The 115343-nt window shown below is 42.7% G+C and carries 109 protein-coding genes and 1 pseudogene (1 of these 110 running past the window's edge); 8 read left to right on the top strand and 102 right to left on the bottom strand.

What is annotated here, in order from left to right:
* A protein-coding gene (locus tag BMX79_RS07840; protein WP_091481185.1) for a putative glycoside hydrolase crosses the window boundary here: on the top strand, positions 1 to 1231 show its 3' portion. 11 nt of this gene lie to the left of the window's left edge; 1231 of the gene's 1242 nt are visible here — the last part of the coding sequence; its start codon lies beyond the left edge, outside the window; its stop codon occupies positions 1229 to 1231.
* 294 nt (positions 1232 to 1525) lie between these two features.
* On the opposite strand, the gene addA is transcribed toward BMX79_RS07840, so the two are convergent.
* The 24 genes from addA to BMX79_RS07720 all read right to left on the bottom strand — a co-directional run bounded on the left by addA (position 1526) and on the right by BMX79_RS07720 (position 29823).
* Positions 1526 to 5308, bottom strand: a complete 3783-nt coding sequence (gene addA, locus BMX79_RS07835) for a helicase-exonuclease AddAB subunit AddA (RefSeq protein WP_091481182.1) — start codon at positions 5306 to 5308, stop codon at positions 1526 to 1528.
* A complete protein-coding gene (locus tag BMX79_RS07830) occupies positions 5308 to 8940 on the bottom strand; it encodes a PD-(D/E)XK nuclease family protein (protein WP_091481179.1) in 3633 nt (1210 codons plus the stop codon). The genes addA and BMX79_RS07830 overlap by 1 nt, the downstream gene beginning before the upstream one ends.
* Before the next feature lie 90 nt (positions 8941 to 9030).
* Entirely contained in the window at positions 9031 to 10260 is a 1230-nt protein-coding gene (gene pepT, locus BMX79_RS07825; protein ID WP_091481177.1) for a peptidase T, read from the bottom strand.
* 15 nt (positions 10261 to 10275) lie between these two features.
* Positions 10276 to 11406 carry a Nif3-like dinuclear metal center hexameric protein gene (locus tag BMX79_RS07820; protein ID WP_091481174.1) on the bottom strand — a complete coding sequence of 377 codons (1131 nt, stop codon included), beginning with the start codon at positions 11404 to 11406 and terminating at the stop codon, positions 10276 to 10278.
* The gene (locus BMX79_RS07815; RefSeq protein ID WP_091481172.1) at positions 11403 to 12104 is read right to left on the bottom strand and encodes a tRNA (adenine(22)-N(1))-methyltransferase; all 702 of its coding nucleotides are present in this window, start codon (positions 12102 to 12104) and stop codon (positions 11403 to 11405) included. The genes BMX79_RS07820 and BMX79_RS07815 overlap by 4 nt, the downstream gene beginning before the upstream one ends.
* A gap of 168 nt (positions 12105 to 12272) precedes the next feature.
* Entirely contained in the window at positions 12273 to 12752 is a 480-nt protein-coding gene (locus BMX79_RS07810) for a general stress protein (protein ID WP_091481169.1), read from the bottom strand.
* Between the two features lie 216 nt (positions 12753 to 12968).
* The gene (locus BMX79_RS07805; RefSeq protein WP_091481166.1) at positions 12969 to 13589 is read right to left on the bottom strand and encodes a 50S ribosomal protein L25; all 621 of its coding nucleotides are present in this window, start codon (positions 13587 to 13589) and stop codon (positions 12969 to 12971) included.
* Positions 13590 to 13758: 169 nt separating this feature from the next.
* Positions 13759 to 14892 (bottom strand): RNA polymerase sigma factor RpoD, encoded by a 1134-nt coding sequence (gene rpoD, locus BMX79_RS07800; RefSeq protein WP_091481164.1) that lies wholly within the window; start codon positions 14890 to 14892, stop codon positions 13759 to 13761.
* Between the two features lie 26 nt (positions 14893 to 14918).
* Positions 14919 to 16784 (bottom strand): DNA primase, encoded by a 1866-nt coding sequence (gene dnaG / locus BMX79_RS07795; RefSeq protein ID WP_246117658.1) that lies wholly within the window; start codon positions 16782 to 16784, stop codon positions 14919 to 14921.
* Positions 16785 to 17319: 535 nt separating this feature from the next.
* Entirely contained in the window at positions 17320 to 17889 is a 570-nt protein-coding gene (locus BMX79_RS07790) for a hypothetical protein (RefSeq protein ID WP_091481159.1), read from the bottom strand.
* Positions 17890 to 17964: 75 nt separating this feature from the next.
* Positions 17965 to 18477, bottom strand: coding sequence for a transcription repressor NadR (locus tag BMX79_RS07785; RefSeq protein ID WP_091481156.1), 513 nt, complete (start codon positions 18475 to 18477; stop codon positions 17965 to 17967).
* A gap of 28 nt (positions 18478 to 18505) precedes the next feature.
* On the bottom strand, positions 18506 to 20218 hold the full coding sequence (locus tag BMX79_RS07780; RefSeq protein WP_091481154.1) for an ABC transporter ATP-binding protein: 1713 nt from the start codon (positions 20216 to 20218) through the stop codon (positions 18506 to 18508).
* Between the two features lie 80 nt (positions 20219 to 20298).
* Complete coding sequence (glyS, locus tag BMX79_RS07775; RefSeq protein WP_091481151.1) at positions 20299 to 22383, bottom strand: glycine--tRNA ligase subunit beta; 2085 nt, start codon at positions 22381 to 22383, stop codon at positions 20299 to 20301.
* Positions 22384 to 23313 (bottom strand): glycine--tRNA ligase subunit alpha, encoded by a 930-nt coding sequence (gene glyQ, locus BMX79_RS07770; protein WP_091481149.1) that lies wholly within the window; start codon positions 23311 to 23313, stop codon positions 22384 to 22386.
* A 303-nt stretch (positions 23314 to 23616) separates the two neighbouring features.
* A complete protein-coding gene (locus tag BMX79_RS07765; RefSeq protein WP_091481146.1) occupies positions 23617 to 24117 on the bottom strand; it encodes a hypothetical protein in 501 nt (166 codons plus the stop codon).
* Complete coding sequence (recO, locus tag BMX79_RS07760; protein WP_091481144.1) at positions 24118 to 24894, bottom strand: DNA repair protein RecO; 777 nt, start codon at positions 24892 to 24894, stop codon at positions 24118 to 24120.
* A 25-nt stretch (positions 24895 to 24919) separates the two neighbouring features.
* Positions 24920 to 25825 (bottom strand): GTPase Era, encoded by a 906-nt coding sequence (gene era / locus BMX79_RS07755; protein WP_091481233.1) that lies wholly within the window; start codon positions 25823 to 25825, stop codon positions 24920 to 24922.
* Positions 25826 to 25830: 5 nt separating this feature from the next.
* Positions 25831 to 26235, bottom strand: coding sequence for a cytidine deaminase (locus BMX79_RS07750; RefSeq protein WP_091481141.1), 405 nt, complete (start codon positions 26233 to 26235; stop codon positions 25831 to 25833).
* A gap of 13 nt (positions 26236 to 26248) precedes the next feature.
* Positions 26249 to 26647 carry a diacylglycerol kinase family protein gene (locus BMX79_RS07745; RefSeq protein ID WP_091481139.1) on the bottom strand — a complete coding sequence of 133 codons (399 nt, stop codon included), beginning with the start codon at positions 26645 to 26647 and terminating at the stop codon, positions 26249 to 26251.
* Positions 26631 to 27104 carry an rRNA maturation RNase YbeY gene (gene ybeY, locus BMX79_RS07740; RefSeq protein WP_091481136.1) on the bottom strand — a complete coding sequence of 158 codons (474 nt, stop codon included), beginning with the start codon at positions 27102 to 27104 and terminating at the stop codon, positions 26631 to 26633. The genes BMX79_RS07745 and ybeY overlap by 17 nt, the downstream gene beginning before the upstream one ends.
* The gene (locus tag BMX79_RS07735; protein ID WP_091481133.1) at positions 27082 to 28074 is read right to left on the bottom strand and encodes a PhoH family protein; all 993 of its coding nucleotides are present in this window, start codon (positions 28072 to 28074) and stop codon (positions 27082 to 27084) included. Before BMX79_RS07735 ends, ybeY begins: the two co-directional genes overlap by 23 nt.
* Before the next feature lie 429 nt (positions 28075 to 28503).
* Positions 28504 to 28950, bottom strand: a complete 447-nt coding sequence (locus BMX79_RS07730; protein ID WP_091481131.1) for a GatB/YqeY domain-containing protein — start codon at positions 28948 to 28950, stop codon at positions 28504 to 28506.
* 49 nt (positions 28951 to 28999) lie between these two features.
* Entirely contained in the window at positions 29000 to 29173 is a 174-nt protein-coding gene (rpsU, locus tag BMX79_RS07725; protein ID WP_091263960.1) for a 30S ribosomal protein S21, read from the bottom strand.
* Positions 29174 to 29400: 227 nt separating this feature from the next.
* Positions 29401 to 29823, bottom strand: a complete 423-nt coding sequence (locus BMX79_RS07720; RefSeq protein WP_091481128.1) for a Fur family transcriptional regulator — start codon at positions 29821 to 29823, stop codon at positions 29401 to 29403.
* A 136-nt stretch (positions 29824 to 29959) separates the two neighbouring features.
* Between BMX79_RS07720 and BMX79_RS07715 the strand changes: the two genes are divergently transcribed.
* Positions 29960 to 30769: a pyruvate, water dikinase regulatory protein gene (locus tag BMX79_RS07715; RefSeq protein ID WP_091481125.1), complete on the top strand. Its 810-nt coding sequence runs from the start codon at positions 29960 to 29962 to the stop codon at positions 30767 to 30769.
* Between the two features lie 62 nt (positions 30770 to 30831).
* On the opposite strand, the gene BMX79_RS07710 is transcribed toward BMX79_RS07715, so the two are convergent.
* The 9 genes from BMX79_RS07710 to BMX79_RS07670 all read right to left on the bottom strand — a co-directional run bounded on the left by BMX79_RS07710 (position 30832) and on the right by BMX79_RS07670 (position 39368).
* Positions 30832 to 32316 carry an MDR family MFS transporter gene (locus BMX79_RS07710; RefSeq protein WP_091481123.1) on the bottom strand — a complete coding sequence of 495 codons (1485 nt, stop codon included), beginning with the start codon at positions 32314 to 32316 and terminating at the stop codon, positions 30832 to 30834.
* Positions 32317 to 32456: 140 nt separating this feature from the next.
* Positions 32457 to 32861 (bottom strand): rhodanese-like domain-containing protein, encoded by a 405-nt coding sequence (locus BMX79_RS07705; protein ID WP_091481120.1) that lies wholly within the window; start codon positions 32859 to 32861, stop codon positions 32457 to 32459.
* Positions 32862 to 32934: 73 nt separating this feature from the next.
* Positions 32935 to 34041, bottom strand: coding sequence for a YqgU-like beta propeller domain-containing protein (locus tag BMX79_RS07700; protein WP_091481118.1), 1107 nt, complete (start codon positions 34039 to 34041; stop codon positions 32935 to 32937).
* A gap of 57 nt (positions 34042 to 34098) precedes the next feature.
* The gene (locus BMX79_RS07695) at positions 34099 to 35085 is read right to left on the bottom strand and encodes an ROK family glucokinase (protein WP_091481115.1); all 987 of its coding nucleotides are present in this window, start codon (positions 35083 to 35085) and stop codon (positions 34099 to 34101) included.
* A gap of 18 nt (positions 35086 to 35103) precedes the next feature.
* The gene (locus tag BMX79_RS07690; RefSeq protein WP_246117657.1) at positions 35104 to 35814 is read right to left on the bottom strand and encodes a rhomboid family intramembrane serine protease; all 711 of its coding nucleotides are present in this window, start codon (positions 35812 to 35814) and stop codon (positions 35104 to 35106) included.
* Between the two features lie 132 nt (positions 35815 to 35946).
* Complete coding sequence (locus tag BMX79_RS07685) at positions 35947 to 36258, bottom strand: hypothetical protein (RefSeq protein WP_091481113.1); 312 nt, start codon at positions 36256 to 36258, stop codon at positions 35947 to 35949.
* A 61-nt stretch (positions 36259 to 36319) separates the two neighbouring features.
* Positions 36320 to 36889 carry a hypothetical protein gene (locus BMX79_RS07680; protein ID WP_091481111.1) on the bottom strand — a complete coding sequence of 190 codons (570 nt, stop codon included), beginning with the start codon at positions 36887 to 36889 and terminating at the stop codon, positions 36320 to 36322.
* An 18-nt stretch (positions 36890 to 36907) separates the two neighbouring features.
* Complete coding sequence (locus tag BMX79_RS07675) at positions 36908 to 37267, bottom strand: helix-turn-helix domain containing protein (protein WP_091481108.1); 360 nt, start codon at positions 37265 to 37267, stop codon at positions 36908 to 36910.
* Between the two features lie 160 nt (positions 37268 to 37427).
* A complete protein-coding gene (locus BMX79_RS07670) occupies positions 37428 to 39368 on the bottom strand; it encodes a BCCT family transporter (protein ID WP_246117656.1) in 1941 nt (646 codons plus the stop codon).
* A gap of 404 nt (positions 39369 to 39772) precedes the next feature.
* Between BMX79_RS07670 and rpmG the strand changes: the two genes are divergently transcribed.
* Positions 39773 to 39922 (top strand): 50S ribosomal protein L33, encoded by a 150-nt coding sequence (rpmG, locus tag BMX79_RS07665; RefSeq protein ID WP_091263938.1) that lies wholly within the window; start codon positions 39773 to 39775, stop codon positions 39920 to 39922.
* A 224-nt stretch (positions 39923 to 40146) separates the two neighbouring features.
* Here the strand turns inward: rpmG and BMX79_RS07660 are convergent, their stop codons facing one another.
* Complete coding sequence (locus tag BMX79_RS07660) at positions 40147 to 42300, bottom strand: penicillin-binding transpeptidase domain-containing protein (protein WP_091481106.1); 2154 nt, start codon at positions 42298 to 42300, stop codon at positions 40147 to 40149.
* A gap of 258 nt (positions 42301 to 42558) precedes the next feature.
* Positions 42559 to 43167 (bottom strand): superoxide dismutase, encoded by a 609-nt coding sequence (locus BMX79_RS07655; protein ID WP_091481103.1) that lies wholly within the window; start codon positions 43165 to 43167, stop codon positions 42559 to 42561.
* A 233-nt stretch (positions 43168 to 43400) separates the two neighbouring features.
* Here BMX79_RS07655 and BMX79_RS07650 point away from each other — a divergent pair, with 233 nt between their 5' ends.
* The gene (locus BMX79_RS07650; RefSeq protein WP_091481100.1) at positions 43401 to 44192 is read left to right on the top strand and encodes a DUF1189 domain-containing protein; all 792 of its coding nucleotides are present in this window, start codon (positions 43401 to 43403) and stop codon (positions 44190 to 44192) included.
* A 622-nt stretch (positions 44193 to 44814) separates the two neighbouring features.
* Here BMX79_RS07650 and BMX79_RS07645 read toward each other — a convergent pair.
* Both BMX79_RS07645 and BMX79_RS07640 read right to left on the bottom strand, forming a co-directional pair.
* On the bottom strand, positions 44815 to 46140 hold the full coding sequence (locus tag BMX79_RS07645; protein ID WP_091481098.1) for a DEAD/DEAH box helicase: 1326 nt from the start codon (positions 46138 to 46140) through the stop codon (positions 44815 to 44817).
* Positions 46141 to 46400: 260 nt separating this feature from the next.
* Positions 46401 to 47858 (bottom strand): aldehyde dehydrogenase family protein, encoded by a 1458-nt coding sequence (locus BMX79_RS07640; RefSeq protein ID WP_091481095.1) that lies wholly within the window; start codon positions 47856 to 47858, stop codon positions 46401 to 46403.
* A gap of 187 nt (positions 47859 to 48045) precedes the next feature.
* Here BMX79_RS07640 and zwf point away from each other — a divergent pair, with 187 nt between their 5' ends.
* Positions 48046 to 49500: a glucose-6-phosphate dehydrogenase gene (gene zwf / locus BMX79_RS07635; RefSeq protein WP_091481093.1), complete on the top strand. Its 1455-nt coding sequence runs from the start codon at positions 48046 to 48048 to the stop codon at positions 49498 to 49500.
* Positions 49501 to 49557: 57 nt separating this feature from the next.
* On the opposite strand, the gene BMX79_RS07630 is transcribed toward zwf, so the two are convergent.
* Both BMX79_RS07630 and argR read right to left on the bottom strand, forming a co-directional pair.
* Complete coding sequence (locus tag BMX79_RS07630; RefSeq protein WP_091481090.1) at positions 49558 to 51075, bottom strand: phosphohexomutase domain-containing protein; 1518 nt, start codon at positions 51073 to 51075, stop codon at positions 49558 to 49560.
* A 184-nt stretch (positions 51076 to 51259) separates the two neighbouring features.
* Positions 51260 to 51721, bottom strand: coding sequence for an arginine repressor (gene argR / locus BMX79_RS07625; RefSeq protein ID WP_091481086.1), 462 nt, complete (start codon positions 51719 to 51721; stop codon positions 51260 to 51262).
* Between the two features lie 308 nt (positions 51722 to 52029).
* Here argR and argS point away from each other — a divergent pair, with 308 nt between their 5' ends.
* Positions 52030 to 53724: an arginine--tRNA ligase gene (gene argS / locus BMX79_RS07620; RefSeq protein ID WP_091481083.1), complete on the top strand. Its 1695-nt coding sequence runs from the start codon at positions 52030 to 52032 to the stop codon at positions 53722 to 53724.
* A 383-nt stretch (positions 53725 to 54107) separates the two neighbouring features.
* On the opposite strand, the gene trmL is transcribed toward argS, so the two are convergent.
* The 4 genes from trmL to BMX79_RS07600 form a co-directional block, all read right to left on the bottom strand.
* Positions 54108 to 54617 carry a tRNA (uridine(34)/cytosine(34)/5-carboxymethylaminomethyluridine(34)-2'-O)-methyltransferase TrmL gene (gene trmL, locus BMX79_RS07615; RefSeq protein WP_091481079.1) on the bottom strand — a complete coding sequence of 170 codons (510 nt, stop codon included), beginning with the start codon at positions 54615 to 54617 and terminating at the stop codon, positions 54108 to 54110.
* Positions 54614 to 55798, bottom strand: a complete 1185-nt coding sequence (gene queG, locus BMX79_RS07610) for a tRNA epoxyqueuosine(34) reductase QueG (RefSeq protein ID WP_091481076.1) — start codon at positions 55796 to 55798, stop codon at positions 54614 to 54616. The genes trmL and queG overlap by 4 nt, the downstream gene beginning before the upstream one ends.
* Positions 55799 to 55848: 50 nt before the next feature.
* A complete protein-coding gene (locus BMX79_RS07605; RefSeq protein ID WP_091481073.1) occupies positions 55849 to 56868 on the bottom strand; it encodes a D-alanine--D-alanine ligase family protein in 1020 nt (339 codons plus the stop codon).
* Between the two features lie 324 nt (positions 56869 to 57192).
* Entirely contained in the window at positions 57193 to 58038 is an 846-nt protein-coding gene (locus BMX79_RS07600) for a methyltransferase domain-containing protein (RefSeq protein ID WP_091481071.1), read from the bottom strand.
* A gap of 88 nt (positions 58039 to 58126) precedes the next feature.
* On the opposite strand from BMX79_RS07600, the gene BMX79_RS07595 reads away from it, so the two are divergent.
* Positions 58127 to 58555, top strand: coding sequence for a DUF2188 domain-containing protein (locus BMX79_RS07595; protein WP_091481068.1), 429 nt, complete (start codon positions 58127 to 58129; stop codon positions 58553 to 58555).
* Positions 58556 to 58649: 94 nt separating this feature from the next.
* Here BMX79_RS07595 and arcA read toward each other — a convergent pair whose 3' ends face one another.
* From arcA to BMX79_RS07460, 27 genes are all read right to left on the bottom strand, one after another.
* Entirely contained in the window at positions 58650 to 59885 is a 1236-nt protein-coding gene (gene arcA, locus BMX79_RS07590; protein WP_091481065.1) for an arginine deiminase, read from the bottom strand.
* Between the two features lie 102 nt (positions 59886 to 59987).
* A complete protein-coding gene (locus BMX79_RS07585) occupies positions 59988 to 60293 on the bottom strand; it encodes a YtxH domain-containing protein (RefSeq protein ID WP_091481062.1) in 306 nt (101 codons plus the stop codon).
* Positions 60294 to 60305: 12 nt separating this feature from the next.
* Entirely contained in the window at positions 60306 to 61562 is a 1257-nt protein-coding gene (locus tag BMX79_RS07580) for an aspartate aminotransferase type Ic (RefSeq protein ID WP_091481059.1), read from the bottom strand.
* Between the two features lie 121 nt (positions 61563 to 61683).
* Complete coding sequence (gene nth / locus BMX79_RS07575; protein WP_091481057.1) at positions 61684 to 62322, bottom strand: endonuclease III; 639 nt, start codon at positions 62320 to 62322, stop codon at positions 61684 to 61686.
* A gap of 34 nt (positions 62323 to 62356) precedes the next feature.
* Positions 62357 to 63070, bottom strand: a complete 714-nt coding sequence (locus tag BMX79_RS07570) for a DnaD domain-containing protein (RefSeq protein WP_091481054.1) — start codon at positions 63068 to 63070, stop codon at positions 62357 to 62359.
* Positions 63071 to 63172: 102 nt separating this feature from the next.
* Positions 63173 to 64468, bottom strand: coding sequence for an asparagine--tRNA ligase (asnS, locus tag BMX79_RS07565; protein ID WP_091481050.1), 1296 nt, complete (start codon positions 64466 to 64468; stop codon positions 63173 to 63175).
* Positions 64469 to 64488: 20 nt separating this feature from the next.
* On the bottom strand, positions 64489 to 64962 hold the full coding sequence (locus BMX79_RS07560) for a cell wall elongation regulator TseB-like domain-containing protein (protein WP_091481048.1): 474 nt from the start codon (positions 64960 to 64962) through the stop codon (positions 64489 to 64491).
* An 81-nt stretch (positions 64963 to 65043) separates the two neighbouring features.
* Entirely contained in the window at positions 65044 to 67848 is a 2805-nt protein-coding gene (locus tag BMX79_RS07555) for a helicase C-terminal domain-containing protein (protein ID WP_091481045.1), read from the bottom strand.
* Between the two features lie 45 nt (positions 67849 to 67893).
* A complete protein-coding gene (locus BMX79_RS07550) occupies positions 67894 to 69105 on the bottom strand; it encodes a CCA tRNA nucleotidyltransferase (RefSeq protein ID WP_091481042.1) in 1212 nt (403 codons plus the stop codon).
* A 52-nt stretch (positions 69106 to 69157) separates the two neighbouring features.
* Positions 69158 to 69499 carry a nucleotide pyrophosphohydrolase gene (locus tag BMX79_RS07545; protein ID WP_170230997.1) on the bottom strand — a complete coding sequence of 114 codons (342 nt, stop codon included), beginning with the start codon at positions 69497 to 69499 and terminating at the stop codon, positions 69158 to 69160.
* Positions 69500 to 69524: 25 nt separating this feature from the next.
* Positions 69525 to 70094 (bottom strand): ReoY family proteolytic degradation factor, encoded by a 570-nt coding sequence (locus BMX79_RS07540; RefSeq protein ID WP_091481040.1) that lies wholly within the window; start codon positions 70092 to 70094, stop codon positions 69525 to 69527.
* Positions 70095 to 70138: 44 nt separating this feature from the next.
* Positions 70139 to 71401, bottom strand: a complete 1263-nt coding sequence (locus tag BMX79_RS07535) for a tetratricopeptide repeat protein (RefSeq protein ID WP_091481037.1) — start codon at positions 71399 to 71401, stop codon at positions 70139 to 70141.
* Between the two features lie 111 nt (positions 71402 to 71512).
* Positions 71513 to 72061 carry a type II secretion system protein M gene (locus tag BMX79_RS07530; protein ID WP_091481033.1) on the bottom strand — a complete coding sequence of 183 codons (549 nt, stop codon included), beginning with the start codon at positions 72059 to 72061 and terminating at the stop codon, positions 71513 to 71515.
* A complete protein-coding gene (locus BMX79_RS07525; protein ID WP_091481030.1) occupies positions 72058 to 72600 on the bottom strand; it encodes a hypothetical protein in 543 nt (180 codons plus the stop codon). The genes BMX79_RS07530 and BMX79_RS07525 overlap by 4 nt, the downstream gene beginning before the upstream one ends.
* A complete protein-coding gene (gene pilM / locus BMX79_RS07520; RefSeq protein WP_091481027.1) occupies positions 72597 to 73670 on the bottom strand; it encodes a type IV pilus biogenesis protein PilM in 1074 nt (357 codons plus the stop codon). The genes BMX79_RS07525 and pilM overlap by 4 nt, the downstream gene beginning before the upstream one ends.
* Positions 73671 to 73724: 54 nt before the next feature.
* Positions 73725 to 74477, bottom strand: a complete 753-nt coding sequence (locus BMX79_RS07515; protein ID WP_091481024.1) for a prepilin peptidase — start codon at positions 74475 to 74477, stop codon at positions 73725 to 73727.
* Between the two features lie 63 nt (positions 74478 to 74540).
* Positions 74541 to 74894 carry a prepilin-type N-terminal cleavage/methylation domain-containing protein gene (locus BMX79_RS07510; RefSeq protein WP_091481021.1) on the bottom strand — a complete coding sequence of 118 codons (354 nt, stop codon included), beginning with the start codon at positions 74892 to 74894 and terminating at the stop codon, positions 74541 to 74543.
* 246 nt (positions 74895 to 75140) lie between these two features.
* Positions 75141 to 76343 (bottom strand): type II secretion system F family protein, encoded by a 1203-nt coding sequence (locus BMX79_RS07505; protein ID WP_091481019.1) that lies wholly within the window; start codon positions 76341 to 76343, stop codon positions 75141 to 75143.
* A gap of 17 nt (positions 76344 to 76360) precedes the next feature.
* Positions 76361 to 77392: a type IV pilus twitching motility protein PilT gene (locus tag BMX79_RS07500; protein WP_218025362.1), complete on the bottom strand. Its 1032-nt coding sequence runs from the start codon at positions 77390 to 77392 to the stop codon at positions 76361 to 76363.
* 14 nt (positions 77393 to 77406) lie between these two features.
* A complete protein-coding gene (locus tag BMX79_RS07495; RefSeq protein WP_091481016.1) occupies positions 77407 to 79032 on the bottom strand; it encodes a GspE/PulE family protein in 1626 nt (541 codons plus the stop codon).
* A 15-nt stretch (positions 79033 to 79047) separates the two neighbouring features.
* Positions 79048 to 80478: a pilus assembly PilX N-terminal domain-containing protein gene (locus BMX79_RS07490; RefSeq protein ID WP_091481014.1), complete on the bottom strand. Its 1431-nt coding sequence runs from the start codon at positions 80476 to 80478 to the stop codon at positions 79048 to 79050.
* A 5-nt stretch (positions 80479 to 80483) separates the two neighbouring features.
* The gene (locus tag BMX79_RS07485) at positions 80484 to 80909 is read right to left on the bottom strand and encodes a PilW family protein (protein ID WP_091481011.1); all 426 of its coding nucleotides are present in this window, start codon (positions 80907 to 80909) and stop codon (positions 80484 to 80486) included.
* The gene (locus BMX79_RS07480; protein ID WP_091481008.1) at positions 80906 to 81337 is read right to left on the bottom strand and encodes a type IV pilus modification PilV family protein; all 432 of its coding nucleotides are present in this window, start codon (positions 81335 to 81337) and stop codon (positions 80906 to 80908) included. The genes BMX79_RS07485 and BMX79_RS07480 overlap by 4 nt, the downstream gene beginning before the upstream one ends.
* Positions 81315 to 83048 carry a sensor domain-containing diguanylate cyclase gene (locus tag BMX79_RS07475; protein ID WP_091481006.1) on the bottom strand — a complete coding sequence of 578 codons (1734 nt, stop codon included), beginning with the start codon at positions 83046 to 83048 and terminating at the stop codon, positions 81315 to 81317. The genes BMX79_RS07480 and BMX79_RS07475 overlap by 23 nt, the downstream gene beginning before the upstream one ends.
* 307 nt (positions 83049 to 83355) lie before the next feature.
* Entirely contained in the window at positions 83356 to 84948 is a 1593-nt protein-coding gene (locus BMX79_RS07470; RefSeq protein WP_091481003.1) for a putative bifunctional diguanylate cyclase/phosphodiesterase, read from the bottom strand.
* A 173-nt stretch (positions 84949 to 85121) separates the two neighbouring features.
* Positions 85122 to 86657: a methyl-accepting chemotaxis protein gene (locus tag BMX79_RS07465; protein WP_091481000.1), complete on the bottom strand. Its 1536-nt coding sequence runs from the start codon at positions 86655 to 86657 to the stop codon at positions 85122 to 85124.
* 102 nt (positions 86658 to 86759) lie between these two features.
* Positions 86760 to 88130 carry a DUF2254 domain-containing protein gene (locus tag BMX79_RS07460; RefSeq protein ID WP_091480997.1) on the bottom strand — a complete coding sequence of 457 codons (1371 nt, stop codon included), beginning with the start codon at positions 88128 to 88130 and terminating at the stop codon, positions 86760 to 86762.
* A 168-nt stretch (positions 88131 to 88298) separates the two neighbouring features.
* Between BMX79_RS07460 and BMX79_RS07455 the strand changes: the two genes are divergently transcribed.
* Positions 88299 to 89924 carry a methyl-accepting chemotaxis protein gene (locus BMX79_RS07455; protein ID WP_091480994.1) on the top strand — a complete coding sequence of 542 codons (1626 nt, stop codon included), beginning with the start codon at positions 88299 to 88301 and terminating at the stop codon, positions 89922 to 89924.
* Positions 89925 to 90262: 338 nt separating this feature from the next.
* On the opposite strand, the gene ftsE is transcribed toward BMX79_RS07455, so the two are convergent.
* From ftsE to BMX79_RS12850, 32 genes and pseudogenes are all read right to left on the bottom strand, one after another.
* On the bottom strand, positions 90263 to 90982 hold the full coding sequence (ftsE, locus tag BMX79_RS07450) for a cell division ATP-binding protein FtsE (protein WP_091480992.1): 720 nt from the start codon (positions 90980 to 90982) through the stop codon (positions 90263 to 90265).
* Between the two features lie 44 nt (positions 90983 to 91026).
* Positions 91027 to 91803, bottom strand: a complete 777-nt coding sequence (locus BMX79_RS07445; RefSeq protein ID WP_091480989.1) for a flagellar hook-basal body protein — start codon at positions 91801 to 91803, stop codon at positions 91027 to 91029.
* A 26-nt stretch (positions 91804 to 91829) separates the two neighbouring features.
* On the bottom strand, positions 91830 to 92609 hold the full coding sequence (locus BMX79_RS07440) for a flagellar hook-basal body protein (RefSeq protein WP_170230996.1): 780 nt from the start codon (positions 92607 to 92609) through the stop codon (positions 91830 to 91832).
* The gene (locus tag BMX79_RS07435) at positions 92602 to 93318 is read right to left on the bottom strand and encodes a sigma-70 family RNA polymerase sigma factor (protein ID WP_091480983.1); all 717 of its coding nucleotides are present in this window, start codon (positions 93316 to 93318) and stop codon (positions 92602 to 92604) included. The genes BMX79_RS07440 and BMX79_RS07435 overlap by 8 nt, the downstream gene beginning before the upstream one ends.
* 14 nt (positions 93319 to 93332) lie before the next feature.
* Entirely contained in the window at positions 93333 to 95411 is a 2079-nt protein-coding gene (flhA, locus tag BMX79_RS07430; RefSeq protein ID WP_091480980.1) for a flagellar biosynthesis protein FlhA, read from the bottom strand.
* Positions 95412 to 95427: 16 nt separating this feature from the next.
* The gene (flhB, locus tag BMX79_RS07425) at positions 95428 to 96498 is read right to left on the bottom strand and encodes a flagellar biosynthesis protein FlhB (RefSeq protein WP_091480978.1); all 1071 of its coding nucleotides are present in this window, start codon (positions 96496 to 96498) and stop codon (positions 95428 to 95430) included.
* 16 nt (positions 96499 to 96514) lie between these two features.
* On the bottom strand, positions 96515 to 97276 hold the full coding sequence (fliR, locus tag BMX79_RS07420) for a flagellar biosynthetic protein FliR (RefSeq protein WP_091480976.1): 762 nt from the start codon (positions 97274 to 97276) through the stop codon (positions 96515 to 96517).
* Between the two features lie 4 nt (positions 97277 to 97280).
* Positions 97281 to 97544 (bottom strand): flagellar biosynthesis protein FliQ, encoded by a 264-nt coding sequence (gene fliQ, locus BMX79_RS07415; RefSeq protein WP_091480975.1) that lies wholly within the window; start codon positions 97542 to 97544, stop codon positions 97281 to 97283.
* Between the two features lie 76 nt (positions 97545 to 97620).
* Positions 97621 to 98286 carry a flagellar type III secretion system pore protein FliP gene (fliP, locus tag BMX79_RS07410; protein ID WP_091480970.1) on the bottom strand — a complete coding sequence of 222 codons (666 nt, stop codon included), beginning with the start codon at positions 98284 to 98286 and terminating at the stop codon, positions 97621 to 97623.
* Complete coding sequence (locus tag BMX79_RS07405; RefSeq protein WP_091480968.1) at positions 98283 to 98699, bottom strand: flagellar biosynthetic protein FliO; 417 nt, start codon at positions 98697 to 98699, stop codon at positions 98283 to 98285. The genes fliP and BMX79_RS07405 overlap by 4 nt, the downstream gene beginning before the upstream one ends.
* Positions 98700 to 98719: 20 nt before the next feature.
* Positions 98720 to 99208, bottom strand: coding sequence for a flagellar basal body-associated FliL family protein (locus BMX79_RS07400; protein ID WP_170230995.1), 489 nt, complete (start codon positions 99206 to 99208; stop codon positions 98720 to 98722).
* Positions 99195 to 100004: a flagellar motor protein MotB gene (locus tag BMX79_RS07395; RefSeq protein WP_091480965.1), complete on the bottom strand. Its 810-nt coding sequence runs from the start codon at positions 100002 to 100004 to the stop codon at positions 99195 to 99197. Before BMX79_RS07395 ends, BMX79_RS07400 begins: the two co-directional genes overlap by 14 nt.
* A gap of 9 nt (positions 100005 to 100013) precedes the next feature.
* Positions 100014 to 100820, bottom strand: a complete 807-nt coding sequence (locus BMX79_RS07390) for a motility protein A (RefSeq protein WP_091480963.1) — start codon at positions 100818 to 100820, stop codon at positions 100014 to 100016.
* Between the two features lie 3 nt (positions 100821 to 100823).
* A complete protein-coding gene (locus BMX79_RS07385) occupies positions 100824 to 101021 on the bottom strand; it encodes a flagellar FlbD family protein (RefSeq protein ID WP_091480961.1) in 198 nt (65 codons plus the stop codon).
* A gap of 75 nt (positions 101022 to 101096) precedes the next feature.
* Complete coding sequence (locus BMX79_RS07380) at positions 101097 to 101987, bottom strand: flagellar hook-basal body complex protein (protein WP_091480959.1); 891 nt, start codon at positions 101985 to 101987, stop codon at positions 101097 to 101099.
* 78 nt (positions 101988 to 102065) lie between these two features.
* On the bottom strand, positions 102066 to 102458 hold the full coding sequence (locus BMX79_RS07375; RefSeq protein ID WP_091480957.1) for a TIGR02530 family flagellar biosynthesis protein: 393 nt from the start codon (positions 102456 to 102458) through the stop codon (positions 102066 to 102068).
* 1 nt (position 102459) lies between these two features.
* Positions 102460 to 102885, bottom strand: coding sequence for a hypothetical protein (locus BMX79_RS07370; protein ID WP_091480955.1), 426 nt, complete (start codon positions 102883 to 102885; stop codon positions 102460 to 102462).
* Positions 102886 to 102900: 15 nt separating this feature from the next.
* The gene (locus tag BMX79_RS07365; RefSeq protein ID WP_091480953.1) at positions 102901 to 104322 is read right to left on the bottom strand and encodes a flagellar hook-length control protein FliK; all 1422 of its coding nucleotides are present in this window, start codon (positions 104320 to 104322) and stop codon (positions 102901 to 102903) included.
* 30 nt (positions 104323 to 104352) lie between these two features.
* Positions 104353 to 104790: a flagellar export protein FliJ gene (fliJ, locus tag BMX79_RS07360; protein WP_091480951.1), complete on the bottom strand. Its 438-nt coding sequence runs from the start codon at positions 104788 to 104790 to the stop codon at positions 104353 to 104355.
* Positions 104791 to 104802: 12 nt separating this feature from the next.
* Entirely contained in the window at positions 104803 to 106119 is a 1317-nt protein-coding gene (gene fliI, locus BMX79_RS07355) for a flagellar protein export ATPase FliI (RefSeq protein ID WP_246117660.1), read from the bottom strand.
* Positions 106120 to 106124: 5 nt separating this feature from the next.
* Positions 106125 to 106901, bottom strand: coding sequence for a FliH/SctL family protein (locus tag BMX79_RS07350; RefSeq protein WP_177165390.1), 777 nt, complete (start codon positions 106899 to 106901; stop codon positions 106125 to 106127).
* Entirely contained in the window at positions 106885 to 107880 is a 996-nt protein-coding gene (gene fliG / locus BMX79_RS07345) for a flagellar motor switch protein FliG (RefSeq protein WP_091481218.1), read from the bottom strand. Before fliG ends, BMX79_RS07350 begins: the two co-directional genes overlap by 17 nt.
* 54 nt (positions 107881 to 107934) lie before the next feature.
* Positions 107935 to 109539 carry a flagellar basal-body MS-ring/collar protein FliF gene (gene fliF, locus BMX79_RS07340; protein ID WP_091480944.1) on the bottom strand — a complete coding sequence of 535 codons (1605 nt, stop codon included), beginning with the start codon at positions 109537 to 109539 and terminating at the stop codon, positions 107935 to 107937.
* 35 nt (positions 109540 to 109574) lie between these two features.
* Positions 109575 to 109889 carry a flagellar hook-basal body complex protein FliE gene (gene fliE, locus BMX79_RS07335; protein ID WP_246117655.1) on the bottom strand — a complete coding sequence of 105 codons (315 nt, stop codon included), beginning with the start codon at positions 109887 to 109889 and terminating at the stop codon, positions 109575 to 109577.
* Positions 109890 to 109920: 31 nt separating this feature from the next.
* Entirely contained in the window at positions 109921 to 110361 is a 441-nt protein-coding gene (gene flgC / locus BMX79_RS07330) for a flagellar basal body rod protein FlgC (protein ID WP_091480942.1), read from the bottom strand.
* A gap of 18 nt (positions 110362 to 110379) precedes the next feature.
* Complete coding sequence (flgB, locus tag BMX79_RS07325) at positions 110380 to 110760, bottom strand: flagellar basal body rod protein FlgB (RefSeq protein ID WP_091480939.1); 381 nt, start codon at positions 110758 to 110760, stop codon at positions 110380 to 110382.
* A 521-nt stretch (positions 110761 to 111281) separates the two neighbouring features.
* Positions 111282 to 111647 (bottom strand): flagellar export chaperone FliS, encoded by a 366-nt coding sequence (gene fliS / locus BMX79_RS07320; RefSeq protein WP_091480937.1) that lies wholly within the window; start codon positions 111645 to 111647, stop codon positions 111282 to 111284.
* 14 nt (positions 111648 to 111661) lie between these two features.
* Positions 111662 to 112027, bottom strand: a complete 366-nt coding sequence (locus tag BMX79_RS07315) for a hypothetical protein (RefSeq protein ID WP_091480934.1) — start codon at positions 112025 to 112027, stop codon at positions 111662 to 111664.
* A 13-nt stretch (positions 112028 to 112040) separates the two neighbouring features.
* Positions 112041 to 113450, bottom strand: coding sequence for a flagellar filament capping protein FliD (gene fliD / locus BMX79_RS07310; RefSeq protein ID WP_091480932.1), 1410 nt, complete (start codon positions 113448 to 113450; stop codon positions 112041 to 112043).
* A 5-nt stretch (positions 113451 to 113455) separates the two neighbouring features.
* Positions 113456 to 113839, bottom strand: a complete 384-nt coding sequence (locus BMX79_RS07305; RefSeq protein WP_091480929.1) for a flagellar protein FlaG — start codon at positions 113837 to 113839, stop codon at positions 113456 to 113458.
* A gap of 123 nt (positions 113840 to 113962) precedes the next feature.
* Positions 113963 to 114976, bottom strand: coding sequence for a flagellin N-terminal helical domain-containing protein (locus tag BMX79_RS07300; RefSeq protein ID WP_091480927.1), 1014 nt, complete (start codon positions 114974 to 114976; stop codon positions 113963 to 113965).
* Positions 114977 to 115205: 229 nt separating this feature from the next.
* Positions 115206 to 115343: pseudogene (locus BMX79_RS12850) on the bottom strand (ISL3 family transposase); the annotation flags it as partial.

Here is a 115343-nt window from a genome sequence, read left to right as displayed (position 1 = left end):
TACAAAAAAACAGTTATTTTATTCTGCAGCTGCACTAGCAGTCGCTTCACTTTTCCCTTCAGTTGTTTCAGCGGATGAGGAAGATACAGTTGAGCAACCGGAAGACATCGAGACTGCTTACTTGAACTATACGCAGGAGCCTCTACTTTCTGTACCGGAAAGTTTCCCCCAACAGTTTAAATTTGACAGCGGAGTAAACATTGACTATCCAGAAGACGGCGTAAAAGGCATTTTTGTTACTGCACATTCTGCAGGCGGATCCAGACTGGAATCCCTGACCGAACTGCTCAACACAACAGAACTTAACAGTATGGTCATTGATGTTAAAGACGATTATGGTGACATTGTCATGCCGATCGAATCCGAACATGACTATATCAACCAGTTTACAAATAATATTGTTGAAGCCGAACCGCTGATGGAGCATTTAGAAGAAAATGATATTTATCCGATTGCACGTATTGTTGTATTTAAAGATTCCAGATTAGCCAACGAACGTCCTGATTTGTCATTTACTGAGGATGACGGGTCAGTATGGGCCAATCGACGCGGCGAAAGCTTCGTCAATCCATATGAACGAGAAGTCTGGGAATACAATGTTGAAGTAGCCCGTCAGGCAGCGAAGCTTGGATTTAAAGACATTCAGTTCGACTATGTCCGCTTCCCTGAAGGATTCGAATACCGTGATGAAGACCTGAACTATTCTCGTGGCGACTATGAAGAAAGTGATTTGGATAATGTCAAGCAGCGTGTCGATGCTGTAACTGAATTTGTAGCATACGCTCGTCGTGAGCTTCAGCCTTATGATGTCGATGTATCTGTTGATATCTTCGGCTATGCAGCAACACGAGAAGAAACACCTGGAATCGGTCAGAACTTTTCAAGAATTTCTGAAAACGTCGACGTGATTTCTTCGATGATTTACCCTAGTCACTGGGGTGCAGGATCATTAGGTATTGAGCGCCCAGATCTTGAGCCGTATAATGTCATCGCAAACTACATGGAACTCGAAAACGAAATCCTTGACAACCTGGGTGACCAGGCTCCTATCTCCCGTCCTTGGATTCAGGACTTTACAGCTTCTTATCTAGGCTCAGGATGGTATATGAATTATGGCGCTGAAGAAGTCAGCGAACAGGTCCGTGCCTTGAACGAACATGGTGTGAATGAATTCCTATTATGGAATGCCGGCAACCGATATTCTGAGGGTGCTACCTACAGTTTTGATTAAGAGATGAAAAATTGAAAAACCTCTCGTTGTTGTTCGAATATGAACGACTTCGGGAGGTTTTTTTATGAGTAAGCTTTATTGGTTGTATGAGTTCCGGCAATAAGATGAATATCTCCACCGAGTTCCGGCGCAATCGACTAGGCTGCTGCACTCAAAAGAATTTCTGCGTCTCGTAAAGAAGCAATCACATTAACCTTCTCCTATCGTCTACTCTGTATAAGCCGCGTGCCTCTAAAAAACACTATAATAAAAAGCAGCTGATTCAGCTGCTTTCCCTTTAGTCATAATCCTTCACTACTCCACTTGAATCGTCTGGCCATTATCCAGAAGAATCAAGTATGTCTCGAGTACAGGTTTCCTCAGTATCGATTCCAGCGCCTGCTTGTACGTCATAAGCTGGCCTCTATATTTCTTGAGCATTTCCTCTTCAGCTCGATCCTGGAAGCGTTCAACATTGTCTGTCTTATAGTCAAAGAGGATGAGGCCTTCTTCCCCTTCAATATAGCCGTCGATGATTCCGTGAATCAGCACGTTGTCGTCCACAGCCTGCATATCCTGGAAAATATCGCTAGCTTCCAGCAGGAGTGAAAACGGGACTTCTCTTTTCATAGTCGAGACATGACTTAATATAAAGCGACCGAAATCTGTCTGGAAAAATCGGTCGATTTTTTCTACAGGTATTAGCTCAGCAATATCTTCAGTGATGACTTTTTCAGAAGCAAGTTTATTTACCTCAGCTTTAATATCATCAGCAGTGAGCGATTCATTCAAGTCGATAGCCTGCAGCACCAGGTGAGTTGCTTTACCGATTTCTGCTCCGCTCGGTTTCAATACCTCCTGAAGAAACTTAGGGCGCTCCAGTTCATCTTCTACGTACCTGTTGGACTGTCGAGGATTGGTTACATCGATTTTAACCATCTGCCCATCATCCGGTTCTTCAAACATGCGTTTTATCTCCGACACGGACTGATAACTGGTGGTCTGAGTAGCCAGCTCATACGGATACTCATGAGCCATAAGACTAAGGGCCTGCGATACAGCTGCTTTCACTGACTCGTTATTTGACTCACTCATCTTCCCTTGCTTCAAATCCTCATACCAGTTACTGCTTTCTTCATTCTGATAGCTGATCAGATGCTCTTCGAGTTCAGTAGACTGGTAAAATGAGACAGTAAACGACGTATCATATGTGTGGACCCATCTGTTCTGGGACTTGATCTCGCTTTCTGATTCCATATTCTGGTGTCTGATCAGGCATTGACCGATCCAGTCCATGAAATGTTGGGAATCCAGCCTCAACGCTGACGGCAGAACCGTTTGAGCATGCCCACTGACTTTGTTCCATTTGCTGATAGCCGTTTCCTTATTCTTATAGGATCCAACCAGGAAAAGTTTCTGTTCAGCCCGTGTTAATGCTACATATAAGACTCGCATCTGTTCAGATAATATCCGGTTCTTTTTCTGCATTTTCAGAACGGTTTCCGGCAGAGTCGGTGTTTTGATCCGGTTCGTGACGTCGATATACTCTGAGCCGACACCATATTCTTCATCAAGCACAGTTGATCCTCTAATATCCGTCAGGTTGAAACGCTTGGACATATCCATAACGAAGACGATCGGGAATTCAAGTCCTTTACTGGCATGGATCGTCATGACTCTGACCGCATCCTCTCCGTCAGTTACAGCTGATGGCTCCGCTAAATCTTTATCCTTTTTCTGCATCTTTTCGATAAATCGGATAAACTGGAACAAGCCCTTAAATGATGTCTTTTCATATGAAGCTGCTCGTTCGTACAGTGCATGGAGATTAGCTTTTCTCTGTCTGCCCGAACTCATACCTCCAACATAATGCAGAAAGCCGGTGTCTTCATAAATCATCCAGATCAGTTCGACCAGTGATTTACGTTTTGACTGAGTCCGCCAGTGTTCGAGTTGCTGATAAAACTGAGACAATTTCTCCTGCAGTTTAATATTTCGTTCGTCTTGCCAGTTTGTCCGACTGACAAATGCCAGCAGCGCTTCAAAATAGGTACCCTGCTTATCTTCAATCCGGATACGTGCCATGTCGACCTCATTCAGTCCAACTATAGGTGAACGCAGAACTGCAGCAAGCGGAATATCCTGTCTCGGATTATCAATGATCTTAAGCAGTGACATCATGATTGCTATCTCAGTGGTCTGGAAATAGTTCTGCGTATCATTGACAGCTGTCGGAATCTGAAGCTGTTTAAAGATATCCTGAATATCAATATTATTTTTCTTGGTTGGTGTAAGAAGCACAATATCCTTGAACTGCACAGGCCGGTTGTCCTTCAGCTCTTTATCATAAACCTCATATCCGGCGGCGACCATTTCAAGAATTTTATCTGCAACCATGTATATTTCGCCTTTGGTCTTCGTGTTCATCTGAAACGTAACACTATCGCTTTCCAGTGAATCATTGTCTTCTTCAACGTCCTCTTCTTCCGTTTCATATATCAGAACATCGGTAGAGAAGCGATCCGAGTCCGGAAAGGCAGTGTACCCGTTGATCAGTTTAGCCGACTCATCATAGGCCAGTTCGCCCACTTTTTTGTCCATCAGCTGTTCAAAAATGAAATTGGTAAACTGAAGCACATCCGGACGTGAGCGGAAATTTTCAGCTAATATGATCCGGTCCCCATCCTGACTTTTTTCATATCGTTCGTATTTCTCAATGAAAAGACTAGGATCAGCCAGTCTGAAAGAGTAGATGGACTGCTTGACATCTCCCACCATGAACTGATTTCCGATAGCATCAGATGAACGCGTCAGCCATTTCAGAATCGTTTCCTGAATCAGGTTGATATCCTGGTACTCATCGACCATCACTTCGGCAAACTGTCTGCGGTAATGCCTGGAGGCTTCTGAAGGTACAGCCTGTCCCTCAGCAGTGTCTATCAGAATGGCCAGGGTCAGATGCTCCAGATCATTGAAGTCCAGCACTTTTCTGTCTGCTTTGTGCTGCTGGTAGCGTTCGTAAAACAGGACAGCCACACGAGACAGTTCTTCAACCAGCCCTTTTACTGCACTCATCGTTTCTGCCTGTTCATCGGGTGATAAAAGGAAATAACTGTCTTTCAAGGAAACGACGAAGGCTTTGGCTTTATCTCGGAAGCTTTTCATTTCCTTAGCCGCTTCCTTAACTTCATCAGGTGAATTTTTGCCTGGATTTTTCCATCTAGGGAATATGGGGCCATTCAGTAAACTGTATACATCGTTGAGACGGTCTTCATGGACCGCCTGCTCAGCCAGCTCGACCAGCTTCAGATCATTTACGAGCAGTTCAACCGTCTTATCTAGGGACGGATCGCCATTGCTCATCTGATGAGCATCGCTTAGAAGCTCCTTAGCTGTGTCCAATGTATCCAGAATGGCCGGCTTGGCTAATTCCTGAAAAATGGTACTGCTGGCCAGGTCTCCCCCTTCAGTATCGTATCGACTGGACAAGTCTGACAGCCAAGCTTTGGAATCGGTCTTGGACCGCGAAAAATCGTAAAGTTTGAAGATAAGATCAGTCAGCCCGTCATCACTGCGGTCGTTTGAGTAAGCCTGAGCTAGCCCTTCAAATAACGTATCTTCTTCTCCGTATAGTTCCTCTCTAAGCTCCTCCCAGACATCTTCTTTCATGAGAGCAATCTCTGTATCGTCCGTCAGTAGTCGAAAGACTGGATCGAAATCGATCAGATAATAGTAGCGTTTTATCACTTTCAGACAGAATGAATGCAAGGTTGAAATGTCGGCATGACCTAAAAGGGGGATCTGACGAACTAGATGCTGCTTTTTCTTAGGATCGGTTTCAGAGTTAATTTCTTTTTGAATGGCTTTCTGGATCCGTTCTTTCATTTCTCTTGCTGCGGCATTAGTATACGTCACGACAAGCAGTTCATTGATGTCCGTAAAGTTCTTGATCTTTTCAATGACTCGCTGCACAAGGACGGTCGTTTTTCCGGACCCTGCAGAAGCAGAGACCAGGATATTCTTACCTTCGTCATAAATTGCCTGCCACTGATGGTCTGTAAATTGTGCATCAACGGGCTTTGATGGAATAGTTGCCATTAGTTGTCATCTGCTCCTCTCTCGCTTAAGTCCAGGTATTTAGATTTTAATTTATCGATCAGATCGGACTGATCACTGATGGATTCAAGTTCTCTGTACTGATTCTGTCCGTTAGGAAGAAGGACATCAAATTGGGAAACAGGCTGATAGATCCCTCTAACAGAAGGTGTAAATTCTTTCTTATCGTAAATGGGCGACAAGGCGTTTTCACCTGATAAAATCCGGTTTCCTGCTTCTCTGATTTTCTCTCTATTGTGTCTGAACAGCAGATCTAAATCATCCATCGTGATCAGTTTCCCTTTAATCTGGTCTCTTGTTTTGACATACTCAAGAGGATAGACCAGAGAATATTTGTTTTCAGGTAAAGTCAGATCCAGTTTTTCAACCAGCTCGTCCTCATTCAGAATGATTCCGTCCATTTTAAATGACTTCAGCCAGACATCCAGCCAGTCTTTTTTCAGCAGATCACTGGCTTTAAGCATTGGATTATTGACATGCGCATAAAACGCACCCGCTGGCTTGGCTTTTTTACCGAAAATATCTTCTGAATAATGAACAGCTGTGTCCAGGTAAGTCAGCATCTGCATCATCAGCCCGTGATAGATTTCATCGAACTTCAGTGCTTTTCTGCTGGATTTGTAATCCACGATACTTAAATACAACTCATTGTCCAGTTCCAGTGCATCAAGCCGGTCGATTTTTCCACGGACATAAAGATTCCCTCCAGTATTGAGTGGAAAATTAAGGCCCGGTACCCCTTCTCGACTCCCCAGTCGTCCAAATAGGACCTCTGACTTTCTTGGTCTCATCTGTGTCCGTCTGGTCTGGTTAGACAAGGCCTTGACCATCTGCTGAATCGTCCGGCTCAATTGTTTCCGTATGAACTTCATGCGATTAGACATGGATAGCAGTTTGAACTTGTTATTCTGATACAGTTCCTGAAGGACCTCTTCCGTCACAGACTCCAGTTCATCTTCGTTCAGCTGATCAAAGGACAAATTACTGGAAATAATTGCCCTGAAAATACTGTCCAGAGCGTCATGGAAAAATGTTCCCGTTTCTGCCGGAGTCAGCTCCTGGACAGCCCGTTCCCGCAGTTTCAATCCGTACTGAAGAAAGTGACTGTACGGATCCAGATAAAAACTTTCCAGCTGTGACACAGAAAGATACAGATCTTTCCCGTAAAGTTCTTCAGCCAGTTCAGGTGACAGGCGTCGAGGAATATTTCTGTATTCCAGACTCTTTAAAATATTCTTCTCAACTTCGTTAGACTGTTTCTGAAGTTTCTGAAATAAAATAGTCCAGAAAATAGGCGGATTATTCTTATGATCCAGACGGTCTCTTAAAATAGTCACGAGCTGACCGATCGTCTGTCGCCTCGATCCGACAAAGGAAAGAGATAAATCAGTTGAATCATCAGTGACTGCCCCCGCATCGGTGTATTTTCGGTTAATCGGTATATCAAGCTGCCGGTTGAGCCGTTCGACATAAGGGCTCAATCGATTGTCACCAGATCCGTCATTCTTCACCGGATAACTTAGAATCAGTTTGTCCGAAGCATTAAGAAAGGCAAGATAGGCAGTAAAAGGTTCGTTAGCCAGTCTTCCCGCAGTAGACGGCATGAGAAACTTGTCGTCCGGTAGAAAGACACCCAGTTGTTCTCTATCTTCATCTGTAAGTATAGAGTCATTTTCAGTATTCATGGGCAGTTGTGTATCGGTCATTCCCATTATAACTACTAGTTTTTTACAGTTCAGTCGAGATTTGTCAAATTGAGTGAACATAACCTGGTCGATGCTTGGAGGGACTATGCTGTATGTGGCCTGTTCGAATCCAGTTTCCAGAATTGAAAGAAAGGTATCGACTTCCCAGGTCTCATCACCAAGCACATCGACGAACTCATCGAGTAGCTGAATGAAGGTCTGCCAGACTTGTTCGTGTTTTCTGGCATCTTCAAGATCCCCGTCTTCAAGTGCCTGATCCCGCCAGTATAACAATTGAGCATCGATTCTGTGACGTTCCAGAAACTGATAGATAAGACGCACAGCCTCTCGGTTCGTACCAACTCTGTCTAATTGTTTGAAAAATGGAAGAAATGCTGAACGAACGATTGAACGCGCCTGATTTGCCTGTTCCTGCATCCGTTTGTCTGCATCCAGCTGATCATCCATTTCCTCCAGGTGAAAACGTGCATAGATCCAGTCATCATCTCTTACCCAGTCATTACCTTCGTACCCATAAGCGAGCATGACATTTTCAAGAGTATCGACAGATTTGCGCCAGCTTTCTGCTCTGGAAGACCAGAAAGATAAACGCTCATTTTTTTCTTTAGGAATAATCCGTTCATCCTCAAGAGGAATGAACAGTTCAGTTTTAAGAAATCGCATGACATCTTCATAGCGGTAATGCCGTTTATAGATATTGACCAAACTTTGTATACATTCCACCAGTGCATGATTGGACATCTTATCTGCTTCGTCTATAAACAAAGGAATATCATTTTCTGCAAAGGTAGAATCCATTAACATTTTGTAGTCGTCGAGAGTTCTAGCAATGACGAGTATGTCCTTATAACGGTGATTGCCTTCAGCAACTATTTTTTTAATTGTAGTTGCTGTATGCAACACCTCGGCTTGCCTTGATTCTGCTTCTCTTATTTCTATACAACTGCTATAGTCAGTCGGCCGGCCGGGTTGAGCCTTAGGTGACAGGTCGAAACTGCTTACCCAATAGTCTTCAAAGTTCTGAAGTGCATCACAACGTTCTTTGTTGTTGTCATTTACAACTGTGTCATTCAACACTGGAAGGCGACGATTTCTAGCTTCCTGGTACAACCTGAAATAAGTCATTCCAGTCTGATAAAAAAAGTCAGTCATCTCAGGGGGCTCTACTGCGTGCTTTTTATCTAGAACTAAAGAGACTTTCACATCTTTTGCGTTTTCGACCATTTGCAGAACGAGCTCCTGTTCCTGAGCTGAAAAGCGATGAAAATTGTCAATGATGATATGGGTGTGACTAAGATCTCTTGTTTTAACTTCCTCTATCAGTGCTTCAAGTACATCTTCCTTTTCAATATACTTTCCTTCCAGGTGGGAGAGAAAGGAATCGTACAGAATAGTAATGTCTTTGAGCTTAAGTAAGAAGTCTCTTGTTCCTGGCTCATCTTCAAAAAGCTGACTGCTGATGTCAGTCAGATCTTTTGGCATGACTCGGGCATTCCTCAGTTCCATAAACAGTTCAGTCGTTTTCTCTACAAAGCCCTGCTGCTGACTTTCTCCTCTGAATATGGTCAGCGCTTCCTCATTTTCTCTTAAAAGTCGGCGCATCAGCATGGTCAGTCCTGTTTCAGTAAGCTGAGAATGACTGTATAAGGCCGTATCCTGGAGAAAGTACCAGGCTAGACGACTGAAACTGAACACTTGCAGATTGATCATTCCTGCCAGATGACGATCGTTATCTGGCTGACTGTCTTTAACTCGATCCAGTATAGCCATTTCCGATTCAAATTTCATATGATCCGGGACGAGGTAGAAAACTTGTGCGTCTTTGTCCTCCATCCAGTTCATCATCTGGTCGAACAATATTTTTTTCTTATCCCTCTGCAGTCTGCTCAAAATAAATTGAAGACCCATTCGTGTGCTCCTCTCTTTTAATATATTTAATTGAATTAAAGTTAAGAAGAAAGGAAAGAAAGACCGGTTAAGTCTTCTTCCCTTTTCTTTTTATTCTGCTGCAGCCAGCTTTGCGATTTCAATCAATACATCAGTAGCTTTAATCATGCTCTCTACAGCTACGAATTCATAACGCCCGTGGAAATTCTCTCCACCAGCAAAAATATTAGGAGTTGGTAAACCCATGAATGAAATCTTTGATCCGTCTGTTCCGCCTCGGATAGGTTTGACGATAGGACTGATTCCTAAATTATTCATTGCTTTATCAGCTAGTTCAACGGGTCTCATGTCTTTTTCAATGACTTCGCGCATGTTGTAGTATTGATCTTTCATTTCAACAGAGACACGCTCTTCATCAAATGCTTCATTCAGCTTAGAAGCAACAGCTAACATCTGTTCTTTTTTAGATTCAAAAGCTTCCCGGTCATGATCTCGTATAATATACTGCATCATAGCCTCGTCTACTGTCCCAGTGATTTCAAGAAGATGGAAGAACCCTTCTCTGCCATCAGTTCTTTCAGGCACTTCGTTTTCAGGTAATGCCTGATCAAAAGATACGGCTAGTTTAAGTGCATTGATCATCTTGTCTTTAGCAGTTCCCGGGTGGACATTTTTTCCTTTGATTTTAATTTTCGCACCAGCAGCGTTGAAACTCTCATACTCAAGCTCTCCAACAGGCCCGCCGTCTATCGTGTAAGCAAAATCTGCTCCAAAGTGGTCGACATCGAACCGGTCAGCTCCCACACCGATTTCTTCATCAGGTCCGAAAGCCACACGAATTTTCCCATGTTTGATCGTGGGATTGGCAATAAAGTACTCAACCATACTCATGATTTCAACAATACCAGACTTGTCGTCCGATCCAAGTAATGTCGTTCCGTCCGTAGTGATCAGAGTCTGTCCGATATAGTTTTTTAAATTTGGAAAATCATCCGGAGACAGGCGGATTCCCTGCTCTTCGTTGAGTAGGATCGTTTCTCCATCGTAGTTTTCTACGATCTGCGGATCAATATTTTCTGAATTGAAGTCAGCCGTGTCCATATGAGCAATAAAGCCGATGACTGGTCCTGTATCTTCAGCATTCGCAGGCAATGTAGCCGTAACGAATCCATTTGCATCATTGTATTCCACGTCGCTCATCCCGATTTCTTTAAGGTCAGTCATCAGTACACGAGCAAAATCCACTTGTTTCTTAGTAGAAGGTACTGAAATGGAATCAGCATCTGAACGTGTATCGATTTTTACATAAGTTAGAAAACGGTCCATTAAATTGTTGTACATAGTCATCCCATCCTTTTAATTTGAGTAAGTAAAGACATCCGTTTGTGTCGCGGTCTGTAGTATAGTCAGATCCCAGTTGTTCGACTCTTTCAGCTGTTCAAAGAATCCGGCCAGTTTCGGTACACAGATTGCTTCCATATAATGACCCGCATCAATGAAATCCAGTCCGTCTCTCAGCATATCCTGTGCTCCGTGGTAGGAAATGTCTCCAGTGATGAAGAGAGTCGCTCCACTGGACAGTGCTTCTTTATAGTACTTTTCTCCGGATCCGCCAAATATAGCTACCTTCTCATGTGTGCGTTCAGGATCGTTTGAGCCGAAACGCACGCCATCTACTGAGAAAAGTGTCTTGATCCGAGCTGCCAGCTCGTCGGTTGTTTCAGGTTTTTCCAGCTTGCCGGCCCGACCGAATCCGAATGTATCCGTCTGATTATCGAGTGTAAACAGATCGAAGACTGGTTCTTCATAAGGATGGTTCGCTTTCAGTGCTTCAATGACCGGATAAACAGAAGAGTTCTTCAAAAGCATTTCGATACGCTGTTCATGTATCACTTCTTCTTTTCCGATTTCACCTTCAGCTGGATCCGCGCCTTCCTGAGGCGTAAAACGGCCATGGCCTTCTAAAGTATAAGATACATCTTTGTAATCCCCTACTTCTCCAGCTCCTGCTGAATGGAGAGCCTCTCTGACCTTGTCAGCTGCATAATCGGGGACATAGACCGCCAGTTTCTTATAGCCTTCTTCAGTACTTACTGAGACAATCTGACGGTCATCCTGTCTGATGCCTATGCTGTCAGCCAGCCAGTCGTTCATTCCGCCTTCTGCCGCATCAAGGTTTGTATGGGCAGAGTATACTGCAATATCTGATTTGATCAGGTCAAGAAACTCCCGAGTTCTGGAGTCTTCATCAGTCAGTTTTTTTAAAGGCTTGAAGATCGCGGGGTGATGCGTGATGATAAGATCCGCCTGCTTATCTTTTGCTTCCTGAATCGTATCCTTGTCCACATCCAGAGCTATCAGAACAGTCTTGACCAGTTTGTTTTTAGAACCAAAGGATAAGCCGATTGGGTCCCATCCTTCAGCAAGTGAAGGTGGTGCGAGCTGGTCAAGTGCAGTTGTCAGATCGCTCACTGTTACATCTGTCATTCGATCATCTCCTTAATCAGTTTAATTTCTTCTTTCAGTGAAGCCAGTTTTTCTTCATTAGGATGACTGGACTGTTCCATCTGACCGACGATGAACTCATTCGTATTCATCTGCTGGGTCCACTTTTTCTTGAACGTCTCAGATCGTTCCTTACCGATATATGGACCGAACAGTAAATCTTTTTTGGAATAAGTTACTGGAGTGTCAGACGGTACGGCTTTGATGATTTCATAAATCTTGTCATTTTCCTCAAGGATCGCTTCGTCTGTAATGCGGTACTGCTGTTCCATCAGATAACCTCTAACTGTTTCTTCAAACACATTCGGCTGCAGAATAAGGGTTTCCTCTCCAGTCAGCCTGTCATTATCCCGTCCTTTTTCAAGGATCGATCGGATCAGTGCACCACCCATTCCAGCTATAGTAACCGTATCGATTCGATCTTCGGGTTTTAACACCATTAGCCCATCATTCAGTCTGACTTCAACAATGTCTTCCAGACCGGTACGTCTGACTTCCTTGACGGCGTTGTTAAATGGCCCTTGAACAACCTCCCCTGCCACAGCAAAGTTGATTTTCCCCTGGTCTGCAAGATAACAGGGCAGATAAGCATGGTCAGACCCGATATCAGCCACTCTTGCCCCTTCTTCTACGTAATCGGCTACTTGCTTGAGCCGTTTTGATAATTGAACTGAATTCATATGTCACCTCTTTAAAGTCTTCCTGTCTATTTTACCAGTTTTTAGTAAAGATTGAAAAGTTTTGAAGAAATTAAACAGGAAGTTGCATAGAAAACCCCCGGATCACTTCATGTGCGTGTCCGGGGGTCATCTCATCATAGCTGTAGATCATCCATTGGGGTGATCTTTTTATTCAGTTTCTCGGTCAAATTCTCTTCCCTCAGTCAGTGGATCTTTCGCGGGCTGAGTGTCGCGATCGATATGAGTCTCTTCATTTGAAGACTGATAGTGGTCGACACTTTCGCCTTTAAAATTATTTACGGCCAGAACGATCTTCCCATCATTTAATGCATCCCGATAAGGATAGAGGACGTCACTGTCCTTATCATACCCTTCACGGGTCGATTCTTTTTCATGATTATAAGAATCAGACGTAAATGCATCCTTCATTTTGTCCCAAAGGTTTCGGTCATCAGCAAAATCCCCACGGTCAGCCCCGTCATTAGTAGATACATCCATTGCATCGTGGTCTCCTACTCCGGTCGCATCATTGGAGTAAAGAACGATATCCTGTTTCTGATACCCTTCATTCTTGAGCTGACTGACGACTTTCAATGCGTCATCCCGGTTGTCATAGGTGCCGATTACTGTTTGATTATTAATTTCCATTATATCCCCTCCTGAAAAATATTGGGCATAGATAAGCCCTCTATAGTCATTATATTAATAATCGAAAAAATAGACCAATAATAGCCCTTTTATGCTTCTTGTCATAATTGTCTGAACATTTGAAAGGTACAAAAAAGCAGCCTCTTCTACTCCGTTGAGTGTAGATAGAGGCTGCTTTTAATATAATATCTAATATATATCAGACTCGGATAATGCTTATTCTGAGTCTTCGTCTTCAGATTCACCGATAACTTCTGGTTCAGGCATATCTTCAGTTGTTTCAGTTGTTTCTTCTTCAACAGCTTCTGGAGCTGATACAGATACGACTGTCAGGCTGTCGTCAGTAAGCAATTCAGCTTCGTCTCCAACTTTGATGTCAGATACGTGAACAGTATCGCCGATTTCCAGTTCAGATACGTCTACAACATATTCTGAAGGCGCTTCTGCTGGAGCAATGTTGACTTCCAGTTCAGAAATTGACTGAGATACGATACCTTCTTTGATTTGTTCCTCACCGGAAATGTGAACCGGAATAGACATTGTAACTTTCTGTCCTTTAGTGAATGCGAGAAGATCAACGTGGTATACTTCTGGTTTAAGAGCAGCATTGTCCTGATCTTTTACGAATACCTGGTATGTGTCACCTTCAACATCGATATCGAATACACCGTTGTATCCTACTTCGCGGATTGTGTTTTCGAATTCTTTACGGTTGATCAGTACTGAGATTGTCTCAACTTCTTTTCCGTAGATTGCTGCAGGGATCTTGCCTTCGTTTCTCGCTTTTCTTGAAGCGGATGTTCCTGTTTCGGTACGTTTAACTGCTGATAATTTCATCTGATTTTCACCTTCCAAGATTATATTTTTAAGTAACTAGCATACGTCATTAACTGAACAAGCCAGAAATTAGTATAACAAAAATGTGACAGGAATGCAAAGAAAAGCGACAAGAACTTTCCCTTTACAGTCATAATTCGCTTCTCTCTGTCTTCTCATCACGTAATTATTACTCTAAAAAGTCTTTCAGTTGTTTTGAACGACTCGGGTGGCGAAGTTTTCTCAAAGCTTTGGCCTCGATCTGACGGATACGTTCTCTCGTTACGCCAAAGACTTTTCCGACATCTTCCAGTGTACGCTGACGTCCGTCGTCCAGACCGAAACGCAGACGCAGTACGTTTTCTTCACGGTCAGTCAGTGTGTCGAGTACATCTTCCAGCTCACTCTTCAATAGTTCGTAAGCTGCATTGTCAGACGGGCTGGTTGCATCATTATCTTCAATGAAATCGCCCAGATGTGAATCATCTTCCTCACCGATCGGCGTTTCCAGAGAGACTGGCTCCTGTGAGATTTTAAGAATGTCGCGTACTTTTTCAGTAGGCAAGTCCATTTCAGCACCGATCTCCTCGGGTGTCGGTTCTCTTCCCAGGTCCTGAAGCAGCTGACGCTGAATACGAACAAGCTTGTTGATGGTTTCGACCATGTGGACCGGAATACGGATCGTGCGAGCCTGGTCGGCAATTGCACGAGTAATAGCTTGACGTATCCACCATGTCGCATACGTAGAGAATTTGAACCCTTTTTCATAGTCAAACTTCTCTACAGCTTTCATAAGTCCCATGTTCCCTTCCTGAATCAGGTCTAGGAAACTCATGCCTCGTCCAACATAACGTTTGGCAATGGATACAACCAGTCTCAAGTTGGCCTCAGCCAGCTCCTGCTTGGCGATCGTGTCGCCTTCTTCGATACGTTTGGCTAGCGCAATCTCTTCTTTAGCACTAAGCAAGTCTACACGCCCGATTTCTTTCAAGTACATACGGACAGGGTCATTAATTTTTACTCCAGGAGGGGCAATCATTTCTTCTTTCTTAGCTTCTTCAGCCGCATCTTCTTCTTTGTTCAGCTGTTTAGCCAGTGGGTTTCCATCTTCATCGACCACGCCGATTCCTTCATCTTCAAACTTCTGGATCAGATCTTCCATCTGTTCTTTCTCAAGTTCAAAAGGTTCTGCAAGCTTGTCCGTCAGTTCAACATAGGACACTGTCTGCTCTTTTTTCTTCTTGATTTCCTTGATAAACTGGACAACCGCAAGTTCATATTTTTCTTCAGGCTGTTTTGTAGATTTTTTATTAGATTTTGCCATATACTGACATGCCTCCTGATTAATCGTTAATTACTTTTCATTTGTTTAATTATATTTATAATTTCAAAACTGAGTGCCTGCTGCTTCTGCTTATCCCCATTCCTTTCAGCCAGTTTTAACTCTTCTTTTTTTGACTGAAGTCTGGTTTCAAGCGGCTGCCTGTCACAGATAACAGACAAGTAGTCCTCGATCTCTCCACGAGCTATTTCATCACTCAGGGATATCCAGGCAATTTCTGATGCTTTACTTTTCAGACGTTCATCTGGAAGAAAGTCAAGAAACGACTGCAGTGACGTGTCTTCGTGCGAATGATGAAACTCATCATACATCAGATAGAGCACTTGATGATCCTGATCTGAAAATGACAGCTCTTTTTCCTGACTATTCAAGATTGTCCAGGTTTCGTCCAGAGTGAAAAGACGATGGAGAAGATTTTTTTCAGCCCGGGTCAGTGCTGTTTCTTTGGGCTGGTTCCGGTGAAGCACGATTGACTGGACCGGCTCCGGTGAAGGATCCCGTCTCGCCTCTTTGCGCTTTTCAGCCCGACGTTCATTCTGCTGTTCGATAACAAAGGTGTGCATCTGTTCCTTAAGTGTCTCCAGGGACAAATCGAATTCGTCCTGAAGTTGTTTAAGGTAAAGTTCCCGTTCAATTGCAGAAGTCACTCGAGCCAGTTCTTTCAACACGATCTCGATGTACTTCAGACGTTCACTTTCGTTTTTCAAATTAAGACCCTTGCGGTGGTAGGCCATAAGGAAACTCATCAAAGTATCTCGCCCATGTTTCAGAAAGTCCTGAAATGCTTCTATTCCTTTGGTCTGAATATAATCATCCGGATCCAATTTCTCAGGAAAAGTCGCTATCTCCATGGTGAAATGTGTGTCCCTGCTGATGAAATCTGTTGCCCGCTTTGTTGCTTCAAGTCCGGCGTCATCTCCATCATAAGCAATGACCACATGATCAGTCACTTTATCAAGTACTGAAATCTGTTCTTCTGTCAGACTAGTTCCCATCGACGCAATCCCGTTTTTAACTCCCGCCTGCCAGGCTGAAATGACATCCATAAATCCTTCAAAAAGGATGACCTCATTTTCTCGTCGGATCGATGCACGTGCTTTGTCGTAATTGAACAGTACGCGTCGTTTATTGAATAATTCTGTTTCCGGACTGTTCATATACTTGGCGGTCCGGTAATTGTCGGACTGCTCCATGAAGGCACGGCCTGAAAATGCGACTGTCTGGCCTTTTGCATTATTTATCGGGAAAAGAATCCGGTTTGAAAAGCGGTCAAGAAAAACCTCGTCATCCCGATCGGAAAAAAGGCCGGATTTTTTCAACAGCTCCGGATCATTCAATCCTTCATTATCGAGATATAGTTTCAGCGCTTCTCTTTTAGGAGGAGAGAACCCGATTTTGAAGGTCTCTATACTCTCTTTGGTCATTCCTCTATCAAGAAGGTAACGGTAGGCTTCTTCCCCCGTCTGAGTATTAACGAGCAGGTGATGATAAAAATACTCCGCTTTTTCATAGACAGCCAGTAATTTGGCCTGCATCGAATCCGGATTTGGAGCTGACTGTCTTGCCCGATCGATCAAAGTAAAATCAATCGGCACATCGGCCAGCTCTGCAGTTTTTCCTACTGCTTCGACAAAAGACAAGCCTTCCATTTCCTGGAGAAAGCTGAAGACATTCCCGCCTCTTCCACAGCTGAAGCAATGATAGATCTGCTTCTTCTCACTGACAGAAAACGAAGGTGTCTTGTCATCGTGGAACGGACAGGATGCAAAATAGTTCTGCCCTGACTTCCTTAACTGCAGATACTGGGAAATAATCTGGACGATATCAGTCTTTTCCCGTATGGATTGAATGGTTTCTTCTGGTATCCTGCTCACTAGCCATCCCCCTTCGACAAAAAGTCCTTTAAAGGATAGACACACTACCCCTATAATAATCAAACTTAAGTATACCAAAACAAAGTGAAATTGTAAATGTAAGCACGTTGTAAAAGGATAAATCAATCGTTTCCATTTCTGTTTTGTCAAGCAGAGATAAATAATAAAATTCTGCTTGTCTCATTTAAGAGGGTAAACTTATACAATGAATGTGATGTCATTATATGTATGCAAACTACATTCATATGGCTTGATAATGCAGTTTACATACGAATACATTGTCCGAAATGAACCCATTTCCAGACGAGTAAAGTCTATATCAGTCTTTCTTCACTAAACTACAGTCTCCTTTGATTAGAATAAAGTTTAGAGTTTGAAAATAACCTGAACTTTATTCTCTAGCCTATCACTTTGTTATCATCCGTTGCCTTTTATCAATGAAGGAAGCAGCAATTTCACTGATAAATAATGATCGCCGGTCAGATCTGTTGGCAGATCTGGCCGGCGATCATTATTTGTTAAATGGATTTATATATCAGCTGACTTTTACAGCAATCTGATTCATTCGTTTCCCTAAACTCTTCCACACGACTTGGGCGATCAAGAAATCGACCATACTGTGTATTACTGTACCTACTCCGACGAGCAAAAATACTGCATAGAAAAAGCCGTCCTGATAGGTTCCACCAGGCGCTAGTCCAAAGAAGAACACGGAAACAACGAGGACTTCAGCTAGAGCGTGTATCAGAGCGATCCAGAAAGAGAAGAACACACTTTTAACAGGCGAGCTTAATACCTCTTCTCTTCTCCCACTAAGATACAGCGCACCAATCAGTGCAAACACAACGTGACTCATGGCACGCATCGTTATGACGATTGGGAAACCAGCAAGCAGAAAGCCGATAGCTGAGCCTAATGAGACGGCTACGGCAATCGCTGGAGATAAGAACATGGCAAAGAAAATCGGTACGTGACTGGCTAAGGTAAAGGAAGCCGGTTCGATCAGAACTCTAATAGGCATGACCATGGGAATGGCGATGGCTATGGCAGTAAGCAAAGCAGTTACAGTCAGTTTTAGTGTATTTGTCTGTTTGATAATAAACATCTCCTAATCTTAGTATGTATACAGGTGTCATGACACCTGTTAAGTATACCAATTTGTAAGAGATTGTCAATACACTTACTGGTAAAGAAAGCCTTTACTTTTTAATACTTCCTTTATTTTTTGTAATCTGTCTTTGTTTTTAGCTTTAATCGTGTGTATGTGAAGGCCCTCAGTCAGATTGCTCAGCAGCGCTGATGGATTTTCCTGGACTTTAGATATGAACTCATCTGCCTCAAGCCTGCTTGAAATATTCAGATCACCCTTGAGCAGACCGTAAATCGGATGTTCCACAGTTACATCGATAACTTCTCCCCCAAGATCCACTATTGCATAGAGTTCCTCTTTCGTATCATCAGGTGAATGCTGACAGACCACTGCTTCACTGACTCCCTCGTCGATCTGACTGCGCATGATGTAACCTTTAGGGGTAGAGACGATACTGGCACCGGCAGCTCTAAGAAGAGCAATATCGCCGACAATGACTTGACGGCTGACATTAAATTTTGAGGCCAGTGTACGGGCAACGACTGCTTCCTCGGCCTGTTCAAGATAGTCTCTGATTATTCGTCTTCTTTCATCAGCTTCCATAACATTCACTCCTAATCATGGCTTCTTCTTAAGAAAATTGTGCATCATATAAAGCTTTGTAGGCTCCTTCATGAGCAATTAGTTCATCGTGGCTCCCTTGTTCTTCAATACCTTCAGATGTTACTACTACTATTCTATCAGCATTCTTGATGGTAGCCAACCGGTGAGCAATGATCAAAGTCGTTCGACCTTTTGATAAGGAATCCAAAGCTTCCTGAATGGCCTGTTCCGTTTCAGTATCCAGTGCAGACGTTGCTTCGTCCAGGATCAGAATTGGCGGATTCTTAAGAAACATACGGGCAATAGAAAGCCGCTGCTTCTGTCCACCAGATAGTTTAACTCCCCGTTCACCGATGACTGTCTCCAGTCCTCTAGGAAGTTGTTCCACTACATCAACCAGATTTGCCATTCTGACGGCATTATAGACCTCTTCATCAGTAGCATCCAATTTGCCGTATAGAATATTTTCCTTGATCGTTCCTGGGAACAGGAAGACATCCTGCTGAACGACTCCGATCTGTTCTCTCAATGAGTTTAATGTAATATCTTTGATTGAATAGCCGTCGATAGTTATCGTTCCGCTGTCGATGTCGTAAAAACGTGGAAGCAGATTACAGATCGTCGTTTTACCTGCACCACTCGGTCCGACAAATGCAATGGTTTCCCCGGCTTTAATCGTCAGATTGATATCATCCAGAATAGACTGATTCTCTTCATAACTGAACGAAACGTCTGAATAGACAATGTCTCCTTTCAGAGACTCCACTTCCACTGCATCTGGAGAATCCTGAACTTCCGGTCTGATCCCCATTTCTTCAAGCAGGCGTTTGAAACCGGCAAAGCCTTTCGGATAGCTTTCGATCATCGTATTGACCTTTTCAATTGGTCTGACAAACACATTAGCGAATAAAATAAATGCCACTAGATCCCCGTAACTTATTTCACCTTGAATCGTAAAGTAAGCGCCGAAGAAAAGTGCAAACAGACTGATCAGACGCATGAGGAAATAATTGTAGGAATGGCTGACTGCCATCATTTTATAGAATAAATATTTTGATTTTCGGTAAGCCTGGTTCAACTGCTGGAATCGTCCCAGTTCATAATCTTCATTCGAAAAGGCCTGCACGACCCGAATTCCCCCGACTGACGCTTCGATTCCCGCACTGAAACCAGCGAGATCATCATAGATACGAGTGTTGACTTGAGTCATCCTCTTGTTGAAATAAGCAACGGCTAACGCGATAAATGGCACTAAAATAAACGTCATTACTGCAAGAGGCACATGGACAGTCATCATAAGTATAAAGGCACCCGTCAATGTGAAGAGGGTAATGAAAATGTCCTCCGGTCCATGATGGGCGACTTCCGCTATTTCAAATAAGTCTGAAGTCAGTCGAGTGATCAGCTTTCCAGTTTCGCGATTATCGAAATATGAAAAGGACTGCTTTTGTAGGTGGTTATAAAGATCTCTACGCATATCCGTTTCAATATTTGTACCCAGTTTATGTCCATAGTAAGTCACTACATAATGCAGAATCGTGTTGATGGCATAGACACCAAGCAGGCCGATGGAAACGATGATGATCAGAGACCAGTTTCCTGTCGGCAGAATGGAATCTACGACTTGCTGGACCATAATGGGAAAAGCCAGCTCAAGCATCGCAACGATGATGGCTGCAGAAAAGTCCAGTGTGAACAGCGCTTTATATGGCGCATAGTAAGAAAAAAATCGTTTAAGCATGGGTTCGTCTCCTTCTAAGTTAAAACTGATAAACAGAAAGAAGGCAGTCTCATCACTTACTGCCTTCTGTGTAACCTGTATTATTTAATGACCAGTCTGTCAAAGCGGGCAAACCCACTTGAGAGATCATCGATCCTCTTAAGCAGAGCCAGACGATTGTTTCGAACAGCCGGGTCTTCTGCCATCACCATCGTGTGATCAAAGAAAGCATCGATGACTGGATGTATTTCAGCAAAAACCTGCCACTGCTGATCTGCACTCAAATCATCAGCTAGAAGCTCTTCAGCTTTCAGTAGTGCTTCATAGAGCGTCTTCTCACTCTGAGTATCGAAGAGATCAGTTGATAACGAAGCTTCATCACCAGCTTTTCCAGCCAGATTGGATACACGAGTCAGTGATTCGACCGTTGCTTTAAAGCCTGCCTTCGCTTTCTGATCGGCCAATGCACCAGCATGATCAATGAGAGCAAGGATATCCGTCTGATCAGATTCCAGTACCGCTTTACGGACATCATAATCGTCGCTCAGACCTTCTTCACTGGACAGCAACTGGTCCACTCGGTCTTTAATGAAGTCAATCACAACAGGTGTATTCTGCATATAGGCAGCTTTAGTCTCTACAGAGATAACTGTTTCAGCAATTGCATTAATCAGCTCGTCCAGCTGAACAGACACGTTGAACGCCTTGAAGATTCTCACAATTCCCATGGCCTGTCTTCTTAAAGCAAATGGGTCATTAGAACCGGACGGAATCATATCGACAGAGAAAAATGACAGCAGAGAGTCCAGCTTATCACTTGCAGAAAGGAGCGCACCAAGTTTCGTTTCAGGCAGTCTGCCATCTGTACTTTTAGGTAGATACTGCTCAGAAAGCGCATCGGCAACTTGTCTGTCTTCGCCTCTTTCGGCAGCAAATATGCCTGCAATTTCACCTTGAAGAGAAGTGAATTCGTTGACTGTCTGCGTGACCAGGTCGAACTTGGCTATCATACCTGCACGTTCGATCAGACCGACCTGTTCATCAGTCATGTCGAAATAAGGAGCCAGCAGATGAGCAATAGCGGTCAGACGCTCTTGCTTGTCGTAAAGTGTACCTAATTTTTCATGGAAAGACACAGTCGACAGTTTACTGACAAAGTCATCAATTGACAGCTTCTTGTCTTCATCATAAAAGAAAGAAGCATCTGCCAGACGTGCACTCAGCACTTTTTCATTTCCTTTTCTGACCTGCTCGATATGCTCTTCATTTCCGTTTCTCACCGCAATGAAATAAGGGAGAAACTCAGACTTATCATCATCCTGTCTGACTGGGAAATAACGCTGATGATCAGCCATTGCCGTTTCCAGAACATTTTCAGGTACAGAGAGATAATCCTCGCTGAACGACCCGTAAAAAGCAGTTGGATACTCGACAAGGTCTGTTACCTCTTCAAGTAGTTCCTTATTATCCAGTGGATCTTTCCAGTTATTTTGGATACATAAAGCCCGAATCTGACTGATTATCAGCGCCTGACGCTCATTACGGTCAACGAGCACGTGCTCTTCCTTCAAGCTGGCCTGGTAATCATTCGCATGATTCAATGTAACAGCCTGTCCCAGGAAGCGGTGGCCTCTAGTCTCTCTACCTGAGGATACATCAAACAAGGTCATATCGACAACTTTCTCATCTAATAGAACTGTCAGCCAATGGACTGGACGGATGTAACGGTAACTGTGCGTGCCCCACTTCATCGATACCGGGAACGACAGTGACGGTAATAAGCTATCCAGCTTCTGTATGACTTCTTCTGCAGACAAGCCTTTTATGTGTTTTTCTACAAAGACATACTCTTCGTCTTTGATCGTCTGAAAAGTAATGTCGTCAACGGAGGCCTGCTGACCACGTGTAAAACCAATTGCGGCTTTAGTCCAGTTGCCTTCCTCATCTTGAGCGATGCGTTTAGCCGGACCTTTAACAGATTCTGTTTTATCCTTCTGTCCTTCAGCCAGACCCTCAACTTTAACTGCCAGACGTCTCGGTGTACTGAATACTTGGATGGTATCAAACGGCATATCATGGTCTCTAAAATGAGTACTTACTTTGTCTTTAAGCTGTTCAGTAGCCGGAACGATGACTTTCGCCGGCATATCTTCCAGTCCGATTTCAAGTAATAAGGTATGAGTCATTTACTTGTCCTCCTTTTCGCCATATTTTTCTATCCATTTTCCTGCCTCTGATTCTCCGATAAGAGGGAATGACAGTTTTGCCCGTTCCTGCAGGAAAGACTTTGCGATGAGTCTAGCCATATGGCGGATACGTTTCAAATAATCCGGGCGGTCAGTTGCGGACACAGCCCCTCTGGCATCCAGTAAGTTAAATGCGTGACTGCATTTCAATACATAATCATATGCCGGATGAGCCAGGTTGTTTTCAATTTGCTTGAGTGCTTCCTTCTCGAAAGCTGAGAACTGTGAAAAGAGAAAGGCAGCGTCACTGTGATCGAAGGAATAAGCAGAATGTTCGTATTCCGGCTGCTTGAATATTTCTCCGTATTTTACTCCAGGTGCCCATTCGATATCGTAGACATTCTCAACATCCTGAATGTATGAGGCCAGACGTTCAAGCCCGTATGTCAGTTCACTTGTGACCGCATCAACTTCAAGACCGCCGACCTGCTGGAAGTACGTAAACTGCGTCACTTCCATGCCATCCAGCCAGACTTCCCAGCCAAGACCGGCACAGCCTAGAGACGGGTTTTCCCAGTTATCTTCAACGAAGCGAATATCATGTTTCAGTGGATCGATCCCAAGGGCTCTCAGACTGTCCAGATACAGCTCCTGAATGTTTTCGGGCGAAGGCTTCATGACTACTTGAAACTGATGATGCTGGTACAGTCGGTTCGGGTTTTCGCCGTAACGGCCATCTGCCGGGCGACGTGAGGGTTCCACATAAGCCGCATTCCACGGCTCCGGCCCAATTGCTCTGAGAAAGGTATATGGACTCATCGTTCCTGCTCCTTTTTCAGTATCGTATGCCTGCATGAGCATACAGCCCTGGTCTGACCAGAACTGCTGCAGAGTCAGGATGATATCCTGAAATGTTTTAGTTTTTTCCATAATATGACTCTCCTTTTTAGTGATGCATATAAAAAAACTCGGCTCTATACTGACAGACAGCCATCAGTATAGGGACGAGTCTTCTCGCGGTTCCACCCTATTTCTGACCCGTAAAACGAGTCAGCACTTTATATCATTGCACTCCAGATGCCTTTCACCAGACCGTCTTCCATGGCTCACACCGCCCCATGGTCGCTATTAAAGACTAGTCTCGTTACTCCTTCTATCAACGTGCTTCACTTATTATTCTATCTTACAATAACTTTTAAAATTGTCAAACCAATTCTTATTCCAAAGTGTATTTTAATTCTCTTTTGCTATCTTGACATTAAGTTTATGTTCAGCAAGTAAATGGAGTATCTCATCTTTCTTTTCAGGATCAAACGAGAGATAATGCACGACTTCACGACCTTCAGTCGAAGTAAAACGGACTTTCAGCAGTCGATTCTGTTCGACGACCAACCAGTCATCAGTAGCGGCAAAATGGAATTCTCTACTGAACACACTCCGCACAGCCGTCCCAACTGCCGGCGGAATGACACCAGACTTTGTAAAGCCCTTATTGAACTGCGACAAGTAGACAAACAGACTTGCAGACAAAACGACTCCTGCATCGATCATGGACAGATTCAGGATATAAACAATTCCACCGATCACGCCTACAGCGACGATCTGCAGAGCCCTTTTTCCAAGCAGCCCTGCCAGTCGATGGGGTAAAGTGATACGTCTAATCTGAATCAGCTGATAAAGGATTCCGGCCCAGGCCAGAATAATAATAGCTGTTCGCCCGATCCATTCGTTCATTTAATCTTCCTCACGTTTAAGCAGATTTTCCCACTGATGCATCTTTTTGATAAACCGTTTGCTCTTAAGATTCAAACCGACCAGTTCGTCATAGAGAATATCGATTACTCTCTGAATCTCAGTTTTTGTGTCCTGCTTTAATGATATAGTATTGATTTTGTCAAAAGACACAACAGAAAACAGACGGATAAAATGGATTGCCTTTGGAGACGCATGCAGGCGCCGTTCATCTTCATGAAAATGTTTTGGACACAGCAGCCCGTGGTGTCTGCTTGAGTAGTCAAACGGTCCTTCAGTCAGACCGCAGAAGACACATCCTCTAAATTCAGGCATGACCCCGAAATACCTCAGAAAACGGACTTCAAAAATATTCATAATGATCTCAGGATCAAAATCCTCTTCAAGCCTATCCATACCTGTCAGAAGCTGGTCAAACAATTGAGGGTCTGACTTCCGGTCTTCCAGTGCAGCATCGGTTAGCTGAGCAATATAGGTCGCATAGGCAGTCTTGAAAATATCCGTCTGAACAGAGGTGTAGGACTGCACATTTTTTGCATCTCGAATAAAACTCAGCCCTTCGCTTCTGATATCTGCAATAAAACTTGCTCTCGCAAAAGGCTGAATAGCCGAGCGCAGTTTAAAGTTAGGATTCTTTGTCCCTCGCACAAAAAACATCAGTTTTCCGTATCGGTCAGTAAACAGTTTAACCAGATAATCCCGTTCTCTGTGCTTCCTGACAGACAGGACCAGCCCTTCAACTTCTTCTAACTGAGACACTCGGTCACCTTCTTAATCACTTTAATTAGTACTGATCTCTGTTATAGCCGTAGTCATTCAGGTGCTGCTGCTTGTCACGCCAGTCATTCTGAACCTTGACCCACAGATCAAGATAGATTTTGTCACCCAGCAGACGTTCGATGTCTTTTCGGGCATTCATACCGATATCTTTAAGCATTTTACCCTGTTTGCCGATGATGATCCCTTTCTGGGATTTTCTCTCTACGATGATCGTTGCGTTCACCACAACTTTTTCGTCATCTTCCCTCTGCATGCTCTCAACTACGACGGCAATAGAATGTGGGACTTCTTCTCTCGTTCTTTCAAGCACTTTTTCTCGAATCAGTTCAGAAACAATAAAGTATTCCGGGTGATCACTGACCTGATCTTCGGGATAAAACTGCGGGCCTTCAGGAATATAGGCTCTGATTGTTTCCATCAGACGGTCAACATTGTTCCCTTCAATAGCTGATATAGGCACGATTTCTGCAAAAGTCATCTGACTGTTGTAATCTTCAATGATTGGAAGCAGCTCATCCGGATGAATCTGATCGATTTTATTCAGTACAAGAAAGACCGGACTTTCGACAGTTTTGAGCTTATCGATGATAAAGTTGTCCCCTGGCCCTCTTTTTTCAGTTACATTCACTAAAAATAAGACTACATCCACTTCATTGAACGTACTCATAGCAGTTTTCACCATGAAATCACCCAGACGGTGTTTAGGCTTGTGTATACCCGGTGTGTCGATAAAGACGATCTGATCTGATTTAGTTGTCAGGATTCCCTGTACCTTGTTTCGAGTCGTCTGTGCTTTGTCACTCATAATGGCAATTTTCTGTCCGACTATCCGGTTCAAGAGTGTCGATTTCCCTACATTAGGTCGTCCCACTATTGAGACGAAACCAGATTTAAACTGTTCTTCGTTTATATTAGTCACACCATATCCCCCGATTGAAAAGCTCCGGGAAGCAGTTCTTCAACTGTTGTCTCCTTCACTTTTCCTTTTTTATTAGTCAGTAGAACCGGCATATCCGGCTCACAGAATTCAACGAGCACCTGTCTGCACGCGCCACACGGCGAGATAGGTCCTTCAGTGTTTCCTGTAACGACTAAGTAGTCAAATGATGTCTGTCCCTCAGACACTGCTTTAAACATGGCCGTGCGCTCTGCACAGTTCGTTAAAGGATAAGACGCATTTTCAATATTACAGCCGGTAAAAATCTGTCCGTCTTTAGTAGACAGTGCTGCCCCTACCGGAAATTTTGAATATGGGACATATGCTTTATCAAGCATATCTGTTGCTTCTTTAATTAGCGTTTGTTTTCTTTGTTCATCCATTGTGTTCGCCTCTTTACATCAGTATTTGTAAAATTTTTGGCAGCAGTATAATTGCACCGACCAATGCTGCAAAAGTGGCAGTCACCAGTACGACTGCAGCAGCCATGTCCTTAACTTTTTTGGCTATGGGGTGGAACTCTTCAGTTACCAGATCTACCACATTTTCAACCACTGTATTAATAAGTTCCATTACAAAAACAAGATAAGACACTAGAATTAGCCACAGCCATTCAGCTCTGGTCATAGGCAGAACCAGTCCGATAAGCAGCACGGCGACACCGGACAGAACATGCACACGCATATTTCTTTCTTCGTGAAAGGCTGTCCGGATACCCATAAAAGCAAACTTGAACGATTCACGATAGGTCCTGTTTTTCTGGGGGATTTGTTCTTCCTTATCTTTTAAGACCATATTCCTTCAAAATCTCCTCTTGTAGTGCAAACATTCTCTTTTCATCTTCGTCTGTCATGTGGTCGTACCCATTAAGGTGAAGAAAACCATGGACCATGAGGAAACCAAGTTCTCTTTCTACAGAATGACCGTATTCTTCAGCCTGCTCGACCGCTTTGTCGTAAGATATGAATATATCACCCAAATCTCTTGGGATTGTGATGCCTTCCATATCGAACTCTTTAAGCACATCGTCTTCATCATCTTCGATCGCAAAACTGATGACATCAGTCACTTTATCTTTATCGCGGTATTCTCTATTGATCTCTCTGATCTTTTCATTTGATACTACTGTGATCGATACTTCTGCATTCTTCTCTACAGACAATTTCTTTGCAGCTACATTCAGCAGATCCTCGATCCATCCAGTCATATCTTCTGTAATTTTATCTGTTTCATCGTAAATTATCGTTTCCATAATCTTCCCTATCCGTTTCATTGTCGTAAGCCCTGATTACTTTTGCGACCAGTGGATGTCTGATGACATCTTCAGCTTCAAATTTGATATGTCCAATTCCTTTAACTCCAGTCAGTACGCGTTCAGCATGGATAAGACCACTTGTCGTCCGTCTCGGCAGATCGACTTGTGTGATATCTCCGTTAATGACCATCTTTGAATTGAACCCTAACCGCGTCAGGAACATTTTCATCTGCTGCACGGTCGTGTTCTGTGCCTCGTCTAAAATAATGAAGGCATCGTCCAGCGTACGGCCTCTCATGTACGCCAGAGGTGCAACCTCGATAGTTTCTCTTTCGATCAGACGATTTGTATGTTCCGTACCGAAAATGGTATACAAAGCATCATATAAAGGCCTCAGGTACGGATCGACTTTCTCCTTGAGGTCACCAGGCAGAAACCCAAGGTTCTCTCCAGCTTCAACGGCTGGACGAGTAATGATGATGCGTTTCACATCCCCTTTTCTCATAGCTTCCACCGCCTTAGCAACGGCTATGAAGGTTTTCCCTGTCCCTGCTGGACCGATTCCAAAGACGATATCGTTCTTCTTGATCGACTCAACATAATCGCGCTGCCCGACATTTTTCACTCGGATCGCTTTCCCGTCTTTATCTCTAGTGATCTCTTCTTCGTACATTCTGACGAACTGAGACAGTTTACCTTGTTTAGCCATTCGTATGGCTGATACAATATCCGATTTTTTTACTTTGATCCCTTTATCATCGAGAGTCAGAAGCTGTTCAAACAGCTCTTCTACCTGACTGATTGCTTCAGGGGTACCTTGAACGTCCATTTGAGTTCCTCGGCTATTGATTGAAACGTCCAGTTCTTCTTCAATTAAATTTAAATGACTATTCTGAGGACCGAAAAGTGTAAATAATCTTTCAGAATCCTCAATTTCTATACGTCTTTTTTCGATTGATTCAGTCAACCAGTTGACATCTCCTTCTTATTAACGGTATTCCATTAAATCATAGCATAAAAAGATTAAAATCTCTATAAAGTTGGTGAAAAGTGTTGCAATATAAGGGGCCTCTTGATGGATCTGGTTAATGGTTTTTTTCAGAGGTTTTGTATTGACGGGATTTGAGAGCTGATGAGATTCTAAATGAATTGCACCGGAACTTAGTCGAGATTTCTACTTGAGTTAAGGCGCTATCGCTATTGCAGCGGAACTCAGACAGGATTCCAGTCCGAGTTGAGGTGCTGCTCTTAAGCTAAAACTCCGACGATAAATCCATATAAGTTCATTTCCATCATCATATTGAGGTGTGACCACGAACCTGTGCATACAATTCTCTGCAATAAAAAGACCGCAACTGACTGGAGACGAGATGTCTCTGCAGCTGCGGTTCTTCTATTATTTATTCAGTTCTTCTTTGACGATTGAGCTGACAAGGTTGCCGTCAGCTTTTCCTTTTACTTTAGGCATCAAAGCACCCATGACTTTACCCATGTCTTTCATTGAGGATGCGCCAGTCTGTTCAACCGTATCCTGTACGATTTCACGGACCTCTTCTTCACTCAACTGAGCTGGTAAGTAGTCATCGACGATTTCAATTTCTCTTTCGAGTTTTAGAACAAGGTCATCACGACCGGCTGCTTTAAACTCATTCAAAGATTCGACACGCTGTTTTTTCTCACGAGAAAGAACGGTCAATTCGTCTTCTTCGGTCAATTCTTCTCCCTTGTTGATCTGTTCGGTCTGTAAGGCAGATTTTAACATACGAATTGTAGATAACTTTTCTTTATCTTTTGCTTTCATCGCGATTTTCATCTCTTGATTCAATTCATCAAGACGAGCCATCTAATCACCTTCTATATGAGATATAAACTTTAATAGTAAAGGTGCCCTATTAGAATTTACGCTTGCGTGCTTCCTCAGATTTCTTTTTACGTTTAACACTAGGCTTTTCATAGTACTCACGTTTACGGGCTTCTTTCAATGTACCCGTTTTAGATACGGAACGTTTGAAACGACGAAGAGCATCATCAAGACTTTCACCTTTTTTGATATCTGTTTTAGTCAACGTTGTTCCCCTCCCCTCGTACGTTCAGGGCGTTCCCATTGCTTTGCAAAATAATATTAGTCACAATTGGTCTTCCCTATCAATAAATGATGTAACTGTTGAATATGCACGTTGGCATAATAACAATTCATTAATCATTATATACAAATAAAGAGAGAGCGTCAACACTATGCCCAAAATTAAATATGGACAAAATGTAAACACTCTCACTTATTATGCTCTAATAATCAGACGGCTAGACAGCAGTCTGCACATTTTCCAAATAGTTCGAACCGATGTGAGGTAACTTCACAGCCTGGCAGCTGACCCTGAAACATATCCATTGGACATAATTCAAGTTCACGTGTCTGCCCGCATTCGGTACAGATAAAATGGTGATGATGTCCATGTACATCACAGCTGGAGCGGAAAAGTTTTTCTCCGTTCAATTCAGTCTCTTCAACAACGGATAGCTCTACAAATGTATGCAGGTTGCGGTAAATAGTGTCAGGACTTATGCCCGGGAACATTTCTTTCAAGTGATCCTGGACTTCTTTTGCAGACATATACTTTTTCTTATTGTATAAAATTTCCAGTATGCGCTGTCTTTTTCCTGTCGTCTTGTAACCATTCCGTTTAAGTGTTCTAACGGCTTGTTCAAAGGCTGTCAACAGAATCGCTTCCTTTTCTAATTTCTATATTTCAGTATATCGAAAAAACCGAATTATTCAAGGAACAATTTTGGTACAATTTTATGAACGAATGCTTTATACTGAATATATAAACTGCTCGGAAGGACTGATTATAATGAATGAAAAATCCGCTGCAACTGTGTTTGTTCTATCTGATTCTGTTGGAGGCACAGCCAGTAACATCTACTATGCGGCACGGGCCCAGTTTCCGGAAGTAGCGTTCGATCTTAAGAACTTCCCTTTTATCAGACAGGAAGATCAGCTGAATACCATTCTCGAAAGTGCGAAAGAACTTGATGCTATCGTCCTGCATACATTTGTAAACCCTGAACTGGTCGATATTATAGAAGACTTTTGTCTTGAAAATGACCTGACCTGTTTCGACGTGATCAATCCTCTGATCAATGAATTGACTTTGCGATCTAACGCCTTGCCGACACATAAACCTGGTGCCAAGCATAAACTTGATGAAAAATATTTTGACCGGATTGGTGCACTGGAATTTGCAGTCAAGTATGATGACGGGAAAGATCCCAAAGGTTTTCTTGAGGCTGATATTGTCATTTTGGGAATTTCTAGAACATCCAAAACACCGCTCAGCATTTTTCTGGCAAATCAGAATTATAAAGTGGCCAACTTACCACTCCTTCCTGAGTCAACTTTGCCGAAAGAAATATGGCAGGTCGATTCAAATAAAATCGTCGGCCTGACTAATGATGAAGAGATGCTGTCCAATATCCGAAGAGAACGCATGATTTCATATGGCATGCAGCCGGATACACCGTATTCAGATAAAAATCGTATTCGAAAAGAAATTAAATATGCTGAAGAATTATATAAGAAGCTTAACTGCCAGATTATTAATGTTGCCAGCAAGTCGATTGAAGAAACAGCTGCAATTATTGTCAATTCACTTCAGAAATAAGTAAAGAACGTCAACACGTATCGATTATCTCATTTGGATAATCTGATGTGTCGACGTTCTTTTTATTTTTGTCTGACTGTTTTTTCTCTCAGGAAGAATGTAAGAATAAACGCTGCCAGAGCAAGGACTGCAACCATTCCGAACCCGCCTCTGATTCCTTCGATCGTCAAGTCAGGCTTAGCTCCTCCAGCTTCGGCTGCTTCCAGCGTTGGTGAATTAGCAAAGGCTGAAACAATGGACATTGATGCAAAGACAAGTGTAATGGCAAAACTCGAGCCAATCTGCCTCACAGTCTGCCTGGCAGAAGTTCCGTGCCCCATCTGGTCATCTGGGAGTGCGTTCATTCCAGCCGTTGTAACCGGAATATTGAATACTCCAAACCCAATCGATAATAGTAAATATACAGCTACGATATACCAGATCGAGGTATCCTGGCCGACGAATACTAAAAGAGCTGTCCCGGCAAACAAAGCCAGACCACCAAGGGGGGCGATTTTAGCGACCCCGTACTTGTCATATATTCTTCCCGTTACTGGCGAAATGAAGGCTTTGAACATTCCTCCAGGCAGAAGAATCAGGCCAGACAGAGTAGCCGATCGTCCTAAAACAGTCTGGATGTACATTGGCATGACATTGGAAATACCCGTAATGACCATCAGTCCCAGCATTGTGATGATCACTGCCAGGCTGAAGGTTCTGTTTTTAAACAAGGAAACATTCAGCATCGGTTCGGGACTGTGAAGGTTTCGTCTGATAAACAAATAAATGAAAAGACTTCCGATGACTACCGATACCCAGGCTACGATTGAATCAAATCCTTGAGAGCCCAAGATCGACAGTCCAAAGAGCAGGACGCCGAATCCGATCAGGGAATGCCTGATCGATACCCAGTCTATTCTTGGGTCACTCATAGGCAGAACATCTGTCAGAGTGAGAATCGCAATAGGAATGACTGCTGCCGACCCAATAAATAGGCCATAAAAAATATAGTGCCATGATAAGGTATCAACGATCCATCCACCTAAAGCAGGACCTAGTGTGGGACCTAGTCCTAAAACTACTCCCATCAGTCCCAGGGCACTCCCCCGTTTTTCAGGCGGTGATACAGTAAGAATGATCGTCTGCATAAGAGGAATGACCATTCCAGCACCGACTCCCTGCAGGATAGTACCAAAGAGCACAACTGCAAAGTTAATGCCAAGTCCGGCTATAAATGACCCAGCGCCGAAGATGATCATCATTAACACGAAAAGGTTCCTTGATCTGAACTTGTTCATGGCGAAAGCAGTGATCGGCACCATGATCCCTTTGACCAATGTGTATCCAGAAACGGTCCATTGACCGATCGACGGAGACACATTCAGATCATTTATCATAGTCGGAAGAGCAGTCTTTATCGCCGTCTGATTCATTATGACCATCAGAGATCCGGCAAACAGTGCTGTATACACCATCCAGTAAGGTACTTCGTTATTGTCGCGCCTGTCCAGCTGTTTTGTAATGAGAAAGACAGCTTTTCTTCCCCATTTGGTTCGTCTAATATCCACGGTCTGCTCCTTTGTTTTGTGACACAGTGTCACCTGTAATTCTGCTTATAAAAAAAGGAAATCCTGAGTGATTTCCTTGATTTGTCATATTAAAATGTATCACTTTGACCAAGTGAGTGCAAGTCCAATCTCCTGGTTTATCAGTTGATCGGTTTTTTGCGTTTGATTTTACCGTCCCATTTCTCATAGCCATCTTTCAAAACATAAAGATCATTGTATCCTTGTTTTTTAAGAAGCAGAGCAGCTCGGTAGCTCATTGTTTTTTTGTCATCATACAGATAGATGGGCTGATCTTTGCGCAGCTCACCAGCACGCTGCTTCATCTGCATGTAAGGTATGTTTCGTGCACCGAGAATATGACCGGCATCAAAATCGTCTTTTCCTCGTACATCGACGATCTGTGCTTTCCGCATGTTCTGCTTGAATTCGTCATTCTCCAGCGCTGTCGCAGCATTTTTTCTTCTGAAATATTGAATCAGTTCCCAGATTCCCCAGGCAATGATTCCGATCCATAATATGATTGTTACAATTGTCCAATTATCCAAAAATAACTCCCTTTCTCTACACTAATCACATACTAGTTTACCGCAATTTCAGGGAAAATTCTAGTGTGTATTTTCAGGAAGAAATGTCAATCAGCGAATGCATATCCCCTGTGTCCAGTTCGATAAGGTATTCGTACCGCCAGCCGTACAAAACGTGGTTCTCATCTGGTGAAAGACAAATCGGTGCATCATATGGCAATGCAATAATTTCCTCAACTGTTTCACTTTCAAAATCCAGCTGAGAGAGCGTGTACGTGCCTAATTCTTCTTCTAGAATCACTGGTTCATCAGGTAGAACAGCCAGAATCTTTCCATTTCGATTAGACTGCGTTAAGTGTGGTTTGACAGGCTGATCATTCATAGATACTTTGGGCACTGCAATCACATTGTCCCCGACGAGGAAGGGGTATTCATGAAAGAGATAAACTTGATGTTCGTTAATGTCGGAAGGAACGATACCTATGAATGTGTCCTGGTGAAGAAAGAAGTCACGGACATCCCGACTGATCACCATGTCGCCGTTTTCCTCCCTCAGATCACCGATATAGAGATCCCGACCTTCGAGTTCGTCAACATACACATACACATTGGATGAGTACCATGTCGGATAAAGCGAGGCTATTGGCTTCTGGGTTAAAGTCTCTTCTTCAGTATTCCAGACTTGGACAAGTATAGTTTCCACTTCTTCTGCACTGTCATAATCATAATGGGAGATGAAAATAAGATCCGGATCAACCGCATTCCAGTCTAGGGTGACGTAGCCGCTGTAGTGAAGAGCCGTCGAGTGAAGAATATCACCGGAAAGGTCCATCACATTTAATGATATGCCTTCATCAGATACTTCCTGAAAGAGAATCTGATCTCTTGAGTGACTTATTTCCGCACTTAGGATATACGCATTTTCTTCGTAAATATCTTCAAAATCTCCAGTGAAGATGTTATAAGAGGTAAATTGATGGCTGTCATTGGAGCCTTTGTGGATAAGAAGTGTTTCATTATCCAGCCAGCCTATGTTCTTCTGAAACTGTTCGGGGTCAAGTTCCATGGGGTGAGCAATTTCTTCTGTATCGCTGCTGCCGTTGACACTCCCGTCTGAAGAAGACCCACATCCAAATAAAAAAAGTGAACAGCATGTTAAAAAGACCCATAAGGCTGAAGAATATACCTTTTTGTCTGACATGCTGCTCACCTCATTGTGTGGTTTATGTTACAACCATTTTACCACATTACGTGAACATTATTCACTTATATGCTTATAAACAGATTCATTTAAGACCAGCGAACTGGCTCCTATGACACCTGCGTCATTGCCTAATTCTGCAATTCTTATATGTGTGTCTTCACGAATAGTTGGGAACGCGTAAAGCTTGAAGCGTTCTCTAATTTTATCTGCGAGAAATTCTCCTGCCTTAGACACACCTCCACCGATAACGATGGTCGAAGGATTCAGAAGATTTGCTATGTTCCCGCACGCCAATCCTAAGTAATCACTAATTTCATCTACAACGGAGATGGCATATGCGTCGCCCTCCTTGGCTGCATCCATGATGCGCTTAGTATCAACTGAATTGCCAGCTTTAATCTGATCCTTCAGCAGAGACTCTTCAGGATAGGTTTCTATTCTATCATTAGCCACTCTGACTACACCTGTCGCACTGGCTACTGTTTCAAGACAGCCGAGTTTTCCACACGTACAGGCATATCCTTTGCGGTCAACAGTCATGTGTCCTATTTCCCCGGCAGCACCTTTTGCTCCATGAAGAAGCTGGTTATTCATGATTACACCGCCGCCTACTCCTGTACCTAGAGTTACAAAGACAACGTTAGGTTCGTTGTGTCCGGCTCCGATCCACTGCTCGCCAAGAGCTGCGACATTTGCGTCGTTGTCAATGAAAAATGGGATACCTGTGGCCGTCTCGATCTGTTCTCTGATTGGTTGTACCTGATCCCAATTCAAGTTGTATGCCCCTACAACTGTTCCTGCCTGACGATCAACTGTTCCAGGAGAACCCATGCCAATACCGATGAAATCTTTAGATGTGTACCCATGATCGTTCATGAATGAAAGCAATGATTCAATGATCGACGGTGTTATATGACTGCCGTGATCTGATATGTCTGTAGGAATGGACCACTGATTGAGAAGTGACCCTTCAGTAGAAACAACTGCAAATTTAACTGATGTTCCTCCCAGATCGATTCCTATGATTTTCTTATCTTCCAAACTGCTTCCTCCTTAAAATTAATTGAATAGTTGAGTTATGGGAATTAAACGGGAATAGCCGATAAAGATGAGCAAAGCAACTACGCCAACATATATCAGAGTGTAAACAAGCTGCCTCTGTTTATTTTTCTCCCATGCTCTTGGAGCGGACAATGCATAAGCCAGCAGATAGCCTCCCAGGAGTCCACCCACATGACCGGCCATATCAATATTGGGACTGAACATGCCGAAGAGCAGATTCAAAACAATCAGAAGAGAAAAATTCTTTGCCATAGCTCCGATCTGTGGATTTGATGGAAAAAGCTTTCCTAATACCAGCGTTGAGCCGAAGAGACCGAACAGTGCTGTACTGGCACCTGCGGAAATATTCTGATTAAAGGCGAAACTTGCCGCATTTCCTGCGATTGCACTGAATAAATACAAGAGAAAGAACCGCCAGTGTCCAAATATATTTTCAAGCTGGATACCCAAAAAATAAATAATTAGTGCATTGAACAGGAGATGAGTGATACCAATATGAAGAAACATTGGTGTGATGAGCCTGTACCAGTCTCCCAGTACGATCAGTTCATTTACTTTTGCCCCAAGTAAGACAAGAACTCTGGGATTAGTACTCCCTCCCAGGACTTCCTGAACAATATACATGAAGCCAGTTATGCCTAATAGAGCGTATGCAATGAATGGTTTTCTATTCCATCGTCTTAGTTTCATTTTTGTCTGGTAATTCACATTTTTAGCTCCCTTAAATCTTTATGTTTAGTATAGCACATTCCTTTGTATGTACCAATTTGAATCAGACAAAAAAAGTTAAGAGTCACACCCGCCATTATCTGCACCGGCTGTTCCTCTTAACTTGTGAATTTATTCCATATTTCCGTCGATATCATCCTTGAACTCTTTAACTGCTTTCAAGTTCGCGTCTTTACGGTCCTGATCCTGTTCATCAGTTAATTCATCCTGACTGGAGGTATCCATATTACTCAGTTCGCTTGTTTCCACAGCGACCACGTGGTCAGGATTAATAAAGACTTTTTTACCGTTAACCAGTTTAAAGGCTTTGAGCAGATCAGAATCGGCAGAGCTGTTGTCCAGTTGACTAGCTATAGTCCCTGGAGAATTGTTTATTGTATACGTTTTTCCGTTCGACATATAAATAACTGCTGTTTCAGACATGTAATTCTCTCCTTTATCTTTGATAGGTTAATTTTACCTCAAAGATAATAAGATACAAAATCTAACGAATGACGGCTTCAACCAGCTGGTCTCTATTCATATCAGATCGGACGGTGTACTGACCTGGACGAATACGCCTGAACAGATTGTTGTCCTCCAGATGTTTGTTAAATGCATGAACGTCTTCAATTAATCCGTGGGCTTGAAGCTGTGAAGCAATCACGCTGCTTGGCTCACCTTCACGGATGACGACTGTATATTCTGTAACAGCTGGCTCTTCTTCAGCCTCTTCTTCTAAATCGGCATCTTCATCTATCTGATCTGATTCAGCGTCTTCCTCGACTGCTTCTGATTCCTCAGTATCTGCTTCTTCATTCTCAAGATCCTCTGCGCCTTCGGTTTGATCATCCGATGAGCTGCTGAGCTCTTCCAGCTCAGCTACAAGCCGTTCGTTTTCAAGTTCAAGTGATGTCGCTACCTCTTCCAAGTAGCGCACTTCATTCTTAAGCTCTTCGACATCTTCGCTGCTGCTGCTGACCGATTGTCCTTGTCCGGCAAACTGAAGCACGAGCAGCAGTACAGCAGAAAAGAGAAAACCTGTCGCGAGCATTCTAATATTCTTCTTTGACATGGTGTCCCTCCTGTTACATCAGGCATTTATGCCTTCCGTAATGTAATCGTTGATGACTTCCTGAACTGAATTTTGAGACAGATCAAGCTGTCTGGCTATTTCTCGAGTCGCTACCCCTTTAGTAAACAATGTAATGGTATTGTCTTTCATCAGACGAGTCATTTGTGCAGACTTTTCCTCATCTTCTATATCCACATTCAACTGGGCTTCTAAAGTATGTATCCTCTGATTCAAGTCGTAAACTGTTTTAGTGACTGCCAGTGAGAAACTCTCAAGCTCTCTATACGCTGCATCTTTCTCTTCTTTTTTTATTAGTGAATAGATGAATAATGCGATAGAAAGAATCAGGAGTAAGCCGGCTATCATCCACATTTCCATGGTTTTCCCTCCCTTACATTAGTAGTTGACCTATAAAATAGTATCATATTTATTCATTTTAAGAAAGACAGTAAAATTTTCAATCTCTTAACAAAGAAATGAGAGCAGCGAAAAAGACAGATATCAGTTAAACTGACACCTGTCTTTTTTTATTCATGACTTATTGATCTATTTCATTATCAGCTTCTTCTTCAGATAGTTCCTCTATAATTTTTGGCTGGTCATCTCTTCTGTTTCTTTCTTCAACCAGTTTTTCAGTGACCGCATCAACAAGAGCCGCATCTTGAACCCTTGACTGAATGACCTCAGTAATAATATGGTCATCGGTTACCTTCTGCAGCTTCTGCTTGACCGCACGTTCGATCAGGAACTCCTGTCTCAGACCGAGATAAAGTGAATAAATCATCACCAGGAGAATGATTGTAAATGGAAGACCGGTAATGACTGATGCCGTCTGAAGCGCATCGAGTCCTCCACCTACGAGCAGAGTTGCTGCTACGACACCTTCCATTACTGCCCAGAATATTCGTTGAGGGACAGGTGAGTCCAGCTTCCCTCCAGAAGTCAGGTGATCAACGACCAGAGATCCAGAATCCGAAGATGTAACGAAAAATACAACTACGAGCACTATTCCAACAAAGGATAGAATTGCTGAGAACGGTAGGTTTTCCACCAGAGCGAACAGTGCCAGTGATTCATCTATGTTGACTACGCTCGTCAGATCACTGATGCCATTCAGCTGCTGGAATATGGCTGTGCCTCCAAATACACTCATCCACAGGAAACTGATAGCTGTCGGAATAATGATAACCCCGACGATGAATTCTTTGACGGTTCTCCCTTTAGAAACCCGTGCAATAAACATCCCGACAAATGGTGACCAGGAAATCCACCAGGCCCAGTAAAAGACAGTCCAGGCGCCCTGCCAGTTCGTATCCCGGAAGGTTTCAGTCCATAAACTCATTTCTACAAAATTGGACATGTAGAAGCCTAAATTCTGAGTGAACCCACTCATGATATAGACAGTCGGCCCGGCTAACAGGACGAACAGCAGGAAAACACCGGCCAGAACCATGTTAATCTCACTTAGACGTTTAACTCCGCCGTCCAGCCCCATCACAACGGATATGGTTGCAAATCCGGTAATGACAGCTATCAGGATGACCTGCATAGTGGTGCTGATGCTGATGCCGAAGAGATGATTTAATCCGGCGTTGACTTGAGCAACTCCTAGGCCTAACGAAGTTGCCAGACCCATGAGCGTTGCAAGAACTGACAAAATGTCAATGATATTCCCCCAAAGACCGTATATCTTGTTCCCGATCAATGGATAAAAAAGCGATCGGATCGTCAGGGGCAGTCCTTTATTGTATGAAAAGAAGGCTAGACCTAGTCCAACAATGGCATATATAGCCCAGGGATGAATCCCCCAATGGAAGAAGGTCGATGCCATAGCTGATTGAGCAGCTGCCGGTGAGTTCGGATCGATCCCTCCAAACATCGGCGATGGTGAGCCTAAGTGTGTGATCGGTTCGGCTACACTCCAGAATAGAAGACCAATTCCCATCCCCGCACTTAATAGCATGGCATACCAGGCAAAACGTGAAAATTCAGGCTTTGCTTTTTTTCCACCAATAACTATAGAACCATAACGGCCAAAAGCAAAGTAAAGAGCAGCTATAATAAAAATATTTGCTGCAAAAATCACAAACCATCCAGTTGTATTGGAAATGACATCGAGTGTATTTTCAAAAAACAGCTGAGCCTGCTCTGGTAACAGCAAGGTGACTGCAATAAATATCACAAGAATTATAGAGGAAGTAATCGTCACTTCCGGATGAATATCAAAGCCGTACCCTTCCCAGTTTCTTTCGCCTACTTCTTCTCTTCCTTCTTCATCAAAGAGAGAAACTGTCGGTTTGATTTGAAGCCCTTTAAATGGTTCTCTATTTTTTATAGCCTCTTTGCGTGCACTGACTTCTTCTTTTCTCAGTTTTTTAGCAAGCTGTCGTTCTGATTCCAGCCGCCGGTCAAACTCACTCTCCTGTCTTTCCTGTTTTTTCTTCTTTTCCTTTTTACCTTGTCGATTCTTCTTATCCACTGTACTCCCCACTCCTTATATTATCTCATTCTTAAAGTTATACTCTCAAACGAATGGCAGCACTTACTTCATGACACTACCACACTTTCATTTCCGCTTTAAAAAGTATGCAGATGTTCTTATATTTCTTCTATCCTACCATGTCAGCTGATATCTTTCATCTTATCAAGAGCAATTCTTATTTATTTAATTATAACAAGAGATATTCTGTTAAAACAGAAAGTGAAATAAAAGTCGAATTGCTTATTGTTTTCCAAAATTTGACTGATTTTAAGCTCTGAATAGGGAAGTTAACAAAAAAGAGTGGCATTTTTTTCTTAATCGTGGTATTCTAGTCAAGGCGAATGGCTAGACACCTATCATGTTTGATAGCCTTCAAAACAGTATTATTGGGAGGGACAATCATGCGAGTAAACGTTACATTAGAATGTACAGACTGCAAAGAACGCAACTACCTAACATCTAAAAATAAACGTAATAACACAGAACGTTTGGAAGTTAAAAAATATTGCCCACGCGAACGCAAAGTTACATTGCACCGCGAAACTAAATAAGTTTTAACTTTATTAAAGGGAAGTCTGATCATACAGGCTTTCTTTTTTTTGCTCCATCATGCTTCACATACCAATAGTCTGCCTTCAAGAGGTACATGCGTCCCCCCCTTGAAAAGATATAATAAAAAATACGCCAGCTGCTTTCCCTTGTGAATTCATAGGAAAAGAAGCTGGCGTATTCTGTTTATTTATATAATATCGGTGGAAGAACAGACGCACAGAATTTAATCATCTTCACCTTGTATCTCTTCTGCAGTGTCTTCCAGATCTCTGATATCTTCTACCTCATCATCTGAACCTGATCCTTCAAATTCACCTGCACCGAAGTAAGCATCAAATACTCTTCTCGCTGCACGCTGGTTTTCCTGGTTCGTACGATTCTGGTTCGGTAAATTCGGTACAACGACTGCTACAGCAATTTCTGGATTATCGTATGGCGCATAGCCGACAAAAGTCAGATTAGTCACTGATTCAGTATTTCTTCCTAAATCATCATCCCAGTAAAAAGTCTCGGCTGTACCGGTTTTACCAGCAACTTCATAAGGTGTGCCCGCGAAAATCGTTCGGGCTGTTCCCTGACTGCCGTGTACGGCCTGATAGAATCCCTGCTGGACCCTGCTCATTGCTTCTTCACTTGCATCAACATGGTTCAATATTTTCGGTTCTATTTCAGTCTTCAAAGCTCCGACTCGTCCATTTGAAGAATCAGTGTCTCTTATTTCTGAAACTAGTCGAGGCGCAAGACGTGTCCCACCGTTGGCAATGGTTGAAACATACTGAGCAAGCTGCATAGGTGTATAGGTATCATACTGACCAAACGAGAAGAACAACGCTTCCCCCGCAGACGTACCTGGTCCTTGGTAACCTGTAGATTCAGAAGGCAGGTCAATACCTGTTGGTACGCCTAGTCCAAATTGATTAAAGTACTTGCGCTGAGTTTCTAGGACTTCTCCTCCATTCATAGGCAGCCCTTCACCAGGTGTATAGTCATAAACACCGCCCATACGCATTGCTAGTCTCGCCATGTAAACGTTGGATGAGCGTTCCAGAGCAGTAATGTCATTCATAGGTATCCTGCCCGAGTCACGGTTGAATACTGAACGTATAGGATTACTTCCTCTAATGCGAATAGGTGTATCAACGATCGTGTTATTACTGCTGTCAAGGACGCCTTCCATGGAACTCGCCAGAATAGTCGCACCTTTGACAGATGATCCCATACTGAAGTTACTGTTTATAGTACCTAGTGCGTTATCTCTAACTTCACCGTCTCGTATTTCTTTCCCGGTAAGAGCCAGAACATCTCCATTTCTCGGATCCATTGCTACGATGTATATACTGTTGTTAAGTCCTTGTCGTTGAGCCAGAGAGTCGGTCGCAATCTGTTCAACCTGTTCCTGAAAACCGATATCGATGGTTAGAATCAGATTGTCTCCCTTTTCACCTGAATACTGTTCAATCTGATTGATAATATCGCCGCGACTGTTCGTTTCTGTATCCAAACGGGATTTAGACCCTCTAAGAACGGATTCGTATTGGCGTTCGATCTGACTTAAACCGACACGATCATTTCTAGAGTAGCCTTGAGCCAGATATGTTCTCAAACGATCCTCAGGTACTCCTCTATCTTCACTCGATACGGTCCCTAAAATACTGCTCAGCATGTCTTCTTCAGGATATAGTCTGACCCAGTCAGTTCCAGTTCCCACACCCGGCAGATTATCCAAGTTTTCGCTGATACGAGCAATTTCTTCCTGTGTGACATCTTCGTTCTTTACGTTGACTGTACTTAATGCATAGGCCGCATTCATTTTCTTGAATATAGCCGCCGCTTCAAGCTCACGCTCCGTCAGTTCTTCCAGTTCTGCGTCATCTACATGATCGAGCATAACCTGATAGGCATCCGTCCCATCCATTGTCATTTCTTCATCTGACATTCTTTCACGAATGACGTCCTGGTTAACAGCGATAAAGTAATCCTGGAGATCACGTCTGCTTAGATCGGACCCTGAATCGACGGCATAGAAAGGAACGGATGGGATGGAGATATAGTCAGCCAAATCATAAGCTACTTCAGCCATCTGGCTAGCCGGAACATTACGCCCTCTTGTATAGGTAATGGTATGTCTTGCCTCATTACCGACCAGTCGTCTTAAGTTTGCATCAAATATTTCACCACGCGGGACGCTGCCTGTAATCGTGGTTCGTTCGGTCCGTTCAACTTCTGCCTGATATTCATCTGCTCTAATAATCTGTAAGTAACCTAATCTAAGTATCAAACTAGAGAAAAGCAAAAATACAATAAAAAAGAGTAAATTCAATCGGAAAGGGATATGGGACTTTTTCTTATCTCTTCTTTTTTGAGCTGGTGTTTTCACTCAATTCCCTCCTGTAATGTATTGTAATTTTATATAATTTAGGAATAGTTTAATAGACCTGTTTCTATAAACGTTTAAAATTACGTAAAGCAATCTATTAACCTCGTACTAGTTTACCAAAACAGCCATTTAAAAGCCACACACCACGAAAGAATTTAAGGCAGAAAATGTAAATTTTCATTTTACATTCAAAATTTGTTCTTTATTAAAAAAAACTGGCCACCCTCATAGAAGGCGACCAGTTCGTTCGAATGAAATTTATTTAGCTTCGTTAAAGCGTTTAGCTACTTCATCCCAGTTGACGACGTTCCAGAATGCCTGGATGTAGTCAGGACGCTTGTTTTGATAGTTCAGGTAATACGCGTGTTCCCAGACGTCAAGTCCTAAGATAGGCGTTTTTCCTTCAGAGTAAGGTGAGTCCTGGTTCAATGTGTCCATAACTTCCAGTTTTCCGTCAGAAACAACTAACCAAGCCCAGCCTGAACCGAAACGGCCAGCAGCTGTCTGATTGAATTTTTCTTTGAATTCACCGAAACCGCCAAATGCATCTTTGATTGCGTCAGCTAGTTCACCTTCTGGTTCTCCTCCACCATTTGGAGATAAAATTTCCCAGAAAAGCGAGTGGTTGGCATGTCCGCCACCATTATTTCTTACTGCAGTTCTGATATCTTCTGGAACAGAATCCAGTTTTTTCATTAAGTCTACAATACTTAATTCAGCAAGCTCAGGGTGATTTTCCAGTGCTGCATTCGTTTTAGTTACATATGCCGCGTGGTGTTTGTCATGATGAAAGTGCATCGTGTCTTTATCGATGTGTGGCTCCAAAGCATCATAATCATAAGGTAAATCTGGTAAAGTGTACGTCATAGTTAACATTCCTCCCAATACAAATTATCGTACATCTCCATTTTATCACTTATGATTATTTTAGCAAATAAAAATACTTTATTTTAGTAAGTCTCCCCTTTAGTCCCTATCAAACCAATAAATCATGAGAGAAATTAGTTGAACAATGAGAGTCAGCCAAAAGTCTGATTGCTTTTTTCCAGCCGGCAACGTACACTGATTCTATGAGAAATACAAGATAAGGAAGGTAAAATGTGAAAGAATATATACGTATTGGATTTTTGAATCCTAAAAAACTTGTACAGGCAAAAAACATGACCAGAAAACAGGTGCTGGGCTACTTCGCCTTTCTGGCGCTCATTCTAACCCTGTCTTTGTCATCACTTCTTACTAATGTGATGGGCAATCTTCAAGATGACGGAACGGAAATAGCAGAGACCCTACCAGTCTTCACAATTGAAGATGGCCAGCTTCAGGCAGAAGCTGATCAGGAAACATATGTGCATCAGACTAATTCGTTCCTGTTCTTTTTCGATCCAAATGGGGCCATCGAAACGAGCGAAATCGACGCTAACCTGGAACGACTCAATGTTCCGATTGGTATCGGTATGATGCAGGACGAATTTTATATGAATGTGACCGGTCGCTCTCTACCAGTCAGTTATGAACAGCTGGATGGATTAGATGATACTTATCTACGGACGACCTTTCAGCAGATCGGCAGACTGTCTCCTCTTGTCTTAGTGCTGATATTCTTAATTGCCTATTTTGCAAGTGCCTTTGTTTTACTTTATGAATGGCTGATCGTATCGCTATTTGCCAATATCCTAGTTACCCTATTCCGTCTGCGGTTTAAGTTCAGAAAGAACGCACGTATGGCGCTGGTCAGTCTGAGTGTCCCGACACTCCTGCTTTCTATCTTGGAAGGAATCGGTCTGGCCGTTCCCTTTGCCTTCGAACTGAAGCTCGGATTTGCCTTGTACTTCCTGTTCACCTCTTTAAAAGCGGCGGCTCCGAAACGAAAAGACCCTGACAATAAAGGATAAAATAAGAATGAAGATAAAGAGGAAGTGTCCATTATGGGTACTTCCTCTCTTTTTTTCGTTAGCCTTAGAGGGTCATTTGGACTGCAATTGATGTTATAGGTCGAGTTTCACCTTTAGACCAACCGATGAAATACTGTTAAGTCGATTCTAATTATATTTGCACTAACCCTCTAGTCTATGAACTACAGGTAGAGTAAGTATAATTGCATCTTATATCCTATAGTGAGAAATAAGATATAGCTAGAGCAGCTCTAATTATAGTTTAAAGATATCGTGATGTCATATCTACTGTTAGGAGGCTTCTACCAGCAGTTATCATCCTGAAAAAACTATAAACTATCGTTAGAATACTTCTGATGGCACTTCTTTAATGACAGAAGTAGCGGAACTGCAGTTAGAGGCAGCTCTAATTATATCTTAGAATGATCAAGTAAGATTAAACTGTAACTAGGCAGCTTGATCAGGAATATTATGTATCGATTGCCCATATAAAGAACTGATCACGACTAATCCACTCAACAAATTACTGAAAAAACCGTATACATTCAGTAAAGTCCATTTCCCATATATAAAAAAAAGCAGCGACCCCCATGATTAAGTGAGTTCGCTGCTTCTAAGTTATTTAGTCGCTATCGTTTCGACGATTAAGTCGTCTAGCGCGCTGTCTTTTCGCCTGTTTCTTACGTTCAATCTTCCGCTTGTATCCTGGTTTAATATTCTTCTTAGCTTTCTTTCTCATGCCGTGAATTTCAGGGTCGAAGGAGACTTCTTTACTTACAGGCTTACGCTTGTCACGACGGTTACGGTCGTATGAATCGACGATTTCACCGTTCTTGATTTCCTTAGGCTTGAATTCGATGCCTTTTTTCTCAATAATCTGAATATCCTGCTCGTCATCAGGGCCGTAAAGAGTAATCGCAGTACCTGGAAGCTGATTACGACCTGTTCTACCGACTCGGTGAACGAAGAAATCCAGATCTTGAGGGACTTCAGCATTGATGACGTGTGAGATTCCTTCAATATCGATACCTCGTGCAGCCAGATCGGTCGCTACGACGTACTGATAATCCAGATTCTGAACTTGTCTCATGACGCGGCGACGTTCTCTTGAAGAGATGCCTCCGTGAATGACAGCTACATCCAGGCCTTTTTTCTTAAGCGAATGAGCTATGTCATCAACATGTTCTTTCGTATTGGCAAACACCAGCGCCAGATACGGTTGGCCGATTGTCAGCAAGTTGTAAATCATATCGATTTTGTTCTTGCCTTTAGTGGAAATCAGCCAGTTATCAACGGTATCCGCAATGACCTGCTCGTTTTCTACTTCAATAATCAATGGACTCTTCATGTATTTTTTCAAGAAGGGCTGCAATTTCTGTGGAATAGTTGCAGAGAAGACTAGCATCTGTCCTTTTTCAGGCAGACGAGAGGCAATCTGGTCAACATCTTCCAGGAATCCCATGTCTAAAGTCATGTCCGCTTCATCAACGACCATGAATTGGGCTGTGTGTGTCAGAAGAGCATTAGCATTAATCATATCCAGCAGGCGACCAGGTGTACCGATCGCTACATGCGGCTGTTTATTGCTGAGTTTTTGAATCTGACGGTTTTTATCTGTTCCGCCGATAAATGACTGTACAATGATTTCCTGCTCAGAATGTTCTGCTAATTGAGAAGCTGCATTGTATAACTGTTCAGCTAGTTCACGACTTGGTGCAGTAATTACAATTTGAACAGTGTTTCTCTCTGGGTTCAGTTTATTAAATAAAGGCAGTAAAAACGCGTGCGTTTTACCGGAACCAGTCTGAGACTGTCCGATAATATCTCTTCCTTTTTTAATCTCTGGAATCACTTTATTTTGAATGTCTGTGGGTTCGTTAAAGCCGATTTCTGAGATGGCTTCAATCAGGTAAGGCGATAAATTAAATTTATCAAATGGGTGTGTCATATTATATTCCTCTTTTCTGTTCTCTATGTATTGTACCAAAGCTTGAGGCTTCAAGCCACAGTAAAATCGCACAATCACTGTCAAAAGACATATAGAATCAAGGGTTTCCTGAAAATAGTTCTTGAAAGTCAGTTGCCAGACCACCTTTTTCTTTATAACAGTACAGCAAAAATAAAAATCCGGACTGAATCAAGCAGCTAGTTAGGCTCGATTCAGTCCAGATCATCGATTCAATAAATTAGTTTATACACTACTGTCTGTTAATCAAAGGGATACTGTCTCGGTTCTTCCTGTACAGAAATCCATTTCCACGTAGTGAATTCGTCCAGTGAATGTTCACGACCGAAACGTCCCAGACCTGAAGCTTTGACTCCACCGAATGCGATGTATGGCTCGTCATTAACACTCTGGTCGTTGATGTGTACCATACCGGTTTCCATTTTCTCAGCAAAGGCAAAGGCACGTTTCTCATCGCTTGATGATACTGCTCCACTCAGTCCCTGATCTGTATCATTTGCCAGTTCCAGCGCATGTGCTTCATCTTTAGCTGGAATGAGTGTTACGACAGGACCGAACATTTCGTTCTGTGCGGTCGTCATATCATTGGTTCCTTTAAGGATGAACGGCGTCAGGACATTGCCTTCACGTTTTCCTTCAAGAAGGACTTCTGCACCTTCTGACTTGGCTTTTTCAACCTCGTCCAGCAGTCGGTCGACTTCGCCGCCATCAATAAGCGGGCCAATCAGTGTCCCTTCCTGAGTCGGATCACCATGCTTCAGATCTTTTGTCTTCTCAACGAATTTTTCAGCAAACTCATCATAGACCGATTCGTCAACGATGATACGGTTCGTTGCCATACAAATCTGACCACTATGCATGAAGCGGCCGTAAATGGCACCTTTAACTGCTGTTTCAATGTCCGCATCATCAAGCACAACCATGGCGTTGTTTCCACCCAGTTCCAGTATTGTTTCTTTGACTTCACGTCCGCAGACTTCACCGATTTGTTTTCCGACCCCCGTGGATCCTGTAAATGAGATCAGATCAGGTACTGGGTGCTCATAGAATCCGTCACCAATTTCAGAAATTTTAGGGTGCACGACCTGGAGTACTCCTTTAGGCAGTCCTGCTTCTTCAAATACCTTGGCGATAATATTACCGCCACTGACAGGTGTCTGATGACCTGGTTTAAGGACGACTGCGTTCCCTGTGGCGAGTGCCGGTGCGACTGAGCGCATGGACAGGTTCATTGGGAAGTTGAATGGTCCAATGACGCCTACGACGCCCACTGGTTTTCTCTGGAGATAATTCTTCTTACCTGGGATCATGGATCGATTCACGATCGTCTCCATCTGGAACGGAAATTCTGCTGACAGATGCATGACCGCAATCACTATATCGATTTCAAGTTGTGCTTTGGCAATCGTTGATCCGGCATCCTTAACTAATATGTCTGTAATTTCTTCTTTTCTGTCTTCAATGATTTTAATCGCCTTGCGGATGATGCCTGCTTTTTCAAATGGACTGACTTCTTCCCACTCTTTCTGATGTCGTTTTGCACTTTCATAAGCCTTGTCTAAGTCTTCCGCTGAAGCAGCGCGAACAGTCGCATAGAGTTCTTCAGTATAAGGATCGATTGATTCAATGACTTCTTCACTGCTGCCTTCTACCCATTCCCCATCAATGTAGTTCAGGTTAAGGTTGTCATACTTATCCAATTATCTCATCCTTTCGAATTCGTTGTAATACAAGCTTATCTTATCTGTCCAGACTACATCAACTGATACGATTTGATGTAAGACGATTCGTTATCTTTCATAATAAAGTTGAATGATAGTAAAATTAAAAGTAGAATAGAAAACAGAATGAAACAGACATGATCATCATGTAGAAAAGAGGAACGATATGTCTCAAGAAACGAAAGCACTATTCATCATCTTCGGAGCGACAGGCGATTTGGCTCATCGCAAGTTGTATCCTGCTATATATAAACTATATAAAAAAGGATTTCTAGGTGAATCATTCGCTGTCATAGGTACTGCCAGACGTGAATGGTCTGATGACTATTATCAGGACGTCGTTATGGATTCCATTTCTGATCTGACTGAATCAGAAGAACATGCCAGAACATTTGCCGGTCATTTCAGATATCAATCGCACAATGTTAAAGATACTGAACACTATCATATGCTGAAAGACCTGGCCGATAAGCTGGACGACGAGTACGGCATTGAAGGGAATCGTATTTTCTATCTGTCCATGTCTCCAAGCTTCTTCGGTACAATTACGAGTCATCTTAGAGAGCAGAATCTTGTAACGGATAATGGCTTCAATCGAGTCATTATTGAGAAGCCGTTTGGTTCAGACTTTGACAGTTCAAAAGAACTGAATGATGAAATCAATGCATCCTTCGATGAAGACCAGCTATACCGTATCGATCACTATCTCGGTAAGGAAATGGTTCAGAATATACTGGCCCTTCGTTTTTCGAATCGACTGATTGAAAACAGCTGGAATAAAGAATCGATTTCTAATTTCCAAATCACTCTAAGTGAGGATCTTGGTGTAGAAGAACGCGGAGAATACTACGATAAAAGTGGTGCGTTAAGAGACATGGTCCAGAATCACGTGCTTCAGATGGTGAGCCTGCTGACTATGAACAGCCCTAAATCTTTCACAACTGTAGAAGTTCGAAAAGAAAAAATGGCGATTCTGAATGCATTGAAAGATCCTGTTGTCACTCAAGACGAAGACACTGAATTTGTGAGAGGACAATATGACACGTCTGATAACGGAGAAACAAAAGGCTACCGTAGTGAAGACAAAGTTGATCCTGAGTCCCTGACGGAAACCTTCGTAGCTGGTAAAATATTTATTGACACGGATGAATGGCGCGACACCCCTGTTTATATTCGAACAGGAAAACGCCTGGCTCAGAAAACATCACGAGTTGATGTCGTATTCAATCCATCAGAAACGGCTCTTTATGATGATAAGCCGACAGTCCTCTCTATTCTCGTCAGCCCGGATGAAGGCTTTGAGCTGCTTCTGAACAACAAGCAGATTGGTCCCGGCATGCATCTGGAACCTGTCAGACTATCAGCTGTCCGATCAGAAGAAACAGTTGAGGAAAGTCCTGAAGCTTACGAAAAGCTCATTCTTGATGTCCTGAACGGCGATGAAACGCATTTTGCTCATTGGCAGGAAGTGGCGACTTCATGGAAATATGTCGATCAGATCAGAAAAAGATGGGACAGTTATACTGATTCTATTCCATTTTATCCTGCTCTCACAATGGGTCCTGATGAAGCCGATACATTAATTGAAAACGATGGAAACAACTGGATTTATAAAGCATAGATATATAAGAAAAAAACCGAGTCTCCTGTCAGTTTGACGGGAGACTCGGTTTTTTATTCAGACCAATCGACTGGTATCGAGGTCTTCTATACTGTAAAAGAATGTCTTCAGTTTTTCCTTGATATCGGGTATCCGGTTATTCTCATCATTTTCGATCTGAAGGACCAGTTTCGGTTCGTGCAGACTCATTCTAAGAAGGAGCCAGCCTTTACCATAAGGAGCACTGATCTGACTTCTCTTTCCTTCCAGATTATCTTCAACCAGGCTGAATCCATCTGTTTCTTTAATCCATAAAGCAAATCGCTCGAGGATATCCGGTCCGACTTCCTTGTAGGCCGGTGTTTCTATGACAAAGCGTATTTCTTCAGTTTCTGCCGGCTGATCAAGGTCTTGAATCAGCTCGGTTACGCTACTTCCAGAATGAGACAATTCAGCTTCTTTAGCAATAATCTTAGCTGCGAGATAAGCCCCATCATCAAGGAAATAATTTTCTCTGATTGCCGCGTGTCCACTGGTTTCAATTGCCAGGGCACAGTCGACACCCTGATCGTTCAATTCAATTCCCCGATTGATGACATTCCGGTATCCGGAGATGTAACGATCGATCTTTCCACCCTTTGATTCAATGAACTGGATGAGGTGATCGGAAACTGGAGAGTTCGTTACGATAGTAGTACCCGGATTCTCTTCAAGTATGATTGCTCCGATCAGACCAATAAGATTATTTCTGTTAATACTATGACCTTTTTTGTCTACAATAGCAGAACGGTCGACGTCTGTATCGAAAATGATCCCCAGGTCTGCTTCATTAGCCAGCACGGCTTCAGAAATACTTTTCATTGCTGCCTTATTATCAGGGTTAGATTCATGGTTAGGGAATGTACCGTCCGGTTCAAGGAACTGGCTTCCTGTTGTATCTGCTCCTAAGGGCTTGAGCACTTTATCGGCGAAGAATCCGCCCGCACCATTTCCTGCATCGACGATGATACGACGGCCATCCAAAGGCCGAGCTGTTTCTTCAACACCCAATGCCTTACGAATTTTACCTACAAGGTCATCAGCATAGACAGATAAAAGATCTTTAGCCAATACTTCCCCTTTATCGATTAGACCAAGCTGATTTTCTGGTGTATCAGCAAGGTTAAGAATAGATGTGATATCATCATGTTCAAGTCCACCGTCTTTAGTAAAGAATTTCAGTCCGTTATATTCCATCGGTAAATGACTAGCGGTGATCATGATACCCAAGTCTGACTTGAAGTCATCATACTGAGTAGACATAAATAAAGCAGGGGTCGTAGCCATTCCCGCATCGATCACAGTCATACCCAAATCAGTAAATACATGGGTCAGCCACTCTTTGATCGACGGTCCGGACAGTCGGCTGTCGTGTCCGATGGTGACTACCGTTTTTTCTAACCGTTTATTCGTTTTTTCGGTCCACCACTTAGCTGTTCCTCGGGCAATGAGCCTGACTGTCTCCTCTGTCAGATTCTTTTTATGTAAATCAGTATCCAGTGCAAACCCACGAATATCCGATCCGTTCTGTAAAGACATTAATTCAACTCTATCCATCATCAGTCTCCTCAATCAGTTGTACTATTTTTAACTATATGTTTTCTCTATTACTATAATTTGTTTTATTATCCTTTGCAAGCGCATCCTACTTTCTCATAAAAAAAGAGACATGACAAAAACATCACCAACACGCTGTTAATTTCAGCGGGTATCTGGTTTATTCTCTGCTGCCTCTTTCCTTTCAGGAATGGTCTGCTAATAGATTGTCATAATAATTATAAATCTTTTCAGCATCTTCATTTGTTCTGGAAATAAGTATGATGGTATCATTTCCGGCTACAGTTCCTACAATTTCAGGGAATTCTATATCATCTATCAATGCTCCGATGACATGAGCATTCCCAGGTATTGTCACTATAATGTTCATGAACTGGACCCGTTCGTAACTGGTGACCACACTTTTTATAGTAGAATTCAGCTTGTCTTCCATGGTCAGCTGATTATTCTGATAAATCGTGTATTTTGTTCCATTTGCTGCGCTATTGGTCTTGACCAAGTTAAGTTCCTTAATGTCTCTGGAGATCGTCGCCTGTGTCGCCTTGACGCCTTTTTCCTGGAGCTGATGAAGGAGCTCTTCCTGCGTGGCAATATCATTATTTAAAATGATCTGCTTGATCAACATCTGTCTTTCAGATTTTTTCACTTGACATCCCTCATTTCCGAATATTAGTAAATATTAGCTCGTATTATAAATATTAGTATAACCTATTTTCAGAACATTTTCATTAGTGACATCTTAACTATACCAATTTTTTAATTAGAAGTTTCACAATCTATTCATATTTAGTTAGTATTGCTACAATTGATGAGCTTTGCTATAATACAAGTGCTAATCATTTAGACTTAAGAATCGGCTATGATGTTTGATTATTCAAATTTCAGCCCTTTTTTTATGCTTTGAATACTGGAGCTTTATTCACTTGTGCTCACTATTAATAGGAGGTCTATACCTTGGACTACAGACAACTGGTTGCGGAAGCAATCCACAACGAATTAAAAGATCATATGGAATTGAATGAAATCAACAGGTTACTTGAAAGACCTAAACATGCGGAACATGGTGACATCGCTTTCCCTGCCTTTCAGCTGGCTAGGTTGTTCAGAAAAAATCCGGCTCAGATCGCACAGGAACTTGGAGACAGCATCACCTCTCCTGTTATTTCCAGTACACAAGTCATTGGACCTTATATCAACTTCTATTTGAATAAGAAGACAGTATCCCAATCTGTCATCAATGATGTAATAAAAGAGAAAGGACACTATGGTGAATTGTCAATTGGTAATGGCGGAAATGTGCCTATCGACATGTCCTCTCCAAATATTGCTAAACCGATGTCTATGGGGCATCTGCGTTCAACGGTTATCGGAAATGCCTTGTCCAACATTCTGGCTAAAGTTGGCTTCTCCCCTATCCGCATCAATCACCTTGGTGACTGGGGCACTCAATTCGGTAAACTGATTACGGCTTATAAAAAATGGGGAAATGAAGAAGATGTTCGTTCTGAACCCATTAAAGAACTTTTAAGACTATATGTCAAATTTCACGATGAAGCTGAAGACGATCCGACTCTTGAAGATGAAGGGCGTGCCTGGTTCAGAGAACTTGAATCCGGAAATGAAGAAGCAGTTGCCCTATGGAAATGGTTTAGAGAAGAGTCCCTTAAAGAATTCGAGAAAGTGTATGAGCGTTTGAATATCTCATTTGATTCATATAATGGTGAGGCATTCTATAATGATAAGATGAGTGACGTTGTTTCCCTTCTTGATGAGCATAAGCTGCTTACAGTAGATCAAGGTGCGCATATTGTCGATCTGGACAAATACGACCTGAATCCGGCGCTCATCAAAAAATCTGATGGCGCTACGCTTTATATGACTCGTGACCTGGCTGCTGCTCTTTACCGTAAAGATAATTATGACTTTTCACAGTCTCTGTACGTCGTCGGACAGGAACAGTCCAACCACTTTAAACAGCTTAAGGCAGTCCTTAAGGAACTGGATTTTGACTGGGCGGATTCGATCCATCATATCCCATTTGGCCTGATCACAAAAGACGGCAAGAAATTGTCTACCCGTAAAGGAAAAGTGGTCCTGCTTGAAGAAGTGCTTAATGAAGCAACGGCACAAGCTCTTCAACAGATCGAAGACAAGAACCCTAACCTGCCTGACAAAGAAACAGTCGCTGAACAAGTGGGTGTCGGAGCAGTTGTGTTCCACGACTTAAAAAATGATCGCCTGAACAATTTTGACTTTACGATCGAAGAAGTTGTCCAGTTTGAAGGAGAAACCGGCCCTTACGTTCAGTATACTAGAGCTCGAGCAATGAGTATATTGAGAAAGGCCGGCGTGGAGTCCCTGTCCCCTTCTGAACCCTTTGCACTGAGCGATGACTACAGCTGGGAAGTCGTCAAGCTGCTTCATGACTACCCTGATACTGTCAGACGCGCATATGAAAATTATGAGCCATCCATTATTGCCAAGCATGCGATTCAATTGGCTCAGGCATTTAATAAATTCTATGCTAATGTCCGTGTCCTGGACGAAGATCCTGAAAAAGACGCGCGACTGGCTCTAGTTTTCGCTATCACTGAAATTCTGAAAGAAGACTTAAGAATTTTAGGTGTCGAAACACCAGATGAAATGTAAGAATTAAATTTTAATCTAAAGATAAAGTCGGCATTGGGGGTCTAAGGATCTTCGATGCCGGCTTTATTTCGTCTGAGTGTCTAAGCGGAGTCATGAATGGTTCATATCAGCTTGTTATGAGCCATTCGAGCTTTAAAAAGAGTGACCAATCTGCCATATCTCGGGTTTATGAACCATTCGCCCCTATTTTGAATAAGTGAACAGCTCATATCAACAATTTATAGTTCATTCGTGAGTTATTTTTGCTAAAGGTAAAGCATCAGCTACCCACCCCCCTCTTCAAAAACAGTAAAAAGGCTGACCTGCAGAACTACGCAGATCAGCCTTTCCTCTATATTCAGACCATAAGTCGGATGTAAACAGACAGCAGCCTGCACCCCATATTACTTCAGTTTATCGTTCTTGTAGGTGTGCACTTTTTCCAGTTGAGGAAAGTCCTGCTGTCTCAAGGCTTCATAAATGAGTATATTGGCCGTATTCGACAGATTCAGCGAACGGACATGTGTGTCATTCATCGGGATGCGGAGACACTTCTCCGCATGCTTCCTCATGAAGGGCTCCGGAAGGCCCGTTGTTTCCTTTCCAAACAGAAAATAGTGATCTTTATCAGTATCAGTTAAATCGATGTCAGAATACACTTTTTCAGCGAATTTTGATATCAGATAAAGAGGCTGGTTGCCAACTTCAGCCATAAAGGCATCCAAGTCTTTATGATAATGAATATCTACAGCATGCCAGTAGTCCAGACCTGCTCTTTTCAGATACTTGTCATCTGTTTTAAATCCGAGCGGTTCGATCAGGTGCAGAACAGTATTGGTCCCGGCACACGTACGGGCAATGTTTCCAGTATTTGCCGGAATCTGCGGTTCAAATAGAGCGATATGGTTTGTCAATGCTTGTCTCTCCTCTTGCTTTCGATTGCGTCCAGTCTTTCTTTCAGCCCGGCGATTGCTTCGTTAAACTCGGTAATGGTTTCCTCATCCGTTTCCTTGAGTACTGCTTCTTCAAGAAAAGCCAGGACATCTTCATTCGGCCGCTTGCTGATAATCGTGGCAACGGCCCATGCCGCTGTTCCACGGATCATCGGTCTCGGGTCATTATCGATCACATTCAAAAGATCCGGAACAGCCGTGAAGTCTCTGTAGTTGGCTAGAGCGATGATCGCGTTTCTCTGGAGCGGTTTCTTTCCACGCCAGGATCCAGCCATTTCTCCGAACGTCTGCTTGAATTCCTTATTTGAAATAGTCAGAAGAGGTTTGAGTTCCGGTGTCGTATTGAACGGTTCAGGCTCCATATCTTCATGGAAATGAGAATCCATCCCCTTATTATAAGGGCAGACAATCTGACAGATGTCGCAGCCATAAATGACATGGCCCATTTTTCGCCGATATTCCTTAGGCATATACCCTTTGGTCTGTGTCTGATAGGACAGACAGCGCTGAGCATTCATTCGACCGTCTCCAAGTAAAGCATCAGTCGGACACGCATCCACACAGCGAGTACAGTCACCGCATCCGAAATCAACTTCATTATCCGGTTCAAAAGCGATATTCGTAATGATTTCACCGAGATAGACATATGAGCCGTATTCCTTTGTGATAAGCAGGCCGTTTCGACCAATGAACCCAAGACCGGCACGCTGAGCCACTGCTACATCAACCAGTTCACCTGTATCCACCATCGGCTTGAACGTGACGTCTCCTTCTGCTTCAGAACGGATGTACTCGATCAGCTGATCCATTTTATCCTTCAAAATCGAATGATAGTCTTTTCCCCAGGATGCACGGGCAAATTCACCGCGACGTTCTCCTTTGACGCGTGGCGCCTTTTCTCTCATTTTGGAAGGATACGCCAGAGCGATCGCAATGATCGACTTGGGCTGGTCAAAAATCTTCTCCGGATAGATCCGTTCTTCGATCACACGGTGTTCAAATCCGGAATGATGGCCTTTTTCCTGCTGGGCATGAAGCTTTTCTTCCAGATCATAGAAAGGGTCGGCGTGCGTGAATCCGATCTTGTTGATGCCCAGCTCTTCGGCCTTATCAATGATCTTTTCTTTAAGCAGCTGATTCATACGTGATCCCTCCTCTCGTCTTCTTTGCAGTTATAGATTGTCAGCACTCTTTATTTAGATGCAGCAATTTCCGCCAGTTTATTGCACAGCTCATTGTAGCTCATTCCGGAAGCAGCAGCCTCCTGAGGGAACAAGCTGGTAGGCGTCATGCCGGGCAGTGTGTTCGCCTCGATACAGTAGACTCCGCCATCATCAGACACCATGAAATCGATGCGTGAATAGTATTCCAGACGAAGAGCCTTGAAGACTTCAAGAGCTGTCTCCTGCATTTTCTCAGCAATAACAGGATCCACTTCAGCTGGACAGATCTCGATGGTAGCCCCTTCCTGATACTTATTTTCATAATCATAAAACCCTGTTTTTGGAATGATTTCGATGACAGGCAAAGCCTTGCCTTCAAGAACCCCGACAGAAAATTCCCGACCGCTGATTTTCTCTTCGATCAGAACTGATGGAGAGTATTTCTTGGCTTCTTTTACAGCCTGTTTCAAGTCTTCCTGATTGTCAACGATATACACGCCGATACTCGATCCGCTGGCATTTGGTTTGACCACACAAGGGACAGCACTGGTCGGTTCATCTGACTGTTCAAGCACTTCCCATTCAGGCGTCAGAATGCCTTGTGCCGACATGATTTCTTTAGAAAGGATCTTGTTCATGGCAATGGCACTGCCTAAGTATCCGGTTCCTGTGTAAGTAATGTCATACAAGTCAAATACTGCCTGAAGCTGACCGTTTTCGCCCAGCTCCCCGTGTAGAGATAGGAAAACGAGATCTGCGGACTGACAGATCGGAATGATATTTTCTCCAATCATTTCATTCGGCTTTTCTTTCTGAGCTTTCAACGCATCAAGGTCAGGAATCTGCTTTCTGACTTTATATTCATATTTATCTTTGTTTAATTTTTCGTATGCTTCTTCGAATGTTGCTGCTTCACTGGTTCCAAAATACAGATCCAGCATAATCACCTGGTGCCCGTTTTCCATTAGAGCATTGGCAATCAGACTTCCAGAACTTAATGATACTTCTCTTTCATGGCTGTAACCGCCGGCTAGCACTACAATATTCATAATTAACTCCTCCTATAACGTCTCTATGTATTATACACCATGACCTTCAGACATAGTAATGTTTTAAGTGAGATTTATCGAGTTGAGCATTTTTCTGCGCAAAAAAAACGTATCGCCTCGGTGTCAAGCACTGCGAAACGATACGTTGATGAAGCCATTGAAAATTCACGTTTTTTTATCAGCTTCTGATGGGTTGACTGATAAAAACCAATGAACCAAATTAGCTTATGAAGTACATATTAGCATCTCTTGTATAAAAACACAAGGCTATGTGCCAAATAAATCCTTCTAAATCGTGACAATTCTAATGTATAATTGTCAATTTTATGCTGAATCCTCCGATTCACCTATCAGGATCAGTAAATCCACTGTAATTTCTTTCAACTTTGTTCGTATATTATCAAAGTCCTCCTTGATATGCCAGCCAAGAGGGGTCATGTGTACAAAGTCCTCTACCAGTTCGTCAGGCAGATGAAAGGTGTACTTAACTGACACTTTTCGGACAGTTGAGTAATGTTCTTCAAATTTTTCTACAACCTGAGCATTTGAATAGGACTGTTTCGATTCTTTTTGTAATGATCGCAATTCTTTGAGGTATCCTGGATTTGGGACGACTTTGATGACCTGCCCATCTTTTTTCAGCAGTCTGTCAAATTCGCTGTAATTGGATGGAGACAAAATATTTAAAAGCGTATCATACTGGAGTGAAGCAAAGGGAGAACGAGCCAGATCGGCAGTCAGAAAGAATATGTCTTCATGACTGGCGGCCGCTAAGTTGATTCCTTCCTTTGAAATATCAAAGCCGATAATCGGTCCATTGTGCCCCTTTTTCTTCAGATAGGCACTATGTGAGCCTTCACCGCAGCCGATATCTAAAAGAACGCCTTCAGGGTGCTTGATCAGTGACTGGATCTTATCAAGCAACGTCGTCCACAGGCCGCTCTCAGCCAGTCTCTGTCTAGCCAGAAGCATATCTCTTGAATACTCGGAAGGAACACTTTTCTGCAGTAAAAATAACGTGCCTTTTTTTGAGAGATCAAACTGATGCCCACCCCGACAGAATACCTGATGATTTTCAACCGATTCAAATGCCTGGCTGCATACCGGACATTGAAACAAATGAAGATGATCTTCAAGAAACAACTGTGCTTTATCTATTTTCTTTAACATGTCATGCCTCTTTTCAAATGCTTTCGATAGACCTTTTCTCTTTATCATGATATAACGAAAGTAACAAAGATGAAAGGATGATTCATAAATGCCATGGGATTTAAATGATTACCCTGATTCACTCAAGAACCTTGACCACGTGGTCAAGAAGAAAGCCATCGATATAGCCAATGCCCTGCTTGATAACGGGTACGAAGAAGGTCGGGCAATTCCTATCGCCACAGAACAGGCCAAAGAATGGGCTGATAATGCTTCAGAAGATGAGATCCGCTCCTTCAAGTACAGTGATGCTCCGGACAAGCAGGATCAGCATGACGATACAACGAATGAAGATCTGCTGGACAACGATGTTCTGGTCTACTTTGAAGAAGAGGAATGGAAGGTGCGCACGAAAGACGCCAAACGCTCGGACTCAACATTCGATAGTAAAGATGAAGCAGTTAAAAGGGCCAAAGAAATCGCAGATAATAAAGATTCTAACGTCATTACCTTTACAAAAGACGGGAAACGTCAGTAATGGTTTTGAATCATACAAAGAAGCACCTGAACCACGCAGGATATTGCCTGCAGTGATCAGGTGCTTTTTTCATAATTTAATTTACGAGCTTATCTTAGTCTGCTTCACGAAGAAGCGGCATACTCATGCATCGTGGCCCCCCTCGACCGCGGGACAGCTCACTTGAAGGGATTTCGATCACTTTAATTCCATTTTTACGCAGCAGTTCGTTAGAGACGTAGTTACGGTTATAAGTGATAACCACACCTGGTTTGATGGCTAAAGTATTTGAGCCATCGTTCCACTGTTCTCTCGGAGCAGCAATCGGGTCTCCTCCCCCACATGGGATCAAGTTGATTTCTGGCATATTCAGGACATCTTTCAGGACGTCAGTTAAATCTGTGTGATGTGTGACTTTGATCTGACCTTCCACCTTAGACGGTTCCAGCATATAGATTGACATTTTTTCATCAAGATCCTGTATGCCTGGATGTATAGTGAACGCATCTTTATCCACCATAGTAAATACTGTGTCCAGGTGCATCATTGCTCTGACGTGCGGAATTTCGATTGCAAGGATTTTTCTGAACTTATCCTGCTTGTCAAAAAGTGAATGAGCCAGTTCTTCGATGGCACGACCTGATGTGCGCTGAGAGACACCTATGGCAAGGACATCCTCACTTAAAACTAGGATATCTCCACCTTCGATGGTCGTTTCGGAATTTCGGTCACGCCAAAGCGGCAGCTGATCCCCTTTAAAATCTGGATGATATCTAGCGATCGTTTCCATAAACAGTGATTCTCTTTTTCGGGCTTCGTAGGTCATTTTGTTGATGGACATGCCTTTGCCTAAGGTTGAGGCAATATCTCTCGTATAGTAAAGGTTAGGCATGGGCTGCATGAGAAACAGATCCTGATCCTGCCGATCGGTCAGCCAGGCAAGTGAACGCGATTGAATGTCAAGCTTGTCCGTTCTGATTCCGGCCATCAGTGTGTCGACCATGTCTTTCGTATCCATAGACAGCAGGTAGTCTGACAATGCATCTTTCACATCCTTGATGTATATGCCCGACTCACTGATCATCTGATCAACTAAAGTCTGATGCCCCTGATGCGCATCAAGGGCTTCCGCCACTAGTTCTTCCAAGTAAACAACTTCAGATCCATTGTCCTTCAAGGCTTCTGCAAATGCATCATGTTCCTCCTGTATGATCGGTAGATAAGGGATGTCATCAAAGAGCAAGTCTTCCATAGTAGAAGGAATAAGATTTTCCACTTCCCGTCCTGGACGTTTTAAAAGAACGGATTTCAGCGGATCGATCTCTGAGTTGATATTAAATAATCTTGACATAATGTCCTCCTGATAAAATTAGTATAGATATTTAAAATAACGTATAAATATTCATTTTAATGCAAATGGAAAGAGAAAAGATTGCTCTTCTCCCCTTCATTCTTATTCTTCTATAAATACATCTGGTGATTCTGTATAGTCTGGTGCGGGAGCTACGTTTTCAGGTTTGCGTTCGTAGCGGATCGGTTCATTATAACTATCATCTTCAGCCATTTTCTGTTCAAGCCACATCTCTGTCTCCATCAATGCGTCATCAAGATGAACGACTGCTTTGCTTTTAGTTTCCTGAGCCTTTGATTTCAGTTGTCTCTGAAAGTCTTCTCCTGACTGTGGGGCAAAAAGATAAGCTGCTGCTGCTCCAGCTAAGGCACCCAAAGCCATTCCTATTCCGAAACTGCCTTTTGACATGCTGTTTTCCTCCTAGTTAGTAAGTGATTTTTCCAGTGACACAAGTTCTATGCAGGTACACAATGCTTCCATTGCAATTTCCAGATCATCCAGTTTGGCAAAGCTCGGAGCCAGTCTGATGCTGTTATCCTTTGGATTGACACCATACGGATATGCAGCATTGGCAGGAGTCAGTTCGATCCCAATTGCCTTCATTTTTTCAACGATATCCGTTGCGCACCCGTCCTGTGTAGTCAGATGAATGAAATAGCCGCCTTCAGGTTTGGTCCACTGAACAAACGCGGACCGGTCTCCGGAAAAGTATGCGGAAAGAATTGCATCGACCCAGTCAAATTTAGGTGAAAGAATCTCAGCATGCTTTTCCATGTGGTGCTCGATGGTTTCACGGTCTTTAAGAAACAGGACATGACGCATCTGATTGATTTTATCAAAACTGATGATCTGCTTGCTGAACTCCAGAGCCAGCTCATTGATGCGTGCTTCTGATGCACCCATAGCCGCTACACCAGAACCAGGAAGCGTCATTTTAGATGTTGACACATACTGAATCACCCGATTCTCATTTCCGGCTTCTTTACATGCTTTAAGGAGATCTGCAGCTTCTTTTTTATCATCAGTCAAATGGTGAACGACATACGCATTGTCCCAGAGAATAATGAAATCCTCGTAAGCTGTAAACATATTCGCCAGACGGGTGACAGACTCATCTGAAATCGTTTCTCCAGTCGGGTTATTGTATGTAGGCACTACAAACATCCCTTTTATAGCTGGATCCTGTGCGACCAGTTTCTCAACGGCTTCCATATCTGGACCCTGACCTGTCAGTTCAACCGGGATCATTTCGATACCTAGATGATCCAGCATGAACCAGTGGCGGTCGTATCCTGGACTCGGACAGATAAATTTGACCTTGTCTCCTCTTGACCATGGGTTCTTGGCAGTGAACATAAAGTGCACAAGGGTTGCATACATCATCTGAAGACTGGAATTGCCTCCGACAAACGTTTCCTCTACCTGTGTGTTCAACAGTTCACCGAAAAGTTCTCTGGCTTCTTTTAAACCAAAGAGTCCACCATAGTTTCTTATGTCTAGTTCATCTTCACTATACCAGTTTTCGATGCGTGTTTCATTTAATAAAGCTTCAGACAGTTTCAACTGTTCTGTTGATGGAATTCCTCTGGCAATGGTTATGTCAAAAGGTCGATTTTTATACAGAGCATACTGTGATCTCAACTGCTCCAGACGTTCACTTATTTCTTCAATAGACATGACATTTCTCCTCTCGTTGCCCTGCACTCGGTACAAAGCAGATTAGCTAGTCATTATTATACCTTATCATAAGTGAATTTGAAAACGATTCATCAATTCAGAAGCTGTTCTGACCCGTTCTCTACATAACTTCCGAGACTTTTCGCAAACATTCATCATGATCATGCGCACGTGCCGGACACTGATATCTGCCGAAAAAAATCATCCGGTGATGAGCAATACTCCATAGCTCTCTCGGGAGTTTTTCCATCAAGGTTTCTTCGACCTGTTTGACTGTCGCTTTTGGAGAGCAGATATTGAATCGTTTACTGATACGTTCGACATGCGTATCGACAGCAATAGCCGGTTCATCAAAGGCCACACTCATAACGACATTGGCCGTTTTTCTGCCGACGCCAGCCAGACTTTCAAGCTCCTTATGTGTCCTCGGCACTTCACCGTTAAAGCGGACGACCAAGTCTTCAGCACATTTCTTTAGAAACTTAGCTTTATTGCGGTATAGTCCAATCGTCTTAATTTTGTCCATGATTTCTTCCACTTCAGCTTCCATCATCGCTTCGGGATTCGGATAGGCTTCAAACAGCTGGGGAGTCACTTTGTTTACTCCTACATCAGTTGTCTGTGCACTCAATATGACAGCTATCAATAATTCGAAAGCATTCTTATGGCTCAGTTCAGCTTTCGCATCTGGATACAGTTCACCCATAGCCTCGATCAATTTAGTCGTTTCAGTCGCATTCAGTAATTCAGGTTCTTTCATTCCGGCATTCTCTCCTTATTCTGTCGTCAGGTCCTTAAGCATCGTCATTATTTTTAAGCCAGTTATACATCGGCACGGGTTTATCTTCTTCATCCTTCTCACTATCTGAGGATTTGTCAGACTGATTCTGTCTGTGCCGTTTCGACTCTTTTTCAACCTGGGCTTTCGTGCGAATGTTTTTCTTCTCCCATGTCAGCAGGATCCTGTCGATATACTTCAGACTGTAAACTTGACTCAGGACAGCTTCACGTAATGCAGCTTCAATCAGTTCGATTGGATAATCATCTTCGTTCAGCCACATATCAAGGGTCTGAATTTCTATTGCGGACAATCCTCTGCCGAATTCTTCTTCAAACAAACGGTAAAGATCTTTGGAAGACAGCTCTTCTTTTTCTTTCTTCACAGTTTTCAACTGTTCTTCCTGCAAGTAAACAAGTTTTTCGTATAACAGATCAAATGAGAATTCGTCCTGGGTCTTTCCTTCTTCATTTATGCTGGTCTCTATTGTAATAATTTTCTTAGTCATCAGCTGGTGAATTGCTTTGTATGCTTCTTCCCTTGATACATCCAGTCGCTCTGCAAGCAGTTGACTGTCAGGAAAGCGCTGGCCGTTTTCAACTAGAGAAAGAAGCTGAATGAGAACAACCAGATCAGTATTTGTCAGTCCCAGATCTTTATAATGCATCAGCAATGGATTAGGGATAAGTGTCTGACCGGCTTTTATCCACTTTATAAGGTCTTCAGCCATATTTCGGCTCCTTTCTAACTTTTCCTCACAATCAATGAGGTTCATTATTTAAAAAAAGGACTGGGTAAAATGCCCAATCCTTTTTATTGCGGTCACTGCTGCTTATGGATAAATACGGTTCAAGAGACGTGGGAACGGAATAGCTTCACGGATATGTTCCGTTCCACTGATCCAGGTTACCGTACGTTCAAGTCCCAGTCCGAAACCGGAATGCGGGACACTACCGTATTTACGAAGATCCAGATACCATTCATACTCGCTGACGTCCAGGTCGAACGCTTCAAGCTGCTTACGAAGGGCATCATAGTCATCTTCACGCTGAGATCCACCAATGATTTCACCATAGCCTTCAGGAGCAATAAGATCTGCACATAAGACGATGTCTTCACGAGTCGGATGAGGTTTCATGTAAAATGGCTTGATCGCTTTCGGATAGTTCAGGATAAAGACAGGCTTATCGAATTGTTCAGCGATAAAGGTCTCTTCTGGTGATCCGAAGTCTTCACCCCAAGTCACATCGAAGTCATTCTTATTCAGCAGCTCAATTGCTTCATCATAAGAAATTCTTGGATAAGGTAGAGATGTATATTTTCTAAGCAGGTCTTTATCACGTTCAAGAACATCCAGAGCGTGATCACAGTTATCCAGGACACTCTGTACAAGATACGCGACATATTTTTCCTGAATTTCAAGAGAATCGTCCTGATCCATAAAGGCCATTTCAGGTTCGATCATCCAGAATTCAATCAGGTGACGACGAGTCTTGGATTTTTCAGCCCGGAAAGTCGGACCGAATGAAAAGACTTTACCAAGAGCCATAGCTCCTGCTTCCATATACAGCTGTCCACTTTGAGACAGGAAGGCATCTCTATCGAAGTATTCTGTATGGAACAGTTCAGTCGTGTTTTCTGCCGCACTACCTGTCAGGATAGGCGGATCGATTTTAGTAAAGCCTTCTTTATTGTAAAACTCATAAGTTGCACGTATGATTTCATTTCTGACCTGCATCACGGCATGCTGCTTTGAAGATCGCAGCCATAAATGACGGTTGTCCATAAGAAACTCGGTACCGTGTTCTTTTGGCGTGATCGGATAATCGACTGACTCGCCGATTACTTCCAGGCTGTCGACGTGTATTTCATAGCCGAATTTAGAACGGGTGTCTTCCTGAATCGTTCCTTCAACCCAGACAGAGCTTTCCTGCGTAATGTTTTTAGCAGTCTGAAAAACCTCTTCGGAAACTTCACTTTTAACGACGACCCCTTGGAAAAAGGCTGATCCGTCACGTAAATTCAGAAAGGCGATTTTCCCGCTTGAACGTTTATTGGCGATCCATGCCCCGATTCTTACTTTTTCTCCGACATGTTTACTAGCTTCTATTATCTGTATCTTCTTCACGTAAATAATTCCCTTCTGATTTAAATATTATCTATGGTGCGCAGCCATTCACCTGTCTGCAGATTGACGATATAATAACCTAATCGGTCATTCTCATTGCGGTAGCTGATTTCCCAGACCGGTGTATCATCGATCATACCGATCCGTGCATTGAGAATCTTGACCGAATCTCTAGCTTCCCGGGTCATTCTTACAGCTTCCTGCTCGGAAATGGTATTCTCTGCAGAAAAAGATGTAATCTGACCTCCAGCCTGCTGAACGATATAAATACGCTCTTGGCCTTCTTCATTCGTTCCAGTTACTGTCAGGTATGTTTCTGTCCCGTTGTACCAGTGAAAATCTTCCACCTGGTTTAGATTCGTCCGTTCCCTGACAAAAGCTATCGTATCTGCTTCTGCACGAGAATAAGTATTAGTCGATCGCTGATATAAGATAATCGCTCCGATAATCACAAGACTCAAAGTAATGGCGAGACCAATTATAAATTTTTTCACTTGTCTCTCCTCAATCTGTTTCCTTTTATTTCAACTTCTCTAGTATAGCAAATGCCACTCGAGAAATAAATATCTGGGTTGTTAAACTTTGTTTTCAGTTTGTCTGAAAAATGACTGGGCTTCACTTACGATCGTCTCAAGCGGATATTCTTCCAGTACCAGTCCTTCAGGTAGTGAGTCGGTAAATGCAGACCCGTAACTTGAATCGATGATCCGTCTATCAAGAACGATCCAGATGCCTTTATCATGAACTGAACGGATCAGTCTGCCGATTCCCTGCTTGAGACGCATCACTGCTCTCGGCAGAAGGTCATGCACAAAGGGATTCAGTCCCTGGTCACTCAGCAGCTGATGACGATGCTTGACCATGGGCATATCAGGCGAATCAAATGGCAGACGTGTAAGAATAACCAGTTTTAGTTCATCTTCGGGAAAATCGACCCCTTCCCAGAAACTGTCGGCGCCAAGCACAACCACTTCTCGAGCCTTTTTCACCTGCTTGGCAATCTTTAAAGGAGTGCCTGAAATGTTCTGCGCAAGGATAGTCTTTCGGTTCAGTGCGGGACGATTTTTCAGCAGCTGATAGACGGCCTGGATCGTTTCCTGTGACCGGAAAAGAATCAGCGTATTCTCGCTCGTCTGTTTAAGTATGTCTTCAAGTTGTCCGGCCAGCTCGGAAGCATACGCGCCGCGTTTTAAATGACCGACGGCTGTCTGCTGGTCAGGAACGAAAAGTCTGCCCTGCTTCTGATAATCATACACAGAATCAAAGCTGCTGAATTCTGCATGCTCAAGACCCAGTGCCTGCTGGATATAGCTGGTTGATCCTTTGACTGACAAGGTACTGCTCGTCAGCACAAGATGATCGACCGCATGAAGTCTATTTTGAAGCAGCTCTCTGCTGTCCAGATTATACTGATAAAAAGTCAAGGTGGTCCATGGTGAACGGGAATAGAATTTGATCCCGGTCAGGCTGCCTTTTTCCTGTCTGAAAAGCAGTTCGGTCAGTGACTCTGACAAGTGCTGCGTTCGGTCAATGACAAGCTGAAGACGAGACATCACTCGCTTTATTTCTTTAGACAAGGCATCTGATTCAGATTCCAGCAGTTCTATGATCTGATTGCCTACGTAGATCATTTCATCGATCGTCGCTTTTAGCCGTTTATTATCTTTCTTCAGTCCAACAGACAGTGCACTCAAATCAATCGCCTGCTCTTTCCACTCGACAACTGATTCCGAGTAGTCCTCAGTCTGTCGAATACGGGCAACCCAGGAGTCGGACCATTCCTGCCATTCTTCATTAAGAATTTGCGCCGCAGACTCCAGAGACCTGATCTGATAGTCTTTAACCGGACTATCTTCAGCTTGATCTAGTTCATAGAGAATGGACTCTTCCTTGTCGAGCGACCCAATCTGTTTCAGGTCTTTGACGAGTGAGCTGACTCTGAATGAAAGTGTGGCACTCTGATCAATGACATCCGGCAAGTGATGGGCTTCATCTATAATGACTGTTTCACTCTGAAGAATCGGCTCTAGTTTTTTCCAGTCAGCTAAGAGATAGGCATGGTTGGCAATAATGATCGCTGCCTCTTCGAGACGTCTATTTCTTCGATAGAGGAACTCATAAGATTCAAAAACTGGAAGAGGTGTCTGGCGTCCCGACGGTCTGATATCCTTCCAGAAGGCATGAGCCATATGTGCTCCGGACCCGATTTCCTCCAGGTCCCCCTCATTTGTTTCAGTCAGCCAGACCAGTATTTTCATACAGAAGATAGCCTCAATGTCTGAATCTGCTGTGTTTTTCCACTTTCTATAAAAAGCCGAGAGCGAAAGATAATGTGATTCGCTCTTGGCTACAGCTACGGACTGGGAGAACGGCATCTTCTGATTGAGCATAGGAATGATATCGGCTGAAAGCTGCTTTTGAAGAACTTTAGTATAAGTAGAAATAATCATTTTGTTCTCTTTTGACGCTAAGTAGTAAGCGGGAAAAAGATACCCATAAGTTTTCCCAGATCCAGGAGCGGCTTCTATGAGCTGCGTATACTTTGGCGCATCTTTTTTCAGAAAATTAAATAAGGTATTCATCAGCTCAGACTGACCACTTCGCCAGTCCAGACCGATCCGAGACAAAGCAGCCCGTTTCTCCTCTTCCTTATAGGGATAAACTGGCTGCTTTCTGTATTCTTCCTGGACAGTTGGACTGAGTGGCTTTTTAATTGCCATATCCCCCACTATCATAAGGGAGTGGTCAAGGTCGCTCGGATCATTCAGCATATCCTCTAGAGCGTGCCTGAAAAACAGGGTCGTGTCAGCAGTGGTACTGGGTGACAGGTCTGTCAAGGACTCAAGGGTGATCAGAGGCAGGCGTCTAATTTTTTCATCCAGTTTGTTTAACAGGAATACCGTTGCTTCTGCATCCGACAACGCGTTGTGGGCATGCTTTAAAGTATAGCCAAGTGACGCCGTCAATTCCTTCAACTGATAGCTGTCTTCAGAAGGGTAAAGAATCTGAGCCAGTTCTACTGTGTCGATAGCTGGAATACAAAGTGGCTCTGATCCTGCCCTTACCAGGCATTCATTTAAAAACTGATAATCAAAACCGACGTTATGTGCGACGAAAATCGTGTCTTCAAGCAGGTGTCGAATGACATGAGCAATGTCTTCAAAATAAGGGGCTGTAGCCAGATCCTGAGTGGTTATGCCAGTCAGGTCTCTAATGGTTCTGCTGACCTTACGTGAAGGGTTGACGAACGTATCGAATGACTGAATAATTTCACCGTTTCTGACTAGAACACAGGCAAATTGTATCATCCGTTCATCACGACCGATACTAGCTCCCGTCGCTTCAATATCGACGACAGCGTATAACTGATCTTTTTTCATCTAACCCCTCCTTTCTTCCTGACTATTCATAATGAAACAGAATTGTCAGATGTATTTACTTTCTTTAAGCCAGTTTAGAATCGGCTCGGTTTTATTTTCAATAGCGCCTAAGACCACAGCTTTTTCGGCAACCTGAATGGCTTCTCCGAGCCAAGGTCCGCCTCTGCTATCTGTCTCTTCCATTATGATCCGTCCGTTTATGGCCAGCTCTTCACGTGATTGGATAGGCAGAGTAAGAATCAGACGCGCTGCGGTGCGCTTATCGAATGGAAGCTTCAGCATCTGCAAAAGATCCTCCGCCTCCCAGATTAATGGTGGAGAAAAAGTGTAGACGATATAATGATTCAATGGATAATGATGGCGGTATAAAATCAGTTCCAGCAACTTGACGCTGTCCGTAATCAGCTGGTTGGAGAGACGCCAATATTTCAGGAAGGCCGCTGCTTCTTTGGGATCATTTACTCCCATGAAATAAAGCAGCAATGCCCAGACATGCCGCTCTTTCTTAAGTGGTCTTGAAATAAGCGAGAAGCGTCTCAGCGCCACTTTTCCGTACTTCAACCCAGGGCAATGGGCATAAAGACTTGTTGTAAAGAAGGCTTCCATACCCTGGAGGACATACTCGCCCATAGCCATTTTTACAAATTCCACCTGAATACGCTCGACGGCAATGTTTTCAAGCAAATGCGCATTAACCACAATCGCATAAAACGTATCAGCCTCAAGCTGAAAGCCGAGCTGAGAGGCAAATCGAACCGCCCGCATCATCCGCAGGGCATCTTCGTGGAACCGTTCTTCGGGCTTGCCTACTGCACGGATGATCTGTTCCTTCAGATCACGCTCCCCGTCAAAGAAATCCTGGATGTTTCCTTTGTTATCCATTGCGAAAGCATTGATTGTCAGGTCACGTCGCTTCAAGTCTTCTTCTAAAGAGCGCACAAAAGTGACCGAATCAGGACGTCTGTAATCTTGATACGTCGATTCGGTCCGAAATGTAGTAACTTCATAACTTTCATCGTCCAGCAGCACCATGACTGTTCCGTGTTCAATTCCTACATCGACGGTCCGTCTGAACAGCCGTTTAATTTCTTCAGGAAAGGCACTCGTTGCAATATCAACGTCATTGACTGTTTTTCCAAGGAGGGCGTCTCTGACACTGCCTCCTACGAAGTAAGCTTCAAATCCCGCAGCCTGTAGTGTCTCCAGAACGGGCAAAGCCTTCTCGAATTCTCCTTTAACTGGTACTTTTAAGGTCATATATACGGGGTACAAATCAGTGACGCATTCTACCCCTTCTCTCCTTTATCACTTAACTGTCTGCTTCGTTCCTGCCATCATGACGTTCGAAACGGTACGCATCTCTACTTTGAAACTTGTCCATGATGGCGTCGAACGAATCAGATAGGTCGATATCTAAAGAGTTGGCAAGACTGATCAGAACGAACAGGACATCGCCAAGCTCTTCTTCCACCCTTTTTTCCTCTTCGGACTCTTTTTTCTGTTTTTCACCATACCGATGATTAACTTCTCTTGCCAGTTCGCCCACTTCTTCAGTCAAACGAGCAAGCTGCCCTAAAGGAGTAAAATATCCAGTCTTGAACTGACTGATATAGTCATCAACCTGTTTCTGCATGTCTGTCATATCAGTCATCTGTCTACTCCTCTATTTTATGAATTCAGGAGGACGAAACACCGTTCTCCATTTTGTCTTCAATGTGTTTAAGTTCTTCTGCGAGGGAGTAAAAGTCATCCCGGTTATCTGTTTCAAGTGCACGATCGATATCTTCCAGCACCTGCTCGCGCTGTTTCTGAAGATAAAAGGTGTCAACCGCTTCGTCTACCTGCTCATCGATTTCGGAAGTCATGCGGTCGTTCCATTTTGCATAAGGGTTGTCTTCGAGAATTGCTGCATATTCTGGTGACAGCAGTGAATCCTGAAAGAGCAGTTCGATATACAAATCAGTATGCCAGTTCAGCCTGACTTCGTGGAAAGCCTGCTCTGGGTGGTCATATTCCTGACCATCCTTATAGAACCGGAACGCTTCATCTTCTGTGCCAACAGTCGCCATTCTAATTCCACGAGGAGTTTTATTCGCTTCTTCTACAAACTTTGTCTTGTTGAGTACAATGTCATGATTGAGTAGATAGTTTAAAATCCACATCGATTCTCTGCGTTTCATCTGATAGCGCTGCAAAAACCATTTGAGAAATTTCTTCTTGTCTTTTAACTGTACGCGACTATACATGTAAACTCCCCTCCTTTTCTATGCTCACTTATATTATACCAAAATTATAGAGTGTCTTCATACTTAATCCACTCACGCACTTCCATGTCATCCGGTTTCAGTTCGAGGTAACGTCTGGCTGTATTAATAAACCCTGCTCTGTCTCCATCTTCCCGAAGGAATACGGCATAGTCTTTTAGAAAGTCAGCATTGTCACTCAGATACACCGCTGCTTTATCATAGTAGTCTCTAGCTTCTTCAAATGCTTCTTCTTCATTATAAGCAATGGCCGCATACCAGAACAGCTGCGGGTCTTCTTCTCCGCTCTCAAGTACCGGTTCAAACACAGCTAGCGCTTCTTCAAAGGCCTGCTGTACGAATAGAACTTGAACATATTCCAGAATCATCGTGACATTGTCAGGGTCAAGGGCGATCGCTTCCTGATAAAAGTGACGTGCCTTGTCTGCATCTCCAAGAATTTTGGCTGCTTCTGCGCCCATCGCATACAAGGAAGCATTCTGCCTGTCGTAAAAGAGCCCTTCTTCCACTTGTTCCAGTGCACGTTTTTCATCAGCAAGTTCAAGAAAACCTTTGGCCAGATAACTGTAGACGGACGTGTAGCTCGGGTCCAGTTCCTTAACTTTGAAGAAATGGCTGTTTGCCGCATCGTAGTCCTTTTTCTGGAAATACACGAGACCAAGCTGGAAAAGATGATCGCTCGTCTCCTGCAGATCAACAGCTTCTTTCAAGTAATCTATAGCAGAATCCAGGTCTCCTATCGCCGCATAAGCATTTCCCAGTCGTCCATTGAGACTGGTCCCGGCGAATTCAATATGATTTGTGACAATCAGTTTTTCGTAATGCGTAATGGCCTCTTTATACTTCCCACTGGCAAAAAGCAGTTCTCCCAGTGCGAATTCGATTACTGGTTCTTCAGGCAGCAAAGCTCTTGCTTCTTCAAGCTTCTGCCTCGCTACTTCCGGAAGATCCAGCACCTGATAGTAGTCAGCTGAAACCAACAGCGCCTGTACATAATATGGACTGTCCTTATCCACTTTTTCGATCCATTCAAAAGCTTCCAGCTCATTGCCTTCTTCGATCGCTATCTCAGCCAAGGTCAGTTTCAGTCCCTCTTCATCGGGATGTGCGGTCAGCAGATGCTGAACGACCTGCTTCGTTTGATTTAAGAATCCCAGATCGAAAAGCGTTTCAACTAGTGCAAACAAGTCTTCATCCGAATCGCCTGCAATCGCCTGATCCAGCAGATGTTCTGCCTTTTCGAGTTCTTCGTTCTGAATTGCATCGATCATTTCTTTTGAATACGACATCCTGACATCCCTTCTTTCCTGTCTCTTTTTATTATCTTATCATATCTGCAGTCTGATTTACTATATCAAAAAACAGTTCAAACCAGGTAGCGGTTCAAACTGTTTCTAGACTTACTGTCCTGCATCTGTATGATAATACACGTCAATCAGAACGCTCCCGCTCAACAAATCTTCACTTTCTCTCTGATAGGAGAGCTGATAGCTGTTCAAGAATCGGTCCTGCTGATTCATGTTCGCCAGCATGCCTCTGATATTTGAGGCTTCTGAGCTTTCGAATTCAATCTGATAAACGGTATGAACATACCGGTCATTGAGTCCTTCAACAGGCTGTTCTTCGCTAAGACGTGAGATCTGACGCAATGTAACGTCATTTGACTCTGCCGCAGACTGGATCAGCACAATGGCTTCATTGATCCTTTCACCTTCAGGAATAAAGCGTGATGACTCAGCATAAGCCTCTTCCAGCTCATTAAGATTCTGTTCAGACGGTGGGTAAGCAGTCAGGAGCGATTCCTGCTCACTGACTATAGCTGCGGAGTTTTCCGCAGTAGCCCTTACCGGTTCGATAAAATATCTGTTTCCATAATAGAACAGAGCAATCAGGATCATGATAAGGGTCAGCATCACCAGAAGGGATTCTCTAGTCCATTTGATGATCATTGCTCTCCCCCCTCTTCTTTCAGAATCTGCTCATCGATGTCCAGTGTCAGTTCGATCAGATGACCGGCATCCTCACCCTGATTTTCCAGACGAGTCATGTGCACGCGCGTCACGTACGGAAGCATTTCAAGATCAGTTATTAATTCTGCACTTTCTTCTACTAATGACTGGTCCAGCTGAACCATCAGTTCATTCGTTTCATTTAAAGTGAATGTCACCACAGTTTCTTCGCTGTCAGGAATCACACCAGTGATGTCCTCAGTCAGATAGACAAGGGGATACTGATTGGCCTCCAGTACAGTCATAGCCTGCTCATTCATTGTGATTGCCCGGTCAACTCTTGACATGTTCCGAGCCACTGAGACTTCCTCGGACCGCTGCTGCAGAAGCTGCATACTGTTCTGGTCTTGTCTGACGTAAAGCCCGTGCATCAGGAAGAAATAAATCCCTACTATCATAACACCGGCAAAAAAGAAAACAATCATCAGATGAGGAAGCACATTTCTAGCTTTCTTCTCAAAAAAATTGATCTCGATCATTTGACCACTTCCCCTTCGCCTTCAACAGTCAGATTCTTCACTTTCTTGAATCCTCGTCCTGTCTTTTTATGTCTAGTTCCCAGACTTTCCTTCGAAGCCCCGAACAATGATTGCCCCGCTTTAGGTTCTTTTAAAGACAAACCGTAAAGGACAGAGTCAGCCTGTACAAATTGGGAAGGAAGATCGACCAAGCTTATTTTAACTGTAAAGCGTTCATCAAGAAGACGTTTCAAACGGTCAAGATCCGGGAAATAACCGCTCAGGACGATAGCTGAGACGCTGTCTTTCCCATCCATAACGGAATAGCGATAAAAATCCATAAACCGCTCCAGGCCATTCAGCTGGTCCTCCAGATTATCTGTCAGTTCCTCATCCGTGCGTTTCCATTCCCACCTGCCTTCTTTCGTCAGGTTCCATGATTCCATTAGTCTCTGAGAACGGGTATGCCTGTTGAACTGTGGGATGCCTTTATTGAAGACAGTGATTGATGTATCAACAGGATTCCACTGCAGAACCATAACGTGATCCTCTTCTTTGGCTTTAATCTGAAACTGCTGGTTTAGAATTCGGTAGACACAAAGAGACGAAATATCCGCCACTTCCGGTTTCAAAGATACTCCTTCAAGAAGATCGAGATAATGACGCACCTGATCTCCAGGATAAGCAGCAAGAAAAAGCGTCTGAGTCGTTTCATTTCTGCTAATGACTTCATAATCCACTTTCGGGTGATCAAAAGGCAGGCGAATCGACTGGTTGATATGTAGATTCAAATAATCCTTGATTTCATTTGGGGCAAGCTGAGCTGGAATCTCTTCCTCGCGAATCGTGACAAAATCGTCTGGGAGAACGATGGACACCTTCGTTTTTTTCCATTTCTTCTCTTTAATGAGTGCATCAAGTCGGGCCTGAAGAAGCGGCACATTAGTCAGCCTGCCTTCCTGGACAATTGCTGTATCAAAAACAAGTTCGTCTTTTTCAATGAGTGTTTTTCTCTGACTATCCATCACCAGATACTTGATACTGCGTTCAAGAAACTGCATGAACAGATGTGGTTTGGCTTTAAATAACATAATGATTCCTCCAGAAGTTCTTCATGTCAATCTATCAATTTCAGTAGATACTGTTCAAAACAAGGAAATATACCAGTCGATCAACGGTTCTCCAACGAAGAAGACAGTCAGTGCCGCCAGCCCGATATATGGCCCGAAAGCGATACGAGACTTCCTGCCGAGACGATTGATCTTCATTGTAATCAGCCCACCTATACTGCCGAACAAAGTAGATAGGAAAAACAAAAGCAGAAAGTGATATAATCCGAAAATAAAGCCGAATAAGGTAAAGTACTTCAGATCACCAACACCCATGCCGCCTTTAGAGATTAGGATAATTATTAGGACAAGGATGAATGCGACTACTGCTCCGATACCTGACATGTAAAAGGGATTAAGCGGGAAGAACAGGCGGTAAATCAGAAAAAGCGGACTGAAAAAAATCAGAATTCGATTCGGTATCCGTTTGTATTCAATATCCGATACACTTACCGGAATGATCAGACTGATGAGAAGCACGCCTAGAATCATTTGGTTAGTGATCCCGAAGAAATAATAAGTTGATGCAAATAATATACCAGTCGCAAATTCCATCAATGGGTAAATCAGTGAGATACGCTGATGGCATCCCCGGCATTTTCCTTTTTGTATAAGATAGGAAAATACAGGGATTAGTTCTCTCCAGCTCAACGTCCGCTGGCACGTGTCACAGTATGACCGCTTTTCACTGAAAAGGGACTTTGTTGGTACACGTAATCCGACTACATTGAAAAAAGAGCCAAAGATTAGTCCGTATAAAAAGAAAACCACTATGAAAAATATGTCCATTTTTTACTCCTATGTAGTAAGAAAGACCCCGGGAAGGGGCCTTTATTTAAGTAGCGTGATGTATTAATTTCCACCACTTTGAAATTCTAAATCACCATCACTGTTTCTTATTACTTTATCATTAACGTTTAAAGTTTCGTCTCCTCGATCTTCTAAATATCCTCTATCTACTAATGTTTCAACCGTCACACCGTCAGTTCCTAAAGTTACGTTTTCACCAGTTTCATATAATCTTGCAGCATCAACAATCAGTTCGGTTTCTCTTGCAGTAGCTCTTTCATCTGCGTTAGAAATGACCCCACTTACTGCAGGAATAGCAATAGCCAATATAATCCCCAAAATAACAATAACTGCCAAAAGTTCAACTAGTGTAAATCCGTCTTCTTTTTTCATCATCTGTCTGATTTTGTTCCTCATTTTATCATCCTCCTAATTTTTTATTTATACTTTCATTCAGACTTAACAGAACATAAACACGAATGGGAACAACATGTTTAAAAATTCCGATAAGCACAAGAAATAAAGTATAAAAATACAATATAACTGTATACAAATCAGTTAGATAATAGTTCGAATCTATGTAATTGATTTGTATTGTCCATATTATAAATCATTAAATCTCTAAATACAATAGTTGTTGAAAAAAAATTACTCGTATATTAATTAAAATGTTTCGAATAAACTGAACATTGGGATAACGATGGACAGGACGATCAAACCGACAATTAAAGCCAGGAAAATGATGAGGACTGGCTCGATCAGTGACTGCAGTTTATCTGATGCTTCCTGGACTTCCTGATCGTATACGTCAGCTACTTTCTTCAGCATCTCATCCAGGGATCCACTCGATTCGCCCACTCTAATCATCTGCAGAATCAATGATGGGAAGACCCAGTGACCTTCCATCGGTTTAGCCAGCGACTCTCCCTTTTCTAAGGAAGCTTTTGATTCGATCAGCACGTCTCTAACTACTCTGTTGCCGACTACTCCACTGGTGATTTCAACTGCCTGGAGAATCGGTACAGAACTGTTCAGTAAGGAGCTTAGAGTCTGAGTCATTCTAGCCAAAACTGTCTTTTGAACGAATGATCCAACAACAGGTAGCTTTAATACAAGTTTATCCAGATAATATGCTCCTGATTCCCTTTTCTTGACTTGTATAAACAGCCCAGCCAACAATACCAAGAGTCCTATAAACAGCCACCAGAAGCGCTGGATAAATCCACTGAATTGCAGAACCAGTTTAGTAATGAGTGGTAAGTCTTCTCCAAATGAAGCAAAGAGATCCCCAAATATAGGCACGATGAAAACTAGTAGAAATATGGTAATGATGATTGCAAATGACGCTACCACAACTGGATAGGTCAGAGCAGTTGACACCTTCTGCTTGATCCGGTACTGCTTTTCATAGTAAGTGGCCATACGGTCCATAACATCTTCAAGCTGCCCACTGACTTCTCCTGAATGAATCATCTGTACCAGTAATTCGGGAAACAGTTTCGGGTAGTCCTTCATAGCTTCCGATAAGGCGATTCCCTCTTTAACCTCAACTGAAATAGTCTCTAGTGCTTCTGTCAAAGCTTTACTTTCAGTCTGTTCGGCAAGTAAATCAATCGAATCGATTAAAAGGATTCCAGCTTCCAGCAGTGTGGCGAACTGTCTCAAGAACAGGACAAATTCCTTCTGCTTAACAGGTCTGCCAATATAGATATCTTTGTAAAGAATAGAGTTTAATGGTTCAACTTCGAAAACGATCAGATTCATCTGAGTCAGTTCCTTGACTGCATCTTTTTTATTCGTTGTATCCAGTCTACCTTTAATAACTTTTCCTTCTATTGTTTTTGCCTTGTAGGCATATGTGGCCATAGTCTTCCTCCAATCTGTTACTGGCCGCTGACATAAGGGAGCAGTTCCAGTTCACTGATGCGTTTCTCCGCAATCAATTGTCGCATATCCATTTCCATCGTATGCATGCCCTGATCCTTAGACGTCTGAAGGACATTTGGGATCTGGTGCATCTTTTCATTTCTGATCAGATTTTTGATTGCCGCATTATTGATCAGCAGTTCCGTCGCCGCTACCCGACCTTTTATGTTCAAAGTCGGAAACAGTCTTTGCGACATTACACCAATTAAAACATTAGCCAGCATCGTTCTGACCTGGTTCTTCTGGTGAACCGGAAACACATCGATGATTCTATCAATGGTTCCCGTTGTGTCTTGAGTATGTAAGGTACCCAAAACAAGATGCCCGGTTTCTGCGGCAGTAATCGCCGTCTGAATCGTATCCAGATCACGCAGTTCTCCAACTAGAATGACATCCGGATCCTGCCTCAAACTGGCTCTAAGGCCGTCTTTAAAGGATAGCGTGTCGAATCCTACTTCTCTTTGTTCGATAATGCATTTATTGTGTGAATGAAGGTATTCGATCGGATCTTCTAATGTAATGATATGCCGATTCATTTCGTGATTCATATAGTCGATCATGGATGCCAGCGATGTGCTTTTTCCGCTTCCAGTCGGTCCGGTTACCAAGATCAGCCCGTGAGGCTTTTTCACTAATTCTTTCAGCCTTTGAGGTATACCAAGACTGTCAATCGTCGGAATGTCTCTGGGGATCACTCTGAAAGCAAGGGAAATGGCACTACGCTGGTAGAATATATTGACCCTGAACCGTGAAACCCCTGGAATACCATATGACAAATCCACTTCTCTCACTTCCTGAAGCTGGTCCCATAGTTTATCGGTCAGTATTGCTCTAGCCATTTCCATCGTATCATCGGGCATAAGCCTATCTTCTTTTTCGGGCATTAATTTGCCGTCTACTCTAAAAACCGGTGAAGACCCGGCCACAAGGTGCACATCCGAGGCTTCTTTATAATGTGCTTTCGTTAATAACGCAATAAGTTTATCCAATATAGTCATTCCTTCTACTCATCAGCCGAAGCCACTCTCAGGACTTCATCTAATGTTGTTTTACCTGATTTTATTTTCTCAAGTCCATCATCAATCAGGAATTTGACACCTTTTTCTTTTACGTGCTGCTTGATATCCTGCATGGTTGCCTGATTCATCATAAGCTGTTTCAGGTCATCACCGATCACGATCAGTTCATGTATCGCCATACGTCCGCGGTAACCTGTATGCCTGCAGCGGTCGCATCCTTTACCAATCGTCACTTCTTCAATTGTCTGTCCACGACGTTCGAATATATCGCGTTCGATCGGACTGGCTTGTCTAGTATAGGCACAGTCCTTACAGACTGTCTTGACCAGCCTTTGAGCCATCACACCACTTAAGGATGAAACGACTAAATACGGTTCGATTCCCATATCAAAGAGACGAGGGATTGCTTCGATCGCGCTGTTGGTGTGCAGTGTACTGAATACCAAATGACCGGTCAGTGATGCACGGATACTGATTTCCGCTGTTTCCTTGTCACGGATTTCTCCGACCATGATGATATTCGGGTCTTGTCTAAGAATAGAACGCAGACCTGCCGCAAAGGTCAGACCAATCGAGGAATTTACCTGCACCTGATTGATGCCTTCAAGCTGATACTCCACTGGATCTTCCACTGTAACAATATTACTTTCAGGACTGTTCAGTTCATTAATCGATCCGTAAAGCGTCGACGATTTCCCTGACCCAGTCGGCCCTGTAAGCAAGATGAGTCCGGAAGGCTGCCTGATCAGCTTTTCGTAATCCTTCAATGCATCTTCTTGGAGGCCTATGTCTTCGATTTTTTTAAAGACATTTGACATGTCCAGGATTCGGATAACAACCTTTTCACCAAACACAGTTGGCAAAGTAGACACCCTGAGGTTCACTTTTTTGTCTACAACTATTGTACTGATCCGTCCATCCTGAGGCAGACGTGTTTCTGTAATATTCAACCCAGCCATGATCTTGATTCTGGCCACAAGTGAATTCATCAGTGCTTTAGGTAAAGTCCGGTCGGTTCTCAAAACCCCATCTACTCGGTAACGCACTGTAACAGCAGTTTCTTTCTGATCAAGGTGAATATCTGATGCATGCATCGCTACACCCGTTTCCAGCAGCTGATCAAAAATACGAACCGCAGGCGCTTCTTCTCCTTCAATATCTTCCACTGCAATGTCATTACTGTCATACAGACGGTTGATCGTCTGTAGAATATCGTCTTTTGCTGCGATAACAGGCTGTACAGTGTAACCTGTAGACAGCTCGAGATCCTCGATAGCGTAAAAATCGAGAGGATCATTCATCGCAACGATTAGACGAGTGTTTTCTTTTCCAATCGGAAGCAACAGGTTAGACCGGGCAAAATCTTTTGTAATAATGTCGATCAGAGACTTATCAATGGGATATTGATACAGAGATACACTCTCAAGTTTCAGCTGAATCTCAAGAACATCGAGCAGCTGCTTTTCCGTTATGTAGCCTTGATCAACGAGGGCATCTCCTAGTTTCTGATTGTTTTTCTTGTGTTCAATTGCTTCAATTATTTGAGTTTCTGTGATCAGGTCTGCTTCTTTAAGTAAGTCACCTAATTTTTTCCGCTTAGTATTAGCCATTAGCTCACGCACTTCCTATCTTGTTTCTGAAATAGGATCGGACGAAATTAGTTCTTTCGATGATCCTGAACTTCCATTTCCACTATCATTTGAAGCAAAAGGAAAAGCTGAAAAATCGTAAGGTTTATATTTAACTATTGCTCCTCCGTCCATTGAAATCCTCTCACCCAATATAATTCCCTCAAAATTTGCTCCTGCAATAAGCTCTACATTAGCATTTGGTGCAAAGATTAACGGACTGGAAAAAGTTCCTCCATCAAAGTATACCTTTTTCCCAGCTGTAAAAATGACTCCGTTTATGCCCGCACCACCTTGAACATTTATATCAGCCTGTTTAATGTGAATAGATCCATTAATTCTTTGAGCGCCAGAGAAATTTAAAGCCGAGGCTCCGGCGTAATAGAGCGATAATTTCGATTGATGGGCATTCCTGTTTAATGTACTAGATGAACCAAAAGGCATTTTGTTCTTAACAAATATAGTTAGTGACCCTTCACCTACAATTTCAATATGTCCATTATTCATCAGTAGCTCATTTACTGTAATCCTTAAATCCTTATCACCTACATCAAATCGCAGAACTCTTTCACTATTTAATTCAATTGTCTCATAAGAAGTGTCTTCTTTTAAGTCAATAACTGTAGGCGGCACTCCCCCATTTAAGCGTAAATTTTTGTTTCCTATAGGTGGTGAAAATACAGGGATTTCTGGAAAATCAGAGACTACATTAGTAAAGTTGGACCATACCACAGGACTGTCCATAGCACGGCGATTCGGTCTATTCCAATCCGGAAAGTTAATGATACGAGCAGGGTCTGCTCCTGGACTATAAAGAAAGGTTGCCTTACTGACATTAGTGTAGGTCAGTGATACACTTTCGTTTTGAGTAGTGTTGATTACAACATTTCCAACAAGTTCATTGCCGGAAATATACATATAACTATTAGCAATCAGACTCGCCCCCTCCGGAATCACAGGGAATGTAACTCCAGGGCTATTGTCAGTCCAGGTCACATCAAAAGTCTTCTCCACTAGTCTTTTTCTTCCATCGACGTTACCTTCAGATTGGAGTATGTATGACTTCGTATCCCCTTCCTCCCCGACATGTTTTAAAGTAACCTTAGAAACAGGAGAGGTATTAAACTGACTTTGAAAATTTTCCAGAGTAATGCCGTCTTTGTACTTATGATTATCAATTTTTGAAAAGAAGTGGCTTCTACTCTCATTTTGATTTTCAATAACTAATTCTTCAATTTCTTCATAAGCTTGATTCACTCCAGCTTCAGCAATATAATAGGCAGATGTTGTATCCCTGTTAACACTACTTAAACGGTAACCCCCGATCGTTATGGCTCCTAGGGCTGCTCCCAAAACTGATAAGACCATTAGTGTCATCAAAGCAAGTATCAGTCCGCTTCCATCTTCATTCTTAAATTTTGTTAACACACTGCTCACCTCCTGAAGTAAATGGTCGTATGATAGGATTCATCTTGTGCTTGTCGATTGGTTGTGCTTTTAATTATTATTTCAGCATGGTCTTCTGTCGGTATAATTTTGAAATCATCTACCTTGCTGGAGAGTCTTTCACCATTTCTGAAGAGACTAGGTTTCTGAAATGAATACGTGTACTCTCCAACCAAATAAGTTCTTTCACCAATTTCCTCGACCACTCCTGCTTGCCGTACATCTCTTGATACTAAAGACAAACTGTACCTCAAATCATTTGACTGGCTGGCAGTCTCAGTCTGGCTGATAAACTGTGTCTGTCCAAATATGTGCACAGAGCCGACCAGTAGAATGACTATTGATAGAATAGCGATACTTGCAAGCAGTTCAACGAGTGTTATACCTTCTTCAGCTTTTAATCGGCTCATCATTCTGCATCCCCCACTCTAAATGGTAGTCGGTTTTCAAGGATGGCCTGGGGCCTGTTGTCTTTTGTTAAAGTCACTATCACTGTATAAAGGGAATCTGAATCTTCAACTTTAAAAACACGTATATCTCCACTGTATTCTGACTCGTTGAACGGACGACTCAGTACTCCGGAACGTTCAGAGAATCCTTCCACTATTTTCAGCTCATCAATAGTCAGTGTCTGCGAAAAATGAACCATCTCTTCCATCTGTTCCTGAGCGATGAAAGTCGCTTCATTTACATCGCCTGCCCTTGTGTTTGTTCGGGCACCTTGAATAAAGAACGCTAAAAATGCCGTAACGATCAATGATAGAATAGCAATCGCTGCAAGAAGTTCAACGAGTGTCGTTCCAGTGTCTTTATTTAGTTCAGAAAATTTTCTTAACTTCATAACTGTTTCTTCCTTTACGGGCAATGGTCACACGGTTACGCCCCTTTTGTTTTGAGCCAATATACATGGCCTTATCTGCAACAGTAATCAATTCATCTGCTCGACTGCAGTCTATTGGATAGGTGGCTACACCTAAACTTGCAGTTGTAGGGATAATGACTGGTTTACTGCTCTTAATTGATTGCTGTACAGTAAAAGCAGCCGACTCAATTTTCCTTCTTATGTCTTCTGCTATTATCCTGGCTTCATTTTTGCTGTAATCAGGCAGCAGGACAATAAACTCTTCTCCTCCATAACGTGCGACAGTAAGGCCCATATCAGTCAACCTTTCAAGCAGACGGGCCACTTGTCTGAGCACTTCGTTTCCTGCTTCGTGTCCATAAGTGTCATTAGTTTTCTTAAAATGATCAAGATCCATGACGATTAGCGACACACAGGTGTTTTCTTCACTGATAACTTTTTCGAGTTGTTTAGAAAACCCTTTTAGATTAGTCAGTCCTGTCAAGTAGTCTGTTTCACTGTTTTCTTCCAACAGTTCATACTGATGTGCATTATCCAGAGCTATTGAGAAATACTGATGCAAAATCCTTATAAGCGAAACAATCATGTCGTTATACATAAACTTAGTCTTGTGACTGATTAGTATGAGTCCTGCTACATCTTCACGTAAGGTCACGGGTAATACCATGGCGCTTTCCGCGTGATAGCAGATATCATTTATACAGTGTATACGCCAGTCAGCTGCTCGATTATAATAGATAATTGTTCTATTAAGAATAGCATTGTTCAGTATAGACTTTTCTGAAATACTGAAAGGTTCATTTAACTCTTCAATACCCAGGTTCTCTTTAAACACAACTGTTCGTCTAACCTCACCGTCATTTGAAACATTAAAGTAAGACAGAGCATCTACAGGAAAAATATGCGCTAGTGACCTAAGGTAGGTTTCAATGACCTCGCTTCGTTTTTTCTTCTCCGTCAGCTCTTGAGCGAGAACGTTGACTTTCTTTAAATACGTATTGTTCATCTGGTTTTTGAAGAACACATTCATCCCTACTGTTATAGTCAGGAATGGAATAGCTCCGATCACGATTCCGTTTAAATGAAGTTCTTCAAATAAGTAAATAAGTATAAATGATAATGGGACAATAAATAGACTGGTATAGAACGAGAACTTAAAATCTTCATCTATCAGTTCAGTTTCTTTTACATTGAATAAATAGCGGTTTATGCAGTACATAGCAATCTGGTTGAATCCAAGATGTACCAGCATATAAATAATAAGTGCAGTTAAACTGAAACTAGACATCCCGCCATCTGATACCATAGGTAAAACAGTGTAATAAGCAAATGCCGACACTAATGATAGAAGCTGAAACATGAGCAGGTTAAGGGGATACCGGTAATGTTCATCGCTTTTTATATTAGAACGCAGCATTAATGCAAGTAAAGCCAGGGTGGTTACAACAATTTCTGCAAATAATCCATAAATAATAAATACGGCTACTGAGACTCCATTTGTTAGAAATAAAATTGATTTTTCAGTATGTATTGGATAAAAGGAGACTAACAGACAAAGCATAACAAAAAACATATAGTCTACAGACCATACCTGTTCCAGAGAAAACGTCGGTAAAGCCAGATAAAAAATCAAAGGAGAAAGGATGAAGAACGAGAGCCATATGCCCCCTTTTTTCTTTACTGATACCATGCTGTTTCCTCCAACATTAAATTATTTTTAGAATTTTTTCATTAAAGCTAGTTTATCTATAAATATTAAGTCCGTCAATTATTCTTAATTCAAAATATCTGTTCGGATGTAAAGGCTTAATATGAATTGAAACATTAAAAACAACCTGTACATTTTCTAGTTAACCTTATATTAATTGTTAAGATAGATGAAAACTTTTGTGCTATTTTGTTCACTTATAACAAATATTAATAAAAAACACTCAACAAAATTAGTCAGACGTATATTAACATCATGAGACTTCTTTTATTGAGCATCTTTAATCTGTTCAGTTTTGTAATTTAAGTTTAGTTAGTCTAGTGACCTCAGCTGGTGACACAGGTTTACTAAAAAAGTAACCTTGACCATATTCACAAGCATTCTCTTTAAGAAAGTTCGATTGTTCTATGTTTTCAATACCTTCAGCAATAATCTTGAAATCCAAACTCTTACCCATTTGTATCATTGTTTTGACTAATGAAGCAGTGTTTTCCTTGGAAACAACATGATCAATAAATGATTTGTCGATTTTAACAATATCAATAAATACATTATTGAGAACACTTAGTGATGAATACCCTGTTCCAAAATCGTCTATCGCAACGTTGACGCCAATGTGATGAAGATCCTTAATGACACGGTTCGCGTGTTCAACATCCTGCATGACACTTTCAGTGATTTCAACAATGAAGTTTTTCGCATCTACTTCATATAATTCCAGAACATTCTTTATTCGAGTAACAAAATAGGTATCTTCAAACTGCATGGCGGATACATTGACGGCAATATGTAAATGCATATCCTCTTTCTGCCATTCTTTGGCCTGTCTGACGGCTTCATAAATGACCCAGTAGCCAATTTCGTTGATCATGCCCGACTCTTCAGCAATAGGAATGAATTCTGCTGGTGAAACAGTGCCTAAAATAGGATGATCCCATCTAAGTAGAGCCTCCACACCGATGATTTTTTCATCATTCATTCTTACTTTTGGCTGATAGACAAGGTACAGTTCATTATGAAGAAGAGCCTCCTTCAGACCGAATTCGATTCGTCGTTTACGTTCGATCGCTGCTGCATCATCAGTCATGAACAGGTGGTAATTATTTTTCCCGGTTCTCTTGACCTTGTACATGGCTATTTCAGCCTGCTGCATCAGAGCTTCCATATCCTGAGCTGTTTCAGGATATCGACTGATTCCAACACTGGCAGTAACATAAAAGGTCGATCCGTTAACCTTGAAGGGTTTAGTAAACAAATCGATGATGTCTCTAGCCAGACTGAGCGTCTGTTTTTCTGTTACATCTTCTATGAGAATATATATTTCATCTTCACTTTCTCTGGCAATTACCGCTCGCTGACCTAAAAGAGTTCGAAGGCGCTCAGTAATTTTTATTAAGACCAAATCTCCTGCCTGTCGCCCATGAAGCTCATTGATGATTCTGAATCGATCAATATCCAGCATAAATATGGCTACTTCCACGTCTGCATCTCTCGTCGTATGTATAGACAAGCGTTCCTGGAAATCTTTCATTAGTTTCACTCTGTTCGGAAGCTTTGTAAGCATGTCGAAGTATTTGACTTGATTCAATTCATGTTTTTTCTTCTCTATTTCCTGTATCCACTCAGTTTTCTTTCCTCTAGATGAAAACAGCTTGTTTTTCAGTTTCTGAACCCAGCCATTAGCTATAGCTTTTTCATTCTGATCATCTGGAAACTTAAGCGGATCACTTACGATTGAATAAATGTATGGTGGCTTGAAACAGTTTTTAGTTGCAATAAACAAGATGCCCAGCGCAACTAACACAAATAAATACTCGACATAAAGCGAGTTATTCACTTGTCCTTTCATAATTTCAGTGGCCCATCCAGAGATGATTGTCATACGATTCTGTGCTCCTTTTACATAACCAGCTCAACAGCTCTATAATTATGCAGTTTAATACGTATATTGTATAACTAGGTATAGTTTATCATACTTTAATCATTAAATATCTAGATAATTTAAAAATTAATCATACTGATGTACTATCTATTTTTTTCTATAATATATGCACTTTAATTTCTGATAACAGACTCCAGTTCCTTAACTTGAAGCGTGATTTCGTGAATATCCTGAGATATCTGAGCAATGTCATTGGAAGTCGTTCCTGTTGAAGCAGAAATTTCTTCAGTGGTTGATGCGTTTTCTTCTGAAGAGGCAGACAAACTCTGCATGATTCCAATCAGTTCATCAGTTTTTGACTCCATTTTTTCTCCTGCATCCGCTACAGAACTGATGACTTCTTCCAATGTGATAAGGGCTTCTGATAAGGAATCAAACCGTCTGTTGGTATCATCCAGACTTCCCTGTTGTTCTTTAGTAATTGACGTTAAATTACCAACAGCACCCACAGCTTCACTGGCCTGACGCGTCAAGTTTGTAATTACTTCAGCTATTTCTTCGTTAAACTTATGCGACTGTTCTGCCAGTTTTCTGATTTCTTCTGCTACGACTGCGAACCCTTTACCTTCTTCTCCAGCACGCGCCGCCTCTATCGAAGCATTCAATGCAAGAAGATTAGTCTGCTCTGAAATGCTGGCAATTTCAGTAGATGCAGCTTCGATTTTGTTTACTGATTCAGACGTTGATCGAATCATTGTCTCGATCTCGTTAACGTGTTCGATGCTCAGTTGAGTATTATCTGTGAGAGACGTAAGATTTTCCATACTTGACTGTCTCAATGATCTCGCTTCCTTAGTTTTACTCGTAAGTTGATCGATCTGGTTTGAGTGTCCTTTAAGGATAGTCCCTAGATCATTGACATGAACAGCCCCACTTTCAGTATCTTCTGCCTGACTTGAAGTTGAACTCGCTATATCCTCAATGGCTCTATTCACTTCATTTGAAGCTTGAACGATCGAAGCACTTGTTTTATCCAATGACTGTACACTGTGTCTTAGCTGACGAATGGTAGATTGAGCAGTATCAATGATTGCTTTCATATTTAAAGACTGTTTCTCTGATTCTTCTGACGATTCTTCAATCTGAGCAATCAGTCTTTCTCCTCCTGCAACTACCAGATATCCACCTACTACAGCAAACAGGTACAACACAGCCATGATGCTGAATTCTACAGGATCAGTAATCATTGTATAATCCAGTGCAATGATCAATCCTAAGTTAAGTGCACCCATTCCCCCTGAGAGATAAAGAACTTTCTTATCCAGATAAAGTAACGACAATATCAGGTATAGAAACAAAACGGTCCATGCTGTTCTAGTATATAAGGTTGAACTTATTGCTATAGGAAGTGCGTACATCAGTCCTATGGTGATAAATTTTCCATATGGTTTCTGACCAAATAACTTTAAAGATAGAAACATCAGTACCAGAATTACCAAAGTATAACTGAGGAATGCCAGGAAATTGTCCTGATCTATCCAATCCATAACTGAAAACAAATACACGATAGGATAAGCACTTAAAACCATCCCAATCATAATGTAAGTCATTAGTTTGTTTGCTTTTACGTTGAATGATTCTTTCATAGTAAAATTCAACTCAGCTTTATTTATTTTATTTCTTGGAGCCAATACAGCAGCTGTCTTCATTTAATTACACTCCTTCTATAGTATTCCTAGTCGTTATTATCGGATAGTTTCCTAAAAAGTTAAGGCCATGACGTCGGATAGTTTACATTGAAAAAGAGGCGGTCAGACCGCCTCTTTTTTATCACTTTCTTTATTCTCATTCTCTTTTTTTGCTATGATGGCTTTTATCCGTTCGTAATCTTTTTCTATTATCATTAAATCAAACTGTTCGTCAAAGTTTTTCGAGGTCATATTATAAAGATAATCATTGTACTCCTTTATGAATCCTAGATTATCCGGATGAGCAGGATAGACAATCGTCTTGACTGCTTCGAAAAGTGCATGAACACCTGAAATATCTTTCTGCATATAAAATACAAGCTGCCAGTACCCTTTATAAAGATCTTCCGAAAAATCATTATACCGATAAAAAACCTTACCTTCATACAATTCAGGTGACTCCTCTTTATCTTCCAAGGTTTCATCAGATTCCCACATAAGCACATATTTTCCTGGTAAAGCGGCTAAACGTTTTTCTAGAAGAGATTTGTAATGGAGAATATGTATTGCAGTATTAGGATCATTAATTCCAGGCGAGACGGCTCTCAAAGCAACTTCCGTAAGTTTTATTCGGGCATAATCCGGATCATACATTGCAGATTTCTGTTCCTCGTAACTGAAACCCCGATTTACTTTTTCCGTCAGATCAACGAAATCTTCAATGTTTTTATTAGATCTGATCTCCACGACGGGCTCTCCTTCAGATACAAATTCGCCTACGCGAATCTTCACTTCAGATAAGGATTCAGTCTCAACCGCCATAGATTTCAGATAGTCAAAATGAATATGTTCAATATACCCGCTTCGATTCGCTTTAATCGTGTAAGTGTACATATACTCTACTTCAGGTAAATGCTTAACTGTTCGGTAATCCTCGAAGCGTTTGATATAGTTTTGATATACTGTTTCGGCTTCACTATATAAATTATGAATCAATTTCTCGAGCTGCACATATTGCGAACTGGAGTATACAAAACGTGTAAACATAATAACTGCACCAAATGCATAAACTAAGGCTACAGTTGCTGATACGACTAGAAATTCATCCTCGGAACTTCTCATAAAAAAGAGAGAAGACAGACAATAAATAAACCCGCCTAAAAAGACACCCAATGTCTGTATTGAAACACGATTAAGAAGAAAATTTTCAGTTGCCCGAGGGCTGAAATTAGACGTGTACAGTGTGACGATTGTCAGCATAGTGGCAAAAGTAAAGGTGGCAACAGAGAACAGTGAACCAGCCAGTAGACTGAGGATTTCTCTTGCCAAGTCGACACTTGTCAATGTCCACGCTGGAAAGTATTCTATCAGTGTGATCAGTCTCGTATCCAGAGAAATAACTAAGATTGCCAGAAGAAAAGAAAAAAGAACACTTCCACCTAAAGTTAACCAGACCTTTGCTTCTTCCATATTAAGATTCCACTTTTCAATCATAGTTCTTCCTCCTAAAATACAATTCACGTATAAATAGCTCTTGTTATGTATCGGTATACATGTATTTCTTTATAATTTTTACAGATTTGCTTAAGGATTTCTCTTGGAATCCGATAATAACATTTGTAATTAGCGTTTGCTTCGAAATCTACTAAAAGGAATGATCGAATGAATAAAAATAAGTTAATGGTTGGGTTAGCAAGCATTACATTCGGCTTGAATGTCATGGTGCATATTTTTCACAGACAGTCTTTAATTGACACTCATTTTCATGGAAGTTCAAGTCGTGAGGCAATTGTAATGGAGGTTCCTGCTTATTACGGCATTGTTAACGGTCTCTTTTTTGCTCTTCCCCTTCTGCTGCTAGTTGTCTCCATTTATCTGTTTTACGTAAAACCAAGTGCCAGAACGATCCCTTTAACAGTTACCCTCACGCTGACTTTTTCTGTCATCAGTATGATAATGGGTGGGTTTGGCGCTGTCGAATATCACTTTGGAATCTTCATGGTTGTGGCGACTATGGCCTACTATAACTCGATTCCATTAGTTTTCCTGATGACTGGAATATTCGCATTTCAGCATCTGTTCGGTTATTTCTTTTTCCCCGCAACCTTCTTTGTTTATGGTCCGGGAAACTACTCTTTTGTCATGGTCCTCATCCATGCAGTGTTCTTATTACTAACAGCCGGAGCAGTTATATGGCAGATTGCATCATATAAGCAGCAAGTTAAGACATTAGAGGCCATCAATAAAGGCAGCGAAGAAACGATCCAATCTATCATCAGCCAGCTGACAGATACTAGCACCCAGGTCGATCGAACAGCACGTCAGCTTTCAGCAAACGCGAATGATACTCAAATCAGCAGTGAAGAAGTCAAGACCTCTCTGTTGAGTATTCGCTCAGGTTCCGAAAAACAAGTTAACCAGGCTATAAGTAGTCAAGGCATACTAGATTCCTTTTCCAGTTCTATAAAAGAAATAGAAGCCAATTCGATAAATATTGTATCTTCTTCTAAAGTTATGACGAAAGAATCAACTGAAGGGTTTGGTCTCGTTGAACAGACGACTGAAGAAATGCATCGCCTGGCAGAGGCTTATGAACAGGTCAATTCGATCGTCTCTTCACTTGACTCGAGATCCAGTGAAATCAGCAGCATAATAACCGTTATTTCTGAAATATCCGAAAAAACGAATTTGCTAGCTTTAAATGCTGCGATTGAAGCAGCTCAGGCTGGTGCGGCAGGAAAAGGCTTTGCTGTGGTCGCTGAGGAAGTCAGAAAACTGTCTACTCAAACAGATGAGGCAGTAAGTAAAGTTTCAGAGATTGTCAGTACAATACAGTCAGACAGTACATTGGCAAGAGAGTCGGTCAGTACCGGACAGGTAAAAATGGCAGACAGTCTCGATAGTGTCTCTAAAACAGAATTGAAATTTAAATATATTCTGGAAGCTGTACAGACCCTTGACTCTGATATCAATAGAACAGCTTCTACATCGAACGTCATTTCAGAGAACTCCAGACAGATTCTGCAGGCGCTCGATCTCATGCAGGAAATTGCTGAAGAAACGGCACTCATTACCGAATCTACTGACAAACAATCAGACAGACAACTTCAACTCATTAAAAACACAACAGAACTGGCTCGTTCTTTGGCTGACGAAGTCGAAAAACTGAACCCACTAATCGAAAGTCTTCAATTAAGTAAAAAGGATCAGATAGAAAAAGATAAGTCGAATGACGAACCCAATCAGTATTCTTTCTTCAAAAGAAAACCTGCCGCACATTCTCTATAATATGAATATTAAAGGATTCTCCTTATGGGGGATCCTTTTTACTACGATGAATGGATGTATTTACAGGTTATCTCCCTTATGTGCTGGGTTCAGTTAGTCGTCGAAACGCTCCGCTATGAAGATCTTAGTGTTGAATGCCTCATTTATCGGAGTTATAACGTATTGGAGCACGCAATTACGTCTTTAATGCCTCATATATGGGACTTATAAGGAATTCGTCTTCAACAGCACTAATATAATGTAGAAACACGTTCCAGGGTTTCTATTAAATACAAAAAAGCACGCACTAGCATAATCAGGTCCGAACCTGATTATGCTAGTGCGTGTAAAAAATATAATTAGACGACGTAAAATTCTCCCATCGTATTATTCAATATCAGCAGAGTATGGTTTTTCGACCGGTCACTCTTCACTATTCCTTTTTCAAGTCGGATCACCCGAGCTGGCATGTGCTCGACGAAGCTGTAATCATGAGTAGACATCACGACTGTTGTACCGGATTTGTTTATCTTATGCAGAAGCTGGAGCATCTTGAGGCTGGTCCTCGGATCCAGACTGCCGGTCGGTTCATCGGCTATCAGCAGTTTCGGCTTATGTACGATGGCTCTAGCGATAGCGATCCGCTGCTGCTCTCCACCGGAACAGTGTTCAGGCAGGTCCAGTGCTTTATGCTTAAGCCCGACCGTGGTTAAGGCTTCCATCACTCGCTCCTCGATCTGATCTTTCTCAACTCCAGTGACTTCTAGAACATACGCGACGTTCTCAAAGACCGTTTTATAATTCAGGAGATTGTATTCCTGAAATACAACACCGACCTCTCGTCTGAGGCGATACAGTTCATTCGACTTCAATCGGCTGACGATAAAAGAATCAAACACCACATGGCCTTCAGAAGGTTTTACCTGACCATATAAATGCTTGAGTAATGTCGACTTACCTGAGCCGCTTTTACCGATCAGATAGACGAATTCCCCCTGATCGATATCAATGGAGACATTTTTCAGTGCCTGAGTCTGGGTCTTGTCATAATGCTTGGATACATTCAATAATCGGATCATCGGGGTGTCCTCCTCTAACTCGGAACAGTTTTTCTTAGTTTAAATTATGTGAACTGATTAATCAGTGAGTATATTTCGTCTGTGCTCTGCATCACTTTCGAATTGAGCGAATAGGCACGCTGAGACATGATCATTTCCATCATGCTCTGAGCCAGGTCTACAGTGGATTCTTCCAGGTAACCGCTCATGATTGAACCGACGCCTCCCTGATCTGCATTTGCTATCAGCAGATCAGCGCCTTCTGCCACTCGGTAAGTGTTGGTTCCTGCCGGTTCGATATCACTTGAGTTGGCGGGAAGAAACAGTGGAATTGATCCGACTACTGTCGACTGTCCGTTGACTAGGCTGATGATGTCCCCATTCTTGTCGATGCTGACGGTACCTCCTGCCCACTGGTCAGCCGGTACAGTTAAGTTAACTTCCAGCAAGTCACCTCTGTCATTAACGAGCTGGTTTGTATCATTTAAATGAAACGCACCATCTCTTGTCAGAAGACGCTCATTATCAGCGTTCCGAATCCCGAAGAACCCGTTTCCTCCAATAGCCAGATGATAAGTGTCTCCTGTGTGAGTCAGCCCCCCCTGGCCATAGCTGTCCTTCGTTCCTGCAATGCGCACTCCTGTATTCAGTGAAAGAGGATCGGCGTTTTCAGAAAACCTTACATCCTGTTCAGTCACCGCATTATGCATGAGTTCACTGAACTGAACATCCTTTTTCTTGAAGCCAGTAGTATTTACATTTGAAATATTATGGGCCACGTGATTCATCTTTTGCTGCTGCGACTGCAAAGCACTCTTAGAAATACTATATGGAATATTCACTAATTCTCGTCCTTCCTTTTATCTGATTAAGTCCGCCCGACTTCCTGAGTCGCCCGTCTGAGTGTTTCATCAGCAGACTGAAGGACTTTCTGGTTGGCTTCAAATTCTCTCGAAATCTGAAGCATGTCACTCATCACATCGACCATACTGACATTTGATGATTCCACATATCCTTGCTCAATTGTGAAGCCGTTCCCTGCAGGTACGCCCCCGTCTCCCTGAAATAATGTTCCACCCGCGCTTGTCAGACCGGTTGGATCTTCAAACTGGGTCATGTACAGAAACTGTGGCACGTTACGGTCATTGGTATAGACAAATCCATTATTGCTTACTGTGAATGCTTCTTCAACATCTGTTCCGACCATGATCGGAGACATGCCGCCATTCTGTTCGATTCCCATGACCAGGTACCCCTCCTGAGTAATCAGCTGTCCTTCAGCATTCACAGAAAAGTTCCCGTTCTTTGTATAAAGGAGTTCACCTGCACCATTCTGTACGGTGAAGAATGCATCTCCGTTCACTGCAAGATCCGTTTTGTGGTCCGTCAGCTGCAGACCCCCTGACGAAAAGTTGCGTACGGCTTCGTCCAGCTGATTGCTGAAGACAATCGAACCAACATCTCTGCGTCGATTCGATTCAGGCCCTCTAGTGTAATTATGTACTTCTGTCTGTTCAGTAGTGCTGGTCATCAGCTGCTGCGACTTGTATCCTGGAGTCATTGTATTCGCTGCATTTGTGGCCAAATTTTTCTGTTTCTGGGTCAGGACATTAAAGCTGCCTGATACTGTATCTAGACCTCTAATCATGTGCATAGTCCTTTCTCATCGCTTCTCTTAGTTTTAGGAGAGCTTTCCCGTGGATCTGGGATACCCGCGGTGTTGAAATATCGTAAATGTAGCCGACTTCTTTCATGCTCAGTTCTTCAAAGTAAATGAGCTGAAGAATCTGCTGTTCTCTTTCAGAAAGTGTCAGAATGGCTTCTTTCATAAAGGTAAACTGCTCTTTCTTAATTAGCTTATCTTCTGCCTGAACTGCCGATTCATCCGTCATGACTTCCATCAAGTTCGTTTCACTGGACGAATCCTCAAATAAAATATCATCAAGGGAGACATCCGACAGCTGGTGAACCGTCTCGTAAATTTTCTTCAAGTCCGTGTCAGTGATGCCCATCTGCTGACAAATTTCTTTTTCTGTCGGTGTTCTCAGCAAAGTCTGCTGCAGCGAGTTGATAGCATCATAATACTCATTGACTGCCTTAATTTTACTGCGGGACACCCGGGACGTTTTTCTAATCTCATCGATGATAGCACCTTTGATCCGCATGTAGGCATAATTGATAAAAGGGACATTTAAGGCATCATCATACTTTTCAACGGCTTTCATTAAGCCGATCACTCCGATGTTGACCAGGTCTTCATGATCGTATTCTTTATTATTGATTTTCAGTCCATGAACCACTTTATGCACAAGCGGCATATATTGCATGACCGTGTCATTTCTTAGCTGCTCTTCCATGTTCTCCCTCCATTCTAATTCATGCTTACCATGCCAGTGCTCTCGATCGCACATTCATTAGGTATTTCATTTAAAGACAAGACAGTCAAGTCCGGAAAATTGAACGACAGCAGGTTTCGCATAGCCGGTCTAATTTTCGGTGAAGTCAGCAGAACAAAAGGAATCCCTTGAGCAGTGAGCATGGCACTCTGCTGATTGATGCTGTCAAACAATTGATTGACTTCCTGAGGCTGCAGCACAGGTATCGATCCTTGCGTCGACTTCTGAATGCTTGACGCCAGACGTTCCTCGACTTCAGGGTGAACAGCCAGAACATTCAATGTGTTCTGATCATCCATGTGTTCTTTGACAATGGTCCGTTTAAGTGCCTGTCTGACATATTCTGTCAGTGTTTCATGTTCTTTTGTCGTGTTGCCGTAATCGGCCAGTGTCTCCAGAATCGTGACAAGATCCGTAATAGGCACACCTTCACGAAGCAGACGCTGAAGGACTTTCTGAACGTCGCCAAGCTGAAGGATGTCAGGAATCAGTTCATCAATAACAACGCTGTAATGCTCTTTCAGCCCTTCCAGCAGTTCCTTGACTTCCTGGCGGCCTAACAGTTCGTCCGCATTCTGCTTCATGACTTCTTTGACATGCGTAACGAGAACTGTCAACGGGTCAACCACTGTATAATCATGAAGCTCTGCAATTTCCTTGTTTTTCTCTGTTACCCAGAGCGCATCCAGTCCGAAGGCAGGTTCTTTTGCATCGATCCCGTCGATTTCCTCTTCCATTCCGCCTGGTTCAACAACCAGAAACTTATCGGGATAAAGGGTCCCTTGAGCGACTTCATTACCTTTTATCTTAATTACATAATCATGCTGCGCCATCTGCAGGTTGTCTCTTATACGGATGGGATTCAGAAGTATTCCCAGTTCATAGGACAGCTGCTTACGAATGGCCGCGATCTGGTCGGTCATGCTGGAATCCTGATCTTCATTCGCCAGCGGAATCAGACCATAGCCAATCTCAACGGCAATACGGTCGACCTGAAACTGAGAAGCTGATTCCTCGACGGGTTCTGCCTCACGACTCGCTGCTGCCTGAAGGTTTTGAGCTGCAACATCCTGTTCAGTGGCTTTCTGACTTTCGCTGACGAGATATCCTGCTACGAACAAGCCTGTAGCTAATAGAATAAACGGAAAGAACGGAAAGCCGGGTACCATGGCGAATATGACCATCAGAGTACCAACGATATACATGACCTGAGGTGTATGGAACAGCTCTCCACCGATCGTATCCCCGAATGCTTTTTCATTAGCTGTTCGGGTAACCAGGATACCTGATGCAACTGATATTAATAGTGAGGGAATCTGACTGACCAGACCATCCCCGATAGTCAGCTGACCGAAGTGAGCCAGTGCTTCCCCTATCGCATAGTCCCCTTGAAGTGAATGAATGGCAATTCCACCAACCAAGTTGATCAGTGTGATAATGATCCCGGCAATGGCATCCCCTTTGACGAACTTACTGGCACCGTCCATGGCACCGTAAAAGTTGGCTTCTTTTTCAAGGTTTGAACGTCTGAATTTAGCCTGTTCTTCAGTAATCAGACCGCTGTTCAGATCCGCATCGATCGCCATCTGTTTACCAGGCATGGCATCAAGTGTGAAACGGGCTGATACTTCAGCGACTCGGCTGGCACCGTTTGTAACGACCATGATCTGTACGACGACAATAATGACGAACAGGACTGCCCCTACAATGTAGTTATTCCCTGCAACGAAGCTTCCGAATGTATCGATCACTTTTCCGGCGTCTCCCTGACTCAGAATCAGACGGGTCGAACTGATATTCAGTCCCAGTCGGACCATTGTAGTGATCAGAAGCAGGGTCGGGAAACTCAGAAAGTCCAGTACAGAGTGCGTGAAAAGCGTCAGAACGAGAATTGTAATACCTAAAGAAATGTTCACAACTAACAGAAAATCGAGTATAAATGTCGGCATTGGGATGATAATGATCCCGATAATAGAGACGACGACAAAAGCAATGATTATATTTAAAGTGTTGGCTAATGCCGCTTTACGTTTAGCTGCCACCGGGTTGTTCATAAGTACTCATCCTTTTTTATATCTTGTGTTTTCTGCTAGCTTCTGCCTGGAAGATCAGCGCAAGAATTTCTGCGATTGCTTCATACATGTCAGTAGGTATTGGATCCATTGGTTCGACTTGTTTATATAGAGCTCTTGCGAGCGGTTTGTTCTCAATAATCGGGACGTTTTCCTGCCTGGCGAGTTCCCTCATCTTGAGTGCCATATGATCCTGTCCTTTAACTAAGACAACTGGGACCTGATCTTTTGTCTGGTCATAACGGACTGCAATAGCAAAGTGAGTCGGGTTGGTGATCAGAACGGTTGATTCAGCGACGTCTTTAATATTTCCAGCTAGCATATCTCTGTAGCGCGCTTTACGCTGAGATTTGATCTGAGGGTCCCCTTCCATCTCCTTGTACTCGTCCTTGATTTCCTGCATGGACATCATCAAGTTCTTTTTATGGTCATATCTCTGATAGACATAATCCAGTATGCCGAGTATGGCCATGAAAACGGCCAGCTGAAAAGCCAGCTGACTGACCAGCTCAATCATTAAAGGAAAAATGGCAAAGGAGCCCACTCGACCCGCATTCAAGATGACAACGGCTGACTGATAAAGTGTATAGACTGTAAACCCTACGACAATAAACAGTTTCATCAAGTTCTTCACCAGTCCGAACAGTGCCTTTTTACCAAAGATATTCTTGAAGCCACTGATTGGATTGATTTTGCTAAAACTAGGTTTTAGCGGTTCTTTCGTAAATAGAAAACCTACTTGAACCATATTTCCAACAACTCCAGTGAAAAAGGCGATGCCTAGAAATGGTGCAGCTAGAACGATGAACCAGATGATGGCGTTCATTCCCATTGCAGGCAGTTCATGAACCACCCTTGCCGGATCATTTCCGAAACGAAGGGATTCCTGCAGAAAGACATAGGCTCGCTGAAGGACATACATGGCTAGAGCAGTAAAGCCTAGTGCAAAAAGTCCGAATGATATAGCCGAAGACAGATCCTGACTTTTCGGCACCTGTCCCTTCTTTCTCGCTTCACGGAGTTTCTTTGGGGTGGGTTTTTCTGTTTTTCCGTCTTTATCTGCAGCCATCAGTCATCGCCTCCTTTTATTGAAGAGAATAGAGCCATTCATTCATATATCTGATCATGTCCGGGAACAGGTCCCCTATGTTCCTCATGAGAAGTGGTAAAAAGAAGAACATGAACACAAGACTTACCAGCGTTTTCATCGGCATCCCCAGTATCAGTACATTGATCTGAGGAACTGTTCTAGATATTAAAGCAAGGGTTAACTCTGAAAGCAAAGCAACGATAATAAGAGGGATAGCAAGTGAAATGGCTGCGGCAAACAAATGGCCGAACAGCCGTACGATGCCTTCTATACCAATATGTGTAAGCATCACTTGATCCGTACTGATTGGTGCCCAGGTAAACGATTCAACCAGTGTTGTAATGACCTGATGATGTATGTTCGCTATGAAAAAAATCATGATCGAAATCCAATAATAGATTCGTCCATAATAGGATGCGTTGACTCCTAGAGATGGATCATATATTGCGCCCATAGAGAATCCGACCTGAAAGTCTACGAGGGTGCCGGCAATCTCTACTGCCGTAAAAAACAGCAGCGTAATATAGCCAAGTGCCATACCGATAAGCAGTTCTCTAATTCCCAGCAGTAAAAAATCACCCATGGCCAGTTCAGCTGTAAACGCTGGAACAGCACCTATCACAGGTAGCGCTAATCCAGTCGACAGTGCCACTTTACTGACAGTCGGAAAGGACGAGTGTGAAAATCCTGGGCTGATCGATATGAATACGGTCAATCTGATCATGATCAGCAGAAACTGCTGTACTTCTCCTGTCATGCCATCACAATCCTGCGATGATCGAAAAGAGTCGATCGGTGAAAGCCACTAATGTATTCAGCATGAAATTTCCGAGAAGGACAAGTGTCAGTAAGATAGCGAAAAGTTTAGGTACAAAACTTAATGTCTGTTCCTGAATCTGAGTCGTTGCCTGTACAATACTGATAACCAGTCCGATTACCAGTGCAGTGATGAGTACCGGTCCACCTACTCTGATCAGGACCAGGAATGCATCCTGCAGGACATCTAAAACATTCTGAGTTGACATATGTAAATCCTTTCCTTGTTACCTCTGAGTTCAGTTCCACCCATCACCTCGGTAATGAGTTCACGAGGTCTTTAACTTAATAAAAACTACCAATTAATGACTCAACCACCAGATACCACCCGTCCACCATAACAAACAGCAGAAGCTTGAATGGCAGTGAAATCATCACTGGAGAAAGCATGAACATCCCCATAGACATCAAAATACTTGCTACAACGATATCGATGACGAGAAATGGGATGAAAATAAGGAAGCCGATCGTAAAAGCTGTCCGCAGTTCACTAATTGCAAAAGCCGGAATAACCGTGAATAAGGACAGATCTTCCGGGTCTTCAGGAAAGTCATCTCCGCTAAGCTGGACAAACAGTTCCAGATCAGTTGTCCGTGTCTGTTCGAGCATGAAGGTCTTGATCGGCTCCTCAGCAATGTCCAGCGATTCTTCTCTTGTAATCTCTCCCGCCAGCATCGGCTGCAAGGCCTGCTCGTTCACTTCCTGATACACAGGGCGCATGACAAATACTGAAAGAAAGAGGGCCAGACCGATCAGCACCTGGTTGGGAGGACTCTGCTGTGTGCCCAAGGCATTTCTTGTAAATGAAAGTACGATGATCGTCCGTGTAAAACTTGTCGTCAGTACGAGAAAGGAAGGAATCAGTGCGATCAGAAAAAGGAGCAGATATAAGTTGACGACTTCAGACGTGTCATTTGTCAGCGCCAGAGCGTCTACCAGATTTTCTGTCATGTTTTGTTTATTCCTTTCTTCTGAAACTCGGCGTACTGTTTCTTCCACTTCTTGATATATGTAGTAAGCGAGGCCGCCCGGTCATTTGAGAAAGCAGCGACTTGACTCGTCAGCTGCCCTGCTTCATGACTGTGCTGTTTCTTAGCCAGACGCTGCTGGATTGCTTCCTTTTCTTCATCGGTGAATGTCTTGATGACCTCATTCGATGTTTCAGAAATGCTCATCAGCATGTACTCCGATTCGACCTGAACAATGCAGAGAGAAGAAGACTTGGAAACTTGCACTCGCTCGATTATTTTTATGACCTGGCTCGATGGCTGCTGAATGCCGTTAAGTTTCTTTAGCAGGAAATTAGCTAAAAATACAATGACAACCAAAGCTGTAATCATCTGGAAAATATCCCATACATCCATTTCCTTATCTCCTTTCTCTTTTATTTTTGAATCAGGATATTCGTCACATAGACATCTTCTATGAGTTCACTTCCTAGAGACTGATTGATTCTGTCCTTGATCTGGTCCTTGACGATAAACTCCCCATCTTTTTCTTCCATAATAGTTGATACTGACTGACTGGATACAACGTGAATGACTGCATCTCTTACTTTTGCAATATCAGTGCTGATGATTTCAGAAGCTTCATCATCCATGCTCGTGACAGTGATTTCCATTCTGACTATAGACTGACTTCGAGTTGTTTCACCTTTAACATTCACTAAAAATTCATCCAGTGGGATAGCGATCTCAGTTGCCTGTGCTTCATTTGATGACTTGAAGCGGCTCATCAGTGATTCCTCTCCAGAGTTCCCAAATACTGTAATTCCGATTCCCATACCTGCTACAAGTACAATCACCGCAGCCACGATCCCTATCACTAATTTTCTTACTTTTTTCTTTTTCGATTGTTCGCTATTCTGTACCACTTGGAACTTCCTCTCTATCATCATGCACGATTACAATGTTTACCCGACGGTTAAGCGTCCGGTTTGCTGCCGAATCATTCGGTACAATTGGCCTGTATTCCCCGTAACCACGGGCAGATAAACGGGTCGGAGCAATATCATGATTTTCGTACAAGTATCTTAAAACTGTCACTGACCTGGCTACGGACAGTTCCCAGTTCGTTTCGAATCTGCCTCCACCCGTAGGAATGTCATCAGTATAGCCTTCAATAATGATTTCATTATCGAAGAGTTCAAACAGTCCCGCCAGACGGCTCATTGTTTCCTGCCCGTTGTCCTTCAATTCCGCCAGGCCAGGATCAAACATGATGGCTTCCTGTATATCTATATAGACGCCTTCCTGATCTCTGGACAAAGTAACATCTGCTTCAAGTCCTTCTTCTTCAAGGAAAAGATTGACGGTGTCGTATAATTCAAGGACTTGTTCAGGAACATAGTTCGGGTCTACAGGTGTTTCTTCTGCTGAAACTTCTTCCGGATCCACACCCTCATATTCATTGAGATCGCCATACTCTTCAAAATCCAGATCTCCAACCGTGTCTCCGCTGTTATCCAGAATTGAATCACTGCTGCTTCCAATAAGTGCCATCCTTAAAGATTCGGCTACTTCTCTGAAGCGCTCCTCACTGACTACAGACATGGAGAAGAGAAGAATGAAAAATGTCAGCAGCAAGGACATCAAGTCAGAATAAGTGGTCATCCATGCAGGAGAGCCGGCCTGGTCTGCCTGCTTTTTGTATTTTCGCTTTCTAGCCATGTCCTTCTCCTAACCTGCAAATTCTTCTGTTACGGATACAGCCGTTTTAGCTTCCTTCTTTTTCTGATCAGACTGAGACAGGAAGCTTTGAAGCTTCTGCTCGATGATTCTCGGGTTGTCCCCTCTTTGCAGAGCAAGCACACCTTCGATAATCATTTCATTCGTTTTCAGCTCATTAGCCGTCTGAATCTCAAGGTTCTTAGCGATAGGCAAGAAGACCATGTTCGCAAGAAAACTTCCATAAAATGTTGTAAGAAGGGCTGTCGCCATTCCAGTGCCAATCAGTGATGGATCCTGCAAGTCACCAAGCATCGCAATCAGTCCAATCAAAGTCCCGATCATTCCGAATGCAGGGGCATATTCTCCCCACTTTAGAAAGACCTGCTGACCGATCGAGTGACGGTCCTCCGTCTGCTCAAGTTCCACATTTAAAATCTCATCAATCGTATCAATGTCCGTTCCATCGACTACCATTTCAAGACCATATACTAGAACAGAATTATCAAGTTCCTTTATTTCATTTTCAATTGCTAAAATGCCTTCTGTCCGGCTTTTTTTGGCCAGATGAGTGATCGTTTCTATGAGTGCCTGACGATCATCATCCGGAGTGAACATGAGCATTTTTAATAGAGCGGGTACTTTTTTTAATGTATTCAAAGGAAAACTGATCAGTAATGCGGAAAATGATCCAAACAACGTAATGATCAGAGATGGACCGTCAAAGAACCGGCTCAATTCTCCATTTGATGCCATCGCTGAAATGATAAGCCCCACACCAACAACTAATCCTATAGCTGGTAATATATTCCTTTTCACTTTTTACACTCCCATCGATGACTGGTAAATTTTTTGTTTATATGCTAATACTTTTTCGGCGATTTCTTCTGGTGAATCCATCACTCGAAGGGTTTTATGATCAACAAGAGTAATCAATGTATCATAATCCTTTTCGACTTTTAAAATACAGTCAGTGTTCAAGTAAAATTCTTTGCCTGAAACTGTTCGTAATGCAATCATATCGATCCTCTTTTCAGTCAGATTAAGCAGTCAGGACGGATAGCCATTAGTAGGTTGTCCGTCCCGGCTTATCGATTAACGTTTCAGGTTGATCAGTTCCTGGAGCATCTCATCTGACGTGGTAATGCTTCGGCTGTTGGCCTGGTATGCACGGCTCGCAACGATCATTTCAGTGAACTCTGTTGCCAGATCGACGTTTGACATTTCCATAAATCCTGAACGTACGACGCCGAATCCGTCATCAGAAGGGCCGCCGAACTGTGGAACACCTGAGTTTGCAGTCTGGTTATAGATGTTTTCTCCAGCTTTCTCAAGTCCATCCGGGTTGGAGAAGTTTGAAAGAGCAATTCGTCCGATCACATATGCATTCCCATCGCTGTATGTTCCAAGAATGGTTCCCGTACTGTCCACACTGTAGTCCTGTAAAGTTAAGCCATCTCTTACCTGAGGAATAGACAATGCTGTCAGTTCACCTTGTAGACTAGTATCCTGATTATAAGAATCAGCAGGCACTAATTCTCCATTAGCAGCGGTGTAACCCATCAGTCTAAATCCATTCGAAGTCGTCAGATTTCCAGCATTATCAGTATAGAAGCCGCCGTCTCGAGTGTACTGCATCAGCCCACTTTGACCACCATCCTGGCTGACAACAAAGAAAGAATTGTCCCCGTTTTGAATACCGAAGTCGAGTGCACGTCCAGTAAACTGAAGCGAACCACCCTGCATCATCACGTCAGTCGCAGCAACCTGTGTTCCAAGTCCAACCTGCTGGGCATTGATTCCGCCTCGGCCGTTATTGTTTGGCCCTTGAGCATTGGCGTTTGTCTGAGAAATCATATCCTGGAAACGGACACGCTGGGATTTGAATCCGGTTGTGTTGACGTTAGCGATATTGTTTGCTATCACGTCCATTTTAGTCTGCTGGCCTTTCATTCCTGTAATACCTGAGAACATTGAATTTAACATGTGTTTTCCTCCATTTTTAAACGTTTCTGAATCGGTCGGTCATCAGAAAAAAGCGTCTTTTCAGTCCGGCTTTTACGTTTATCTATTTTTGTTTATCTGTATTGCGCTGTCTATATTAGTGACATCGTTCATTTCGTCTGCTTTTAATGCAGTTATAACTGTTTTATTCTTGATGCTGGCAATGAGAGCCAGATCATCGTAGAGAATCAGTGACTGCCTGGACCCTTTTGCCTCAAGCGTTTCAACTGCCTCTTCCAGTAAATGTAAATCATTCTGATTCAACTTGAAGCCGTGCTGATCGAGACGCTTCTGAGCATGATTCGAAAAGGTCACACCTTCACTGAGGGTACTGCTTTCTCTGATAGCTTCTTTCATAAATGACTGGAAAGCAGGATCTATTCTGCGATCAGATATGTCTTTATGATTGTTGACAGGTTTAATCGGGTGATTTCCTTGTATGGGCTGTACCATCTTACTGGCTCACCTCGATGACATCGTTCATCTGATATAACTTGCCGTTTACCATCAATGTGGCGTAGCCTTCGTCAAATCTTACTTTTTCTACAGCACCTTTTACAAGCTGGTCTTCTTTGCCGGCTATGGTTACCTGTTTTCCGACCAGGCTCAGTGCCTGCTGCTGCTGATTCATCAGCATACTCGTCTGCATGGTATCGTTCAGATCATTTACTGCGTTCAGCATACCGAACTGGACCATTTGTCCAATGTAATCTGTTTCAGAACCGCCACCGCTTCCCTGTCCATCGAATGAAGGCATGCTCATAGCATTCGCAATGATGTATAAAAACTGCTCCATATCGAGATCAGAATTCTGACGAGTCTCTGCTTCTGGCTGGATCGACTTGAGCGATCCGATCATCATATTTGATGGAATAGTCATGATCTGCTCCTTTTCTTATGCATATAAATTTAGTCCTGTACTCTCACTTTCTGAGTCAGTCCTATTTTCTATTTCTTCATTACTTTCTGTTACGAGTCGACTATCATTTGATGATTGTGAAGCACTCGCTGACTGCTGTTGTGACTGCTGGTTAAACTGCTGACCGGTTTGTGCAAATGTGTCTGCATTCTGATTAAAAACGGCAGAGGGTTCCACAACTGAGAATTCAAACTGATTCATGAAGATCCCTTTTGTTTCAAGCGGCAGTTTCAATTGATTCCACTGCTTCTCCATCCACTCTTTTGATTCTTCAGAGCTGAAGACAAGCTGGCCACTTATCCCATCTTTGGTATAAACCAGTTCGATTTTTACTTCTCCTAAAGTTTCCGGGGTCAAAGTCAACGTAGAGTTGTAGATCTTTTCTCCATTTGTTTCTGTACTGACAGTCATCAGCATCTCACTGATCACATCAAGACTCTGTTCCTGAGTTACTGGTGTTGATGGCTGCGCCATGACTTCTGTACTTGTCTTGGTCACCTGAGTATCTGTAGAACTCATTTGAGAAAGGTTCTGTTCTAACGGCTTATTTTCGATCGAATTACTTTGCGAGTCAGACTCTTTTACAGAAAATTTTAAAGATGGTTCAGTAATCAAATCTTCTGTTTGGCCCTCCCAATTTTCTATAGAGCTTTCTGGCTGCACCGTCATTCTTTCTAATGAATCATTTTTGTGTCCACTAGCCACAGGGCGGTCATTAATAAGGTCGGAATGATCCTTTCTTGCAGCTGTTACCTCATACTCAACTGAATTAGTTTCAGAAGTTTGAGAGTCAATTGATGTATATTTATCATTCACTTCTCCTTGCTTTCTATCAATATCGACTAGTTTAGCTGAATTGCTTCCAGCTTGATCTGAGGCCCCATCAAGTTTTTGAGTCCCGTTTGGTGATAGATTTGCCTTTATTTCAGTACTAATATTTCCAACAGGGTCTTCTTCTATCATTTGAACCAGTGTTTCATTCAATGATGAGGAATCTTCCAGAATCTGTGAAGCAGTTAATTCTGAATGTGTAGTTTTCTCTTCTACTTTTAGAGAGTTCTGTACCGGTTGAGTATCATCTGCTTCAATCGTTTCATTATGTAGGGCAGTAATACCTAACTCAACTGGTAGTTCATCCAGCCCCTGGTGCAGTCTGACAAATGGATGAATGAGGGTAAAATCTACTTCTTCCTCTTCTGTGAGTTCTTCGGTTCCTTCAGATTCAATAGGGGTCTGGGACGATCCACCTTTCAAATCTCCGCTCTCTTTAGTGCCTTTATGACCAGCAAACTTTTCCATCTCTTTCGAGAAGAGTGGCTGATCCACATCAGCTGATCTATTATTTTTTACACTTGTAGTCTTTATTTGAGATAAGGCTGCGATATCTATTGTATTCACCTCCCTTCACTGTCACTTATGTAATTAGAATTAGAACAGGGATGGTCTGCCGTAAGTCAGGGTGGTCAGTTCATCCAGCTGGGACTGTTCTTTTTTCTTTTCTTCTTCTTTAAAGCGGTAATGTTCTTTTTCATCCAGTTTCTGCATGACTTTCTTGTCTCTATGTGCTAACTGGAGATCAAGTCTGGCCTTTTCAAGCTCCTGCTCCGCTTTCTGTAGAGACAGGCGCTGCCTGATGATCTTGTCATCGAGCAGATCTTTATATAAGCTGTGACGTTTCAGATGGTCGATGCTGGTTTTGAACAGGTTCTCACTTTTAAGTCGTCTGCTTTCAGACACCATTCGGTCAAGTTTGGCCTGCTCAGTCATAACGGCATCTTCCTTTTCTTTCACGACCCGCTGGGCTTCTTCTTCCAGGTCTTCCCGCCAGTCGAGTACTTTTTCCATTGAAAAACGGTAATTCTGCATTCAATCTACTCCTTATCTTATCGGCTGATTATTTAGAACAGCTCGCATAGCCTGAACTGTATCTTCAAAGTCATACGATTCTGACGTCTTCTGTTTCAAGAATGATTTGATTGGCTGGTTCAGTCTGATCGCCTGGTCAACAATCGGATTGGATCCCTGCTGGTAAGCACCTACGTCGATCAGGTCTTTCGATTCTCTATAAGTTGCCAGGTTTTCTCTTATCTTTCCGGCTGTTTCATCATGACTGTCTGAGACGAGTTCTTTCATTAGCCGACTGAGACTGTTTTGAATGTCGATTGCCGGATAATGGTTCTCTGAAGCGATTTGTCTGGAAAGGATAATATGTCCATCCAGAATCCCTCGAACAGAATCCGCAATCGGTTCATTCATATCGTCACCTTCAACCAGTACCGTGTAGAAAGCCGTGATTGATCCTGATTCAGCGTTTCCGCTTCGTTCCAGAAGCTTTGGCAGAACTGTGAAGACCGAAGGCGTATATCCTTTAGTGGTCGGTGGTTCGCCTGTAGCCAGACCGATTTCACGCTGTGCCATGGCGACACGAGTGACTGAATCCATCATTAGGACGACTTTCTTGCCCTGATCTCTGAAATATTCCGCTATAGCCGTTGCGACGTATGCGCCTTTAAGTCTGACCAGAGGCGGCTGGTCGGACGTGGCAGCGACGACGACGGATTTCTTGTAGCCTTCCGGTCCAAGATCATTTTCAATGAACTCCAGAACCTCACGACCACGTTCCCCGATCAGTCCGATAACGATCACGTCAGCGTCGCTGTATCTGGCCATCATACCCAGAAGTGTTGATTTACCGACACCGGATCCTGCGAAAATCCCCATCCTCTGTCCTTCACCAACAGTCAGCATGCCGTCAACCGCTTTAACACCGGTCTGCATGATCGTGCTGATTCTTGGGCGCTTGAAGGGGTCTGGTGACGCCCGGTTCACATCATAAGTCGCTGTATTTTCCAGAGCGCCCTGACTCAGTGGCCGGCCCAGTCCATCGAATGTTTTACCCAGCATATCCGGGCTCACTTCGATTTTCAGTGCTTTTCCAGTCGGTCGAACAAGACATCCGGGCCCAATGCCGTCCAGATCATCCAGAGGCATCAAGAGAACCGTTTCATCGACAAATCCAACAACCTCACTTAATACCGTCTTTGCTCGGGATTTGATTTCGATCTCACAGACTTCACCGATAAAGGCGTCAAGGCCATCGACTTTAATTATCAGTCCTATGACCTGGCTGACTTTCCCGTGCTTCAGTGCTACTGCCTTCTTATTCAACGTTTCATGATATAACTCGAATGGAATATCGATCAATTCATCTCACGTTCTCTTTCTTTCATCTCTTCCACCATAGTTTCCAGCTGTTTTCTTACTTGTAGATCTACGACTTTATGTGCACTTTCAACGATACAGCCCAACGGGTCGATATTGTCATCTCCAAAAACGACAAATCTGACACCTGGATAATTTTTTTCCAGCATAGGCAGGCGATCTCTCAACTCTTTCCTCTTGGAAGAATGCACAGTCAGACTGACGTAATCCTCTTTTCGGTCAAGCTGATGAAGGACTGGATGGACCAGTTCCATAATCCCGTCCGGCGTCAGGTCAAGCTGTTCCTGAACGATTTTCTGAGCCATGTGGATCGCAAGCGAAAGCAGGCTGTCTTTCTTATCCTGAATATACTCTTCGATATTCAGCTGAGCTTCAGTGATCATGGCTCTCGCCTGACTCATCAGCTCCTGGCTGTAGGCTTTGCCTTTTTCGAATCCTTGGGCCTGACCTTCACTGAATCCTTGCCTGAAGCCCTCATTTCGACCGCCTTCGAATGCTTCTCTATACGCCTCTTCTTTCAGACGGGCAATTTCTTCTTCCGCTTCCTGAATCAGACGCTCTTTTTCAGTCTGGGCTTTTTGTATCAACTGGGAACTCTTCTGCTTAGCCTGGGCCAGTTCATCAGCCGCTTCCTGATTGTAACCCTCATACTCTTCAGTCTCTTCTTCGTACTGATATGCTGTATCAATAACCCAATCCATGTCCTGTCCAGTCTTTGCTTGAACAGATTTGATGATTCTACTCGATGATGGCATCTTGATCGCCTCGCATAATGTAAATTTCCCCATGCTCATCTAAGCGGCGGATAACGGTGACCACATTCTGCTGGGCTTCTTCAACCGCAGATAGACGGGCTGGTCCCATAAACTGCATATCCTCTTTAAGAGTTTCCACAGCTCTGGTCGACAAGTTGTCAAAGATAAAGTCACGAAGCTCGTCGGAGACTCCTTTGAGGGCCAGGACAAGATCGTCGTTGTTGACTTCTCGAAGAACTTTTTGAACATCGCTCTTCTGTAGAGAGATGATATCTTCGAAAGTGAACAAACTTGCTTTAACTTCTTCAGCCAATTCAGGCTGACGTTCTTCCAGTTCGCCGACAATGGCTTTCTCAGTCGTACGGCCGACTTGGTTGAGGATCTCAACCAGTGTCGATACCCCTCCTACATTTTCAGTGTCGTTTTCAATATATGTAGAGAATTTACTCTCAATGACCTTTTCAATTTTTTCAATCACAGCTGGGGATGTACTGGTAATCGTACCGATACGTTCTGCGATTTCCGACTGTTTTTCAGTCGGGAAATTGATCAGTATCTGTGCGGCTTTATCCGGCTGCATGTAGCATAAAATCAGTGCAACCGTCTGAGGCTGTTCACCTAAAAGCAGGTTAGTCAGCTGGGCAGGATCGGCTTTTCGAGCGATGTTGAATGGCCGCTCCCTCAACTGAATCTGGTTCAGCATGTCGATGACTTCTTTTGCTCTCTGAGTACCTAATGCCTTGTTCAGCAATGTTTTGGCATAATCGAAGCCGCCATCAAGTATATATTCTCTGGCCTGGGACATTTCCAGATACTCATTAATGATGTCTTCTCTTTCCTTCTGACTGACGTGATCGATATTGGCAATCTCATAGCTGACTTTCTGTATAAACTTATCCGGCAGCTGCTTCATGATCTGCGCTGAGGTTTCAGGCCCCAGCGAGATCATAAATATAGCCGCTTTTCTAATTCCGTCCATTTCTTTAGAGGATGCTATTTTTTCTGTTGTTTCTGGCAATTCCGGACACCCTTTCTAGTCTTTCAACCAAACTTTCATTAATTCAGCAGCAAGCTCAGGGTTTTCTTTTGCCTGAGTGCGAACGCGGTCTTCTTTTTCAGACATAACTTTGTTCTTATGCTGAAGCACTTCGTTTTCTTTGTCGATCTGTTCGATCGGATCCACTTCCGGTACAAGTACTGGCTCCGGCTGGATAGCTTCCTGAACTGCCATCTCTTCAGCCTGCTGAGCTTCTTTTCCACGTTTCAACAGTGTCAGAACTGCAATAGCCACAATGACTAGTACTAAACCGAGTGACATGAACAGCCAGCTTGATGTCAGGAAGTTCACTAGTTCATCCATAATGCCGTCTCCCCCACCAATTGCCAGGTCCTCACCTTCAGCAAATGGTAATATCTCAACAGTGACATCTCCAGGAAGAGGAATCTCTGCCTGATTATCCAGCCCAAGTGCACGACTAACGATCCTGCTGATCTGCGGTTCTGCAGGTACAACTCCAGCATTCTGATTGACAACCACTGATGCATTGATACCTTCGACTACACCTGGTGCACGGACATAGCGTTCAGTCACCTGATCCAGTTCATAGTTGATTGTCCGGTCAAGAGAAGATGACAAATCTTCATCTCCATCTTCGGCAACCGGCATTTCTCCACCGGCTATTAGTCCGGCCAGCATATCTCTCGCCCCGTCAAAACTCTCTGTCTGACTTCTTATAAGGCCTTCTCTGTTTTCATCATCTTCGCCCGTCATCGGAGCAGTGAATTCAATGCTCTCACCTTCAATGACATCAAAGTTCATCGACGCATTGACGATAACTCTCAGGTTGTTATACCCATAGACAGGTGCCAGAAGAGATAAGATCCGTTCTTCCAGATCTTTTTCATACGACCGCTTGATTCCCTGCTGATTGGAAGAAAAGTCGGCTGACGCCATGCCTTCTCCACCTGATTGAAGGAATCCGCTTAACAAATTGCCGTTTGTATCGACGATCTGAACATTTTCCATAGGCAGTCGGTCAACAGCTCCCGTTACTAAAGAGGCAATCCCTTGAATGTTCTGCTGGGAAACGGTTCCCCTTGTCTGAACGACTATTGAAGCAGATGCTTCACTTCGATAAGCCGGATTCTGGAAAATGCTGTCTTCTGGTAAAGACAGCATCACTTTCGCAGAATCGATTTGCTGCAGCGAAGAAATAGAGCGTTCAAGTTCTCCAGTCAGTGCTCGCTGATACATGATCTGACGGTCATCATCCGTGGTCATCATATTCGTATTATCAAATATTTCAAATCCGGTCGACCGTTCGGGCATCATCCCGTTCACTGCCAAGTTAATTCTGTAGTTATCTACTTGCTTCTCGTCAATCAGGATCGTTGTTCCGTTATCCTCAAGACGGTAGTCCATATTCTGAGCATTCAGATCTTCTACGATTGCACCCGCATCTGCCTCTTCCAAGTTGGAAAATAGAACGGTGTACTGACTTCTTTGAGTGAAGTAGCCGATCGTGCCCAGTAAAATCAGAGCAACCGATACAAGAATGACGAGGCGCTTACGCTTTTTTTCTTCAAGCTGCTGCCACCCATCCTTTATCGATGTGCCGATGTCTTTTACTTTATTCATTTATGACTCTCCCTCTAAATTAAACGTTTAATTAACTAGAACTGCATATTTTTTATTTCGTTATATGCTTCTAAACATCTGTTGCGCATCTGAACTGCGACTTCTAGAGAGAGTTGTGCTTCTGTAGTTTTAATCATCACTGTATGTAGATCGTCTGCAGTACCATCGATCAGGGACTGAACGGCTTGGGCAGATTCAGCTTGCTTCCCTTCCAGGGTCATCAGGGAATCTTTTAAAAGGTTAGTAAACGCTGCTGGGTTTGTTTCTTCTGTATGTACAGGATTACTAGGTCTTGCCAAATTGACTTGATTTAGTGCTTGTGTGTATAGCTGATTCATTGAATTGATCACATGTCATACTCCTTATAAATATATTTATTTGTTAGCCTTGTCTGCCGATTTCAAGTGCACGCTTCAGCATATCCTTACTGCTGTTTACGGCTGTAACGTTGGCATCATAAGAACGGATGGCGGTCATCATATTGACCATTTCATCGGCCATATCGACGTTCGGGTAAACGACGTAGCCTTCTTCATCAGCGTCCGGATGATTCGGTTCAAACACGATTCGGACATTTTCCTCATCAGCCTCGACTCCGGTAATACGCACTCCTGCGCTTCGAGTAGCCGTATCGCCTGTAAAGCCGGACGTCATCCGTTTAAGATTCTCTTCAAATTCTACAGTCTGTTTAATATATGGTCCTTCGCCATCTTCAGTACGTGTCGTATTCACATTAGCAATGTTGGTTGAGATTGTATCAAGCTTGAAGCGTTCTAGAGTCAGTCCGCTGGCATTGATCTGCATTGAATTAAATATAGACATTAGTTCTACTCCTTATCTTTAACGTAATACAGAACGAATCGTTCCATAGTGATTACTCAACTGAGTCGTCAGTGCCTGATAATAAATGGCATTGGCAGACAGCTCAGCCATCTCTGTATCGATTGCGACGTTATTTCCATCTTCTCTTACACGATTTCCAGTCTGTTCTTTAATTTGAGGACTGACTGCCGACAAGTCTGATACTCCGAAATGTCTGTCGTGGGTACTTCTCATAGATGATCCATCCATCGTTCGCTTAAGTACATCTTCAAATTCAACACGTTTTGCTTTATATCCCGGCGTATTGACGTTTGAAATATTAGAAGAAATCATTTCCTGTCTCATTGATGAGGCATTCAAAGCATTCTTGATTAGATTGACATTCGCTCCAGTAAACATAATTTCACCTCGATAAAATAACAACTCTGTATAAATATACTAACTCTTTTAGCAACATGGATAATTCTATCGAACAAAATCAACAGCCGCAATAGTATTTTTTTACATAAAACCGCTTTAGAATGGTGATTTGTGACATATCATTTCCATTTTATTAAAATTGTAACTTTTTTCAATCATCGATTAAATATAGTTTGATACTCAAAAAGGTTATCAAATCAGCAAAAACACTATCCCATGTGAAATAGGTTAGCACCTCGAATAGTTAATTATGTCATACCTAAATTGTGACAAATGATAAATTATTACTTTTTGCATATTATGACATTTATGTGAACGTGCTCAATTTCTCAATGGACAGCATTTCAAGGTAACTCTCTACTAAATAATATTACCCATCTATTTTAAAATTGATGAAAAAATTGGTGAATCGTCAATTCTTAGTATTATTTCAATAACGTTACGTACGTAATTCTGTAGACGCTATGAGAACCGGTTATAAACATACAAAAAGACCAGCATCAAATGCTGGCCCATGCCTCCAGAAGTTCAGACATCAAATGACGTGTCTCTAACATCTTCTTCTGGTCTTTATGTAGATTGGCTTGTATCAACTGATTGAGAATGAATGAGTACAGCGACTGCAGCTCACTGGCAATCGCATTTTGACCGTCTTGATGGTTGAGTGACACCATCAGTTCAGTTACAATATCCTGTGCTTTGATCAGATTCGTATTCACTTTGTTGAAGTCTTCTTTTTCGACAGACAATTCTGCCAGTCGAATAAATTTGATGGCTCCTTCATAGAGAAGGACTACCAACTGCTTAGGTGAAGCTGTTTCAATCTGATTTTTCTTGTATACTTTTGAAGCAGATGTATAACTCATAGCTTTTTCCTTTCTTACACTTCCCGGTCAACGAAGAGTGACTCTTCTTTTTCCATATAATGACTGACTACTTTATCCCGTTTATTGACTTGCTTCATTTGTTTTGAAAGCTCGTGAGACTCTTTTTTGATAATTGTGATCAGTTGCTCCTGAACTGAAATGACCTGCTCGATAAGCTGTCTGTTATTTTCTGTAAAATTGGACAATTCATCCGGTGACAATTCCTTGTCCAGTTCGATGATTTCTTCTATGGTAGCTTGATTTTGATCCAGAACCTCCTGAGCGGAATCAGCTGACTGATCCCAGTTGACCAGACGATCCAGCATCTCTTGAAGATGCTCTTTTTTTAGTATATATATCGTATTTGTACTTGGTGTCATCAGCTGTTCCTCCTTATTTCCCTTGATTCATATTTAATTGACTGAACATAAAGTCCATCTGAGACTCTGCTCGCATCATTGCCGTATCAAGAGCTGTAAATTGTTTGATATAACGGTCTTTACGCATCTCAAGTCGTTCTTCGAATCGTGTAATTCGGTCATTGACATCGCGTATCATGCGGTCATATGTATCCCGCCTTGACTTGATGATTCCGTCTGTACTTGAGATGTACTGATTGACGAATGAGCGCATACTGCTAGTAAAACCAGTTCGTTCAGTCCGAGTGTTAGTAACCGGATTTCCTTCTTCATCTTCGGTTGTTTCAGTTAATGTATTGGTCGAAGAGAAAAACTTGGATACCTCATTCGGATTTTCTCTAATCTGTTTATCTAGCTTACTGCGATCGAAACTTGCGGTTCCATTACGGTCGATCGTCACGCCTAAGTCCTGGAGTCCTCTGATAGACGTGCCATGAGCTTCCTGACTGGTCATCATAGATCTCAAGCTCGATTGGAGGCGCATCAAGGTACCATCACCTGTCAATGTCCCTGCCTGATTATTCTCAGCCGACGGATCTCCTACACTCAATTGTGTTCTAATAAAACTTTGTGTAGAATTGTATTGCTCAACGAGTTTCTGCACCGCATCTGCTGCTCTATTAAGATTTTCCGTAACAGACAACGTAGTAGATTCGTTATCCCCATGAACTGAGGTCAAGCTAAATGTTAAGCCTTCTATTACATCATTTATGGTATTGGACGAACGAGTTACTTCAAGTCCATCAATAGAGAAAACGGCATCTTTTCCTTTTTCAGCTTCCATACCAGCCAATCCTAAGAACTCCGCATGTTCACCAGTTACGCTAAGCTCTCTATCTCCATGTTTTTCATGAGTCAGAATCAAACGATTATCCACTATATTTGAGCGTATCCCTGATTTTTCAGTGGTTCTATTGATTTTATCACTTATAGAACGTAGGCTGTCTGTTTCGTCAAGCTCGATTTCGAAGGATTTATCCTGACCAACATTTAATATCAGAGTTCCCTCATCCAGTCCCAATGGTGTTCGAATAGTGCCTTCAGGCCCTAAGGAAACTTCATTACCCACTAATCGTGTCTGAGTAGCTAATCTTGATACCTGGACTCTATAGTTGCCTATTGATGCAGAGCTATTTGCAGTGACAGTAAATTTATCAGATCCAGTTAATCGTACAGATTTAGAATTAAATACGTCAGGTTTCTGCAAGTCTTCTAAACGCTTATGTAAAGTGTCTAGACGAGTATTCATATCTCTCCAGGCGTTTTGAGATTTTGTATAGTTCTCTTTCTGCTGCGTAAAGCGGACCCCTTTTGCTGCTTCGGCCTCCATAAGCTTATCAACCATGCTCATGTCGATTCCAGAATATAACCCCATAACGTTCATTTAGTTCACTCCGTTCTATCTACTGCAACGCCTGCCCACTGCCATATACCTGCAATGACATCAAGCATTTTTTCAGGTGGTATTTCTCTAATTACTTCATCAGTGCCTTTTTCAACGATTTGAACGAGTGTACGTCCGGTGCCTTCGTGTATCTTAAATGACAGCTGTGCGTTAACACGCTGCAAGACACTTTGTGCTTCGTCAACCCACTTCTGGACCTGTTCTTTTGCGGGTTCGTACTGGACGCGGTTAAAAGAAGTGTCTATCCCTTCAACTGGCTTAATAGGCTCCACATAACGGTCACCAGAATAGGATACCGCACTTTTATTTGATTGTAAAACCCGGTCGATCGTTTTAATTGCATCAATAGATTCAATACGCTGACTCATTTAATCCAGCTCCTCTGATAAAGTAATAGTTTTGTGCTACTCACTATGTAAAATAGAACCGAAGCAGCAACCCACCGCTTCGGTTCTGACAAAAATTTAATACTCGTTATCCAATTATCGGAATTATCCCAGTAATTGTAGTACCCCTTGAGGCATTTGGTTAGCTTGTGCAAGCATAGCCGTTGAAGCTTGAGAAAGGATGTTGTTCTTAGTGAATTCCATCATTTCTTCAGCCATATCAACGTCACGGATACGTGAGTTAGCTTCAGATAGGTTTTCTTTAGTTGTAGTCAGGTTGTTGATAGTGTGTTCTAGACGATTCTGAGTAGCACCTAAGTTAGCTCTCTCAGTGGATACAGATGTGATTGCTGAGTCAATAGTGTTCAATACTGTATCAAAGTCAGGTGCAACTGTAGCAGCTTCCTGTGCCGCTGCTAAAGTTTCTTCAGCAGCCGTTACTGCTTCTTGTAATGCAGAGTGGTCACCATTTGCATCAGCATCAATTGCAGCAGCTAAAGCCTCTTGTGCAGTTACTAGGTCCTCTTGTGCTTCATCAATCGCATCTTGACCATCTTCCGATACTACATTAGAAACTTTTAAAGTGGCGTTGTCTACTTTTAAACTTAATCCTGTAGCAGACATATTACCAATATTCAATTCAATAGACTGTCCTGCATTAGATCCAATTTGGAATGAAAGTTCATTTCCATCACCAGCAAAGTCACCATTCAATAATGTTTTAGTATTGAATTGAGTTTGACCTGCTATACGATCAATTTCTTCTGTTAAAGAATCCATTTCTTTCTGAATAGCTAAACGGTCTTCGTTAGTGTTAGTATCATTTTTTGCTTGAACAGTAAGATCACGCATACGGTTAAGAATTGAGTGTGTTTCGTTAAGAGCACCCTCAGCTGTTTGAATAAGTGAAATCCCATCTTGAGCGTTACGTGTAGCTTGGTTCAAACCTGAGATTTGGTTTTTCATTTTTTCAGAGATTGAAAGTCCAGCTGCATCGTCGCCTGCTCTATTGATTCTTAGCCCTGATGATAGTTTAGCCATTGAATTCCCTCTAGATCCGTTTGCTTGTGTCAAACGAGAGTATGTATTCATAGCTGCTGTGTTTGTATTAATACGCATATTGTTTTCCTCCATTTGTGTTTGATTATAAGGCTCATCGCCTTCTACACTTACTATCGGAAGGACCCTATCTTTGTTAAGTCATTTCTTTAACTTTTTTACTTTTTTCGAAAAAAAAGACCAAAGCCATTGGCTTCAGTCGTAATTTTCTGGTTCTACGTCAAATAACGTTGGTAAAGAATAATAAGTAAATGTCAGAGAGTTTATATAGGGTGTATAGCATGGTGGCCTAGGCCACCATGCTATACACTTCTTTTTGTGCATGTTTACGTTGAGATGCTTCTGATTTTAAAGAAAAGTGAATGATAATTCTATTCTTGTAGTTGGCAAAGTTCCTGTAGCCGTAGGCCACACGATTAAGAACCTT

The organism is Alkalibacterium pelagium (assembly GCF_900109325.1).
GTDB lineage: Bacteria > Bacillota > Bacilli > Lactobacillales > Carnobacteriaceae_A > Alkalibacterium > Alkalibacterium pelagium.
This window is presented reverse-complemented; position numbering and strand designations above follow the sequence as displayed.

What these genes read in the sequence shown, in the direction of transcription:
- BMX79_RS07515 (WP_091481024.1), bottom strand. Translation starts at nt 74,477, where the DNA reads ATGGACATATTTTTCATAGTGGTTTTCTTTTTATACGGACTAATCTTT.
- BMX79_RS07630 (WP_091481090.1), bottom strand. Translation starts at nt 51,075, where the DNA reads ATGGATAGAGTTGAATTAATGTCTTTACAGAACGGATCGGATATTCGT.
- BMX79_RS07750 (WP_091481141.1), bottom strand. Translation starts at nt 26,235, where the DNA reads ATGGATGAACAAAGAAAACAAACGCTAATTAAAGAAGCAACAGATATG.
- BMX79_RS07570 (WP_091481054.1), bottom strand. Translation starts at nt 63,070, where the DNA reads ATGGCTGAAGACCTTATAAAGTGGATAAAAGCCGGTCAGACACTTATC.
- fliJ (WP_091480951.1), bottom strand. Translation starts at nt 104,790, where the DNA reads ATGCAGAATTACCGTTTTTCAATGGAAAAAGTACTCGACTGGCGGGAA.
- BMX79_RS07585 (WP_091481062.1), bottom strand. Translation starts at nt 60,293, where the DNA reads ATGTCAAAAGGCAGTTTCGGAATAGGAATGGCTTTGGGTGCCTTAGCT.
- BMX79_RS07830 (WP_091481179.1), bottom strand. Translation starts at nt 8,940, where the DNA reads ATGGGTCTTCAATTTATTTTGAGCAGACTGCAGAGGGATAAGAAAAAA.
- BMX79_RS07315 (WP_091480934.1), bottom strand. Translation starts at nt 112,027, where the DNA reads ATGACACCAAGTACAAATACGATATATATACTAAAAAAAGAGCATCTT.
- fliG (WP_091481218.1), bottom strand. Translation starts at nt 107,880, where the DNA reads ATGGACGGAATTAGAAAAGCGGCTATATTTATGATCTCGCTGGGGCCT.
- BMX79_RS07305 (WP_091480929.1), bottom strand. Translation starts at nt 113,839, where the DNA reads ATGAGTCAGCGTATTGAATCTATTGATGCAATTAAAACGATCGACCGG.
- BMX79_RS07605 (WP_091481073.1), bottom strand. Translation starts at nt 56,868, where the DNA reads ATGAATATTGTAGTGCTAGCCGGCGGTTACAGCCATGAAAGAGAAGTA.
- BMX79_RS07300 (WP_091480927.1), bottom strand. Translation starts at nt 114,976, where the DNA reads ATGCGTATTAATACAAACACAGCAGCTATGAATACATACTCTCGTTTG.
- BMX79_RS07655 (WP_091481103.1), bottom strand. Translation starts at nt 43,167, where the DNA reads ATGACGTACACTTTACCAGATTTACCTTATGATTATGATGCTTTGGAG.
- BMX79_RS07545 (WP_170230997.1), bottom strand. Translation starts at nt 69,499, where the DNA reads ATGACTGATATGACAGACATGCAGAAACAGGTTGATGACTATATCAGT.
- rpmG (WP_091263938.1), top strand. Translation starts at nt 39,773, where the DNA reads ATGCGAGTAAACGTTACATTAGAATGTACAGACTGCAAAGAACGCAAC.
- BMX79_RS07370 (WP_091480955.1), bottom strand. Translation starts at nt 102,885, where the DNA reads ATGACTATTCCATCAAATATGATGATCGGATCGCTCAAGTCGATCCAG.
- ftsE (WP_091480992.1), bottom strand. Translation starts at nt 90,982, where the DNA reads ATGATCCGATTATTGAATGTATCCAAGCATTATGACAAGACCCAGACT.
- BMX79_RS07680 (WP_091481111.1), bottom strand. Translation starts at nt 36,889, where the DNA reads ATGTCAAAGAAGAATATTAGAATGCTCGCGACAGGTTTTCTCTTTTCT.
- flhA (WP_091480980.1), bottom strand. Translation starts at nt 95,411, where the DNA reads ATGAACAACCCGGTGGCAGCTAAACGTAAAGCGGCATTAGCCAACACT.
- BMX79_RS07780 (WP_091481154.1), bottom strand. Translation starts at nt 20,218, where the DNA reads ATGCTTAAACGATTTTTTTCTTACTATGCGCCATATAAAGCGCTGTTC.
- BMX79_RS07715 (WP_091481125.1), top strand. Translation starts at nt 29,960, where the DNA reads ATGAATGAAAAATCCGCTGCAACTGTGTTTGTTCTATCTGATTCTGTT.
- arcA (WP_091481065.1), bottom strand. Translation starts at nt 59,885, where the DNA reads ATGTCAAGATTATTTAATATCAACTCAGAGATCGATCCGCTGAAATCC.
- BMX79_RS07470 (WP_091481003.1), bottom strand. Translation starts at nt 84,948, where the DNA reads ATGACAATCATCTCTGGATGGGCCACTGAAATTATGAAAGGACAAGTG.
- BMX79_RS07455 (WP_091480994.1), top strand. Translation starts at nt 88,299, where the DNA reads ATGAATAAAAATAAGTTAATGGTTGGGTTAGCAAGCATTACATTCGGC.
- BMX79_RS07550 (WP_091481042.1), bottom strand. Translation starts at nt 69,105, where the DNA reads ATGACCTTAAAAGTACCAGTTAAAGGAGAATTCGAGAAGGCTTTGCCC.
- BMX79_RS07765 (WP_091481146.1), bottom strand. Translation starts at nt 24,117, where the DNA reads ATGAACGAATGGATCGGGCGAACAGCTATTATTATTCTGGCCTGGGCC.
- BMX79_RS07645 (WP_091481098.1), bottom strand. Translation starts at nt 46,140, where the DNA reads ATGACACACCCATTTGATAAATTTAATTTATCGCCTTACCTGATTGAA.
- BMX79_RS07675 (WP_091481108.1), bottom strand. Translation starts at nt 37,267, where the DNA reads ATGGAAATGTGGATGATAGCCGGCTTACTCCTGATTCTTTCTATCGCA.
- BMX79_RS07375 (WP_091480957.1), bottom strand. Translation starts at nt 102,458, where the DNA reads ATGGTACAGCCCATACAAGGAAATCACCCGATTAAACCTGTCAACAAT.
- fliQ (WP_091480975.1), bottom strand. Translation starts at nt 97,544, where the DNA reads ATGTCAACTCAGAATGTTTTAGATGTCCTGCAGGATGCATTCCTGGTC.
- fliP (WP_091480970.1), bottom strand. Translation starts at nt 98,286, where the DNA reads ATGACAGAAAATCTGGTAGACGCTCTGGCGCTGACAAATGACACGTCT.
- glyQ (WP_091481149.1), bottom strand. Translation starts at nt 23,313, where the DNA reads ATGGAAAAAACTAAAACATTTCAGGATATCATCCTGACTCTGCAGCAG.
- BMX79_RS07525 (WP_091481030.1), bottom strand. Translation starts at nt 72,600, where the DNA reads ATGATCGAGATCAATTTTTTTGAGAAGAAAGCTAGAAATGTGCTTCCT.
- fliS (WP_091480937.1), bottom strand. Translation starts at nt 111,647, where the DNA reads ATGAGTTATACATCTGCTTCAAAAGTATACAAGAAAAATCAGATTGAA.
- fliF (WP_091480944.1), bottom strand. Translation starts at nt 109,539, where the DNA reads ATGAATAAAGTAAAAGACATCGGCACATCGATAAAGGATGGGTGGCAG.
- BMX79_RS07435 (WP_091480983.1), bottom strand. Translation starts at nt 93,318, where the DNA reads ATGGAAGAGCAGCTAAGAAATGACACGGTCATGCAATATATGCCGCTT.
- rpoD (WP_091481164.1), bottom strand. Translation starts at nt 14,892, where the DNA reads ATGGCAAAATCTAATAAAAAATCTACAAAACAGCCTGAAGAAAAATAT.
- BMX79_RS07540 (WP_091481040.1), bottom strand. Translation starts at nt 70,094, where the DNA reads ATGTATAGTCGCGTACAGTTAAAAGACAAGAAGAAATTTCTCAAATGG.
- BMX79_RS07440 (WP_170230996.1), bottom strand. Translation starts at nt 92,609, where the DNA reads ATGATTAGAGGTCTAGATACAGTATCAGGCAGCTTTAATGTCCTGACC.
- BMX79_RS07475 (WP_091481006.1), bottom strand. Translation starts at nt 83,048, where the DNA reads ATGGTATCAGTAAAGAAAAAAGGGGGCATATGGCTCTCGTTCTTCATC.
- pepT (WP_091481177.1), bottom strand. Translation starts at nt 10,260, where the DNA reads ATGTACAACAATTTAATGGACCGTTTTCTAACTTATGTAAAAATCGAT.
- pilM (WP_091481027.1), bottom strand. Translation starts at nt 73,670, where the DNA reads ATGTTATTTAAAGCCAAACCACATCTGTTCATGCAGTTTCTTGAACGC.
- BMX79_RS07505 (WP_091481019.1), bottom strand. Translation starts at nt 76,343, where the DNA reads ATGGCCACATATGCCTACAAGGCAAAAACAATAGAAGGAAAAGTTATT.
- flgC (WP_091480942.1), bottom strand. Translation starts at nt 110,361, where the DNA reads ATGTCTATATTTAATTCAATGCAGATCAATGCCAGCGGACTGACTCTA.
- BMX79_RS07350 (WP_177165390.1), bottom strand. Translation starts at nt 106,901, where the DNA reads ATGCCATCATCGAGTAGAATCATCAAATCTGTTCAAGCAAAGACTGGA.
- flgB (WP_091480939.1), bottom strand. Translation starts at nt 110,760, where the DNA reads ATGTTTACTGGAGCGAATGTCAATCTAATCAAGAATGCTTTGAATGCC.
- BMX79_RS07405 (WP_091480968.1), bottom strand. Translation starts at nt 98,699, where the DNA reads ATGGATGTATGGGATATTTTCCAGATGATTACAGCTTTGGTTGTCATT.
- BMX79_RS07745 (WP_091481139.1), bottom strand. Translation starts at nt 26,647, where the DNA reads ATGGTCTTAAAAGATAAGGAAGAACAAATCCCCCAGAAAAACAGGACC.
- BMX79_RS07460 (WP_091480997.1), bottom strand. Translation starts at nt 88,130, where the DNA reads ATGATTGAAAAGTGGAATCTTAATATGGAAGAAGCAAAGGTCTGGTTA.
- BMX79_RS07485 (WP_091481011.1), bottom strand. Translation starts at nt 80,909, where the DNA reads ATGATGAGCCGATTAAAAGCTGAAGAAGGTATAACACTCGTTGAACTG.
- ybeY (WP_091481136.1), bottom strand. Translation starts at nt 27,104, where the DNA reads ATGGAAACGATAATTTACGATGAAACAGATAAAATTACAGAAGATATG.
- BMX79_RS07480 (WP_091481008.1), bottom strand. Translation starts at nt 81,337, where the DNA reads ATGAAGTTAAGAAAATTTTCTGAACTAAATAAAGACACTGGAACGACA.
- BMX79_RS07385 (WP_091480961.1), bottom strand. Translation starts at nt 101,021, where the DNA reads ATGATTGCATTACGAACAGTTTCAGGCAAAGAATTTTACTTGAACACT.
- BMX79_RS07785 (WP_091481156.1), bottom strand. Translation starts at nt 18,477, where the DNA reads ATGGAAGCTGATGAAAGAAGACGAATAATCAGAGACTATCTTGAACAG.
- BMX79_RS07465 (WP_091481000.1), bottom strand. Translation starts at nt 86,657, where the DNA reads ATGAAGACAGCTGCTGTATTGGCTCCAAGAAATAAAATAAATAAAGCT.
- fliD (WP_091480932.1), bottom strand. Translation starts at nt 113,450, where the DNA reads ATGAACGTTATGGGGTTATATTCTGGAATCGACATGAGCATGGTTGAT.
- BMX79_RS07595 (WP_091481068.1), top strand. Translation starts at nt 58,127, where the DNA reads ATGCCATGGGATTTAAATGATTACCCTGATTCACTCAAGAACCTTGAC.
- BMX79_RS07685 (WP_091481113.1), bottom strand. Translation starts at nt 36,258, where the DNA reads ATGTCTGAAACAGCAGTTATTTATATGTCGAACGGAAAAACGTATACA.
- fliR (WP_091480976.1), bottom strand. Translation starts at nt 97,276, where the DNA reads ATGACAGGAGAAGTACAGCAGTTTCTGCTGATCATGATCAGATTGACC.
- addA (WP_091481182.1), bottom strand. Translation starts at nt 5,308, where the DNA reads ATGGCAACTATTCCATCAAAGCCCGTTGATGCACAATTTACAGACCAT.
- BMX79_RS07380 (WP_091480959.1), bottom strand. Translation starts at nt 101,987, where the DNA reads ATGTTAAATTCAATGTTCTCAGGTATTACAGGAATGAAAGGCCAGCAG.
- BMX79_RS07530 (WP_091481033.1), bottom strand. Translation starts at nt 72,061, where the DNA reads ATGATCATCAAATGGACTAGAGAATCCCTTCTGGTGATGCTGACCCTT.
- BMX79_RS07510 (WP_091481021.1), bottom strand. Translation starts at nt 74,894, where the DNA reads ATGAGGAACAAAATCAGACAGATGATGAAAAAAGAAGACGGATTTACA.
- BMX79_RS07810 (WP_091481169.1), bottom strand. Translation starts at nt 12,752, where the DNA reads ATGGAAATTAATAATCAAACAGTAATCGGCACCTATGACAACCGGGAT.
- BMX79_RS07815 (WP_091481172.1), bottom strand. Translation starts at nt 12,104, where the DNA reads ATGAATTCAGTTCAATTATCAAAACGGCTCAAGCAAGTAGCCGATTAC.
- nth (WP_091481057.1), bottom strand. Translation starts at nt 62,322, where the DNA reads ATGAAAGAACCTGAATTACTGAATGCGACTGAAACGACTAAATTGATC.
- BMX79_RS07790 (WP_091481159.1), bottom strand. Translation starts at nt 17,889, where the DNA reads ATGTTTATTATCAAACAGACAAATACACTAAAACTGACTGTAACTGCT.
- BMX79_RS07495 (WP_091481016.1), bottom strand. Translation starts at nt 79,032, where the DNA reads ATGGCTAATACTAAGCGGAAAAAATTAGGTGACTTACTTAAAGAAGCA.
- BMX79_RS07555 (WP_091481045.1), bottom strand. Translation starts at nt 67,848, where the DNA reads ATGAAAAAAGATCAGTTATACGCTGTCGTCGATATTGAAGCGACGGGA.
- BMX79_RS07395 (WP_091480965.1), bottom strand. Translation starts at nt 100,004, where the DNA reads ATGGCTAGAAAGCGAAAATACAAAAAGCAGGCAGACCAGGCCGGCTCT.
- BMX79_RS07805 (WP_091481166.1), bottom strand. Translation starts at nt 13,589, where the DNA reads ATGAAATTATCAGCAGTTAAACGTACCGAAACAGGAACATCCGCTTCA.
- BMX79_RS07535 (WP_091481037.1), bottom strand. Translation starts at nt 71,401, where the DNA reads ATGTCGTATTCAAAAGAAATGATCGATGCAATTCAGAACGAAGAACTC.
- BMX79_RS07730 (WP_091481131.1), bottom strand. Translation starts at nt 28,950, where the DNA reads ATGGCTCGTCTTGATGAATTGAATCAAGAGATGAAAATCGCGATGAAA.
- BMX79_RS07820 (WP_091481174.1), bottom strand. Translation starts at nt 11,406, where the DNA reads ATGACAGATGTAACAGTGAGCGATCTGACAACTGCACTTGACCAGCTC.
- BMX79_RS07580 (WP_091481059.1), bottom strand. Translation starts at nt 61,562, where the DNA reads ATGTCTATTGAAGAAATAAGTGAACGTCTGGAGCAGTTGAGATCACAG.
- BMX79_RS07700 (WP_091481118.1), bottom strand. Translation starts at nt 34,041, where the DNA reads ATGTCAGACAAAAAGGTATATTCTTCAGCCTTATGGGTCTTTTTAACA.
- glyS (WP_091481151.1), bottom strand. Translation starts at nt 22,383, where the DNA reads ATGACTCATACCTTATTACTTGAAATCGGACTGGAAGATATGCCGGCG.
- BMX79_RS07600 (WP_091481071.1), bottom strand. Translation starts at nt 58,038, where the DNA reads ATGTTAAAGAAAATAGATAAAGCACAGTTGTTTCTTGAAGATCATCTT.
- queG (WP_091481076.1), bottom strand. Translation starts at nt 55,798, where the DNA reads ATGAATCAGCTGCTTAAAGAAAAGATCATTGATAAGGCCGAAGAGCTG.
- flhB (WP_091480978.1), bottom strand. Translation starts at nt 96,498, where the DNA reads ATGGCTGCAGATAAAGACGGAAAAACAGAAAAACCCACCCCAAAGAAA.
- zwf (WP_091481093.1), top strand. Translation starts at nt 48,046, where the DNA reads ATGTCTCAAGAAACGAAAGCACTATTCATCATCTTCGGAGCGACAGGC.